A 105941-nucleotide genomic window follows, 5' to 3' on the forward strand; every position below is an offset into this window, starting at 1 on the left:
AGTTTGTACCAGGCTTGCAGCGCCTCGTAGACCCCCAGGGTGTAGCTGTCCCGGTATAGGTAGCACTGGGATTGAAACAGCTCGATGGCCTCGGCGGGCATGAAGTGGGTCACCCCGTCGAACTCATGCACCTGACAGAGGGCGCCCAGCTCTTTGCGCATGTCGATGACGCGCCGGCAGGGGGTGCACTTGCGTTTGAGTTCCATCTTCAGCAGGAACCGGCTGTTCGTATTTTCGTTCTGGGTCAGACGGTTGAAGATTTCGTCGAAGTCCTTTTCCCGGAGCAGGGGGACAAGTTGTTCTATCAGATGTAGTGGTTGTTCTGAATCCATGTATTCCTGCCGCGGAAAGTCACTTTTCCGATTCTGGGTTTGATCTGCCGGTCGCAAACAAGTATATCAAGCAGGAATTCATCCTGTCCCCGAGTTATCCATGGCCAAAAACAAAACCGCCTATGTTTGTTCCGAATGTGGAGCCGACTTCACCCGCTGGCAAGGTCAGTGCAGCGAGTGCAAGGAATGGAACACCATCACCGAGGTGCGACTGGGGGTGACGACACCCGGCAAGAGCGCTCGCTATACCGGTTATGCGGGCGCCGTCGGCAGCCAGGTGCAGACCCTGGCAGAGATCGCCACCACGGAGATCCCCCGTTTCAGCTCGGGCTTCAAGGAGCTGGACCGCGTACTCGGTGGCGGCGTGGTCCCTGGTTCGGCCATTCTCATCGGCGGCAACCCCGGGGCCGGCAAGTCGACCCTGTTGCTGCAGACCATGTGCGGCCTGGCGCAGCGCATGAAGACCCTCTATGTGACCGGTGAGGAATCACTGCAACAGGTGGCGATGCGGGCCGGTCGGCTGGGTCTGCCCACGGACAAGCTGCGCATGTTGTCCGAGACCAGTGTCGAGCAGATCTGCCTCATCGCCCAGCAGGAGCAACCTCAGATCATGGTCATCGACTCCATCCAGGTGATGCACGTGGCGGATGTGCAGTCCGCGCCGGGGTCCGTCTCCCAGGTGCGGGAGTCGGCGGCGCTGCTGACACGCTATGCCAAGCAGAATCATGTGGCCATCTTCATGGTGGGCCACGTCACCAAGGACGGCACTTTGGCGGGTCCCAAGGTGCTGGAGCACTGCATCGACTGCTCCGTGCTGCTGGATGGCGGGCACGACTCGCGTTTTCGCACCCTGCGCTCCCACAAGAACCGCTTCGGTGCGGTCAACGAACTGGGGGTCTTCGCCATGACCGGGCAGGGAATGAAGGAAGTGAGCAACCCTTCCGCGATTTTCCTCAGCCGCGGGGAGGAGCAGGCTCCGGGCTCCATCGTTATGGTGATCTGGGAAGGCACGCGCCCCCTGCTGGTGGAGTTGCAGGCGCTGGTGGATTACTCCCAGCTCTCCAATCCGCGCCGGGTGGCGGTGGGGATGGACCACAACCGTCTCGCCATGCTGCTGGCGGTGCTGCATCGTCACGGCGGGTTGCAGATGGCGGATCAGGATGTGTTCATCAACGTGGTGGGTGGCGTCAAAGTCGAGGAGACCAGCGCGGATCTGGCGCTGCTGCTGGCCATGGTGTCGAGCTTCCGGGATCAGGCCCTGCCCAAGGATCTGGTGGTCTTTGGTGAGGTGGGGCTCTCCGGCGAGATACGGCCCGTGCCCTCGGGTCAGGAGCGACTGCAGGAGGCGGCCAAGCACGGTTTCCGCCGAGCCATCGTCCCGCATGCCAATGCGCCCAAACATCCCATCGAGGGGATGGAGGTGGTGCCGGTGAAGAAACTCTCCGATGCCCTCGAGGCCCTGTAATCGACCATGAAAAAGGAGCGTATGGACGCTCCTTTGTTTTTCTGCCCGCCCGCTCAGGATTCGGGGGGGACGTGGTCTCGGTGCTCTTGCAGCAACTGCTCCAGCTCGCGATGGAGCAGTTGTTCCTCTCCGATGTTCAGCTCGATCATCCGCTTGAGGTGAGTGGCGCTGTCGATGTCGATGTGGTGGCAGTAAAACCCCAGCTTCTTGCTGGCTTCGTGGGTCAGCTCGACCTGCATCTTGATCTCGATGTCGCTGCCCCCGAGCACGAAGCAGATTTCGTACTCCTTGTCCTCGCTGGCGACCCAATCCTCGGGTCTGAGCAGCAGGGCTCCCTGCAGGGAGACATCGACCAGCTGGGTGCGCCACTGGTGTTCACCCTGGGTGAGCTTGGCGGCGGTCAAATAGAAAATCCGAGTAAAGTGGCGGCGCTCGGCCATGGTCGTCTCCGGTCTGCGTGCGAGCAAGATGCTCATCCTTCATGTTGCAGAGTGTAATCCAGCTGGCACGCCAGGATATTGAACTGGCTCCGATATTGAATATCAGACCTGCTGATGGCTGAGGGATTCCACCACCTGCAGCGCCTTGACCAGCCGATCCTCCTGTTTGAACCTGTCCTCCAGCACGGGGCCGAGTTGGTTCAGATCCTCGTCCAGTTGCAGCAACTGGGCTTCGTCGGCGTTGCTGTACTTGTCGTTGAACTCCAGCGCGAATTCGGTACAGGCACGGATATGGGGGTAGATGCGCTTGGCCAGCTCCAGTTTGTCGCCGCTGGCTTGCTCAAAGGCGGTGACGACGTGGTTGTAGATCTCGAAATGGCCTGCGCTGACGTAGTCGACCAGTTGTTCGCAAAAACGTTGCAGTTCTACATGGCTTGGGAGGGTGCGTTGCTTGCACTTGGCGGGCATGAGGCCTGCCAGTCGCATGTACTCGACCAGCAACGCCTGTCTGGCATCCAGCCAGTCATCTATTGCTCTGTGCTTGCCTGCCAGCGCGCGCTTGGTTTTTTCCAGTTCAGTTAACATAGTCCCTCCATGGGCATGGCATGCGGCACTCGGGTCGCACGCCTCCGGTCATTCTCATCGACTGACGACACTCCTATAACTAGGGAAAATCCAGTTGACCGTCAATAGGAGTGTAGGGATATTGTTACATCAGGCGGGGATTTGCATGCCTCTCCCCACCGGTGCTTCGCATCCTGTCGCCCATCCAGGGGACAAGGGGGCGATATATGTGACTATTTCCGCAGATCTTGATGAAAACCCCAGCATTCAAGCCAATCCGGCTGATAAAGCCTTTGCCTGAGTGTTTTTTTTTGAATAGAGTGGCCTGGTGCTAAATGCCCGATCATAAAGGAAATGTTATGAACAAAGCTCAACTTGTCGATGCAATTGCCGCCAAAGCAGACCTGAGCAAAGCTCAGGCCAAAGTCGCTCTGGAAGAGATCATCAATGGTATTACCCAGAGCCTGAAAGAGGGCGATGCCGTTCAGTTGGTGGGTTTTGGTACCTTCAAGGTCAACCATCGCGCGGGCCGTACCGGTCGCAACCCGCAAACCGGTAAAGAGATCCAGATTGCAGCCGCCAATGTGCCGTCCTTCGTGGCTGGCAAGGCGCTGAAAGACGCCGTCAAATAAGATCGTCTTGTAATCAAATGAAACCCGGCTTGTGCCGGGTTTTTTCTTGCCATCTTCGTCAAAATTTGTTTCAGATACACTCAGGATATGGCATGCGCTGTAGCGAGGTGGATATGGAACAGAAAAATGCCATTCGGCAGGTAGCCGTCCCCTGGGCTCCCTCTCGTCAACTCCCTCCCGGCCTGGTCGTGGCCGAACTGCATCAGGATATCTGGAGCGACACCCTGACCGTCATGCTGGGGCGTGCTCGCAGCATCGATCTGCCTCCGTTGCCCCTGTGCCGGGTGAGTTTTCGCCACATCTTCGCGGTGCGGGTGATGGAGGATTGCGATCTGGCGGAGGGGCGTGACAGCCACGTCATCGAGGAGCAGATCCAGCTCATCACCCCGTCCCGTTTCGCCAGCTGGTTCCATCAGGAGTCCGATGGACTGCACCTGGATGAAGATTTGCAGCACTACCGCATCTCGACCTGGGATTACTGCGCCGATGTGCTGACCTCTTCTCCCCCTGAACTCCAGTTCATGGTTCAGGAGGAGTAAGCCAGACTGTCGGGTCGCCTCCGTGGTGACAAAAAAGCCGGCGCAGGGGCGCCGGCTTTTTCTTGTTCGGGAGCGTGGGGCGCTTAGCCCAGGATCTGGTCCCGGTGCAGCCCCAGCACGACCAGCAGCCCGATGAAATAGAAGGCGCTGAGCTTGATGCCGAGAATGGTGAGCAGGCCGGCGCACAGACGCACCAGGGCCTTGTGCAGCCAGGATCCGGTGAAGCGGTACATGATCACTCCACCGCGTCGGCCGGCGCGAACTCCGGCACCTTGGCCATGGCGTCCAGCACCACTTGAATGTCGGCCCCCGGCTTGCAGGCATTCTCGCTCAGATGGCGACGCCAGGCGCGCGCCCCCTGCATGTTCTGGAACAACCCCAGCATGTGGCGGGTCATGTGGGAGAGGTAGTTGCCCTTGGCCAGCTCCTGTTCGATGTAGGGCAGCATCATCCGCACCACCTCGTGGCGGCTTGGCACGGCACGGTTCTCGTCGAACACCAGATTGTCCACCTGGGCCAGAATGTAGGGATTCTGGTAGGCTTCGCGGCCCATCATGACCCCGTCGAGGTGCTGCAGATGTTCAAGAGTCTGTTCCAGACTGGTCACCCCGCCGTTGATGGCAATGGTCAGATCCGGGTAATCCTGCTTGACCTGGTAGACGCGAGGATAATCGAGGGGCGGGATCTCGCGGTTCTCTTTCGGACTCAAGCCGCTCAGCCAGGCCTTGCGGGCATGGACGATGAAGGTATCGCAACCGGCGTCCCTAACCTGCTCGATGAAGGCCTGCAAGAACTCGTAGGAGTCTTGCTCGTCGATGCCGATACGGGTCTTCACGGTGACCGGAATGTCGACCACGTCGCGCATCGCCTTGACGCAATCGGCCACCAGCGCGGGTTCGCCCATGAGGCAGGCGCCGAAGCGGCCGTTTTGCACCCGATCGGAAGGGCAGCCGACGTTGAGGTTGACCTCGTCATAGCCGCGCTCCTCGGCGAGCCTGGCGCAGCGGGCCAGGTCTGCCGGGTTGCTGCCACCCAGTTGCAGGGAGAGAGGGTGTTCCTGCTCGCTGTAGCCCAGATAGTCGCCCTTGCCGTGGATGATGGCGCCCGTGGTCACCATCTCGGTATAGAGCAGGGTCTGGCGGGTCATCAGACGGTGGAAATAACGGCAATGCCGATCGGTCCAGTCCAGCATGGGGGCGATGGAAAAGCGCTGCGCCTGCATAAAAATCATCCGGGTTGGCCAAACAAGGGGCGGGATTCTATCACAACGTGAGACAGCCCCAGAAAATGAATTTTGTCGCCGCGCACTGGGGGCCCTGTGATAGTATCCGGCTAATTGACAGGGTATCTGCGTGAACATGAATCAAGACCAACTTCTACAACGAGCGGAACGCCTCTGCGAGCAGCGAGGGATCCGTTTCACCCCGACACGGCGCCAGGTGTTCCGGCTGCTTGCCGCCCACGGCAATGCCATCAGTGCCTATGATTTGCTGGCCCAGTTGCAGCAGACCGAGGCTCATGCCAAACCGCCTACCGTCTATCGGGCGCTCGACTTCCTGCTCGAACAGGGCTTTGCCCACAAGGTGGAGTCGCTCAACGCCTTCATCTTCTGCTGCCACTTCGACCATGCCCACCCGATGCAACTGCTGATCTGCGATCGTTGCGGTGAGGTAGTGGAGCTGCACGATCCCGCCATCGACGGCGCCTTTTCCGAGCAGGCTCATCAGCATGGTTTTACTATTACCAACAAGACCATAGAAGCCCATGGTCAATGTGCCCGCTGTTCCGTTACCGTAGGAAGTCAAGATGAAGGCTGATTTTGTAAACCCGTTCCTGCTCTCCCTGCTCAACGTGCTCTCCACCATGGCACAGCTGGAACTCAAACCGGGCGCGCCCAAGCGTAAGACGGACGAGCTGGCTCGGGGAGATGTCTCCGGCCTGATTGGCATGGTGGGTCCGCAGACCCGGGGTTCCCTCTCCATCAGCTTCGAGAAGGGGCTGGCATTGGAGATCATGCGTCGCATGCTGGGGGAGGCGCCGGCCACCATCAACGAGGAAGTGACCGACATGGTGGGCGAGATCACCAACATGGTGACGGGCGGCGCCAAACGCATGCTGGGGGAGAAGGGCTATGAGTTCGACATGGCGACCCCGGTCATCGTCTCCGGTCCCAATCACACCATCACTCACCGGGCCGACGGCGCCAAGATCATGATGCCGTTCGAATCGGAGTATGGCCGTGCCACCATCGAGATCTGCTTCGAGTAATCGCCATGTGGAAGATGCTGAAATGGAGTGTCATCGGTGGGGTGGTGCTGCTTATCCTGTCGGATATCGAGATCAGCACCTCTCTCTACAAGTACGAAGACAACCGCGTGGAGATCAACTTCCCGCGTTGGCAGGCTGACCAGCCCTGGGGCACCCTGCGCTGGCATGCGGGCCGGTTTGAGCATCACTGGTACGGTCTTGCAGGCAAACCCAAGCCAGCAACCGTACTCTGAGGAGCGCTCTCCACAACGGATGAACCAGATTGCACCAACAAAAAAGAGGCCAGCGAATGCTGGCCTCTTTATTTGGTCAAGATCTGTTATCAGGCTGCTTCTGCTGCCAGCTTGCCATTGCCACGCACCATGACACCGAGGCCACAGGCCAGCAGGGTCGGCAGCAACCAGGCCAGACCCTTGTCAAACAGCGGCAGGAAGGCGAACGCATCCATCTTCATGCCGGCGGCGCCCAGGCCGTCCAGGCAGCCGAACAGGAAGGCGACCAGCAGCACGGAGCGGAACACCAGGCGGGGGCGACCGAAGTAACCCTTCAGGAAGGTGACCAGTACCAGCGCCACGGCAACCGGGTAGATGGCGACCAGCACCGGAATGGAGAGGCTGATGAGCTGGCTCAGGCCCACGTTGGCCACGACGCCGCAGATGACACCCAGCAGCACGACCAGCTTCTTGTAGCTCATGCCGGTCAGGTTGTGGAAGAAGTCGGAGCAGGCGGAGATGAGGCCGACGGCCGTGGTGAAGCAGGCCAGGGTGATGATGGCAGCCAGGATGAACTGACCCGGTTGGCCGAACAGGCTCAGCACGTAGGCGTTGACGATGGCACCGCCGTTGCTCACGTCGGTGGCGACGCCAGCAGCGGTGTTACCCAGCTGGAACAGGGAGACATAGACCACGGAGAGACCGATGGCGGAGATGATGCCCGCGATGGCCAGGTACTTGAACTGGCTCTGGTAGTCATGGATGCCTTTCTGGCGCAGCAGGTCGACGATCAGGGCGCCGAACATCAGGGACGCCAGGGTGTCCATGGTGTTGTAGCCTTCCAGAATGCCCTTCACGAAGGGGGTGCTCTGGTAGTCACCGGATGCGGCAGGCATGCTTCCTTGCGGTGCGACGAAGACACCGATGGCCAGGGTCAGCAGCAGCAGCATCAGCAGCGGGGTCAGGTACTTGCCGATGGCATCCATCAGCTTGCCCTGGTTCAGGGAGACCAGGATGGCCACGCCGAAGAACAGTACTGTGTAGGCAGCCAGACCGGATGGTCCCATGTCGCCAAGGAAGGGCTTGAGGCCCATCTCGTAGGCCACCAGGCCGGTACGGGGGGCGGCGAAGGCCGGGCCGATGATGATGTAGATGGCGACGGCCAGTGCGGTGGCCACGCCGGCCGGCAGCAGCTTGGTCATACCGGCCCAGCCGTTGCCAGCCTTGGCGACGGCGATGATGGTGATGAGGGGCAGGCCCACGGCGGTGACCAGGAAGCCCAGCATGGCCAGGGAGAGGTGCTCACCCGCCATGAAGCCGGCCAGGGGCGGGAAGATGATGTTGCCTGCGCCCAGATAGAACGCAAAGGTCATGAAGCCCAATCCGAGTACATCGGACAATGTGAGTGATTTCGTCAAGTTCAACCTCGTCTGTCTTGTAAACTATTGCTTGTTATAGTTTTTTATTTGTCAGTGACCGGCACTTTCCGGGGGTAAAAAAAAGAGCCCCGCTGGTTTTTTCATCGCGACCAGTGGTTTGAACTGGTCTTGAGCGGGCGCTCATTTAGCAGTCAGCATAATGATGTGAAAAAATAGTTCAAGGCAAAATTTACATCTTCAAATAGAAGGGGCTGGTTAGTTGGATATATCTGTCGGAATAGCCTCCTGTGGCAGAATGGATCACAATTTCACCCCTCTCACACTTGTTTAATCCTCTGCCAAGCAGCAATAAAACACGATTTGCCTCTTTCCCCTCTCTGGTGGTAACAGCCAGATAACAACGCTCATACAGATCATAACTCGACGAAATGCATAAAATTTCATCCGCCATCGCCGTGGGCAGCACCAGGGCCAGTTGCCCGGTACGGCTCAGCAGGCGATCGCTGGCGGCCAGCAATCCCCTGGGGTCGAGCCCCCCGGTATGACGGGCCAGAGCCCTGGCCGGATCGCGGAGTGTCTGGCCTGCCGGGAAATAGGGCGGGTTGGAGACGATGAGATCGTAAGGGGGGGCGAGGTGATCCTGAATGGCGCTCTCTATGATGGTGACCCGCTCACGCCAGGGGGAGGCCGCCACATTCTCCTTGGCCTGCATGGCTGCATCCATATCCAGTTCCACCCCGTCTATGTGGCAGTCGTTCGTGCTGCGCTGGGCCAGCATCAGGGCGATGAGGCCGCTGCCGGTGCCGATGTCCAGCACCCGGCGGGCGCTGTCGACCGGCGCCCAGGCTCCCAGCAGAATGCCGTCCGTACCGACCTTCATGGCGCAGCGGTCGTGATCGATGTGAAATTGCTTGAACGTGAAACCGTTGTTGCGCCCCATTCGGCCCTCCTCCTGTGCCTGCCCGTGGAAAATGGCCGGCGATTATAGCGGCTAAGCCACAGTCACCATAGGAGCCGGCGGCATAATCGCCTATAATCTGCCGCTTCCTTAATGACCGAGTATTGCCATGAGCCAGTCCTTTGATGATTTCGACCTGAATCCAGCCCTCAGTCGGGCCTTGGCCGAGATGGGTTTCACCCGCCCCACCACCATCCAGCAGATGGTGCTGGAGCCAGCCCTGGACGGCCGCGATATTCTGGCCTCTGCGCCGACCGGAACCGGCAAGACCGCCGCCTTCCTGCTGCCCGCGATGCAGCAGCTGCTGGACTTCCCGCGCCGCAAGCCGGGGCCGTGCCGCATGCTGATCCTGACTCCGACCCGCGAGCTCGCGCTGCAGGTGAGTGCTCACGCCAAGGCCCTGGCGGTGCACACCCATCTCAGCATCGAGACCATCATCGGTGGCGTCAGCCATGAAGAGCAGCTGCCTGCCCTGACCAAGACCACCGACATCGTGGTGGCCACCCCGGGCCGTCTGCTCGAGTACATCGAGAAAGAGGAGTTCGAGAGCCACGACATCGAGGTGCTGGTGCTGGATGAAGCGGACCGGATGCTGGACATGGGCTTCATCAAGGACGTGAACCGCATCGTGGAAGAGGCGCGTTACCGCAAGCACACCATGCTCTTCTCTGCCACCCTGGAAGGGGCCGGCCTCGAGAAGTTTGCGAGCGAGATCCTCAAAGACCCGGTTGAGCTGCACGCCGAGCCGCCCCGCAGCGAGCGCCGCCCCATCACCCAGTGGATCCACCTGGCTGATGATGCCGCCCACAAGCTGGCTCTGCTGGTGCACATCCTGAAAAACCCGGAAACCCAGAAGGCCATCATCTTCGTCAAGACCCGTGAGCGACTGGCGGAGCTTTCCGGCCAGTTGCAGGCGGCAGGCGTGCCCTGCGCCTGGATCCGTGGCGAGATGGAGCAGGCCAAGCGCATCGAGTCTATCCGCAAGTTCCACGAAGGGGAGGTGCCCTTCCTCATCGCCACCGACGTGGCCGCCCGCGGCATCGACCTGCCGAACGTCAGCCATGTCATCAACTACGACATGCCCTACGGCGCGGATGTTTATGTGCACCGCATCGGTCGTACCGGCCGTGCCGGCAACCGTGGCTGCGCCATCAGCCTGGTGGAAGCCCACGACATGGCCATGGTCGCCAAGATCGAGCGCTACACCGAGGAGCGCCTCAAGCGCCGGGTGATCGATGAGCTGCGCCCCAGACACAAGGAAGCGCGGGTGCCGGTGAAGAAGAAAAAGCCGAAGGATGCCAAGAAGTCGGCAAAGAAGAAAAAGAAGTAATGCCCCCGAGCACAGTTGAAACGGCCATCCCAGGATGGCCGTTTTGCTGTCTGCTGCCTGGGGAGTGGCCTGAGAGAGGCGCAGAAAAAAGCCGACGCAAGGACGTCGGCCAACAAAAAGTGCTTACAACAGAGGATTCACAGAGTCAGACCCGAGGATCTCCGACTTGGTTCCCTTGAATGTGTAATTAATTTTCAGCGCGCTTGAACATCAGGGTATTGGCGTCGGACTCTTCCGGTACAAAGTAGTAGCCGTCGGCATTGAAACCGGTCAGCTGTTCCACCCGGGTGAGCCGATGCTTGATGATGTGGCGTGCCATCATGCCGCGGGCCTTCTTGGCGTAGAAGCTGATGATCTTGAACTGGCCGTTCTTCTCGTCCTTGAAGACCGGGGTGATGATGCGCCCCTGCAGGGCTTTCGGGCGCACCGACTTGAAATACTCGTCGGAGGCGAGGTTGATCAGCACGTCGTCCCCCTGGGCCGCCAGCGCCTTGTTCAGGTGCGCTGTGATGATGTCGCCCCAGAACTGGTAGAGGTCCTTGCCGCGCGGGTTCTCAAGCCTAATCCCCATCTCCAGGCGGTAGGGCATCATGAGGTCAAGCGGCCGCAGTACGCCATAAAGGCCGGAGAGCATGCGCAGGTGGGCCTGGGCGAAGTCGAGGTCGGCCTCGCTGAAATCTTCTACGGCCAGACCGGTGTAGACGTCCCCCTTGAAGGCCAGCAGCGCCTGGCGGGCGTTGGCCGGCGTGAAGTCAGGCTGCCACTCGGCAAAGCGGGCGGCGTTGAGGCCGGCGAGCTTGTCGCTGATCTTCATCAGGCTGGCGATCTGGTCCGGGCTCAGTTGACGAGCCCGGGTGATCAGTGCTGCGGAGTGGTCCAGCAGTTCGGGTTGGGTGAAACGGGAGGTCACCAGGGGTGACTCGTAATCCAGCGTCTTGGCCGGGGAAACCACAATCAGCATAACTGTCCTTTATTAGCGGTGACGCACGCCCCTCAATCATCCAGGGTCACGTTGTCGAGAGTGCCTGCGCCCAGCTGCTCGTGACCCGACAGCTTGATGAGCAGTCGCAGGTCGTTGGCGGAGTCGGCATGGGCAAGGGCCTCACTGTAGCCAATTTGGCCGGCGCAGAACAGGGTGAACAGCGCCTGATCGAAGGTCTGCATGCCGAGCTCGCCGGATTTGGTCATCACCTCCTTGAGTCTGTGCATCTCTCCCTTGCGGATGATGTCGGTGACGAGCGGGGTGTTGAGCAGGATCTCGAAGGCGGCGACCCGGCGCTGCCCATGAGCGGAGGGGAGCAGCTGCTGGGCGACGATGGCGCGCAGGTTGAAGGAGAGATCGAACAGGAACTGGCGGTGCTTCTCCTGGGGGACCAGATGCAGGATGCGATCCAGCGCCTGGTTGGCATTGTTGGCGTGCAAGGTGGCGAGGCAGAGGTGCCCCGTCTCGGCGAACTGGATGGCGAACTCCATGGTCTCCTGGGAGCGGATTTCACCGATGAGGATGACATCCGGGGCCTGGCGCAGGGAGTTTTTGAGGGCGACATCGAAGGATGCGGTGTCGATCCCCACCTCCCGCTGGGTCACCAGGCAGCGATCGTGCTGATGGACGAACTCCACCGGATCCTCCACCGTCAGGATGTGGCCGTCACCGTGCTGGTTGCGAAAGCCGATCATGGCCGCCTGGGTGGTGGACTTGCCGGCGCCAGTGGCGCCGACGAAGAGCACCAGCCCGCGTTTGGCCATGGCGACCTCCTGCAGGATGGGAGGCAGCACCAGCTCGTCAAAGGTGGGGATGCGGGTCTCGATGCGGCGCAGCACCATGCCCGGCATATCCTGTTGCCAGAAGGCGCTGACCCGAAAGCGCCCCAGCGAGCCTCGCTGGATGGCGTAGTTGGCCTCGCGGGTGTGCAGGAAGCGCTCGAAGTGGGTCTCGTCCAGGCTCTCCCTGATCAGCGCCAGCGCCGTCGTCTTGTCGAGGGGAGCCGGCCCGAGCGACACCAGACGCCCGTTGACCTTGAGGGTCGGGGGGGCATCGACCGTGATGAAGAGATCCGAGCCCTTTTGTTCAACCAGTGCGGCGAGCAGAACATCCATGTTCATGGCGACTCCTTGGGTGTGCAAGCTTAAATGGTATTGGGATCGACCGCCTTGGCCTTGGCATCGAGGGAGGCGACGACCCCCCGGTTGACCAGCTGCTTGAGGCTCTGGTCCATGGTCTGCATGCCGTGGGTCATCCCGGTCTGGATGACGGAATAGAGCTGGGCCACCTTGTCTTCCCGGATGAGGTTTCGCACCGCCGGGATCCCCAGCATGATCTCGTGGGCCGCCACCCGGCCGCCACCGATACGCTTGAGCAGGGTCTGGGAGATGACCGCCCGCAGGGATTCGGAGAGCATGGATCGCACCATGTCCTTCTCCGAGCCGGGGAAGACGTCGATGATACGGTCGATGGTCTTGGCGGCCGAGGAGGTGTGCAGGGTGCCAAACACCAGGTGACCGGTTTCGGCGGCGGTCATGGCGAGGCGGATGGTTTCGAGGTCCCGCATTTCACCTACCAGGATGATATCCGGGTCTTCCCGCAGGGCCGACCGCAGGGCGTTGCTGAAGCTCTTGGTGTCGCGGTGTACTTCCCGCTGGTTCACCAGGCAGCGCTTGTTCTCGTGCACGAATTCGATGGGGTCCTCGATGGTGAGGATGTGGTGGTGGAAGTTGTCATTGATGTAATCGACCATGGCGGCCAGGGTGGTGGATTTGCCCGAGCCGGTGGGCCCAGTCACCAGCACCAGGCCGCGAGGGTACTCCGCTATCTTGCGAAATATCTCCGGCGCCCCCAGATCGTCCAGGGTCAGAACGGTGCTCGGGATGGTACGAAACACGGCGCCCGAGCCGCGCGCCTGCTGGAAGGCGTTGACCCGAAAGCGTGCCATGCCGGGCACTTCGAAGGAGAAGTCCACCTCGAAGTTCTCCTCCAGCTCCTTGCGCTGGTGGTCATTCATGATGTCGTAAATGAGAGCATGGACTTCCCGGTGATCCAGGGCGGGCAAATTGATCTTGCGAACCTCCCCATCAACCCTGATCATCGGGGGGACCCCGGCCGAGAGGTGTAGATCCGAGGCCTTATGCTTTACACTGAATGCCAATAACTCTGTGATATCCATAGATTTGTTATTCTCCCATCACAAGATTACGAACGAAATATGAGCCAGATTGCCCAGCACCTGCTTCAGGTAAAGGAACGTATTGTAGAGGCTGCCCGGCGTGTTGGCCGCAGCCCAGATCACATCCAGTTGCTTGCTGTCAGCAAAACCAAGCCGCTGGGGGACATTCAGGCTGCCTACGCCGCCGGTCAGCGGCGCTTTGGCGAATCCTACGCCCAGGAGGCCGCGCTCAAGATTGATGCCTTGCGCGAGCAGAACGCCTGTACAGACATAGAGTGGCACTTTATCGGCCCGCTGCAATCGAACAAGTCCAAGCTGGTGGCGGAGCGGTTCGACTGGGTTCAAAGTGTCGATCGCGACAAGCTCATCGAACGCCTCAACAACCAGAGACCGGGAGGGCTCGCGCCGCTAAATATCTGTCTGCAAATCAATATTAGCGGAGAGAGCAGCAAATCCGGTACGTCGGAGCAAGAGATTTTCCGCCTGGCCTCCCTGGTGGCCCAAAGCGAGCGACTGCGGTTGCGCGGCCTGATGGCCATCCCCGAGCATACCCGCGACGAGGGGGTGCTGGCGGCCCAGATGGCGCGCATGCAGGCTCTGTTCACCGAGCTTGCGCAACAATACCCGAGCGTCGACACCCTTTCGATGGGGATGACCGAGGATCTTGAGCCTGCCATTGCCCATGGCAGCACCATGGTGCGGGTCGGGACCGCCATCTTCGGGGCCCGTGACTATTCATGAGCAAGAGCCGGGGCGAGAAACACCCCCGGTCGTGCTTTTTTTTTTTCAGGTAAACAGGCGCGTGTGATGCTGTCAGCCCGCACAGGTTGGGTCGGCATCCGCTGCGATGTCAGTAACAGGAGTGTTTGATGCAGCAGAGAACCCTCGCCTTCATCGGGGCAGGCAACATGAGCCGCAGTATCATTGCCGGCCTCATCCAGGCGGGTTACCCGGCAGAGCGTATCATCGCCGCCAATCCCAGCCGCCCCAAGCTGGACGAACTGGCCAGCCAGTTCGGCATCCGTATCACCCAGGACAACGCCGAGGCGGCCCGTGAGGCCGAGGTGATCGTGCTGGCGGTCAAGCCCCAGCTGATGGCGGGCATGCTGACGGCGCTGGTGGCCGAGCTTGGCTCGCTGGATGGCAAGTTGCTCATCTCCATCGCCGCCGGCATTCGCGTCGCACGCTTGCAGGAGATGGCGGGCGGTCACGATCGCATCATTCGCACCATGCCCAACACCCCCTCCTTGCTGGGGCTGGGGATGACGGGGCTCTATGCACCGCCCGCCATCGGGCAGGCCGATAGGGCGGTGGCCGAACAGATGATGCAATCCGTGGGCAAGACCCTCTGGGTGGATCAGGAGGCCGGCATCAACGGCGTCATTGCGGCGGCGGGCAGTGCCCCGGCCTACTTCTTCCTGTTCATGCAGGCGATTGCCGAGGAGGCCGAGGCCATGGGCTTTACGCCGGAGCAGGCTCGCCTGCTGGTGCAGCAAACCGCCTTGGGGGCGGCCGCCATGGTGGAACAAAATCCCGAGCTGTCGCTGCAGACCCTGCGCGAGCAGGTGACCAGCAAGGGCGGGACCACGGCCGAGGCCGTCAAGACATTCCAGGAGCAGGGGCTGATGCCGCTGACCGCAAGAGCCATGCAGGCGGCCGTTACCCGGGCCGGCGAAATGGAAACCCTTTTCTGAATCCCTTTTAGCAAGGAGCCCGGATGAACACGGCTTACTTTTTGATTAACACTGTCTTTGATCTCTACCTCATGGTGGTGCTGCTGCGGGTCTGGCTGCAGTGGGCGCGGGCCGACTTCTACAACCCCATGAGCCAGATGGTGGTCAAGCTGACCAACCCGCTGGTGGTGCCCCTGCGCCGCGTCATCCCGGGTTTTGGCGGGCTGGACATGGCCTCTGTGCTGCTGGCGCTGCTGATCGCCTTTGGCAAATTGGTCCTGCTCAAGAGCATGAATGTGCTGCAGACGGACTGGCTCACTCTCTGTCTGTTTGCGACGCTCACCGTGCTGAAGAAGGCGGGTTCCATGATCTTCTGGATCCTTCTGATCCGCGCCATCCTGAGCTGGGTCAGCCAGGGTCGCAACCCCATTGAATACGTGATGCACCAGCTCACTGAACCCTTCCTGGCCCCCATTCGCCGCATCCTGCCTGCACTGGGCGGGCTGGATCTCTCCGTGCTGGTCGCCTTCATCGCGCTGCAGGCCATCAACTACCTGATGGGGGATCTGTTCGGCCAGTTGTGGTGGATGATCTGATGCCCGCCGTCCTGCTGGAAGGGGACGAGTTGGTGTTGCATCTGATGATCCAGCCCAAGGCGAGCCGGGATCAGATCATCGGATTGCACGGTGACGAGTTGAAAGTGGCCATCACGGCACCGCCGGTGGATGGTCAGGCCAACAGTCACCTGATCAAGTACCTGGCCAAGCAGTGCAAGGTGGCCAAGGGGCAGGTTCGCATCCTGCGGGGGGAGCTGGGTCGGCACAAGACGGTCGCCATCGACGCGCCAAAGCAGATCCCCGCCGAGATTGCCGCTCTGCTCGATAATCAGGGTTGATACGAGAGGGATGACATCATGAAAACAGCCTGGATGAGTTGCCTGCTGGCACTCCTTATGACGCTGCCGCTGCGGGCTGAGCAGATGCAGGAGCTGGGCCCCTGGAAAGTGCACTACAGCGCGTTCAACTCCAGCTTCCTCACCCCCGAGGTAGCCAGGACCTATGGCCTGGAGCGCAGCCGCTATAACGGCATCGTCAATATCGCGGTGCAGAACAAGCAGGGGGTGGCACAGGCGGTGGGGATCAGCGGCGAAGCCCGCAATCTGACCGGCACCCTTCGCACCCTGAATTTTCAGGAGGTGAAAGAGGGGAATGCCATCTATTACCTGGCAGTGCTGCCCTATCGCAATGAGGACACCTACCAGTTCACCCTGAAGATCATGGGGGAGGGGCAGCAGCAGACGCTGACCTTCCAGCAGACCTTCTACGTCGACTAGATTGCAGGGTGAATGCAGATGCCCTGCCCCTACGGGGGCGGGGCATTTTTTTGCCCGGTGAACCGGTACTCTACGTCAGTGGCTGGCCAGGGGATAGGTAAACAGGGCCAGGTGGGCGAAGTTGAACAGGAAGTGGAGCAGGATGGCGATACTGAGGCGCCCGCTCAGCTGGAACGCCAGGCCATAGCAGGCCCCCGCCAGCGCGGCGAACAACACCAGCAACGGGCCACCGGCAAGATGGGCTGCGCCGAACAGCAGGCTGGCGACCAGGAGACCTGCCCAGGGCGTGCTTCGGCTTGCCACCCCTTGCTGGATGCATCCCCGGAACAGCGCTTCTTCCGCCACACAGGTGAACAGCAGGTTGTTGAACGCGAACAGCCACCACCAGTGGGGCAGTCCCGCTTCGGGTTTGAGGGCGCCCAGTTGCCAGGCGGTGATGAGCAGGGCCGCGAGCGGCAGGATGAGCAGGGCCAGCGGCCGCCAGCGCATCGTTCCACCCGGGCCGAGCAGGCCGGGGATGGCCAGCAGCAGGGCGAAGAAAATGAGCGGCTTGTCCAGATTGAGGTAGAGGGTGAAGGGCATGCTGGCCGGGCCCGCCTGTACCTTGTCGAGCACCCTGAGATTGTCAAAGCCGGGCACCAGATGCAGCGTCAGGGCGAGGGACCACAGCAGGACCAGCGTCAGTGCGACGCCGCGCCAGGGTGGGGGCAGGGTGGGGGTACGCCAGGCCAGCAGCAGACCGGCGAGGCTGACAAGAGCGGCGAGGGGCGCGAGTCGCTCAAGCCAGAGGGCGGTGAGCAGGGCTAGTCCCAGCAGGAGCATGCCGGGCCTGGTCCGGCGGGCGAGGCAGCAGAGTACGGCGAGCCCCAGGACGAGCCAGATGAGGATATCGGGGAGTGGTAACATCGAGTCTCCTTGTATGAATGAAGGGCGCACCTTAACGATCCCCGTGGTCTGGTTCAAGGAAAAGGGGGTGGCCGGGACTGGCCGGCAGAAGACGCGCAATGAAAAGCCGGAGCTGGGCTCCGGCTTGGGCGGCGGCAAGATGCCATCGAGAGAGGCGATGGCCTTCCCGTATCAGCGACCGGACTCGGCGATGACCCGGGCGATGATGTCGGCGCGTTTGCTGGCTTCCAGCTCGCCCAGGGCGATGAGACCGGCCTTGAAGATGACGTTCTTCGGCAGACTGACGTCATCCAGGGTGGTGATGGCCTCGACGTGCATGCCGTTCAGGCGGCTGGCATCGCGCGGGCTCAGGTTGACCTGGGTGTTCAGCACCTGCTTGCCCTTCTTCTTGGGCTGGGCGGGTTTCTTCGGTTGATCCAGCTCGTCTTCCGGCAGTTCGTCATCAAAATCGTAAATGGACATAGTCAATCCTGTTGGGTTGCAAGGGGCATGCTCGCCCGAATGGGGGTAATCAGCCCATATCCTCGTTGCGGATAAAGGCGCGCCAGGAGCCGAGTACCTGGGCAAAATCTTCCAGCCCGCACATGGCCAGCTGTTCATCATCGTAGTAGGCGAGATCGTCGAGATCCTCATCCTGCTCGATATTGAGGACATTGGCCTTCACCTCGGCTTCCTCGTGGGTCAGCAGCAGGGAGTAGTCACCCCCCAGCAGCCGGTATTCGGTGCGGGCCCGGCTGGAGAGCTGGTCGATGATGGCGAACAGCTCGTCGAGCTTCTCCTCGTCCTTGCCCACCTCGTCGATCAACCACTGGCCGATGGCTTCATGGCCCATGGAGAACCGGGCGCGATAGCCACCGAACGGGTCGCGGCGAAATTCATAATCCATAGCGGAGTCCATATCGGAGGGTGAAACCACCACGGCGCAAAGCGGCATGATGCCGGATCCTTGATCCATGGTGGGGCACTGATAGCGTAAAGTGGCCTATTCTAGCGATCCCCCCCGCGCTTGTCTTGATGATGTGGGATCTTTAACGGGTGATCCCGGTGATGGCGCACGCCGGGGACCCTGTCAACGAATGGTATGGAGAGGCAATGCAGCTCAACGACGCGCTCGCGCATCAGATAGTCAGCCGGGCGATGAAGATCCTCTCGTTCTCGGTCAACGTCATGGATGAGCGGGGACTCATCATTGCGTCCGGCAATCCGGAGCGGCTGCACCAGCGCCACGAGGGGGCTGTGCTGGCCCTGACCGAGAACCGGGTGGTGGAGATAAGCGAGGCCACCGCCCGGGAGCTCAAGGGAGTGAGGCCCGGCATCAACCTGCCCATCGCCTATCAGGGGGAGCTGCTCGGCGTCATCGGCATCTCTGGGGATCCGGACATCGTGCGTGCTTACGCCGAGCTGGTGCGCATGACCGCCGAGCTCATCCTGGAACAGGCGGCACTCACCGAGCAGTTGCAGTGGGACAAGCGCCACAAGGAGGAGCTGGTGTTGCAGCTCATTCGCGGCGAAGGGCGGGCCGATCAACTGCAACAGGTGGCCCGCTTCCTCGAGCTGGATCTCGCCCAGCCCCGGGTGGTGGCCGTGCTGGCGCTGGAGGAGGCCGAGCCCGCCCAGGTGAGGGAGCTGGTTCACCTGCTGGAAAACCCGGAGCGGGACAACCTGGTGGCCATCAACGGCCTGGACGAGATAGTGGTGCTCAAACCCGCCCAGCTCAGCGACGGCGTCTGGCAGTCGGCGCAGGAGCGCAGCCGGATCCGGCAGCTGCTCTCTCGTATTCCCCATTTCAAGGTTCGCATCGGTGTGGGTGATTACTTCGCCGGCATCCCCGGGCTGGCGCTCTCCTACCAGACGGCGCGCGACACCTTGCGCCGTGGCATGCGCCAGTCGCCCCGCAAGCAGGTCTATTTCTTCGAGGATTACCGGCTTTCAGTGCTGCTCGGCACCCTGGCGGACTCCTGGCAGGCGGATCAGCTACGGGCTCCGCTGCAAAAGCTGGCGCAGGAGGACACAAAGGGAACGCTGCAAAAGACGCTGCGGCAATATTTCTTGCAGGATTGTGATCTGCATCCCTGTGCCGAAGCCCTGTTCATTCACCCTAACACCCTGCGTTATCGACTGACCCGGATAGAGCAGATAACCGGCTTGAATTTCAACAAGTTAGATGACAAGTTCCTGCTCTATCTCGGGCTCAGTCTCGATAGCTGATTTGTCTTTTCCAACAAAAATACAAGGCCGGTAAATGCTTTTTTTGGTTTTATGGCCAAAGCATTCCAGGTGGGGATCCCCATAATGACGCCACTCATTACAACAACAAGGTGCCCGTCATGATCCCAGTCTCCGCGCTCGGCGCGCTCGCCGCGCTTTCCATCGCCATCTTCCTCATCCTGAAGAAGGTGCCGCCCGCTTACGGCATGATTGTCGGTGCCCTGGCCGGTGGCCTGATCGGTGGCGCCGATCTGACCCAGACCGTCGCCCTGATGATCGGCGGCGCCCAGGGGATCACCACGGCAGTGATGCGGATCCTGGCGGCGGGCGTGCTGGCCGGGGTGCTCATCGAATCGGGCGCCGCCACCACCATCGCCGAGACCATCGTCAAGAAACTCGGCGAAACCCGCGCCCTGCTGGCCCTGGCGCTGGCCACCCTGATCCTGACCGCGGTCGGCGTCTTCGTGGACGTGGCCGTCATCACGGTCGCCCCCATTGCGCTGGCCATCGCCCGCCGTGCCGATCTCTCCAAGGCGGCCATCCTGCTGGCGATGATAGGCGGTGGCAAGGCGGGCAACGTCATGTCTCCCAACCCCAACGCCATCGCGGCAGCCGATGCCTTCCACCTGCCTCTCACCTCGGTGATGGCGGCGGGCATCATTCCCGGCCTGTTCGGTCTGGTGATGGCCTACTGGCTCGCCAAGCGCCTCAATAACCGGGGCAGCAAGGTGGCCGCCGACGAGGTGGTGAGCTTTGACGGTGCCAAGTTGCCCGGCTTTGCCGCCGCCATCAGTGCGCCCCTGGTCGCCATCCTGCTGCTGGCTCTGCGTCCCATCGCCGGCATCGTGGTGGACCCGCTCATTGCGCTGCCCCTCGGCGGCCTGGTGGGGGCCCTGATGATGGGCAAGTTCACCAAGGTGAACCAGTTTGCCGTCTCGGGCCTGGCCCGCATGGCGCCGGTGGCCATCATGCTGCTGGGGACGGGTACCCTGGCGGGCATCATCGCCAACTCCGGCCTGAAAGATGTGCTCATCAGCGGCCTGACCGCTTCCGGTCTGCCCTCCTATCTGCTGGCCCCCATCTCCGGTGCCCTGATGTCGCTGGCGACCGCCTCGACCACGGCCGGGACTGTGGTGGCCTCCAACGTGTTCAGCGCCACTCTGATTGAACTGGGGATCAGCAGCCTGGCTGGGGCCGCCATGATCCACGCCGGCGCCACCGTGTTTGACCACATGCCCCACGGCTCCTTCTTCCATGCCACCGGCGGCAGCGTCCACATGGGCGTCGGCGAGCGACTCAAGCTCATCCCCTACGAAACCGCGGTCGGTCTGACCATCGCCGTTGTCTCCACCCTGATGTTTGGCGTGTTTGGCCTCGCCTAAGGAACTGATATGAAAATTGTGATCGCCCCCGATTCATTCAAGGAGAGCCTGAGCGCCATGGCGGTGGCCGATGCCATCGAGGCCGGTTTCAAGCAGGTGCTGCCGGATGCCACCTACGTCAAGCTGCCCATGGCCGATGGCGGCGAGGGGACGGTGCAGTCTCTGGTGGATGCCACCGGTGGTCGCATCCTGCCGGTCGAGGTGACCGCCCCCCTCGGCAACAGGGTGCAGGGCTTCGTGGGCCTGCTGGGGGATGGCAAGCGCGCCGTCATCGAGATGGCGGCGGCCTCCGGCCTCCATCTGGTGGCGCCCGAGCTGCGCAATCCACGGCTCACCTCCAGTGTCGGCACCGGGGAGCTGATCCTGGCCGCGTTGGAGATGGGGGTGAACCACCTCATCCTCGGCATCGGCGGCAGCGCCACCAATGACGGCGGTGCCGGCATGATCCAGGCACTCGGCGGCAAGCTCCTGAAAGCAGATGGTACCCCCATTGCGCCGGGCGGTGCCGGTCTGGCCGAGCTGGCCACCATCGACCTGAGCGGGCTGGATCCCCGTCTGAGCGGGCTCACCATCGAGGTGGCCTGCGACGTGGACAATCCGCTGTGCGGCCCGAAAGGGGCGTCCGCCGTGTTCGGTCCGCAGAAGGGGGCAACTCCCGAGATGGTGGCCGAACTGGATGCCAATCTGGCCCGTTACGCGGACTGCATCGAGCAGGCGCTTGGCAAGCAGGTGAAGGAGATCCCGGGAACGGGGGCCGCAGGCGGCATGGGGGCAGCCCTGGTGGGGCTGCTTGGCGCCGAGCTCAAACCCGGCATCCGGATCGTCATCGAGGCGCTGAACCTGGCCGAGGCGGTGACTGATGCGGATCTGGTCATCACCGGCGAGGGCCGCATCGACAGCCAGACCATCCATGGCAAGACGCCCATCGGGGTAGCTCGTTGTGCCAAGCAGTTCGGCAAGCCGGTGATCGGCATCGCCGGATGCCTCACCGATGACTGCGGCGTGGTGCACGAGCACGGACTGGATGCGGTGTTCGCCGTGGTCAATCGGGCCATGTCCCTGCCGGAGGCGCTGGCCACCGCCACCACCAACCTGCAGCTCACGGCCCGCAACGTGGCGGCTCTCTACCTGCTGCGCAAATGACCCTCTCTCCTGGCCGATGCGGTGCATCGGCCTGACCTTGCCCCGTGCAGCAGAGTGAGCGGCCCGGCGTGGCACCTCTGACGCACTTGCCGATCCTTGGGTCGGCTTTTTTTATTATCCTGCTGTCTTTCATATGGTTTTTGTATTCTGACAAGGGGCTTTGCGGCATAGTGATCTCCCGACAGTGAGGGAGCCACGAGAAACAAGGCCCGCCTGAGGGAGGGCTTCCCATTCCGGGGGGCAATATGCGAGGTGCGAGTCATGATCCTGCTGACCCTGGGGGTGGTGTTGTTCACCCTGACTCATCTTTACCCCTGTTTCGCGGCACAGCACCGCGCCCGTCTGCGGGATCGGCTGGGGGAGAACCGCTACAAGGGGCTCTTCTCGCTGCTGGTGTTCGTTGCCATCGGCTGCATCCTCGCAGGTTGGCGCAGTGCCAGCCCCATGCCCCTCTATTTTCTGCCTGTCTGGGGGCCCACCCTGGTGATGGGGATCATGCCGACCGCCCTTGTCCTGCTGTGTGCGGGGCAGGGGGCGAACCATTTCCGTCGTTGGCTGGTGCATCCCCAGCTGCTCGGGGTGCTGCTCTGGTCGGGGGCCCATCTGGCGGTGAACAGCGAGGCGAGTTCTCTGGTGCTGTTTGGCGGGCTCGGTCTCTGGGCACTCATCAGCATCGTCTGGATTTCGATGCGGGAGTGGGGTCGTCACCCCCGTGCCGCCGCCACCTGGCAGGGGACGGGGATCAGTCTGGGGGCGGGGCTGGCGCTCACGGCTCTGCTTATCTTCTGGGGACACGGCTGGCTGACCGGGATCCCCCTGCACTGATCCCTGAACCAGATTCCGGGGTCTTGCGTATGATGGACAAAACAATGGGAGTCACGTCGATGAAATGGTTCACCCTGCTGCTGATGCTCGGTTCGGGCGCGGTCTCCGCCGCCTGCCCCGATTACTTCAACGTGGAGATGCGGGAGCTCAACAGCACCCAGCGCCACAACCTCTGCCAGTTGACCGAGGGCAAGGTGGTGCTGGTGGTCAACACCGCCTCCTACTGCGGTTACAGCGGTCAGTTCCGGGATCTGGAAGCCCTCTATCAGGGCTACAAGGAGAATGGACTGATGGTGTTGGGCTTCCCCTCCAACGATTTCTGGCAGGAGGCGGGCAACGAGAACAAAACCGCCGAGGTGTGCCGCCGGGACTACGGGGTGACCTTCCCCATGTTCAACCGGGTGGCGGTGCGGGGTTCGGATGCGGTGCCGCTGTTCAAGGGGCTGGCCGCGGCTGCCGACGGTGATGCGCCCAACTGGAACTTCCACAAGTACCTGGTCGGGCGGGACGGCAAGCTGATTGCGAGCTATGGCGCCAACCAGAATCCGTCGGATGATCCTCTCAAACAGCAGATCATCGATGCCCTGGGGCACTGACCCTACCCCATGGCGGGCCGCTCTGGAATAATGCGGCCCCGCCATCCACTCCGGTGACTCCGTGCTGCAACGTCTTCCCCAAATGGTGATCTTCGATGCCCTGGTTCGTGAACAGGGCATCTCGGCGGCTGCGCGCCGCCTCGGGGTCTCCAAATCCCACATCAGCAAGCAACTCGCCCTGCTGGAAACCGCGCTCGGCGCCCAGCTGGTACAGCGCACAACCCGCCGTTTCGGGCTCACCGAACTGGGTCAGGAGTATGCCCGCCACTGCCGCGCTCTGGTGGCGGTGGCACTGGAGGCGGAATCCATGGTGGCGGAGCGCCGTGGCAAGGTGAGCGGCGTGCTCCATCTGGGGGTTGGTCAATCCTTCGGGCGGTTGCACGTGATCCCGCGCCTCAAGGCGTTTCAAGCACGTTATCCGGATCTGGAGCTGGAGGTGTCCCTGTTCGATCACCGCACCAATCTGGTGGATGAGGGGCTGGATCTTTGGATCACCACCTACGAGGACAAACCCGAGTCCCTGGTCGGGCAGCGACTGGCAGACATCGGTTTCGTGCTGGTGGCCTCGCCGGATTATCTGCTGAGTCACGGCACGCCACTGCACCCCAGGGATCTGGCCCATCACAATTGCATCACCTACCAGAGCCGGGAGCGGCGCTACCACGAGTGGTCATTTCGCCAGGGCAAGGAGCGCCAGACGGTGCAGGTGGCGGGCAACTATCGGGTGGATCTGGCGGAAGCGGTGCGGGACGCCGCCCTGGCCGGGCTCGGCATCGCCTATGTGGCCAACTACCTGCTGGACAAGGAGCTGCAATCTGGTCAGCTCATCCCTCTGCTGCCCCAGTGGCAACCGAACCAGAAGATGGCGGTGCACGCCGTCTATGCCAGGCGAGAGCATCTGGATCCCAAGATCCGCCTCTTCATCGACTTCCTCAAGGAGAGCTTCGGACCCGGGCCCTACTGGGCGCAGCGACTCGCACCCTGGCTCGGGGGGAAATTGTCCGGCACCGAGGAATAATCGTTTCCATACAAGAACACTGGCGTGAGTGCGGTTTCAAAGTTGTGTCAAATCAGTCAGTTGGCGCAACCGATATCGTGCAAACGTTTTTGCTAACAGGGTTGTAACCCGGCAGGGTTGCGGCGGTGAGGGAAGGGGAGCAGAATCCGCGCCCATCTTCAGCCTCACTGGATGGAATCCCCATGATTGCCCTGCTTGGTATCCTGAGCATCCTGGCCCTGGCCGCACTCTGCTCTGATAATCGTCGTCGTATCCCGTTGCGAACAGTGGGCTTTGCCCTCTGCCTGCAAGTGCTCTTCGCCGCCCTGGTACTCTGGCTGCCCGCCGGTCAGCAGGTCTTGAACGGTGTCAGCGAGAGCGTCAGCAGCGTCATCGGCTACGGCCAGGAGGGCATTGCCTTCCTGTTCGGGGATCTGGCCAAGTTCAAGCTGGGCTTCATCTTCGCCTTCAACGTGCTGCCGGTGATCATCTTTTTCTCCGCGCTGATCGCCATCCTCTATCACATCGGCCTGATGCCCAAAGTGATCGCCCTGCTCGGCGGCGGCCTGCAGAAATTGCTGGGCACCGGCCGCGCCGAGAGCCTCTCTGCCACCGCCAACATCTTCGTCGGCATGGTGGAAGCGCCGCTGGTGGTCAAACCCTATCTCTCCAGGATGTCCGATTCCCAGTTCTTTGCGGTGATGAGCTGCGGGCTGGCCTCGGTAGCCGGCGGCACCCTGGTGGGCTACGCCAGCATCGGGGTCGAGCTGAAATACCTGATTGCGGCGGCCTTCATGTCCGCCCCTGCCGGGCTTGCCATGGCCAAGATCCTGGTGCCGCCCGCCGCGCAAGAGGAAGATCACCACGAAGACGTGGAGATCCCCCGCGCCACCAACGTCATTGAAGCGGCCGCCGATGGCGCCATGGCGGGTCTCAACATCGCCGTCGCCGTGGGGGCGACCCTGCTGGCCTTCGTCGGCGTGATCGCCCTGCTCAACGGCCTGCTGGGCTGGGCTGGCGACCTGGTGGGGCTGGAGCTGAGCTTCCAGATCATCCTGGGCTGGCTGTTCGCCCCCGTCTCCTGGCTCATCGGCGTCCCCTGGGATCAGGCCCAGGCGGCTGGGGCGCTTATCGGCACCAAGATCGTCATCAACGAGTTCGTCGCCTTCATTGCCCTGGTGCAGGATCAGACCTTGAACGAGTCGAGCAAGGCCATCGTCACCTTCGCCCTGTGCGGTTTCGCCAACATCTCTTCCATGGCGATCCTCATCGGCGGCCTGGGGGCCATGGTGCCGGAGCGCAAGTCCTTCATCGCCCGCTACGGCATGCGCGCCATCCTGGCGGGGGTGCTGGCAAACCTGATGAGCGCCTCCCTGGCAGGCTTGTTTCTCGCCCTCTGATAGACCCTGGAAGTCAGCACCTTCCGGTCATTGCCCGCTTCGGCGGGCTTTTTTGCACCCGCTTGCAGGCAAAAAAAAAGCGCCTCTGGGGAGGCGCGGGGAAAAGACAGATTGGAAGCGTCACATGGGTGCCACCTGAATGAGGGATGAGCCGTCCCATCCAAGTGTGAAGCCATGATGCCTGATGCTCTCTGAAGCGCTTCTGAGGCGATTCTTCATACTGTGTTCATTTTCAAAATGCTGCTGTAATGTGATTTTTAAATGTTTGATGCTGAAATAAAATAAATAATCAGCGATTTATTTTGTTGTGCGGCGCAAAAGAAAGATGAATCGGGGCGGTGGGCATGCTCCTGCCATGGGGCGGATCCGTCGAAATATTATCCCAATGTCTGCTCAACGCATCACGCAACCATGCTGCTAGATGGAAAGCAACCAGCATGTGATTGGGGTGTTGCCCGTCATGGGCAGTGCAACGCCGCCTGCGATCTGTTGTTGGGACCAGCAACTCGCATGTGATGGAGATGCCGCTCGTCAGAGGATCCGCGCGAGTGGCCTGCGGTCTGTGGTGCCAGCACCCGCAACCCGCATTTGACAGGGAGGCGCGCCCTTTCATGGGGTCAGCGCGAAGTGGTCTGCGGTCTCCTGCTCCAGTGCCAGCAACCAGCGCTTGATGGGGATGCCTCCTCCGTAGCCGGTCAGTTCACCGCTGCGCCCTATGACCCTGTGGCAGGGCACTATGATGCTGAGGGGATTGCGGCCGTTGGCGGCGCCCACCGCCCGCACCGCCCTGGGGTTGCCGATGGCCTCTGCAATCTGGAGGTAGCTGACGGTCTCGCCGTAGGGGATGTCGCACAGCGCCTGCCACACGGCCTGCTGGAATGGTGTGCCCGTGGCGGCCAGGGGGAGATCGAAGCGCCGCAGGCGGCCGGCAAAGTAGGCGGCAAACTGCTCGACGAAGGGGGCCAGGGCGGCATCATCCCGCTGCCACTCCGGTTGCGGCAGGACGGGGCGCTCCCCTTGCATGAATTCCACGTGGCGCAGCCCGGCCCCATCGATGGCGATGAGCAGGGGCCCCTTGGCACATTCACAAAAGCTGTACTGCATTCTCTTGTCCTCGGGCATGTGGCAGGTCACTCCAGCACGGGCTTGCCGCGGGTGGATTTGATCTCTCCCTTGCGTTTCTTGGCATCGACCCGCTTGCGTTGGGAGCTGCGGGTCGGCTTGGTGGCGTGGCGGGCCTTGGGGCGCCACGCGGCTTTTTTCAGCAGCTCGGTCAGGCGGCTCATGGCCTCCTTGCGATTCATGTCCTGGCTGCGATGGGTCTCGACCCTGATCTGGATGAAGCCGTCGTGAACCCGGCTGTCGCTGAGCCGCTCCAGTCCCTCCTTGTAGAGCGGCGGCAGGCTGGGGGAGTCGCGATAATCGAAGCGCAGCCAGACGGCGGAGTCGGTCTTGTTGACGTGCTGGCCGCCATTGCCCTGGGCCCGCATGGTCTGGAATTGCAGTTCATGCCAGGGGATGATCACGCTGTTGGAGATGACTAACATGGGGTGATGCTCTCATTTGGTGCATCAAGGGAGTCTGGTGCAGCTTGGTGCCTCATTATGGGGCGAGATGCGCTTCCTTGGTGATCCTGAGCCTTTCTGGCTCAGAGTGTCATATCTATCTATATGAAAATAAACGATAAAAATACTTGGCACAAGAATTGATGACCCATTCGTGACATACCATGGATTGGGAGCAACCAGATGAAGCTGATTACTGCGATTATCAAACCTTTCAAGTTGGACGACGTGCGCGAGGCCATCGCCAACCTGGGGGTGGAAGGCCTGACCGTCTCCGAAGTGAAGGGTTTTGGTCGCCAGAAGGGGCACACCGAATTATACCGGGGGGCCGAGTACCAGGTCGACTTTCTGCCGAAGGTGAAGCTGGAGATCGCCACCGCAGACGAGAACGTCGAAGGGGTGATCGAGGCCATCTGCAAGGCGGCCTATACCGGCAAGATCGGTGACGGCAAGATTTTCGTCTATGACCTGCTGCAAGCGGTGCGTATTCGTACTGGTGAGAGCGACGACGAGGCGCTCTGAGTACGCCCCTTTGCCCGGCCGGGTCGGGCAAAGGTCCGGGCAGGTTCTGCCGACAGTGTGAATGGGTGGTCGTCGAAAGACCGGATGGGATTCCATCCGGTCTTTTTGTTTGGCCGCTGATTAAATAGATCGTTCCAACCCAGCAAACCGCCTTGATCCTCTCCTCCCGATTCATGCAGAATGCAAACGAAAATGGTTATCACTCTTTACGCAGACAAGGAACGGATGATGAAAATGAAGATGTTGGCACTGGCTTTCTCCACGCTTGTCGCCCAGTCGGCGTTCGCCGCCCAGGAGGTAAACGTCTATTCGAACCGTCAGGATGAGCTGATCAAGCCCATCATCCAGCAGTTCGAGAAGGAGACCGGGATCAAGGTCAATGTGGTGTTTGCCAAAGAGGGGCTCAACGAGCGTCTGGAACGGGAAGGCAAGCTCTCTCCGGCCGATCTGATGCTGACCGTGGACATCAGCCGTCTGACCGAGCTGGTGGACAAGGACCTGGTGCAGCCGGTGGACAGCAAGACGCTGCAGGAGAACATCCCCTCCATCTATCGCGATCCGGACAACCGCTGGTTCGCCCTGACCACCCGGGTGCGTGCCATCTACTCCAGCAAGGAGCGTCTTGGCAAGCTCGACACCATCCGCTACGAAGATCTGGTCAAGCCTGAATTCAAAGGAAAAATTTGTACCCGTAGCGGCAAGCACGAGTACAATGTGGCGCTGGTTTCGTCCATGATTGCCCATCACGGCATGGTGGATACCAAGACCTGGCTGGAAGGGGTCAAGGCCAACCTGGCGCGCAAGCCCCAGGGCAACGACCGTGATCAGGTCAAGGCGATCAAGGACGGCATCTGTGATGTCTCCCTGGGCAACAGCTACTACCTGGGTGCCATGTTGAAGGACCCGGCGCAGAAGTCCTGGGCCGACGCGGTGGAAATCAACTTCCCGAACCAGGGTGATCGCGGTGCCCACGTCAACGTGAGCGGCGTGGCCATGACCAAGTATGCCAAGAACAAGGACGCAGCACAGAAGCTGATGGAGTTCCTCTCCGGGGATACCGCCCAGCACATGTATGCGGATGTGAATGCCGAGTACCCGGTCAAGGCGGGGGTCGAGCCTTCTGCCATGGTCAAATCCTGGGGCACGTTCAAGTCTGACCCCATGCCGGTCAGCGATTATGCCAAGCACCGCAAGGACGCCTTGCAACTGCTGGATGAAGTGAAATTCGACTTGTAATCAGATGGGGCCAACGGCCCCATCAACTTCTGTGGACTCATGAAACATTTTGGATGGATTGCCGGCAGCTGGGTCACCGCCCTGCTGCTGGGTTTGCCGGTACTCGCCCTGGTCTTCTCCGCCTTCTCGGCTGATGGGGAACTGTTTGCCCACCTCGCCGATACCGTACTGCCCGACTATCTGCGAAACACGTCCGGCCTGGTGCTGGGGGTGGTCTGCCTCAGCCTGCTGTTCGGAGTGCCCACCGCCTGGCTGGTGGCCATGTGCGAGGTGCCGGGGCGCCGCGCCCTGCAATGGGCGCTGATGCTGCCCATGGCGATGCCCTCCTATATCGTTGCCTACGTCTATACCGACCTGCTCGACTACTCGGGCCCGCTGCAGGCGGGGCTGCGTGCCCTGTTTGGCTGGCAGGGGCCGGCCGACTACTGGTTCCCGGCCATTCGCTCCCTCGGGGGCGCGGCCTGGGTGCTGGCGCTGGTGCTCTTCCCCTATGTCTATCTGCTGGCACGGGCCTCCTTCCTGGAGCAGTCGGTCAGCCTCATTCACTCCAGCCGTCTGCTCGGCTGCACCCCCTGGCAGAGCTTTCGCCGCTTGAGCCTCCCCCTGGCCCGTCCGGCCATCATGGTGGGGGCATCTCTGGTCGCGATGGAAACTCTGGCGGACTTTGCCACCGTCCACTTCTTTGCCATCAACACCCTGACCACCGCCATCTACGACACCTGGCTCGGCTACGGCAGCCTGGCGACCGCCGCCAAGCTCTCCTGTCTGATGCTGCTGGCGGTGGTGCTGCTCATCGCGCTGGAGCGCCGCTCCCGCCAGCGCCAGCAGGTGTTCCAGAAGTCCATGGGCTTCGAGCAGCCCCTGCGTTACCCCCTCGGGGGCCTGAGGGGCGTGCTGGCCGGGCTCTGGTGCTGGGGCCTGGTGCTGGCGGGGTTCGCCCTGCCGTTCGTCATCCTGCTCGATTACGGGGTGCGTTACTTCGCGCTGTCGTGGACGCCCGAATTCGTGCGCTTTGCGGGCAACAGCCTCGCCATCTCGGCCCTGACCGCCCTGCTGGCCATGGCCATTGCCCTGCTGCTCGGCTTCTTCCGTCGCCTCGATGGGGGGACTCGCAGCCTGCTGCCCCTGCGCCTCGCCGCCATGGGCTATGCCATGCCGGGGACCGTGCTGGCCATCGGCGTGCTGGTGCCGCTCACGGCCCTTGATTTTGGCATCAACGATCTGGCCGAGTGGCTCGGGATGCCGGGCCCCGGTCTGCTCCTGACCGGCACCCTCACCGCCATCGTGTTCGGCTATCTGGTGCGCTTCGTGGCCATCGCCATCGGGTCGGTGGAGAGCAGCATGAGCAAGATCTCCCCCAGCCTCGACATGGCGGCCCGCTCTCTGGGGCAGGGGGCGGGCGGCATGCTGCGTCGCATTCACCTGCCGCTGGTACGGCGCGGTCTCTTTGCCGGCGCCATGCTGGTGTTCATCGAATCCATGAAGGAGCTGCCCGCCGCCCTGCTGCTGCGGCCGTTCAACTTCGAAACCCTGGCGACCCACGTCTATCAGTTCGTCTCGGACGAGATGCTGGAGCGGGGGGCGCTCGGTGCCATCGTCATCGTGCTGGTGGGGCTGATTCCCCTGCTGTGGATCAACCGTACCCTGGATGGTCCAGGCCATTGAGCGGCCCCGTCCGGCATCACTACGCGAGAGGAAAAGAACCTTGTCCTGCCTGAATATCGAGAAGGTCAGCTGTCACTACAATGGCCGCCCCGTGCTGGAGCAGCTCTCCCTGCAGGTGGCCGACAACGAGATTGTCTGTCTGCTGGGGGCCAGCGGCTGTGGCAAGACCACGCTGCTCAAGGCGGTGGCCGGTCTGCTGCCCCTGGCCCAGGGGGAGATCCGGCTGGGAGAGACCCTGCTCGATGCCCCCGGCGTGAGTGTGCCGCCGGAGGCCCGCCATATCGGCATGATCTTCCAGGATTACGCTCTCTTTCCTCACCTGACGGTGGCCGAGAACGTCGGCTTCGGCCTGACCGGGCAGGATCGCGGCAGCCGCCAGCAGCAGGTGGAAGAGGCGCTGGCGCTGGTCAACCTGCAGGGGTTGGGGGAGCGCTATCCCCACCAGCTCTCCGGCGGCCAGCAGCAGCGGGTGGCCATCGCCCGCGCCCTGGTGTGCAAGCCGCGCCTGATGCTGCTGGACGAGCCCTTCTCCAACATCGACACCCAGGTGCGGATGAAGCTGATCCTCGAGATCCGCGCCCTGCTCAAACAGCAGGGCATTGGTGCCATCTTCGTCAGCCACAGCAAGGAAGAGGCCTTCGCCTTCGCCGACCGGCTGGCCCTGTTTCGTGCCGGTCGCATCGAGCAGGTGGGGGAGCCGGAGCAGCTCTATCGCCGCCCCGGGAACCGCTTCGTGGCGGAGTTTCTCGGCGGGGTCAATTATCTGGCGGCCGAGGTGGTGGACAGCCACTGCGTGCAGACCCTCCTTGGAACCATCTGCGGTCAGGAGCCCCATGGCCGCGCGGTGGGGGAGCGGTTGCAGCTCATGCTCAGACCCCAGCAGTTGGCGCTGACGGCGGCGGATGACGGTGAGCTCCGGGTGCGTGAGCAACAGTTCCTGGGCCATCACTGCCGGGTACTGGTGGAGTGTGGCGGCCAGCAACTGGAAGCCAGCATCGGTGAGCCCCTGGAAGGGGAGCGCGCGCGGGTGACCGTGGCTCCTCATGCCCTGGTGTTGTTTGACCCCTTGCCCTGAGTGCGTGGTATTGTCGTGAAATCAATGAACTGGAAGCGCGCTGGTTTATAATCGCGCCACGCCCATAGCCAACGCACTTGGAGAGAGACATGAAAGCCCAAGCCGGGATCTGCGCAGAGCCGAATCTGCACGCCCTCTATCTGATGTTCAATCGCACCGGTGACGCCGCTGCCCTGACCTCCCGCCTGGCGAGCCTGCCAGCACTCTGGGAGGCGGTGAGTGCCGACTTCCCCGATGCGGCCTTCAGCGGTCTGGTCGCCGTCGGGGCCGACGCCTGGGATGATCTCTATCCTGCTGCCCGGCCGCCCCAGTTCCGCGGTTTCATGGCGCAATCCGCCAACGGTCAGGAGGCCCCCAATACCCCGTTTGATCTCTTCGTACAATTGCGTGCTGATCGGGTGGACGTGCTGCATCATGCCGGTCATCGCGTCATGGCCCTGCTGGCCGGGCTTGTTGAATTGGCCGAGGAAGTCCGCGGTTTTCGCAACCAGGATTGCCGGGATCTGACCGGTTTCGTCGACGGCACCGAGAACCCGCAGGATGAGCACCGCGCCGAGGTGGCGTTGCTGGACGGCGGCGAGTTCGCCGGTGGCTCCTATATCCACGTGCAGCGCTGGGTCCACGCCATGAGCGACTGGGAGAAGCTGGCCCTGAAGGAGCAGGAAGACATCATAGGTCGCACCAAGGTCGACAACATCGAATACGAGTCCGCCGACAAGCCGCTCACTTCCCACATCAAGCGGGTCAACCTCAAGACCCCGAAGGGAGAGTCCATGGAGATCCTGCGCCAGAGCATGCCCTGGGGCACCATGAGCGAGCAGGGGCTCTACTTCATCTCCTGCTGCCGCACGCCGCTGCACTTCAACGCCATGCTGGCCAGCATGTACAAAGGGGAAGGTAGTCACTTCGACCACCTGCTGCGCTTCACCCGGGCGGTGACCGGCGCGGCCTTCTTCGCCCCTTCCGTCGATTTTCTGGTAGCCGAGGGCAAATAAGCCCGGCCTGCCGACCGCTCAAAACAAAAAATCCCGGCCAAGGCCGGGATTTTTGTGCGGATCGCCCAAGGCGACCGGATCAGGGCGTCTGCTCGAACAGCTCGAGGGCGGAGAGGTAGAGCTCCTCGATGTCGGTATCGCTGGTCGGGGTGATGAAGATGGTGTCATCACCGGCGATGGTGCCGAGGATCCCTTCGGCCTTGCCGAGGGAGTCAAGCAGGCGGGCGATCAGCTGAGCTGCGCCGGGGCTGGTGTGGATCACCACCAGAGCGCCGTTGTGGTCGACATCCAGCACCAGGTTCTTGAGGGGGCTGGAGGTGGTGGGCACGCCCAGTTCCACCGGCAGACAGTAGACCATCTCCATCTTGGCATTGCGGGTGCGAACGGCGCCGAAGCGGCTCAGCATGCGCGAGACCTTGGACTGGTTGATGTTCTCGAAGCCCATCTCTTGCAGGGCAGTCACTATCTCTGCCTGGGAGCCGAAACGCTCCTCTTTCAGCAAGGCTTTAAAGGCCTTGGCCAGTTTTTCTTGCTTGTCGTTATGTTTCATCTTGGACTCACGAATGAGGGGAGTGACCGCCTGTCACGCTCAGGCGGCAGATACGAACAGCGCTGCTATTTTGCATTCATATGCCTGTTTTGGCAAGGAAGCGGCGCTTGTTCTGCATATTGATTCAAATATAGCTTGCATCAACTTATGCTGGCGCTAGAATCAGGACGAAATTTTGAAAACTTATTCAATTGGGCTGTATGGGTATCGAATTAATCGGCATCGAAAAATCCTGGCACAAGGTGCCGGTACTGCAGCAGGTGAGCTTTCGGACTGCTCCCGGCGAGACCTTGGTATTGCTGGGCCCGAGCGGGGCAGGCAAGAGCTCTCTGCTGCGCATGATGAACTTGCTGGACACGCCGGATGCCGGTGTGTTGCGCATCGCAGACAGTGAATTTTCTTTCCCGTCCAGCCTCTCTACTGCCGAATTCAACCGTCAGGCACAGGCGCTGCGCCGCAAGGTGGGCATGGTGTTCCAGCAGTACAATCTGTGGCCGCACCTCACCGTGATGGAGAATCTGATTGAAGCGCCCGTCAAGGTGCTCGGCATGAGCCGCGAGGCGGCCATCGAGAAAGGGGCCTATCTGCTGGCCCAGCTGCAACTGGCCGACAAACGGGACGCCTGGCCCGCACGGCTTTCCGGTGGCCAGCAGCAGCGGGTCGCCATTGCCCGGACCTTGATGATGGATCCTCAGGTGCTGCTGTTTGACGAACCGACGGCTGCCCTGGATCCCGAAATTACCAAAGAGGTGGCGGAGATCATCCGCACCCTGAGCCAGACCGGCATCACCCAGGTGGTGGTGACCCACGAGGTGGAGTTCGCCCGCAAGGTGGCCAGTCAGGTGATCTATCTGGAGAAGGGGCGGATCATCGAATCCGGCACCGCCGCCATCTTCCAGTCCCCGCAAACCAGCCGGTTTGCCGAATTCTTGATGCATTGATATTGAGTCGATAAGGAAGCTGTCATGAAAAAGAGTCTGTTGCTGATCGCCGCCATGGGTCTGCTGAGCACTTCTGTGCTGGCCAAAGAAATCAAGTTCGCCACCGAGGCAACCTATGCGCCGTTCGAATACCTGGATGACAAGAACGAGTTCCAGGGCTTTGACATCGATCTGGCCCGCGCGGTCTGCGAGCAGGCCAAGCTGGAGTGCAGCTTCCACAACCAGGCCTTCGACAGCCTGATCCCCAGCCTCAAGTTCCGTCGCTATGATGCCGTCATCGCCGCCATGGACGTGACGCCGGAGCGGGCCGCCCAGGTCGACTTCTCCGATATCTATTACGAGAACTCCGCGGTGTTCGTCGCCAAGAAAGAGACCTTCAAGGGGCCGGACGATCTGGTGGACAAGACAGTCGGCGTGCAGAACGGCACCTCCCACCAGTCCTATCTGGTGGACAACTGGGTGAGCAAGGGTCTGCTGACCGTGCCCTACGCCAGCTACCAGAGCGCCTTCCTGGACATGATGAATGGCCGCACTGACGGCGTGTTTGCCGATACGGCGGTGGCCGCCGACTGGCTCAAGCAGCACAAGGAATACGCCGTGGTCGGTACCCCGGTGACCGACGCCAAGTACTTCGGTACCGGTTTTGGCATCGCGGTGGCCAAGGGCAACCAGGAACTGCTGACCCAGCTGAACAAGGGGCTGGCCGAGATCAAGGCCAACGGCACCTATCAGAAGATCTATGACAAGTACTTCGCGCAGTAAGCCATGTTGAGCCTGTTGTTGGATGCAGCCTGGATGACCCTCGGGCTGGCCTTGGCATCCCTGGTCGGTGGCATGGTGCTGGCTCTGGCATTCAGTGCGGCTGAGTTGAGCAAGCAGCGTTGGCTGGTGTGGCCCGTGGCCACCCTGACCACCTTGATCCGTGGTCTGCCCGAGTTGCTGGTGGTGCTCTTCATCTACTTCGGCTCGACCCAGGTGCTGTTCCTCATCACCGGGGAGTATGTGGAGTTCAGCCCGTTCGCCTGCGGTGTGCTGGCGCTCTCCCTGCTGTTTGCGAGCTACGCCACCCAGACCCTGCGTGCCGCCCTCAATGCGGTGCCCGCGGGGCAGCGGCTGGCGGCGCAGGCGCTCGGCCTGGGCAAGGGGCACACCTTCTTTCGCATCGTGCTGCCCCAGGCCTGGCGTCACGCCCTGCCCGGGCTCGGCAACCAGTGGCTGGTGCTGCTGAAAGACACCGCTCTGGTCTCCCTCATCGGGGTGAACGAGATGATGCGTCAGGCACAGATGGCTTCGGCCAGCACCTATCAACCCTTCACCTGGTACGCCGCTGCCGCCCTCATCTATCTGGCCATCAGTCTGGTGAGTGAATTCGGCTTGAAGCAGGCGTCCCGCTATACCCGCCGTTACGGAGGCTGACCATGCAGGATTACCTGATGACCCTGCTGGGAGGGCTGGCGATCACCTTGCAGCTTACCGCATTCAGCTTGCTGCTGGGCGTGCTGATGGCGGCCGGCATGACCTGGGTGCTGGAGCGTCGCATTCCGGTGGCGACCCAGCTGGTGCAGCTCTGGGTGCTGGTCTTTACCGGTACGCCGCTGCTCATCCAGATCTTCCTCATCTACTACGGGCCTGGCCAGTTTGAATGGCTCAAGGCGGGGCCGCTCTGGCCGCTGCTCAAGCAACCCTGGTTCTGCGCCGTGCTGGCGCTCGGTTTCAATACCGCAGCCTACTCCACCCGGCTGTTCAAGGGAGCGCTCGACGCCATCCCCGCCGGTGAAGTGGAGGCCTGCCGTGCGCTCGGCTTCTCGGCCGGACAGACCCTGTGGATGAAGACCCGCCATGCCGCCCGTCGGCTGGTCCCCGCCTATTCCAACGAGGTGATCCTGGTGCTCAAGGGGAGTTCGCTCGCCAGTACCATCACCATCATGGACATCATGGGGCTGGCCCAGCGTCTCAATGCCCAGACCTATGACACTCTGGCGGTGTTCACCGTGGCCGGAGCGCTCTATCTGACCATGAATGGATTGTTAACAATTGGTTTCCGCTGGTGTGAGCGTCGGGCACTGGCTTTCCAGTCCTGAAGCAGTCACATTTACCTCTTAATGGTGAGGAGGACACAGGAAATCTGTGTCTTTCCTCCCATTTATCGCATATTCCTCTCCGCTTTCATCGCCGCTTGTTCCCTGGCTCACAGAACCCGTGATTACAACTGTTATCAGATTGTTTTTTAGGAGGGGATCCTTTAAGGTGAGGCGCACAATAAGAATCAGCATTAACCCAACTAGAAACAACCTTAAACCTACGCTTAGACATGGAGTTGATCATGAAAGTTGCCGTTCTGGGTGCCGCCGGTGGTATCGGCCAAGCCCTCGCTCTGCTGTTGAAAAACCGCCTGCCTGCCGGTTCCGAACTGAGCCTGTATGACATTGCCCCGGTCACTCCGGGCGTGGCGGCGGACCTGAGCCACATCCCGACTGACGTGAAAGTAAAAGGTTTCTGCGGTGAAGATCCGAGCCCGGCTCTGGTCGGTGCCGATGTCGTGCTGATCTCTGCCGGCGTGGCGCGCAAGCCCGGCATGGACCGTTCCGACCTGTTCAACATCAACGCCGGTATCGTCAAGAACCTGGTGGAAAAGTGTGCTGCTTCCTGCCCGAAAGCACTGATCGGCATCATCACCAACCCGGTCAACACCACGGTCGCCATCGCCGCCGAAGTGCTGAAGAAAGCCGGTGTCTATGACAAGCGTCGCCTGTTCGGCGTGACCACCCTGGATGTGATCCGTGGCGAGACCTTCGTGGCCGAAGCCAAGGGCCTGAACGTTGACAAGGTACGTGTCAACGTCATCGGCGGCCACAGTGGCGTGACCATTCTGCCGCTGCTCTCCCAGGTTGAAGGCGCCAGCTTCACCGCTGAGGAAGTGGCTGCCATGACCAAGCGCATCCAGAATGCCGGTACCGAAGTGGTGGAAGCCAAGGCCGGTGGTGGTTCCGCCACTCTCTCCATGGGTCAGGCAGCCTGCCGTTTCGGTCTGTCGCTCATCAAGGGTCTGCAAGGGGAAGCCAATGTCATCGAGTGTGCCTATGTGGAAGGCAACGGTGAGCACGCCACCTTCTTCGCGCAGCCGGTGCTGCTCGGCAAGAACGGTGTCGAAACCGTGCTGGACTACGGCAAGCTGAGCGCCTTCGAGCAGGAAGCGATGGACAGCATGCTGGCCACCCTGAAGGCTGACATCCAGCTGGGCGTCGACTTCGTCAAGTAAGTCTCTACGTCGACCGCAAGGGGAGCCCAGGCTCCCCTTTGTCATTTTCGGGGCTGGGTGTAGCGGGCTAAGGAGATGGCCCTGGCTGCCGATAACAGAAGGCAGCAGGAGATCCCTATGATAAAACCAAGAACCCTCATCGCCATTATCGGTGTGTGCAGCTTCCCCTTGCAGGGGGCGGAGTCCACCTCGGCCGCCGTGCCCACCCAGGCGGTGGCGGTTGCAGCCGCGCCGCCATCCCCGGCGTCTGCCCCCTTGTCACCGGCCTCATCATCGGCCCAGCCAGCCCTGACGCCAGCCTCTTCTGTCGCCACGCCATCCCTCCCTGTGTCAGCAGCGCCAGCCCAGGCGCCATCCGCATCCGCACCTGTACCGTCCGCACCGGCAGCTGCGCCGCTGCCCAGGGCGACGACACAGGCATCCGCTGCTGCGGGAGAGTTGCAGGCCGTGCCGCTCTATCGCCAGGACGAACTGCTCAACTGGATAGAGCAGGGGCGACATCTGGCCCGGGTGAAGCAGGACAGGTGCCAGCTCACCCAGGATATCGAGGCGCGGGCCTCGGTGATGAAGATCCCTGCCTATCAGTTCCTCTGGGGGGACATGCTGGCGTGGGGGGTTTGCACCAAGCCGGACGCCCAGATCGGAGTGCAGTACATGTGGGAGGCCGCCAACCAGGGGCTGGCGCCGGCGCTGGAACAGCTTGGCCGCTATTACTGGAAGGGGATCCTGGTTCAGAAGGATCTGGTGCGGGCCGAGACCCTGATGCGGGAAGCCGCGAGCCTCGGCTTCTTACGGGCACAGATGGAGTGGGTGGAGATGTTGCTGCAGGGCATGGGAAGTCCGCTGGATTACGAGGAGGCGTATCACTGGCTGCACGGCGCCGTCATCGGTGACAAGGCCATGCACCAGAAGGCGGCGAGCCTGCTCAGCCGGCTCGGCAACCGGATGCCCGCCAATGCCATCGCCCGTGCCAAGGCGATGCACTGAGTCCTGATAGTCCGCTTTGATATTACAAGGCCCACGAAGCTGTGCTTGTGGGCCTTGTGCATTTTCCCGGTCAGGGGAGGGATCAGAGGTCCTGATGGGGGCCGAAGACCTCGTAGTGCATCCGCTCGGCAGGCACGCCCACATTCTCCAACTGAGCTTTGACTGCCTTCATGAACGGGACAGGGCCGCAGAAATAGTAGTGGGCGTCGGCCGGAATGAGGTCGGTGACCTGCTCCAGTGCCAGAGTGCCGCTGAAGTCGTAATCCTCTCCTTTGACATCCTGCTCCCCCGGCTCCCGATACCAGACCCGGCTCTCCAGTTTCCCGTGGTGCCTGCTCTTTGCCCGGATCTCGTCCCTGAACGCGTGGTGGGCGCCGTGTTCGCAGGCATGAAGCCAGCGAATATCCATATCCGGGCCCTCGGCCAGCAAGTGGTTGAGCATGCTCAGCATGGGGGTGAGGCCGACCCCGGCGGAGATCAGCACCACGGGCGTGTCTGTCACCTCTTGCAGGAAGAAGTCGCCGGCCGGCGGCATGATGTCGACCGTGTCACCGATGTGAAGATGATCATGCAACAGGTTGGAGGCCTGACCCCTGAGTTCGCGCTTGACGCTGATGCGGTAGTCGCGGCCATTGGGGGCGTCCGAGAGGGAGTACTGGCGGATCTCCTGATGCTCGAGGGCGGGATGAACCAGCTTGATACTGAGATATTGCCCCGGTTTGAAACGCAACACGGGGTTGCCATCGAGGGGGGCCAGGACGAAAGAGGTGATGAGTTCACTCTCCTGACGCTTCTCCTTGATGATGAAAGGGCGGGTTCCCTGCCAACCACCGTCCTGGCTTGCCTTTTCCCGATAGAGCTCGCTCTCCCGGCCGATAAAGATGTCGGCCAGCACACCGTACGCCTTGCCCCAGGCGGTAAGGACCTCCTCCGTGACAGCGTTGCCACCCATTTCTTTGAGCGTGGCCAAGAGATGACTACCCACAATGTGATATTGTTCCGGCTGGATCAGGAAACCCGTGTGTTTGTGGGCGATGCGTTCAACGGCTCCGGCCAGGGCCCCCAGATTGTCAATGTTCCTGGCATAGGCCGCCACCGCACTGAACAGTGCCAAGGGCTGTCCCCCGCTACGCTGGTGAGCCAGGTTGAAGACATCCTTCAACTCGGGATTGTGGCTGAACATGCGCTGATAAAAGTGCCGTGTGAGGTCAGGGCCCGCCGATTCGAGCAAAGGAATGGTGCTCTTGATGACGGCGATGGTGGCTTGGTCTAACATAGGAGGTCCTTTCTAATTGAACATCTGGAATGTCACTTATTAAGTTGCATCCTAAATGTTTAATTGATCTGGATCAATCATCAATTCTTCGCGCTAGGCGCTACAGGCACTATGAGACTAACGAGCTATACCGATTTTGGATTGAGAGCCCTGCTCTATCTGGCCACCCTGCCGGAGGGGGAACTGTCGAGCGTGGCCAAGGTATCCGCCTTGTACGACGTATCCCGCAACCACATGGTGAAGGTGGTGAACCAGTTGGTGAAACTGGGCTATCTGCAGTCACAACGCGGCAAGAATGGTGGCATCCGCATGGCGCGCTCCCCCGACGAGATCAATATCGGGCAAGTGATCCGGGCATTGGAAGGCAATCTGGACGGGATCGACTGCAGCTCCCCGGTCTGCCATATCGTCTCCGTCTGTCTGCTCAAGAGTGCCTTGAAGGAGGCGATGAACGCCTTCCTCGCGGTGATGGATGGCTATACGCTGCAGGATTTGCTGGCAAACCGTGACGAGTTGCAGCAGGTGTTCGGTGAGCTCATCCCCACTCTGGTGCTGGAGCCGGATGACGAGAGCGAGTGAAACAAAAAGGCTGCCATCGGCAGCCTTTTTTCAATCCTCGTACCCTGAATCGTCCCGGTACAGGTGCGGCATGATCCTCGCCATCTTCACCATGTTGTTCTCCACTTCGAGAATCTCGATAGGGTAGCCCGCCAGCCTGACACTGATGTTGGGTTGGGGGATCTCCTCAAGGTACTCCAGGATGGCGCCATTGAGGGTCCGTGGGCCGTCCATGGGCAGGTGCCAGTCCATCTCCTTGTTCAGCTCGCGGATGCTGGCGGAGCCTTCGACCAGGAAGGAGCCGTCCGGCTGGGGATGGATCTCGTCACTCGGGGTCGGTGTCATGGAGGTGGTGAAGTCACCGACAATCTCTTCCAGGATGTCGTCCAGGGTGATCAGCCCCTGAATATCGCCATATTCGTCGACGATAAGGCCAATTCGCTCCTTGTTGCGCTGGAACTTGGCCAACTGCACGTTGAGGGGGGTCCCCTGGGGGATGAAATAGATGGGGTCGACTTCCCGCAGCAGGCTGGACTTGCTGAACTGATCCCGGGCGACCAGTCTCAGGGCGTCCCGTGAGTGCAGGAAGCCGACGACGTCATCGATGTTGTCGCGATAGAGCAGGATCTTGGTGTGGGCGCAGTGGGCCAGCTGGCGCAGTATGATCTTCCAGTCGTCATTGATGTCGATGGCGGAGATCTCGCTGCGCGGGACCATGATGTTCTCCACCGTCATCTTGTCGAGATCCAGGATGCTTATCAGCATCTCCTGGTGGTGCTTGGGAATGAGATTGCCCGCCTCGTTGACGATGGTGCGCAGCTCTTCGGAATTGAGGGAGTCATCCTTGTTGTGCTCTAGACGCAAGAGTTTCAGCAGCAGGTTCGTGATGCTGTTGATGAGCCAGACAAGGGGAGCGAACGGCACCATCAGCCCCTTGAGGATCCAGGAGGCAGGGTAGGCTATCCGCTCGGGGAACATGGCCGCCAGTGTCTTGGGGGTGACTTCCCCGAATACCAGTACCACCAGGGTCAGCCCGAAGGTGGCAATGGCGACGCCGAGATCCCCGAACAGCCGGATGCAGACGATGGTCGCGATGGCGGAGGCCAGGATGTTGACCAGATTGTTGCCGATGAGAATGAGGCCAAGCAGGCGGTCCGGCCTGGCCAGCAGCTTCTCGACCCGGCGGGCAGCTTTGTGCTTGGTCTGGGCCAGATGCCGCAGCTTGTAGCGGTTGAGCGACATCAGACCGGTTTCGGAACTGGAGAAGAAGGCTGACAAAAGGATCAAGATAACGAGAACAATCAGCAATGTACTCGTTGAGATACTGTCCAAGAAGGGCTCCTGTAAGGATGGTTGGGGAATGTTCGTGCGTCAGCTAAGCAGCACTTCCTTGACGAAGCGGCTGCCAAAATAGGCCAGTGTCAGGATGAAGCTGCCGATGAGGCTCAGCATGATGACCTTGCGGCCGCGCCAGCCACGGGTATGGTGACCCCAGAGCAGCAGAGCGTAGACGCACCAGGCCAGGATAGAGAGGATGGCCTTGTGGGACTTGCCCTGGGCAAACATGTCTTCCAGGAAGAACAGGCCGGATGCGATGGAGAGGGTCAGCAGCAGCAGACCTGCGGAAATGAGCTGAAACAGGCGTTTCTCCACCGTCATCAGGGGTGGCATGGCTGGCAGGTGGCTGATCTTTCTGGATTTCAGTTGCCTGTCCAGGCAGGCAAGCTGGAGGGCAAACAAGCAGGCGATCATCAGTACCGAATAGGCCATCAGCGCGAGGCCTATGTGCAGCAGTAACTGGGGGTGTGCTTCCAGATGGGTGATGTAGCGCCCGGGAATGAGCGCGCTGGCTGCCAGCAGCAGGGCTGAAAAACTGTAGACGACGGGGAGCAGGATCCAGCCGTTGAAGCGTCGGGTGACGCAGGTCATGAAGCAACTGATGATAAGGCTGACCAGGGACGCCACGTTCAACATGCTGAGATTCTGGCCGGAATGGGTGGCCAGCACTTCGCTGCCCACCGCCATGCCATGGGCGGTCAGGGCCAGGCCGACACAGGCGAACAGCGATACTTGCCCGACGGGCTTGGCGCTGAGCAGCAGGTGCAGTGAGGCGATGATGGCCAGCAGGTAAAACGCCAGGGCCAGAACAGAGATCACGATCATAACCAGGTCGTTGTCAAACAAGCTTTATGGATAAGAGGGGCAGTATACCTTGCACAAGATATGCTCGCCAGTTGTGCCAGAGGCTAACTGCCCACATATAAGTAGGCGTTGATGGTCACCGTGCGGCGAATAATCGTCCTCCGGCGTTGACTGGGGTATACTGCCCTCCATTTGTTGACCTGCCCGTTCGATGGCAGGCCGCCGCGGCAAGCGGCGAGTAATCGTCCCTAGAGTGCTGACCGGGGTATAATGCCCCCAGTGTCACGCCAAGAACCGGAAAGCGTCATGTTTGAGAATTTGACTGAACGACTCTCGCGCACCCTGCGCAACGTCAGCGGCCGCGGCCGTCTGACCGAAGAGAATATCAAGGATACCCTGCGCGAAGTCCGCATGGCGTTGCTCGAGGCGGACGTCGCCCTGCCGGTGGTGCGCGATTTCGTGGCGCGCGTTAAGGAACGTGCCGTGGGCCAGGAAGTGGCCAAATCCCTGAGCCCGGGCCAGGCCTTCATCAAGATCGTCCATGGCGAACTGGTCACCGTAATGGGGGAGGCCAACGAACAGCTCAACCTGGCTGCCCAGCCGCCGGCCATTATCCTGATGGCAGGTCTTCAGGGGGCCGGTAAGACCACTACGGTCGGCAAACTGGCCAAACTGCTCAAGGAGCGCAGCAAGAAAAAGGTGCTGGTGGTCAGTGCGGACGTCTACCGTCCGGCGGCGATCAAGCAGCTTGAGACCCTTGCGGGCGACATCGGTGTCGACTTCTTCCCGAGTGATGCCAGCCAGAAACCGATCGCCATTGCCACTGCCGCCATCGATCAGGCGCGCAAGAAGTTCTATGACGTGGTGATCGTCGATACTGCCGGTCGTCTGCACGTCGATGGCGAAATGATGGCGGAGATCCAGGATCTGCACGCCACCATCAAGCCTGTCGAAACCCTGTTCGTGGTGGATGCCATGACAGGCCAGGATGCTGCCAATACCGCCAAGGCCTTCAACGAAGCGCTGCCGCTCACCGGTGTGATCCTTACCAAGGCAGACGGTGATGCCCGCGGTGGTGCCGCACTGTCGGTTCGCCATATCACCGGCAAGCCGGTCAAGTTCATCGGTATGGGTGAGAAGACTGACGCGCTGGAGCCGTTCCATCCGGATCGTCTCGCCTCCCGCATCCTCGGCATGGGGGATGTGCTCTCTCTCATCGAAGAGGTGGAGCGCAACGTCGATAAAGAGAAGGCGGCCAAGCTGGCCAGCAAGGTGAAGAGCGGCAAGGGCTTCGACCTGGAAGACTTCCGTGAGCAGCTGGCCCAGATGCGCAACATGGGTGGCATGATGGGGATGCTCGACAAGCTGCCCGGCATGTCCGGCCTGCCGGACAACATCAAGGATCAGATGGATGACAAGCTCACCGTGCGGATGGAGGCCATCATCAGCTCCATGACGCCGAAAGAGCGTGCCCATCCCGATCTCATCAAGGGCTCCCGCAAGCGCCGCATCGCTGCGGGCTCCGGCATGCAGGTCCAGGATGTGAACAAGCTGCTCAAGCAGTTCACCGAGATGCAGCGCATGATGAAGAAAATGTCCGGCAAGGGCGGTATGCGCAAGATGATGGGCCAGATGAAGAACATGCTGCCCCCCGGATTCGGTGGTGGCGGTCGCGGTCCGTTCTGATTTTCCTGCTGGTCAGGTAGAAAGGCTCACCCTGGTGAGCCTTTTTCATGCCAATCCCTGCGCAAAAAATAGCTGGCTTGGTTGCAATTATTACGAATCCAAGTAGAATTACGCGGCTTATTTTAAGCTAGGGTCTGCGTATTTGCAGGCCTTGTTCATTAGATGTTTATGAGGACGATATGGTAACCATTCGTTTACAACGTGGTGGCGCGAAAAAGCGTCCGTTCTACCAGGTAGTAGTTGCTGACAGCCGTAACGCCCGTGACGGTCGTTTCATCGAGCGCGTCGGTTTCTTCAACCCGGTTGCTGCTGGTAACGCTGAAAAGCTGAACCTGGACCTGGCTCGTATCGAGCATTGGGTTGCTACTGGTGCCGCTGTTTCTGACCGCGTTGCCAAGCTGATCAAAGACGCTGCCAAAGCTGCTTAATCAGCCAAACGGTAGGGAGTTAAGGTGGAAAAACCTGTAGTTCTGGGCACCCTGGGGACCGTTTACGGAATCAAGGGCTGGCTTAAAGTGAACTCCTTCACCGATGTTGCCGAAGCGATTTTCGATTACAACCCCTGGCTGATCAATCAGAACGGGGCGTGGCGTGAAATCCGGGTGTCATCCTGGAAACGTCACAACAAGGGTCTGATCTGCAAACTCGATGGTATCGATGTGCGTGAGGATGCCCTGGCATTGACCAACGTCGAGATTGGCGTTCCCGCCGATCTGTTGCCTGCGTTGCCCGAAGGGGAGTTCTACTGGCGTGACCTCATTGGTTGCACCGTGGTAACCACCAAGGGATACGACCTGGGCAAGGTGACCGAATTGATGGAAACCGGCTCCAACGATGTGTTGGTGGTTGAGGCCAATGTAAAAGATGCCTTTGGTGCAAAGGAGCGGTTGATACCGTTCCTGGAAGAGCAGGTGATCAAGAATATTGATCTGACTGCTCGAACAATCGAAGTTGATTGGGATCCTGGTTTCTAGTTTCCCGCGCTAACACGGGTGCCGGAGGTTTCTTATGTGGATTGGGGTCATTAGCCTCTTCCCGGAAATGTTCCGAGCCATTACCGAGCACGGGGTAACGGGTCGGGCCGTCAAGAGTGGCCTGCTGCAGATTGAGTGCTGGAACCCTCGGGACTTCACCCACGACAAACACCGTACGGTCGATGATCGTCCTTATGGTGGTGGGCCCGGCATGTTGATGATGGTTCAGCCGCTGCGTGATGCCATTCATGCAGCCAAGCAAGCGGCGGGAGACGGGGCGAAAGTCATCTATCTCTCTCCTCAGGGACGCAAGCTGACTCAAGCGGGCGTAACCGAGTTGGCGACGAATCAGAAACTGATTCTGGTCGCCGGTCGATACGAAGGTATCGATGAGCGCGTGATACAAACCGAAGTCGACGAAGAGTGGTCTATCGGGGATTACGTGTTAAGTGGTGGCGAGTTGCCTGCCATGACCCTGATCGATGCGGTTTCGCGTCTGGTCCCGGGGGTCTTGGGTGATCAGGCCAGTGCCGAGCAGGACTCCTTCACGGATGGGCTGCTGGATCATCCCCACTATACTCGGCCGGAGGTGTTGGATGGATTGGCGGTGCCCGAGGCGCTGACAAGCGGCAATCACGAAGTGATTCGGCGCTGGCGACTCAAGCAATCGCTCGGACGAACCTGGCAGAGAAGGCCGGAACTTATTAACAACCTAGCTCTGACTGACGAGCAAGAATCACTTCTTGCCGAGTATGTCCGCGAAGTGCGTGACAGCGTTAAGTAGAGTTTTCAGTTTATCCTAGGTAAGGAAAGACAATGAGCAAGATTATTCAGCAGCTTGAACAAGAGCAACTGCGTACCGACATCCCGGCTTTTGCCCAGGGCGACACCGTACGTGTTCAAGTTCGTGTTAAAGAAGGTGGTAAAGAGCGTCTGCAGGCTTTCGAAGGCATCGTGATTGCCAAGCGTAACCGCGGTCTGCACTCTGCTTTCACCGTTCGCAAGATCTCCAACGGCGAAGGTGTTGAGCGTGTATTCCAGACTCACTCTCCGCTGATCCACAGTGTAGAACTGAAGCGTCGTGGTGATGTTCGCCGCGCCAAACTGTACTACCTGCGCAACCTGTCCGGCAAAGCTGCTCGTATCAAAGAGAAGCTCAACTAATTCGATTCGAATTGGTGTCGGTATGTCGGCGAAAAGCTCGACAGGTAGTGAAAAGGCTCGCCAATGGCGAGCCTTTTTTGTATCCGTGTGCGGGGTATTGGCTCAACCGGGCTGGCTGACCCGCACCACCGAGTTGTCACGCCCGAAGGGGCCAGGCACATAGTCGTCCGCCTCCCAGTCGTTGTCATAAAGGGTTTCACCATCGGGTTGCACTAGCTGATAGCAATACTCGAAATGGCTGGGGCCATCGGTCGGCAGGTTGAGTGTCGCCTTGAACTCCCCGTTTTTCATCCTCTTCAGTTCAATGGGCTGCCACTGGCTGAATTCACCCAGCAGCAAGACCTGCTCGGCATCACCGGCGGCCTCCTTTTCGACGGCAAAGGTCACCTTGACCTCGGGACGGGATTTGAGGAATTGCTTGTTGATCGGCATATGGACTCCTTGTCACTGGCTGCGAAGAAAGTAGCGCTGGTTATTTTTATATCACTCTATGACAAGGATGTTGATAAGCAGGATCAAAGGGGGAGGGCAAAATGGCGCTGCAGGAGTTGATGGGTGAACTCGATCTTGAGGTAGAAGCCCCGTGGTAGCGTCATGATGGGTTGGCCATTGCGGCCGATGGCGCGGGTCAGCGCCTTGCTGTTGGCCGCCTTGGGGCGTAGCTGCAATACCTGGCCGTGGCGGGCGCTGATCTGCTCCACTTCCCCCAGCACTATCATGTCCATCAGCTCTTCCCAGTCCTGGCGCAGCAGTCCTTCTTCCTCTTCATTCGGGCTCCACAGCAGCGGCATGCCGACGCGACGGTCGCCGACAGGGATGTCGCGGCTGCCTTCCACCGGGATCCAGAGCACCCGCGACAGCTTGTTGCGCACGTTCGACTCCTCCCAGCGCTGGCCGCTGACCCCGATGAGGGGGGCCACGCAGACAAAGGTGGTTTCCAGCGGGCGCCCTTGAGGATCGATGGGGATCGTCTTGAGCTCGATACCGAGATCCGGAAAATCCTGCTCGGGACGGCTACCTGCACTGGCCCCCAGCTGCCACTCGATCAACTGCCCTGTCCAGCCCTTGTCACGCCTGAGATCCCGCGGTACGGGGATGCCCGCCGTTGCGGCAAGCTGGGCCAGAGTGAAGCCAGCCATGGCGTAGGCTCGACTGAGCAGCTCTTGTTCTGACTGGGGATTGGCGGGCATGAGGGCTCCTCTGGAGATAATAGACATCGCAATACGGATCCTTGCATGGTATCGCTGATTTTATAACCGATCCTCGCCCGACTATACACAGGGAGACATGGGTGACAGAATTCAACATATCTAAATGATTTTAAAGGATTTTACTTTATTTATCCAGTATGTTGACCCGCCGGATCCCCGCATAAACGAGTTGTCCAAGGGTTTGTGCGAGCTGTTGCACACAGTTATCCACAGAAATCTTGGATAACTGGCGTAAAGTGGTGAAAGGAAGCGTGGCACCAGAAATAAATGTGAGAGTACGCCGATTTTCAGCGCCATTTCGGTGCAGATAATGCGCCATATCTGTGGATAAATCCGTCTTGGTGGATCTTTGAGCAGTCGAACTTGTTCACAATTAACAGGCTGGATCCTCTTAGGCAAAAGACATGGATCTTGATCCAGCAATTAAACTATAACCTTATGTATTTAAATGTATATTTTGTTTTTAAGTGAATCGGGTATGATATGCTTCCGTGCAATGCCACAGTATAAAACTACTGTATATACCTGCTTGATCACAGGTTTATGCACAGTCTGGGTGGGCAACTTGCCTAGCATGAACCTTCAATTTGTTTATAACTTTGCTTGAAATGCCAAGTTATTCATGAATGGAAGATGACAGTCCCTGTTTGCCGCCACGGGGTGAATGTGGAACAATCTCGTTATAGATTCAGCCTTTATAAGGTGATCACGTGATAGATGGTGACGGATTTCGTCCCAATGTCGGCATCGTGATCTGTAACCGTGACGGACAAGTATTGTGGGCTAAGCGCTATGGGCAGCACTCCTGGCAGTTTCCGCAGGGGGGGGTTGATGATGGTGAATCGCCGGAACAGGCCATGTATCGTGAGCTGTATGAGGAGATAGGCCTCAAGCAGGACGATGTGACCATACTGGCGACCAGTCGCAACTGGCTGAAGTATCGCTTACCCAAACGACTCGTCCGCTGGGACAGTTCACCGGTCTGTATTGGCCAGAAGCAGAAATGGTTTTTGTTGCAGCTCGATCCTGGCAAAGAGTCCAGGATCCAGTTTGGCTGTCATGGTCACCCGGAATTTGATGATTGGCGTTGGGTCAGCTTCTGGTACCCGGTTCGTCAGGTCGTCTCCTTCAAGCGGGAGGTTTACCGCCGGGTGATGAAGGAGTTTGCCCCGCTGGCCATGCCAGTCCCCGTGGTGCAGGCTAACCGAAAAGATGGGCGGCGCAACCGCTCGCGTTAAGGAGCACAACTAGTTGCTGACGGAACTCAGACGCATCGTGGAAAGCATGGCCGAGGCCAACACCCTCGAACAGGCCTTGCAAGCATTGGTGAGCCAGACCCGGCTCGCCATGACGGTGGACTGCTGCTCCGTCTACGTGGCCGAGCCGGACATGCGCCGCTATCGACTGGCTGCGACCGATGGTCTGGCCGAATCGGCCGTGGGCAAGGCCACCCTGCCGTTCGAGCAGGGTATCGTCGGCTTGGTGGGTCAGCGTGAAGAGCTGATCAACCTGGCCGATGCCCCCTCTCACCCCAGTTTCAAGTTCCTGCCCGATGTGGCGGAAGAGGCGTTTCGCTCCTTCCTCGGCGCTCCCATCATGCATCAGCGTCAGGTAGTGGGGATTCTGGTCGTGCAGCAAAAGGAGAGCCGCCTCTTCGATGAGGGGGAGGAGTCCTTCATGGTCACCCTGGCGGCTCAGCTGGCTGCCCGCATCGCCCAGGCCCAGGCCAAGGGGTGGCTGCAGAAGACCGACTGGAGCAAGCCGCTGCGCGGTATTGCCGGGGCGAGTGGCATCGCCATCGCCAAGGCCTGGGTGTGGCGTCCGCGCAAGGCACTCAATACCATCACGCCGCGCAAGGACGAGGATCATGCCAAGCAGCTTGCCCGTCTCGAGCTGGCGGTGGAGGAAGTGCGCCACGATCTGGAGAGCCTGGCACTGCGTTTTCGCGAGAGCTACAGCCAGGACTCGGTCGCCATCTTCGACATCTATCTGCACCTGCTAAACGATCCCGGCTACATCAAGCCCATCCGCAACAAGGTCAGCAAGGAACACTGGACGGCGATCTCGGCGGTCAAACTCATCAGCGATCGGCTGATAGAGCAGTTCAAGGGGATGAAGGATCCCTATCTGCGGGAGCGCTCCACCGATGTGAAAGACATCGCCCAGCGGCTCATCAGCCGGCTGGTGCAGGACGAACCCGAGCAGCTCACCATCGGCGAACCCGTGGTGCTGGTCGCCGATGAAGTGACGGCCACCATCCTTGCGGAGATCCCGAGGGAATTTCTGAACGGTGTGGTGTCGCTCAAGGGCGGGACCAACTCCCATGCCGCCATCCTGGCCCGTGCCATGGGGGTGGCGGCCATCATGGGGGTGGATCTGCCCCTCGGTGACATCGGCGGGCGCACTCTGGTCATCGATGGCTACAGCGGCGATCTCTTCATCGAACCCAACCAAGTGATCCTGACCGAGTACCGGCAACTGCTGAGTGAGGAGCGGGCACTCGACACCCTGGTGCGTAGCGTCGACAACCAGCCCTCCGAGACCGCCGACGGCACCAAGGTCTCTCTGCTGCTCAACGCAGGGCTGAGTGCGGATACCGAGATCTCCCTCAATCATCTGGCGGACGGGGTCGGGCTCTATCGCACCGAGATCCCCTTCATGCTGCAGGACAGCTTCCCTTCGGAGTGGGAGCAGACTGCCCGCTATCGCGGGATCCTGGAAACCTATCGGGATCGCCCGGTTTGCATGCGGACTCTGGACGTGGGGGGGGACAAGCAACTGCCCTATTTCCCCATCGTGGAGGAAAATCCCTTCCTTGGTTGGCGGGGGATCCGGCTCACCCTGGATCACCCCGAACTCTTCCTGGTGCAGCTCAAGGCCATGTTGCGGGCCAGCGAAGGGCTGGACAATCTGGCCATCATGCTGCCGATGATCAGCAGCGTCAGTGAAATCAAGGCCTCCCGTCGTCTGCTGGATCAGGCGTGGCGCGAGGTGTCGGAAGAAGCGGCCAGCCGCGATGCGGTGATCCGCTACCCCAGTCTCGGGGTGATGATCGAAGTCCCCTCCGCGCTGTACATCCTGCCGGAGATGGCGCCGCTCATCGACTTCTGGTCGGTGGGCAGCAACGACCTGACCCAGTACCTGCTGGCGGTGGATCGCAACAATGCCCGTGTCGCCAGCATCTACGATGCCTTCCATCCCGCGGTGATCCGCGCTTTGCAACTGTTGGTCGATGCCTCTCAGCGCTATCACAAGCCGGTCTCTGTTTGTGGCGAGCTGGCTGGCGATCCGGTCGGAGTGCTGCTGCTGCTGGCCATGGGCTATCGTCGTTTCAGCATGAATACCCACAACATCTCCCGCATCAAATACGTGCTGCGGCAATCCGACCTTGGCGAGTTGAAGGCGCTGATGGCGGATGGTCTCAAGCATGACAATCCTCACGTGCTGCGGGGCCTGTTTGCCCGATATCTGGAAGAGCACGGTCTGGGCGGATTGCTGCGGGCTGGGCACAAGGTCAGGCTGCCCGATTGATATTCCACCTTGTTACTGCGTAAGAATGATCGGAGAATGCGGCTTTTCTTATGATTGGGGCCGCCTATGCAGCACGACGGATATTGGGTTTTCTCGCAGATTGATCCCGTAGCATTCAGTTTGGGACCATTATCGGTACGCTGGTATGGTCTCATGTACCTGTTCGGTTTTGCCTTCGCCATGTGGCTGGCAGGTCGCCGCGCCGATGCACCCAATAGCGGCTGGACCCGCAACGAGGTATCCGACCTGCTGTTCTACGGCTTTCTCGGGGTGATCCTGGGAGGGCGCATCGGTTACGTGCTGTTCTATAACTTCGATCTCTTCCTCGCCGACCCGACCTATCTGTTCAAGATATGGACCGGTGGCATGTCGTTCCACGGTGGCCTCATCGGGGTGATCACCGCCATGATCTGGTTTGCCCACAAAACCCAGCGCCACTTCTTCACCGTGGCGGATTTCGTGGCGCCGCTGATTCCGTTCGGCCTCGGTGTTGGCCGCATCGGCAACTTCATGAACGGCGAGCTGTGGGGTCGGGTGACCGATGTCCCCTGGGCAATCATCTTCCCCGAGGCTGGCCCCGAGCCGCGTCACCCGTCCCAGCTCTATCAGTTCGCGCTGGAAGGGGTGGTGCTCTTCATCATCCTGAACCTGTTCTGGCGCAAGCACCCACCACGTGGCGCCATTTCCGGGATGTTCCTGCTCTTCTACGGTCTGTTCCGCTTCCTGGTGGAGTTTGTTCGTCAGCCTGACAGCCAGCTGGGTCTCTACTTCAATGAGATCAGCATGGGCCAGATCCTCTCTACCCCGATGATAGTGGCGGGTGCGCTCATGGTCTGGGCCGCCTACAAGCAGCCCCGTCTGTTCGGCAATGCACCCAAGGAGGCGAAGTAATGCGTGCCTATCTCGACCTGATGCAGAAAATTCTGGATGAAGGGACCGTCAAATCCGATCGCACCGGGACCGGGACCGTCTCCCTGTTCGGTCATCAGATGCGCTTCAACCTGGCCGAGGGATTCCCGCTGGTGACCACCAAGAAGTGCCACCTGCGCTCCATCATTCACGAGCTGCTCTGGTTCCTCAACGGCGATACCAACACCGCCTATCTGAAAGAGCACGGTGTCAGCATCTGGGACGAGTGGGCCGACGAGCACGGTGATCTGGGGCCTGTCTATGGTGCCCAGTGGCGCTCCTGGCCGGCGGCCGATGGGTCTGTCATCGACCAGATCCAGAAGGCGGTGGATGACATCCAGCACAACCCGGATTCCCGCCGCATCATCGTCTCCGCCTGGAACGTGGGCGAGCTGGACAAAATGGCGTTGGCACCCTGCCACGCCTTCTTCCAGTTCTATGTGGCGGATGGCAAGCTCTCCTGCCAGCTCTACCAGCGCAGTTGTGATGTCTTCCTTGGCCTGCCGTTCAACATTGCCAGCTATGCGCTGCTGACCCACATGATGGCGCAGCAGTGCGATCTGGAAGTGGGGGACTTTGTCTGGACCGGCGGCGACGTGCACCTCTACTCCAACCACATGGAGCAGACGGCACTGCAACTCACCCGCGAGCCGCGCCCTTTGCCGCAACTGGTGATCAAGCGCAAACCTGACTCCATCTTCGATTACAGATTCGAGGATTTCGAGATCCAGGGCTATGATCCCCATCCTGGGATCAAGGCGCCTGTCGCCATTTGAGTATGTTATGAGTACGGGGCGAGCCCCGTCTCTCAGGTGACGATGAATCGACACTCAGCTATTAGAGGCGCCTGCGGGCGCCTTTTTGCATTTTTGTGAATTAATATGCAATTTTCGGGCTGGGAGGCGGCTCCTGAAAAGGGGAGATAACCTGCTTATAGCAGGCATTATCTGTTTTGCTTTCGGTTTTTTCGTTGTTATCAGCCGTAAGAAACGATTTTTCATTGAGCTACTCGAGCCCTAGACTGAAAAGATGCAATTTTATGGGTAGTTAGATATGAGCGATGTATTCAAGCGTTTTCTCAAACTGGAGTCCGCTTCCGGGATCATTCTGATCCTGGCCGCCCTGCTTGCCATCGGCCTGGCCAATTCGGCGCTGGCGCAACACTATCAGAGCTTCCTCAATACCGAGGTGCAGGTTCGCATCGCGGCCCTCGACATCAACAAGCCGCTGCTGCTCTGGATCAATGATGGCTTCATGGCGATCTTCTTCCTGCTGGTGGGTCTCGAGGTGAAGCGAGAGATGCTGGAGGGAGCGCTTTCCTCCCGGGTGCAGGCAACCTTCCCGGCCATTGCTGCCGTGGGGGGTATGTTGGCACCGGCCCTCATCTATAGCTTCTTCAACTACGGAGACGAGGCTACCCGTGCTGGCTGGGCGATTCCGGCCGCCACCGACATCGCCTTCGCTCTCGGGGTCATGGCGCTGCTGGGCAAGCGGGTACCGACCAGCCTCAAGGTCTTCTTGCTGGCGCTGGCTATCATGGACGATCTGGGGGTCATCATCATCATTGCCCTCTTCTACACCCAGCAACTGTCGCTGACTGCGCTGGCGATAGGTGTGGTGGCCACCCTGGCCTTGCTCTGGATGAATCGCCGTGGTGAGGACAGGATTGGACTCTATATGCTGGTCGGCCTGGTGCTCTGGGTTGCCGTGCTCAAGTCCGGTGTCCATGCGACCCTGGCGGGGGTCATCGTGGGCTTCATGATCCCCCTCAACGGCAAGCGTTACGCATCGCCACTCAAGCATCTGGAGCATGTGCTGCACCCCTGGAGCGCCTTCCTGATCCTGCCACTTTTCGCTTTCGCCAACGCCGGGGTATCGCTGGAGGGGATCTACTTCTCGGCTCTGCTCAATCCGCTCCCCATGGGGATCATCCTGGGGCTCTTCGTCGGCAAGCCGCTCGGGATTTTCACCATCAGCTGGCTGGCAGTGAAATCAGGCATTGCCCAACTGCCGCAAGGAGTGAACTTCAGACAGATCTTTGCCGTCAGCATTCTGTGTGGCATCGGCTTTACCATGTCGATGTTTATCGCATCGCTGGCATTCGAGCATGGCGGACTGGACTACGGCAGCTACTCGCGCCTCGGGATCCTGGCAGGTTCCACGCTCGCGGCTGTGATCGGTTACATCGCACTGCGGATATCGCTGCCCAATCGGGAGGCGAATCAAAGTACGGAGGGGTTATGAGAAAACTAGGATGGTTAGTCATGCTGGCGAGCCCTGCAATCTGGGCAAATGGCCTGGTCGATTGTCAGCGGGATGCCACCTCGGCAAGTTGCTCTGCCTATCTCAACGGGGTGGTCGACAGCGCACTCATGCTGGGGGACTCACAGGTAAAAGCCCGGTTCGGAGAGACCTTCGCCGAACGGGCACTGAGCAGTCGTGCCGGCGAGCGAGTCAAGCTGTCCAACAAGCGCTATTGCACCGAGCGAATGCCGGATGCCGGTCGTCTCAAGGCCCATCTGCAGGCACAGTTCGACGCGAACAAGGTTGACTCGATCAGCGACATGTATGACATTCTGGCGGTTGAACTCAGCTGCTACCGGAGCCCGCCTGGCGCGGGAACCCCATCGGATGTCACACCTTAACTACAACCATCTCTACTATTTTTGGATGACTCAGAAGAAGGGCTCCGTCACGCAGGCGGCGGAAGCCCTCTTTTTGACTCCGCAGACCGTGACCGGTCAGATCAAGCTGCTCGAACAGCGTCTTGGCGGCAAGTTGCTGATCAGAAAGGGGCGCTCCCTTGAGGCCACCGAGCTTGGCCAACTGGTGTTTCGCTATGCGGACAAGATGTTCAGCCTCTCCTACGAGATGCTGGATATCGTCAACTACCGCAAGGAGAGCCAGATCCTGTTCGACGTGGGCATCGCCGATGCACTCTCCAAGCGTCTTGCCAGCCGGGTACTGCTCTCCGTGATCCCCAATGATGGTTCCATTCACCTGCGCTGCTTCGAGTCGACCCATGAACTGCTCCTGGAGCAGTTGAGCGAGCACAAGCTCGACATGATCCTCTCTGATTGCCCGGTGGACTCCAGCCAGCATGCCGGGTTGCTGTCCAAGCGTCTGGGGGGATGCGGCGTCAGTTTCTTCTGCAAGGCGCCTCTGCCCTCCCAGCCTTTCCCTGCTTGCCTGGAAGAGCGCAAGCTGCTCATCCCGGGCCGCCGTACCGCCATGGGTCGTCAACTGACCCAGTGGTTCGAGCAGCAGGGGATTTCCCCCAGTATTCTGGGAGAATTCGATGATGCGGCGCTGATGAAGGCGTTCGGCTTCTTCAATCAGGGCATCTTCATGGCTCCGACCATCTATCGGGAAGAGATCCTGGAGGGGGAGGAGGTGATGCTGCTAGGTGAAACCCAGGATCTGATGGAGGAGTATTACGTCATCTTTGCCGAGCGGATGATCCAACATCCTGCGGTCAAGCGAGTATGCGAGAGTGATTTCTCCTTCCTCTTTGCCGGGCAGGAGGATTTCACGGCCATTCAGCCGGCAAGCCTCTCGTTTTAAATCGACGGTGACGGCGCTATGATGCCTGTCTTGGAAGAGGAGGGTGAGATGCAATTGGAAGAAATGGAAGCGAATGCCGGGCGTGCCGTCACCCTGCTCAAGGCATTGGCCAATGAACGGCGGCTGTTTATCTTGTGCCAGTTGCTGGATAGGGAGCTGTCGGTCGGCGAGCTGAACGAGGTATTGGGATTGAGCCAGTCAGCCATGTCGCAGCATCTGGCGGTGTTGCGCCGGGATGAGCTAGTGGCGACGAGGAAGGAAGCCCAGACGGTCTATTATTCCCTGCGCAGCCATGAAGTGCGTGAGATGATCGGACTGTTGCACAGACTGTACTGTAGCGACCCCAAATAAAAAACCGGCACTAGGCCGGTTTTTTCAGCTTTCATCAGCGGATGCTGATTAAGCCATGGCTTTGATCTGGGCAGACAGGCGGCTCTTGTGACGAGCAGCTTTGTTCTTGTGGATCAGGCCTTTGGTCGCCATACGATCCATGATCGGCTGAGCAACAGCGAAAGCGGCAGTGGCAGCAGCCTTGTCACCAGAGGCGATGGCAGCGATCACTTTCTTCAGGTAGGTACGGGTCATGGAACGACGGCTGGCGTTGTGCTGACGACGTTTCTCTGACTGAAGAGCACGCTTCTTAGCAGATTTGATGTTAGCCAAGGTAAAACTCCTAAAACTGTCTTAGCGAGTGTATTGAAAAGGCCCGGAAATATGCCTTCCCAACCACATATTGTCAAATGATTTGTGCAAATAAACACCGCCCCCCGGTGGTGTGTCAGATGGGAGACGGTTAAACTGTCGGCCGATTCTAACAGCATTCTTTTCTTTCCGACAGTTCCAGAGGCCTCGTCTTGAGTAAGAAATTGATCAAATCCGGCATGATAGTGTCCGGAATGACGCTAGCATCCCGTGTGATGGGCTTGGTGCGCGATGTGGTCATCGCCAATTTGCTCGGTGCCGGGGTGGCCGCAGACGTCTTCTTCTTCGCCAATCGCATTCCCAACTTCTTGCGCCGTCTCTTTGCCGAAGGGGCATTCAACCAGGCCTTCGTGCCCGTGATGACGGAGTACAAGAAAAACGGTGACGAGCAGGCGGTTCGCGAGTTGCTGGCGGCGGTGGCGGGCACCCTGGGTGGTATCGTCACCGTGGTCACCTTGCTCGGGGTGCTGGGTTCCGGTGTCCTGACGGCCCTCTTTGGCTGGGGCTGGTTCTGGGACTGGCTGCATGGCGGACCGGCGGCGGAGAAGTTCGAGCTGGCCAGTCTGATGCTCAAGATCACCTTCCCCTACCTCTGGTTCATCACCTTCACCGCCATGGCGGGGGCCATTCTCAATACCTTTGGCCGTTTTGCCGTGTCCTCCTTCACGCCGGTATTCCTCAACATCACCATGATTGCGGCGGCCTGGTGGATCGCGCCCTTGATGGAGCGCCCCGAAATCTCCCTGGCGATCGGTGTCTTCCTCGGCGGTCTGGTCCAGTTTTTGTTCCAGTATCCTTTTCTGCGCCAGCTCAACATGCTGGTCTGGCCCAAGTGGGGTTGGCACCATCCCGGGGTGGTGAAGATCCGTACCCTGATGATCCCGGCCCTGTTCGGCGTCTCGGTCAGCCAGATCAACCTGCTGATCAACACCATGCTGGCGTCGTTCCTGGCTACCGGTGCCATCAGCTATCTCTACTACTCTGACAGGTTGCTGGAGTTTCCCCTCGGCCTCTTTGCGGTGGCCATCAGCACGGTGATCCTGCCTGCCCTGGCCAGGAAACACGTGGATGCGGATCCGGCTGATTTCTCTCGCACCATGGATTGGGGGGTGCGCATGGTGATGCTGCTCGGCTTGCCAGCCATGGTCGGAATCGCCGTACTGCGCGAGCCCATACTGCGGGTACTTTTCATGCGCGGTGAGTTCGGTCTGCACGAGGTGAGCATGTCCAGTGCCAGCCTGCTGGCCTCCACTACGGGGCTGCTCTCCTTGATGCTCATCAAGGTGCTGGCCCCCGGTTATTACGCCCGTCAGGACACCAGGACGCCGGTGCGTATCGGCATCATGGCCATGGTTGCCAACATGGTGTGCAACCTCATCTTCATCTATCCGCTCGGCTACGTGGGGCTGGCTCTCGCCACCGCCTGTTCCGGCACCCTGAACGCCGCACTGCTGTTCAAGGGGCTCTATCAGCAGGATGTCTATCGCCCTTCCCGCAACACCGGGCTGTTCTGCCTCAAGCTCTTGGCGGCAACGGTCTTGATGGGGGGGCTTCTGGCCTATTTGTCACCGGATCTCGCCCAGTGGGGCGCCTGGAGCATGGGCAAGGCCAGCCTGGAGTTGACCCTGCTGCTCTGCCTGGGCGGAGCACTGTATGGCATTGTCCTCTTGGCATTGGGGATCCGGCCACGGCACCTGAGAGCCGATCAGCAATAAGGAGCCAGCTGCAAGGGAGGGGGACAGTACAGGGGAGATGGGGGAGCGGTCTCAGGGGCTGTCGAGTTGGCCCGCCAACGAGGTGCGATGCTCCTGGCCGAGTCCTAGAAGTGGGCGGGATGGCTAAATCGGCTCAACGGCAGGGCTGACCCTGCCTGCTGCCTGATATATAATCCGCCGATTTCCATGGCAGCAACGCACAAGGCACTGATGGAGCTTATTCGCGGCATTCACAATATCAAGCCCCGTCACCGGGGCTGTGTACTGACCATAGGCAACTTCGATGGGGTTCATCAGGGGCACCACGCGGTGTTGGCCCGTTTGCAGGAGAAGGCCGCCCAACTTGGCCTGCCCGCCTGCGTCATGTTGTTCGAACCCCAGCCGCTGGAGCTGTTTGCGGGCAGTGCCGCGCCCGCCCGCCTCAGCCGTTGGCGGGAGAAGTACGAAGCCCTCAAGGGAATGCAGATCGATCGCATGCTCTGCGTGCGTTTCACCCATCGTTTTGCCGAGCAGGCGGCCAGCACCTTCATCGAGCAACTGCTGGTGGAGAAACTCGGTGTGCACTATCTGGTGGTCGGCGACGATTTTCGCTTCGGCAAGGGGCGGGAAGGGGACTTCCACCTGCTGGAGGAGGCCGGTCGGCGCTTCGGGTTCGAGGTGATCAGCACCCAGAGTTTCCAGCTTTCCCGCCAGCGGGTCAGCAGTACGCTGGTGCGCGAGGCCCTGAAAGCGGGCCGCATGGCGGAGGTGGAGTTGATGCTCGGTCGCCCCTATGCCATCAGCGGCCGGGTGGCCCATGGCGACAAGCTGGGGCGCACCATAGGTTTTCCCACCGCGAATCTGGCCCTCAAACGCCAGGTTGTCCCGGTCGGTGGCGTGTTTGCGGTGGAAGTGATATGTTCCGGCAAGACTTTCCCCGGTGTCGCCAATGTGGGTGTACGTCCGACCTTGAGCGGTACACAAGCCAGATTGGAAGTACATCTATTTGATTTTTCTGGTGATCTATATGGTCAGCAGGTCAAGGTGCTGCTTCGCCACAAGCTGCGCGAAGAGCAGAAATTTGACTCTTTCACCGCCTTGAAAGAGCAGATCGAACGAGATGCCCTGGCGGCCCGAGCCTGGTTCGGGCTGCCACAATTTCATTTACCCAGCACTCTTTTAGAAAAGAAGGGAACCCAGGACTGATGAGCGACTATAAACACACCCTGAATCTGCCGGAAACCGAGTTTCCGATGCGTGGCGATCTGGCCAAACGCGAACCCAACATGTTGAAACGTTGGTACGATCAGGATCTTTACGGCGCCATTCGCCGCGCCAAAGCGGGCAAGCCTTCTTTCATTCTGCACGATGGCCCCCCCTATGCGAACGGCAGCATTCACATCGGTCACTCGGTCAACAAGATCCTCAAAGACATCATCATCAAGTCCAAAGGCCTCTCTGGCTTCGATTCCCCCTATGTACCGGGCTGGGATTGCCACGGTCTGCCCATCGAGCTGAAAGTGGAAGGCATGGTCGGCAAGCCGGGCGAGAAGGTTTCCGCCGCCGAGTTCCGCGCCGAGTGCCGCAAATACGCCAAAACCCAGATCGAAGCGCAGAAGACCGACTTCATCCGTCTGGGCGTGCTGGGTGACTGGGAACACCCCTACCTGACCATGGATTTTGGCACCGAAGCCAACATCATCCGCTCCATGGCCAAGATCGTTGAAAACGGCCACCTGCACAAAGGCTCCAAGCCGGTGCACTGGTGTACCGATTGCGGCTCCGCGCTGGCTGAAGCAGAAGTGGAGTACTACGACAAGAACTCCCCCTCCATCGACGTGCGCTTCAAGGCCGTCGACGAGGCTGCCGTTGCCGCCAAGTTTGATTGCGCCGAAGACCACACCGGCAAGGGCGCGCTCTCTGCCGTGATCTGGACGACCACCCCGTGGACCCTGCCGGCCAACCGCGCCATCGCCATGCATGCCGATCTCGACTACGCACTGGTGCAGGTTGAGGGCGACAATCCCGAGCGTCTGATCCTGGCCGCCGAGCTGGTGAAGGATGTGATGGATCGCGCCGGCATCGAGCACTTCCACAACCTGGGCTACGCCAAGGGTGCCGCACTCGAGCTGCTGCGCTTCAACCACCCCTTCTACAGCTTCGACGTGCCTGTGGTGCTGGGTGACCACGTCACTCTGGACGCCGGTACCGGCGCGGTGCACACCGCCCCTGGCCACGGTCAGGAAGACTTCGTGGTCGGTCAGAAGTACGGTCTGGAAGTGGCCAACCCGGTTGGCAGCAACGGCGTATATCTGCCGGATACCGAACTGTTTGCCGGCCAGCACGTGTTCAAGGCCAATGCGGCCGTGGTCGAGGTGCTGACCGAGCGCGGCGCCCTGCTGCATCACAAGGTATTCAACCACTCCTACCCGCATTGCTGGCGTCACAAGACCCCGATCATCTTCCGTGCCACCCCCCAGTGGTTCATCAGCATGGAGCAGAAGGGTCTGCGCAAGCGGGCTCTGGAAGAGATCGAGCGTATCGAGACTCAGGGCATTGCCGAACACGGCCAGAGCGGCTGGGTCCCGGCCTGGGGCAAGAATCGCATTCAGGCGATGGTCGAGAACCGTCCCGACTGGTGTATCTCCCGTCAGCGTACCTGGGGCGTGCCCATCTCCCTGTTCGTTCACAAGGATACCCAGGCGCTGCACCCGGATTCCGTGCGCCTGATGGAAGAGGTGGCCAAGCGGGTCGAGCAGTCCGGCATCCAGGCTTGGTGGGATCTGGACAAGGCCGAGCTGCTGGGCGCCGATGCCGACAACTATGAGAAGGTGCCCGACACCCTGGACGTCTGGTTTGACTCCGGTTCTACCCACGCCTCCGTGGTCGACGCCCGTCCCGAGTTCAACGGCAAGCCGGCCGACATGTATCTGGAAGGCTCTGACCAGCACCGTGGCTGGTTCATGTCATCGCTCATGATCGGCGTGGCGATGAAAGACAAGGCTCCATACAACCAGGTGCTGACTCATGGCTTCACCGTGGATGGTCAGGGCCGCAAGATGTCCAAGTCCATCGGCAACGTGGTTAGCCCGCAAGATGTAATGAACAAGCTGGGTGCCGACATCCTGCGTCTGTGGGTAGCGAGCACTGACTACACCGGTGAGATGACCGTCTCTGACGAGATCCTCAAGCGCTCCGCCGACGCCTATCGTCGTATCCGCAACACTGCCCGTTTCCTGCTGGCCAACCTGAACGGTTTCAATCCGGCGACCGACATGGTGTCGCCTGCCGACATGGTGGTGGTGGATCGCTGGGCAGTGGGCCGTGCCAAAGCGGTACAGGCCGAGATCGTGGCCGCGTTCGATGAGTACAACTTCCACGGCGTGACCCAGAAGCTGATGCAGTTCTGCTCCATCGAGATGGGTTCCTTCTATCTGGACGTCATCAAGGATCGTCAGTACACAGCCAAGGCCGACAGCCTGGCCCGTCGCTCCTGCCAGACCGCCCTCTATCACATCGCCGAAGCCATGGTGCGTTGGATGGCGCCCATCATGAGCTTCACTGCCGACGAGATCTGGGCCCTGCTGCCGGGCGAGCGCGGCGAGTTCGTGTTCACCGAGGAGTGGTACGACGGCCTGTTCGGGCTGGAAGAGGGCGAAGTGCTGAACGACGAGTTCTGGGCCGAGATCCTCACCGTGCGCGGTGAAGTGAACAAGGCGCTGGAAGTGGCCCGTGGCGAGAAGCGCATCGGCGGTTCTCTGCAGGCCGAAGTGACCCTGTTCGCCAAGCCTGAGCTGGCCGCGCGTCTGAACGCATTGGCCGATGAGCTGCGCTTTGTGCTGCTCACCTCCAAGGCCAGGGTGGTCAGCGTCGATGCTGCACCGGCAGAGGCAGTGGCGACCGAGCGCGATGACCTGTGGCTCTGCGTTGCCCAGTCTGCCGCCGCCAAGTGCGACCGCTGCTGGCACCATGTAGAGGACGTGGGTACCATCGCGGGTCACGAAGAGATCTGTGGCCGCTGCGTCACCAACGTCGAGGGTGACGGCGAAACGCGTCAATTTGCCTGATGAACATGACTCAACATAAAAGCGGCCTGCGTTGGCTGTGGCTGGCGGTGCTGGCCTTCGTACTGGACCAGACGAGCAAGCTCGCCGTGGTCAAACTGCTGCCATTTGGCTACCCGGGGGTGGAGATCACCCCCTTCTTCAACCTGGTCCACGTCTACAACAAGGGCGCTGCTTTCAGCTTCCTGGCAGATCAGGGGGGCTGGCAGCGCTGGTTCTTCGCCGTGCTGGCGTTCGCCATCTGCGGCCTGCTGATCCACTGGCTGCGCAAGCAGTCGGTCACCCAGCGCTGGAGCGGTATCGCCTACAGCCTGATCATCGGCGGGGCGCTCGGCAACGTGTTTGACCGGCTGGTGCTGGGCCATGTGGTCGACTTCCTCGACTTTTACTGGCAGCGCGCCCACTGGCCGGCGTTCAATCTGGCCGACAGCTTCATCTTCATCGGTGCCGCCATGATCGTGCTGGACGGCTTCCGTGGCGAGAAAAAACAGGACGCGATCTCATGAGCCAGCTGATTGCTGCGGACAGCAGTGTGCTGTTCCATTTCTCTATCAAACTGGAAGATGGCTCGGTGGCCGACAGCACGGCGCTGCACGGCAAGCCTGCCCGCCTGCGGATGGGAGACGGCAGCCTGACGCCGAGCTTCGAGCAATGCCTGCTGGGGCTGCGCGAAGGGGAGAGCAAGAGCTTTACCCTGGCGCCGGAAGAGGCGTTCGGCCTCTCCAATCCCGACAACATCTACCATCTCGATCGCGCCAAGTTCGGTAACGAAGTTGAGCCCAAGGTGGGTACCATCATTCTGTTCGACCAGCCCAACGGCAGCGAACTGCCCGGAATCATCCGGGCGGTGGAAGGGATGTCGGTCACGGTCGATTTCAACCACCCCCTGGCCGGTCACACTGTCACCTTCGAGGTGGAGATCCTGGGGGTTGATGACGAGGAGAAGGTGAACTGATGGATATTCTGCTGGCTAACCCCCGTGGCTTCTGTGCCGGTGTCGACCGGGCCATCAGCATTGTCGAGAGCGCGCTGGAGAAGTTCGGTGCCCCGATCTATGTCCGTCATGAGGTGGTGCACAACCGCTACGTGGTGAACAAGCTCAAGGAGGCGGGCGCCGTTTTCGTCGAAGAGCTGGACGAGGTGCCGGATGACAGCATCGTCATCTTCTCCGCTCACGGTGTCGCCAAGGTTGTGCGCGAGATGGCCAAATCCCGCGCCCTCAAGGTGTTCGATGCCACCTGTCCGCTGGTGACCAAGGTGCACATGGAGGTCCATCGCGCCAGTCGCAAGGGCTCCGAAGCCGTGCTCATCGGCCATGCCGGCCACCCCGAGGTGATCGGCACCATGGGACAGTACGAGAACAGTGAGGGGGGCATGTATCTGGTGGAGACGCCGGAAGATGTGGCCAAACTCAAAGTGAAGAACCCGGACGATCTCTGTTTCGTCACCCAGACCACCCTGAGCGTGGACGAGACCTCGGATGTCATCGATGCGTTGCGTGCGCACTTCCCCAAGATCCAGGGGCCGCGCAAGGATGACATCTGCTATGCCACCCAGAACCGCCAGGATGCGGTGCGGGAGATGGCCGGGCTGGTGGACGCCATGCTGGTGGTGGGGTCGCGCAACTCTTCCAACTCCAACCGTCTGCGGGAGCTGGCCGAGAAGGTGGGTGCCAAGGCCTACCTCATCGACGATGCCTCCATGATTGAGCCGCAATGGCTGGACGGGGTTGCCCGTATCGGTGTCACGGCGGGTGCGTCAGCCCCCGATGTGCTTGTTCAGAATGTCATTGCCCGTCTGCGCGAGCTGGGAGGCAAGATAGTGACCGAGCATCCTGGCCGGGAAGAGAATGTGGTGTTTGAAGTGCCGCCCGAGCTTAGAATTATTTGAATGTGGCCAGGATGGCCTGAGAATAAAGAGTTATGTTCCTGATGCCGGATTTGTCGTTGCGACCTATCCGGCATTAGACTATATGAACCGCCAGTCACCAAGGATGGGTTATGATTGGGTTCTATCGAGGCTTTTCTCTCATTGAATTGATGATTGTCGTCGCAATCGTGGCGATTCTTGGCACTATTGCCTATCCCTCCTATCAGCGTTACCTGCTGTCCAGCCACCGAATTGATGCCAAAAAAATGCTGTTGGACGCCGCCAACAGACAAGAAACCTATTTTATGGACTTCAATCGGTATACCTCATCCGCAGCCGATTTGAATATCCCGGAGAACTCTGAATCCGGCTTCTATCACCTGGTCATCTCAGCCGGGGTCAATACATACATCCTGTTTGCCACGGCCTCTGGTGCGCAGGGGTCAGACAGCGACTGCATCATTTTCTCCATCGACCAGGATGGCACCCGGAGTGCCACCCGGCTCGGGGATACCGTCAACAATGCTTGCTGGGACTAGGCGATGAAACCACTGCACCATCGACACACGAGGGGATTCAGCCTGCTGGAGGTGATGATTGCGGCCGTGGTGCTCTCCTTCGGCTTGCTGGGATTGGTTGCCATGCAGGTCACCGCCAAGTTTTCCAGCTACGAAGCGCGTCAGCGCACCATCGCCAACTGGCTGGCCAATGATCTGGTGGAACGCGCCAGGATCAACAAAGACAGCTGGGCTGGTCAGGGAACGACAGTGGTATCCGGCAACGCGATCCTGGATATGCCGAGCTGTGCCAACAACAATGGCACCATGTCGGATTGCAGCAGGACAGAGCGGCAGGCACTGGACCTCTTCTACTGGCAGCAGTCCCTGCTGGGAACCGCGGTATCCGGTGCCGCGTCACCTCTGCAATCTCCGGTCGGCTGCGTGATTCGTGGCGCCAACAACAGTTTGACCATAGGGATCTTCTGGCAGGGGCGGGAGTCTTTGTCCGATGGTGCCGGTGCAGTGGCCGCGGTGCGCAACAGTTGTGGGCTGGGCAATGCGGCAGACAGACAGAGGCGTCAGTTCGTACTGACGACCACACTATGAATGCCCGTGGCTTCACCCTGATTGAATGGCTGATTGCCATGTTGATCGGCGTATTTCTGGTCGGTGGCGGCTTGAGCATCTTCGTGGCTTCCCGTGCCACAACGGAGGATGCTTTCGATCAGAGCGAGTTGCAGGAGAACGGGCGTATCGCGATGCGCCTGGTGACCCAGGACCTGAAATGGGCGGGCTTTTGGGGGGACTACACCGGTTCCCCCATGGCAACGGGGCAAGGCGTGACTCTCAGCAGCGGGTCTGAGGTGCTTTCGGTGAACGATTGTCTGGACAATTTGGGGCGTGGCAGCTTGCCGCCCAGCGTGGGAACAAATCGGGGTGTCTGGGTCGCTCGGGTGGACAACAACAGGGCGATTAACGGGGGGGCTTTTGCCTGTATTCCCGTGACGTCACGTGTTGCCAATACGGATGTCATCAGCATCAAGCGATTGATTGGGCAGCCCCTGGCCGATGCAGCAGCTACTGGCAATCGCTTCTATCTTGCTACTACGACGCAAGCGGCATTGATGTTCAAAGGGGGAGAAACAGTGCCCACGTTGACAAATATGCCGGCTCGTCAGCTCTGGGAATACCAGCACTTTATCTATTATCTCGCTCCCAATGCCGCAGGCAACCCGGAGCTGAGAAAGCGTTACCTGACTGCCAATGGGGGCTCGGTTCTGATCGGAGGCCCCATGGCGGAAGGGATTGAGCGCATGACGGTGCTGTTTGGTGTTGACGACACTCCTGTTGCCGATGGGGTCATTGATCGCTATGTCGCATCTACAAACGTGACCGAGCAGGAATGGAGCGAAGGGCGTGTCGTTGCTGCCCGTGTCTTTATTCTGGTGCGGTCGTCGCAAGCATCCAGCAGCTATGTGAACAACAACATCTATCAGGTAGGCAGTACCAGCGTATCAGGCAATGGGGATGGATTTCGTCGTTTGCTGCTGGAGAGCAGCGTGTCGCTGCGCAACCCGGTGGTCATGACTGGAGGTGGTTCATGAGGTCTCAGCACGGCGTTGCCCTGATCGTCGCTCTGATCATCCTGGTACCTCTGACGCTGATCGCCGTGGTGGTGATGCAGTCCTCCGGGCAGGATCTCAAGATGGCAGGCTCTGCGGCCAATTTCAGGCAGGCAGAACACAGACTGGAAGGCATCATCGAAGCAGCGGTACAGAGCAATAACATATCGACGGTGATTGCAGGCATGGGGTCTGCGCTGGGGGCGAGTGCTGCCATCAGTGTCAATAGCAGCAATAATTCAGCCAGTGTGGCCCTCACGAATCGCACGGAAACTGTCTGCAAACGCAAGGTGGATGCCAGCAGCAGCAATGTGATTCCTGTATGCAAATATGTCGAGCTACAGGCCGGTGTCAATTATGGAAAATATTCTCGCCCGCTGACCTGGACTGCGGGTGTGGAACAGCCACTGCTCACAAAATAGGAGCGAAGGATATGTGGTTACAACGATTCGGTTCAATTTTATGCTGGTGCAGTCTTGTTTTTGGCATGACGTCAACACGAGCCGATGACACCGAGCTTTTTATATACGACTTTAATAAGGCCGGTGATTTCAGACCTAAAGTGCTGCTGATATTTGATAACTCCGGCAGTATGAGAGATACCATGGAGCAGATCAAAGAGGCCTATAATCCTGCCACGGTATATCCCGCTCTGAGTAATGATCCGGATTCCAGTAATAGCAAAAATTATATCTATTTTTCAACAGATGGAAGCGTTCCTGCGATCAACACCAGCAGGCGATTTTCTGATAGGCTAAATGCCTGTGCGACTTCAAAAGCATCATTGTCGAACATTGGCTATTTTCAGTCGCAAATGTGGAGCTATGAAGTTACGAATGGTAGCCCACCAAATCGTGGTCGTGGGGAATGGAATTCGCTCAGTGGTGATCAAGAGAACGATATCAATCTGGTAGATTGCAAGCAGGATATTACATCAAGTAACCCGGCTAATCCCTACAGTGGCAGCTGGACGGTCGGGGCTGGTTATCCAGTAGATAAAGACAGTACTAGAAACGGCGAGTGGTTTTATACGGCAAACAAAAATAATGCCGTCAATGCCAGTAATACGGCTGTGACCATTTATTCTGCCAACTATATACGTTGGTATTATGGTCCAACAGGATACTCAGTGGAGTCTAGACTTCGTATTGCCAAGGATGCGGTGAAAGGCCTGATTTCATCCACGCCTGGGGTGGACTTTGGCCTAGCAGTATTTAATAGAAATGATGACACTGATAATAATGGCGGACGTATTGTCAGAGACATATTAGGCAGTGAGGTCACACTGGCAAATGGCAAGACGGGAGAGCAGGATCTGTTGGATCGGGTCGAAGCCCTGACAGCCAGTACCAACACTCCATTATGCGAGACGTTGAGTGAGGCGTATCGCTTCTTCGGGGGACGAAGCGTTGTTTATGGCTTGCAAGGAGGCACGAGAGACACGACCGCCGAAAGCCCGACAGGTACCTATCAAGCCCCCTATGACAACTGCTCAAACAACGGTTACGTCATATACATCACCGATGGGGAGCCGACTCAGGACGGGGATGCCAATACCTTTGTCCAGGGATTGATAAATACATTGTCCAGCGATGAAAAAGCAGCTTATGGCACTACCGTTTCTTATGGTTCGGGGAACAGGTCCAGCAGTTATCTGGCCGCATTGGCGGGCTATATGAAACACAAGGATGTGAATGCCGTTTCTCCTGGTACCCAGACAGTCACGACCTTTACCGTCGGGTTTGGTGACGAGGCGATCAGCGGGGCCGGTAATTTGCTTGCTGAAACCGCCCGTCGTGGTGGCGGCGTTTATTATCCGGCAACCAACGCCTCTGCCCTGAGTGATGCGTTGAAGGCGTCGCTGCTGGCGATCCTGCGGATCAATACCTCGCTGGTGTCCCCCGCTATTGCCAGCAACAACTTTGACCGGACTCGCAGTCTCAACAACATCTATTACGCCATGTTTGAGCCGGATGATGGTCCCAGATGGCGGGGCAATCTGAAAAAACTGATCTTTTCTCCTGACGGTTATGTGGCTGACAGCCGGGGACTGCCTGCTATCAAGTTTGATGGCACCATCATCGACAGTGCCCAGACGTTCTGGTCATCCGGCCGTGATGGCAACAAGGTGGCCGAAGGTGGGGCGCAAGAGATGTTGGCGGGGAAAAGCAATCGCAGTCTCTATGTCATCAACAATGCCCAGAACCGCCTCGATCAGCTGACCAAGGCCAATCTGGTAACGCAGGCTGGCAGTGAAGCCGCGCTCATGACCTTCATGCAGGCAGTTACGACGACTGAACTCGATTCCCTGATCAACTGGACCAAGGGGTTGGATGTCGACGATGAGGACTTTGATACATCAACCCTGATCCGCGCCCATATCATGGGTGACCCCCTGCACTCACGTCCCCTGGTGCTGAACTATGGCCCGCAATCCGGTAACCCGACAGATGCACCGGACTTGCGTATTCTGTTTGGGACCAATGCCGGTTTCCTGCATATGTTCAAGGACATGGGGAGCACCATAGACGAAAGCTGGGCGGCGATACCTTATGAGTTCATGGCCAATCAGAAGGCGCTGCGTCTCAATGCGGAATCAGCCGAACATATCTACGGTGTTGACTCTTCTCCGGTGGCCCTTATCAAAGATGCCAATCGCAACGGGGTGCTGAAATCCTCGGAGAGCGATTTTGTCTGGGTATTTACCGGCTTGAGGAGCGGCGGCAAAGCCTATTATGCATTCAACGTTTCCAGCCCGGATACGCCGACACTGAAGTGGCGTCTGAACAGTCTGACGACTGGTTTTGGTGAGCTGGGGCTGACCTGGTCGGTGCCGGAAGTCGCGTTTGTGCCGGGAGTCAGTGATCCCGTGCTCATCTTTGCTGGCGGTTATGACGTGAACAAGAGCGTGCTGGGACTGGGAACCAGTGACAGCATGGGCAGAGGTATCTACATCGTCAATGCCGATACAGGGGCGCTGATATTCAGTGCGACCCCTGCTGCGACTTCAACCAGCAACCTCAGGGTCACGGGGATGACCGACAGTATGCCCGGGTCGGTAGCTACGCTTGACAGCGATGGTGATGGCAAAGTCGATCGCATCTATGTGGGTGATACGGGGGGCAATATCTGGCGCATGGATCTCCCAAGCATCAACAAATCTGACTGGAGCGTCTTCAAATTTGCCAGCCTGGGGTCGGATGTCACTCAAGCCGATGATCGCCGTTTCTTCACCCAGCCTATTGTGGTGCGTACCATCAACAAGCAGGTCACCCGCACCGTTGTGGGAGGGAATGTGGTCTATTCCTATCAGGATCGTCCCTTTGATGCAGTGCTGATTGGGAGTGGAGATCGCAATCGCCCCTCATCGGAAGCGACCGTCCGCAATGGTTATTTCATGTTGCGTGATTATGATGTCGTGCCGCGTGCCGCCAATGCGCAGGCGAGAAGCCCCATTTTGATTACTGACCTTTATGATGTGACCTCTGATCCTTTGTCTGCCCAGACAAACACGGATGGAATATTGGCGACCAAGGCGGGAATTACCACAGCCAAAGGGTGGGTCAATTGGTTGAACGAACCGGGTGAGAAATCCATGGGGGCCGGGGTCGTACTTCAGGGCAAGCTTTACTTCACCTCGTTCCTGCCGCAAGTGCAGTCGTTCCAGCAATGCACCATTCAATCCATCGGGGCTGCACGCCAATACATGGTAGACATGCATTATGGCAGTTCCTTCCGTTATGTGGTTGATCTTGAAGGCAACCAGACACCTGAGCGTTATGTCGAAGTACAGAACAAGGTTGCCGACGATTTGGTGGTGCATGCAGGAGATGATGCCAAGATCCGCATTATTGGAGGCGGTGTCGGGGAAGAGGTCATCCTGAAAGATGAAGGGGATGGTGAGCCTGAGCGTTGTACCGGAGCGGGAGAGTGCAACCAGGGGGCAGAGGAGGCTGAGATGGATATGTCGCCCAAGAAAATTTACCTCTACGAAGGAGAGGCACAATGAAAACACGCAGCGGGGTGTTGGGTTTGTGCCTCTTGTTATCCGGGTCCGTCTTGGCAGATGACATAAAATGTTATGTCGAGCTGGTTAACGGCCAGAAGGTTGTCCTGCACGGCACTGTGGCAGACAACACGCCAAAGGCGGTGCAGGATAAATTCACACAAAGAGGATACGAGGTGGATGGTGCGGTACAGCCTGTGAAGAAAATCCTGGAATGCCGCACTGCGGAGGAAAATTTCCAGTCAAAAGAGGGTCAGCAACAGGATACCCGTCAACTGCGATAGCGAAGGACTTCATTCAGAGGCAGATATTTGCCTGGGTAGATTGGGTGGTGCGGCCGGAAGGAGAGATGACCAGATTTATCTGGGCATTTCCTGAGCGACACAGCGTGATGGTGGCATTGGTACCCAGGCTGGTGCCATCAGGGCTGAAGGTAGTGGACGTCCGATTGTTTGCAGCGGTCAGTGAGTCAGATAGCTGAGGACTTCTTGCCAGGATCTGCTCACCGTTATTGAAAACGTCATTGCCATTATCGTCGACGAACACAAGGAATTGGGTCGGATTGGCGGTGACACAATTGTCACTGGCATTGGCAAGGCACACAGTGACAGATTGCTGGTTGTCGATGGCTTGGCTACGAGCAAAACGCAGATATTTCAAGAGTGTGCGAGATTCAAATTTCAAGGCATTCTCATTGAGCAGGCTCGACATGGCCGGTGCACCAATACCAAGCAAGATGACCCCCAGACTGACGGCGATCATCAGTTCCAGCAGGGTGAATCCTTTCTCGTCCTTGATCATGGCAATATCTCCCTCGATTAGTTACATCTTATCTCCAGACAGCCAGAACACCAGCGCAAAGCCCAAGTGTTGAGCTGGCACAGCCAGCGCCTTTTCTTTATCATTCCCCATCATTTTCGAATTCAAGATGCATCGCCATGGCAAAAGCCCTCTCTCTGATGCTTGCCCAGTTAAATCTGACGGTAGGCGCCATCGAAGATAACTGTGACAAGGTACTGGCGGCAGCAGCCCAGGCCGATCAGCAAGGGGCCGATCTGCTGGTTTGCTCCGAGCTGGCCCTGACAGGATACCCGCCTGAGGATCTGCTGTTGCGCGCCGACCTGATGATCCGGGTCGAGGCCGCGCTGTCCCGCATCGCGGCATGGCAGGGACAATGTGCCATTCTGGTGGGTCATCCCTGGCGCGAAGAGGGGGCGCTTTACAATACGGCGTCTCTTTATGAGCGCGGTCAACTGCGGGCACGTTATTTCAAACAGGACTTGCCCAACTACGGGGTGTTCGACGAGAAGCGCTACTTCACTGCGGCGACCGATACCTGTGTGGTGCCGTTCCGTGGCCATCAGCTGGGTTTGCTCATCTGCGAAGATCTCTGGCAGCCGGGTCCGGCGCTGGCCGCCAAGGCGGCGGGGGCCGAGCTGCTGCTCACCATCAATGCCTCTCCTTATGATCAGGAAAAACCCTGGATCCGCCGCGAGCTGATGGCGGAACGCTGCGATCAGACCGGCCTGCCGCTCATCTACCTCAACCAGGTATGCGGCCAGGACGAGCTGATCTTCGACGGCTGCTCTAAAGTGTTCAACAGCCAGGGCGAGCTGACCCACAAGCTGGCTCCGTTTGCCGAAGAGCTGGCGCTGGTGCGCTTTGCCGATGGTCAGCCGGTGAAGGAGCGGGAACCCGCTGCGCCGCTGGCGCCGTTGGCCGAGACCTATCAGGCCCTGGTGCTGGCGGTGCGCGACTATGTCACCAAGAACGGTTTTCAGGGCGCCGTGCTGGGCCTCTCCGGCGGCATCGACTCGGCGCTGACCCTGGCGATTGCGGCCGACGCCATCGGGGCGGACAAGGTGCAGGCGGTGATGATGCCGTTCCGCTACACCGCCCAGATGAGCGTGGAGGATGCCAAGGAGCAGGCCGAGCGAATGGGGGTGGAGTTCAACATCATCTCCATCGAACCCATGTTCGAAGGCTTCATGACCCAGCTGGCGCCTCTGTTTGAAGGGACTGCCCGCGACACCACCGAAGAGAACCTGCAGGCCCGCTGCCGCGGCGTGCTCTTGATGGCGCTGTCCAACAAGCGCCGCCGTATCGTGCTGACCACTGGCAACAAGAGCGAGATGGCCGTCGGATATGCCACGCTGTATGGCGACATGGCGGGTGGCTTTGATGTGCTCAAGGATGTCCCCAAGACCCTGGTCTTCAAGCTGTGCGAATATCGCAACAGCGTGGAGTACGTGATCCCGCAGCGGGTCATCGATCGTCCCCCGTCGGCCGAGCTGGCACCGGATCAGGTGGACCAGGACAGCCTGCCCCCCTATGACATTCTGGATGCCATCCTCAAGCGCTACGTGGAAGAGGATGCGTCTGTCGCCGACATGGTGGCGGAAGGTTTCGAAGAGGCGGTGGTACGCAAGGTGATCCGCCTGGTGGATCTCAACGAATACAAGCGCCGTCAGGCCGCCGTCGGCCCCCGCATCACGGCTCGCAACTTTGGTAAGGACCGCCGCTATCCCATCACATCCGGGTTCGGCAAACAGAACTGGTAAGGAGTCACCATGAAGAAGATTGAAGCCATCATCAAACCGTTCAAGCTGGACGATGTGCGCGAGGCCCTGGCCGAGATCGGCATCAACGGCATGACAGTGTCCGAGGTCAAGGGGTTCGGCCGCCAGAAGGGGCATACCGAGCTCTATCGCGGTGCCGAGTACATGGTCGACTTCCTGCCCAAGGTCAAGGTGGAGCTGGTGGTGCAGGACGAGGATCTCGATGCCTGCCTGGAAGCCATCCAGAACACAGCGCGTACCGGCAAGATCGGTGATGGCAAGATCTTCGTCTGCGAGGTGGAGCGCGTCATTCGTATTCGTACTGGTGAAGAGAACGAAGACGCGATCTGATGTGGTGGATGTGCCCTGTGATGAACAGCAAGAGTCTGTCGCTCTGATGTCGTTTTACCGTATCGGGGTCGTGGCGGCGTGCCTGATGGCGCTCACCGCGTGCAGTACCCGGCCGCCGGCCCAGCCGGAAAACCTGTGCCAGATCTTTCGGGAGAAACCCGAGTGGCACGAGGCGGCGCTCAAGATGAACGAGAAGTGGGGGACACCTGTCCAGGTAGTGATGGCCATGATGTACCAGGAGTCCTCCTTCGTGCATGATGCCCAGCCGCCGATGCAGTATTTCCTCTTCATCCCCACCGGGCGGGCCAGTTCAGCCTACGGCTATGCCCAGGTGAAAGACGAAACCTGGGCCGACTACCAGCGGGAAACCGGCAACAGCTGGAGCGATCGCGACGACTTTGCCGACGCCATCGATTTCATGGGCTGGTACACTCACAAGGCACAGCGGCTCAACGGCACGTCCAAGTGGGATGCCTATGGCCAGTATCTCAATTATCACGAAGGCTGGGGGGGCTACCGACGTGGCAGTTACCGCAGCAAGGGATGGCTGATGAAGGTCTCCCGCAAGGTGGAGGCCCGTGCCCAGCGCTACGGTGCCCAGTATCGACAATGCAAGGATCAGCTCTCCAGCGGGGGCTGGTTCTGGTAACCAAATCAGGAGTCAGAAATGCCGTTATTGGACAGTTTTACCGTCGACCATACCCGCATGGCCGCCCCGGCAGTGCGGGTGGCGAAGACCATGCAGACCCCGAACAAGGACACCATCACCGTGTTCGACCTGCGTTTCTGCGTGCCGAACGAGGAGATCCTCTCCGAGCGCGGCATCCATACTCTGGAGCATCTGTTTGCTGGCTTCATGCGTGACCATCTCAATGGGAATGGGGTGGAGATCATCGACATCTCTCCCATGGGTTGCCGCACCGGCTTCTACATGAGCCTGATCGGTGCGCCGGATGAAGCCCGTGTTGGCGCTGCCTGGCAGGCCGCCATGAGCGACGTGCTGACCGTGCAGGAGCAGAGCAAGATCCCCGAGCTGAACGAATACCAGTGCGGTACTTACAGCATGCACTCGCTGGAAGAGGCCCATGCCATCGCCCGCCATGTGCTGGAGCGCGGTATTGGTGTCAACCACAATGACGAGTTGGCCCTGCCAGAAGAGAAGCTGAAAAGCCTCTGATCCCGAGAAGGGAAGCATGAAAAAGGCCGGTCAATGACCGGCCTTTTTGCATCTGGTGGGATCAGGAGGGCAGTGGCATCACCCGATTGCGTCCCAGCTCCTTGGCCTTGTAGAGCAGCTTGTCGGTACGCTCGATCAGGGTGTCTGCCGTCTCCTGAGGGGTGTATTCCCCCACGCCGAACGAGGCGGTGATGTGATCGATGCGTCGCCCGGATTTGCGATCCAGAATCGACATCCGCTCGATGACGCGACGCAGGCTCTCGGCCATCTGGCGGGTCAGCGCCAGGGCGCGGTTTGGCACCAATAGGGCAAACTCCTCACCCCCCAGGCGATAGGCGGTTATGCCCTCCTTGCTGGCCTCTCGCAGCCGCTTGCCGACGATGCGCAGCACCTGGTCCCCCAGCAGATGTCCGTATTCGTCGTTGAAGTTCTTGAAGCGATCGATATCGGTCAGGATCAGGGAGAAGGGCTGCTTGCTGCGAATGAGGCTGTCCATCTCGAGATCGAAGGCGCGTCGATTGAGCAGAGACGTGAGCGGGTCCTCGGTGGCCAGCTTCCTCGTCTCGTTCAGGGCCTGTTTCAGCTCCTTTATCTCTTTCTCGGCGCTGCTGAGCTGGTTGCGAAAGTGGAGGGTGGACATGCGTACGTCACGCGACTCGCGCACGAGATCCCGCAGGATCCCCATGGTGTCTTCCAGGCTGAGTCCCTCGTCGTCTATCTTGCTCAGCTTGTCGAAACTCTTGTCGAGCATCTCCTGAAACAGCCCGGTATCGGAGATGGCATCCTGCATCGAGTGACTCAGCTCGCTGGCCATGGCCGCCAGGTTGAGTTTCATCGCCTCCATCTGCTGCTCGTCCTGGGCTGCAAGGTGCTGGTGGTAGAGACGCTCACAGGTGGTCAGGGAGAAGGTTCCCTGCTGTTTTATCGCCTGATCGACGGCATGGTTGAGTTCGGGCATGTCGCCGGAGACATAGCTGTACCAAAGGTGATAGTTGTTCGGCGTGGTGGGAATTTGATACTTGATCATCAGGGGAACCGCCTGTTTCAAATAGGCGGCAGATTGGGCGAACGAGTCCTTGCTCATGAGTTCCGAGTCTCACATACCTGCAAACTGTGTCCAGTATGACAGAGAGAATGGCCAAAAGGCAGTCGATGGATGCCATTAGCTCCCCCCTCCGATATAATGTCTGCGTTATTACCTACCCTAAGGCCTGCTTATGTCTCAAAAAGATCCTTTCCTCCAACGCGAGGCCGAAAAATACGAAAACCCCATCGCCAGTCGCGAGATGCTGCTGGAGCTCATCAAGGGCCATGAGAAACCCATGTCCCGGGAAGAGCTGGCCAAGGTCCTCAAGCTGACCGATGAAGAGCCGTTGGAAGCCTTGCGACGTCGTCTGCGCGCCATGGAGCGCGACGGGCAGCTCGTGTTCACCCGCAACCAATGTTACGCCCTGCCGGATCGCCTGAATCTGGTCAAAGGCTATGTGCTTGGCCACAAAGATGGATTCGGTTTTCTGCGCCCCGAGGGTGGTGGAGCGGATCTCTTCCTGAACAACCGCGAGATGCAGCGTCTGATGCATGGCGACTATGCCCTGGTGCAGCCGACCGAGATCGATCGCAAGGGTCGTCAGGAAGCGCGTCTGGTGCGCCTGCTCAAATCCCGCGAGGCGGACATCGTCGGTCGTTACTTCGTCGAGAACGGCGTCGGTTTCGTGGTACCCGATGACAGCCGCATCGGCCAGGACATCATCATCCCGGAAGGGGAGAACAAGGGGGCTCGCCAGAGCCAGGTCGTAGTCGTGCGCATCAACCAGCGCGCCACTGCCCGCTTCAATGCGGTCGGTACCGTCTTGGAAGTCCTGGGTGAGAACATGGCTCCCGGCATGGAGATCGAGATCGCCCTGCGTACCCACGGCATTCCGCACACTTGGCCGGAAGAGGTGACCAAGGAGGTCGCCGGTCTCGGTGAGCAGGTGCCTGAGAAGGCTAAAGAGGGTCGCATCGACCTGCGCGCCCTGCCGCTGGTGACCATCGACGGGGAAGACGCCCGCGACTTTGATGACGCCGTCTTCTGTGAAGCCAAGCGCGGTGGTGGCTGGCGCCTGTGGGTCGCCATCGCGGACGTTTCGGCTTATGTGAAACCGGGCACGGCCCTCGACACCGAAGCCTATCAGCGCGGCAACTCGGTCTATTTCCCCGAGTTCGTGGTGCCCATGCTGCCGGAGGTGCTCTCCAACGGTCTGTGTTCCCTGAACCCGCAGGTCGACCGGCTCTGCATGGTGTGCGAGATGACCATCTCCGCCGCCGGCCGCATGTCCGGCTACAAGTTCTACGAAGCGGTAATGAACTCCCACGCTCGCCTGACCTACACCAAGGTAGCGGCGATCCTGGACGGGGATCCCAAGCTGCGTCAGCAGTATGATCCGCTGGTGGGCCACATCGAGGAGCTGAGCAACCTCTACAAGGCGCTCAAGCATGCTCGCCATCAACGCGGTGCGGTGGAGTTCGAAAGCGAGGAGACCCGCTTCATCTTCAACGCCCAGCGCAAGATCGACCGTATCGTACCGCTGGTGCGCAATGACGCCCACAAGATCATCGAAGAGTGCATGATCCAGGCGAACGTGGCGGCCGCCCGCTACATCGAGAAGAACGAGGCCGCCGCCCTGTTCCGGGTGCACGACCGCCCGGGCGAGGAGCGTCTCACCGGTTTCCGTGACTTCCTGGCCGAACTGGGTCTGGAGCTCAAGGGGGGCCTGGAGCCCGAGCCGAAGGACTTTGCCGAGCTGGCTGCCAAATTTGAAGGGCGCCCCGATGCGGAGCTGCTCTCCACCATGCTGCTGCGCTCCATGCGTCAGGCCATCTATCAGGCTGACAACATCGGTCACTTCGGTCTGGCCCTGAAGTCCTATGCCCACTTCACCTCGCCGATCCGTCGCTACCCGGATCTCATCCTGCACCGGGCGATCAAGTATCAGACCGCCAAGGAGCAGCAGGGCAACCTGCGCCACAAGTGGACCCCGAGCGGTGGCTACCACTACCAGCTGGAAGAAGTGGACCCGATGGGCGAACACTGCTCCATGACGGAGCGCCGTGCCGATGACGCCACCCGCGACGTGGCAGACTGGCTCAAGTGCGAGTACATGCTGGATCACGTGGGTGACGAGTTTGACGGCGTCATCGCCAGCGTCACCGGTTTTGGCTTCTTCGTGCGTCTGGCGGAGATCCACATCGACGGTCTGGTGCACGTCAGCACCCTCACCAACGACTACTACCAGTTCGACCCCCTGCACCAGCAGCTGATCGGCGAGAACTTCCGCCGCCGCTATCGTCTGGGTGACAAGGTGCGGGTCAAGGTGATGGGCGTGAACCTGGACGATCGCAAGATCGACTTCGTGATGGTGGAAGAGCCCCTCAAGGCCACCGGCAAGAACGCCAAGGAGATGGCGCGCAAGCAGGCCGAGATCAAGAAAGAGAAGGCCAAGAGCGCCCAGCGCCACGAGAAACGCAAAGAGGGCAAGGAGAGCGGCAAATCCGACAAGGGTGGCCGTGCCAAGCCCAGCAACAGACGACCGAGCAAAAAGGCTCGCGACAAGGCCAAGAGCACTAAATGAGTACTGAACTGATCTACGGCATTCACGCCGTCTCCGCGCTGCTGGAGCGCACCCCCGAGCGCTTCATCGAGGTGTGGGCTCTCAAGGGCCGCGATGACGAGCGGCTGCATCCCCTGCTGGCCGAGCTGGAGTCACTCGGCATCAGGGTGCAGAGCGTGAACCGCAAGACGCTGGATGACAAGGCGGAAGGCAACAATCATCAGGGCATCATGGCCAAGGTGATTGAAGCGCCCAAGCTGGCCGAGCACGACCTGGCCAGCCTGCTGGACGGTCTGGCGGCGCAAGAGACAGCGCCCTTCCTGCTGGTACTGGACGGGGTGACCGATCCGCACAATCTCGGCGCCTGTCTGCGCAGTGCCGATGCGGCCGGGGTGCATGCGGTGATCGTGCCGCGGGACAAGGCCACAGGCCTCACGTCCGTGGTGCGCAAGGTCGCCTGTGGCGCCGCCGAAGTGGTGCCGCTCATCCAGGTCACCAACCTGGCCCGCAGCCTGCGCGAGCTGCAGGAGCGCGGCGTCTGGATCGTCGGCACCGCCGGCGAGGCGGATCACGATCTCTATCAGGCCAAACTCACCGGCCCCATGGCGCTGGTGATGGGGGCCGAAGGCAAGGGGATGCGCCGCCTGACCCGCGAGCACTGCGACGAGCTGGTGAGCATCCCGATGGCGGGGGCGGTATCCAGCCTCAACGTCTCGGTGGCGAGCGGTGTCTGCCTGTTCGAAGCCGTGCGCCAGCGCCGCGTCTGACAAGACGATGACCGACAGACCCCCCTTTGTCTGGGAACGGGTTGCAGATGAGCAGGAGGCCGAGCGCCTCCTCTCTTTTGTCCGCTCCCTGACCTTGCCCCCTCGCACCTGCCTCTGGCATGCCGGTGACAGTCCGGCGCTGCTGGTCAGGGTGGAGGAGGGGTTGCTGCGGGCCAGGGTGGTGCTGGCGGATGGCCGCGAGTACATCAAGGAGTTCTATTGGGAGGGGGACGAGTTTATCGACTTCCACCACCTGCTCAGTGGTGAGCCCGCCCGCTACAGCGTGGAGGCGCTGGAGCCTTGCCGACTGCAGCTTCTTCCGCTGGCGGATCTGCGCCGACTCCCTTGCTGGCCCGCCTGGTATCACCATCTCCTTGAAGTGCAACTGCGCATCAAGGAGGAGAAAGAGCTGTTGCTGCTGACCGGGGGCCCAGAGGCGCGCTATCAGCATTTTCTGCGAAGCTTCCCCGCGCTGGATGCCAGGGTCCCGGATCACCAGATTGCCGCCTATCTGGGGATCACCCCCATCAGCCTGAGCCGCATCCGCAGGCGGCTGAAAACGCGCGATCAGGGTTGAGCCAGAAGGGGTTGCCGATGAACCTGGGCAGAGATCGGCTCTTTGCCGGCCATGTCCGCATTGGATGAGAAGGGGGCCAACTTAACCAAGGTTAATGCCCCTCGTCGGGAGCAAGATTATGCTGTCAGACCCCATTAAACAGGAGTCATTCATGAACTGGAGTATGAAATCCTGGTCCGAGCTGACCACGGATGAATTGTATGAGCTGCTTGCCCTGCGCGCCGAGGTGTTCGTGGTGGAGCAGACCTGTCCCTTCCAGGATCTGGACGGGCTGGATCGCCGTGACGGCGTGTTGCATCTGCTCGGTCGTGAGGGGGATCACCTGGCGGCCTATGCCCGCATCATGGCACCCGGCATTGGTGATGACAGCGGCGCCGCCATCGGCCGCGTGGTCACCTCTCCCACGTTGCGGGGGGGCGGACTGGGTCACCGCCTGCTGGCGCAAGCGGTCAGAGAGTGCGAGGCACGCTGGCCTGCACACAGCATCTGGCTCGGCGCACAGGCCCACCTGCAAGGTTTTTACGGCCAGCATGGTTTCGTGGCCGAAGGGGAAGGGTATCTGGAAGATGACATCCCTCACATGGGGATGCGAAGGGAGCCTGCCTGACATCGTCAGGCGCCAGGAAAGGGGCAAGTGGCCCCTCATCCGTGGTGCATCGCATGGTTTTTTTGCTACCCCGTGGCCATGTGGTCGTCAGCCCGGGGTGAGATACCGCCGCGCTGACCTGTCTGCGGGTCTCTCTGTCGGGACACCGCCCCGGTCAGGGCGGTGCGGCATCAGGAGGGCTGGGGTGGTTCAGGGGGTGACCCGGGTGGTGAGGGTAAACCCCTCTTCACTGGAGGCCAGCGTCACCTGAACCTGGCCCAACTCGGTCAGAGTGCCCACATGGGTGCCGCCACAGGGAATGGTGATCTCCCGACCGTCCACCATGCCATGCCAGTAGCGGGAATCGATGATGGCATCACCGGCCCGGCTGCGGCGGATCTCGCCTCCCTCTTTGAGCCAGCGCATCAGTTGCTCGTTGACCTGGAGCGCTATCCTGTCGAGGTCGGCCAGCAGTGCCTCGCTGTTGATTCCCTTTTTCCTAAGGCTCTTGCCGATCCGGTACTGCTCCTTTGATCCTCTGGGCTCGACCCGGGAGTGCTGGATGGCGAGGCGGTCGAAATCCGGCTGCCCGAGAGCGTCCAGCTCGCTTGTCTCCTTTCGCCAATAGGGCGTGAGCGCCCGATTGAGGGCCAGTGCCACCAGGTGGCAGGCGCTGTGGCCCAGGCTCAGGGCATGGCGAGCCTCGGCATCCACAGTCAGTTCCACAGGCGAGCCAATGGCAAGGTGATGGGAACCGGCGAGGGGATGCACCACCACGAAAGCCCACCCATCCGCCCCCCGCTTGACCGGAATCTCCGTATCCACGAACAGCTCGCCCTCGGGACTGATGGCGCCCATGCGGCAGGGGCCCACGGCCGCTTCCCCCCCTTCCCAGCGCACAGTGCCCACGTCACCGGGTTGATCGGGCCAGAGGTGGCTCTGGGGATGGAAGGGGGTGAGGTCGGTGACCAGCAGGGTCGGATCCCCCTGTTTGCAACAGACGACGCTGGCCTGTTCCTGATGGTGGCCCAGTACGAAGCTGGCTCGGGTATGTTCCATGGCAGGGCTCCCGCAACGAGATGATGAGAAGGGAAAGGGGCAGCATACGCGAAAGTGCGAAGAGGCTCATCAACTCGGGTCAATGAGCCTCAAGATGGCGTTAGAGGGTGGTAACCAGCAGATAGGCATTGAGGCCGATCACCAGGGCGACGATGAGGCGCCCCACGGCCTGGGTGACGGGGTGATTGCGATGTGCCCCCATCAGGGCGCGATCACCGGTCAGGATCAGCAGTGGAATAAGGGCGAGGGCGATGCCGAAGCTCAGCACTACCTGGCTCAGCACCAGAATTTCCGTGGTGTTGAGACCCATGGCGATCACCACGAAGGCGGGAGCCATGGTGATGGCTCGGCGCAGCCAGAGCGGAATGGTGAAGCGCACGAAGCCCTGCATCACCACTTGCCCCGCCAGCGTTCCCACCACGGTGGAGGAGATGCCGGAGGCGACCAGGGAGAGGCCGAACAGGGTGGCGGCTGTCGGGCCCAGCAGGGGCGTGAGGGTCTGGTAGGCCGATTCCAGCTCGGCCACCTGCTGGTTGCCGGAGCTGTGGAAGGCGGCCGCCGCCATGGCCATCATGGCCAGGTTGACGAAGCCGGCGATGGTCATGGCGATGGCCACGTCGACCCGGGTGCTGTGCAGTCGCTGGGTCACCGTGCCCTGCTCCTGGGTGTGCTGGGTCAGGGCCGAGTGGAGATAGATGACATGGGGCATCACGGTGGCACCAAGCACGCCGGCGGCAAGATAGACAGCATCACCATTGGGGAGGCCGGGGAAGAGTGCCCCTTCCAGCAGACTCGGCAGGTGGGGGCGCGAGAAGATCAGCTCGACGATGTAGGCGGCGGCCACGAACAGCAGCAGGCCGCCCACCACGAACTCCAGCGGCTTCTGGCCGCGGGATTGAAGCATCAGGATCCCCCAGGTGACCACGGCGGTGATGCAGGCCCCTTCCAGCAGGGTGATGCCGAGCAGCAGTTTGAAGCCGACCGCAGCGCCGATGAACTCGGCGAGATCGGTGGCCATGGCGATGATCTCGGCCTGCACCCAATAGGCCCAGACTGCGGGCCTGGGCAGACGATCACGAATGTGTTCCGCCAGGTTCTTGCCAGTGACGATACCGAGCTTGGCCGAGAGGGTCTGCACCAGCATGGCCATCAGGTTGGCCCACACCACTACCCACAGCAGTTGATAGCCGAAGGTAGAGCCGGCCTGGATATTGGTCGCAAAATTGCCCGGGTCGATATAACCGATGGCGGCGATGAAGGCGGGGCCGAGCAGGGTCAGCTTGAATTTGCGGGCCGAGATGGCCGTGGTGAGCGCAGGTTGCATACTGTCATCCTCCGTGGGGATATGAGGAGAGTATGGATCTAAATGATAATTGTTATCAATTAAAGTTTTGTATCGGGCTCATCGAGAAAAACATCTTGCTTCGCCAGTTGCAGTGGGAGAGGTGATTTCGTACAATACGCCGCCCTAGAAAGCAGCGTCTAAACATCACTATGTTCCTTGCCTCCGAGGTCTGGCTGCACCTGGGCGGAGGCTGAATTAATCCGTAAGGAGCTAAAATGCGTCATTACGAAATCGTCTTCATGGTTCATCCGGACCAGAGCGAGCAAGTACCTGGCATGATCGAGCGTTACACCGGCGCTATCACCACCGCTGGTGGTACCATTCATCGCCTGGAAGATTGGGGCCGTCGTCAACTGGCTTACCCGATCGACAAGCTGCACAAGGCTCACTACGTTCTGATGAACGTAGAAGCTGAACAGGCCGTTATCGATGAGCTGGAAACCAACTTCCGCTTCAACGATGCCGTTATCCGCAACATGATCATGCGCACCAAGCACGCCGTGACTGAAGTTTCTCCGATGGCCAAGGCCAAGGAAGAGCGCTTCACCCGTCGTGACGACGAGCGTCGCGAAGATGCTGTTGAAGCGTCTTCCGAAGAGTAATTCTTAGATCACCGCATTAGAGGATAAAGGCCATGGCACGTTATTTCCGTCGTCGTAAGTTCTGCCGCTTCACCGCCGAGAACGTTACCGAGATCGACTACAAAGATATCGTTACTCTGAAAAACTACGTCACTGAATCTGGCAAGATCGTACCGAGCCGTATCACCGGTACCCGCGCCAAGTATCAGCGTCAGCTGGCACGCGCCATCAAGCGTGCTCGTTACCTGGCTCTGCTGCCGTACACCGATCTGCACAACAAGTAAGAATCGGCCCGGCGCTTACGCCTAACTCAACGAAATTTATAGAGGAAAGGTAATGCAAGTTATCCTGCTCGATAAGATCGCCAAACTGGGCGGTCTGGGTGACCAAGTTTCCGTAAAAGCTGGTTATGCCCGTAACTACCTGATCCCGCAAGGCAAAGCTGTTATGGCCACCAAGGCCAACATCGAAGCCTTCGGTGCTCGTCGCGCTGAGCTGGAAGCCAAACTGGCTGCCAACAAGGCTGCTGCCGAAGAGCGCGCTGCCAAGCTGGGTGAGCTGGCTGCCGTTGTCATCGCCTCCAAGTCTGGCGACGAAGGCAAGCTGTTCGGTTCCATCGGTACCCGTGACGTGGCTGAAGCCATCACTGCTGCCGGCGTAGCCGTTGCCAAGAGCGAAGTCCGCATGGGCAACGTTCTGCGTAACACCGGTGAGTACGAAGTTGTTGTTCAGCTGCACGCTGACGTCAAAGCAACCGTACAAATCCAGGTTGTTGCTCTGTAATAGCGTTCCGCTCTTGCAGAAAAACCCGCGCACATGCGCGGGTTTTTTATTTTCAGATCAAGGGGTAAAGTGAAGGTCTGTTCCTCTGGAGGAGAACCTTTATGGCTGCCTGGGTTGAAGGTCGGGTCATCGAGCGCATCGAGTGGACACCCACCCTGCTCTCCCTGCGTGTGGAGGCGGAACTTGCCCCCTACAAGGCGGGTCAATTCACCAAGCTGGCCCTGGAGCAGGGCGAGCGTCGAGTCCAGCGTGCCTACTCCTTCGTCAATCCTCCCGGCACGCCCTATCACGAATTCTATCTGGTGGAGATCCCCGGCGGTGAACTGAGCCCCTCTCTCGGTTCCCTGCAGGTGGGCGACGGTCTGCTGGTGCAGTCCCAGGCCACCGGTTTTCTGACCCTGGATGAGATTCCCCCGGGACGGGACCTCTGGCTGCTCTCAACCGGCACCGCCATCGGCCCCTTCCTCGCCATGCTGGCCGAGGGACAGGTCTTCGACCGCTTCGAGCATCTGGTGCTGGTACACGGGGTGAGAAAAGGGGAAGAGCTCAGCTATCAGCCGCTTATCGCCAGTTTTGCCGAGCAGCATGGCGAGCGTTTTCGCTATGTTCCCTTCGTGAGTCGTGAGACCTGGCCGGGGGCGATGGCAGGGCGTATCCCGGCAGCCATCGTCGATGGCAGCTTGCAGGCGAGGGTGGGGCTGAACTTCTCCCCCGAGTTGAGCCAAGTGATGATCTGCGGCAACCCCGCCATGGTGAAAGAGACTCAGCAGACCCTGCTCGGGCTGGGGCTTGCCAAAAACCTGCGTCGCGCCCCCGGCAATATCAGCATGGAAAACTACTGGTAGGGGACATGACTCCAGGGGCCACAGGCCCCTCAACCATGTCCATGGGCATACTGGTCAGTGTTTTTGGTGGCCGTTGCCGCCGTGCTTGTTCCTGGGCTTGTCATGGCCCTGACCCGGGTTGTTGCCACTGTGAATGCTGCGGTTGTAATGGTCGCGGTATTTTCCATCCATGTTGTCGCAGTTGAGCTGGATGCGGCTGGTCCGGGTGCTGACATCCAGGCAGTTGTGCTGCCACCACTCGTACTCCTTGTCGTCCCAATCCAGGCTTACCCGGCCCTGGTCGGTGGAGATCCGGATGTCGTCATCGTGTTTGGAAGGGGGGGCAGCAAAGGCCATTCCCTGAACCAGAAGCAGGGAGAGCAGCAGTGCGCCGCGGGAAGTCATGGTCATGTGGGTCATCGTATCAAGGCTCCTGTCAGGGGGATCATTGATCCGGTTGCGTGCTGATCTGGTTGGTGCTGGGGGGCTGGTTGCGCTGCGTCTCGTCCTCCAGATTGAGGTTGGTCCTCTTGCAGTCGGCGGCGGCCGCGTCACCGCTCCCGAGATCGAAGCAGTTGCTCTGGGACCAGTCAAACTGCGTGTCATTCCAGTCCAGATTGAAGGTCAGCGCATCCACGGAGAAGGTCTGGCTCCCTTCGTCCTGTGCCAGGGCGCTACCGGTGATCAGAAAAAGAGAGAGCAACAAAGCCGTCGTTCTGTTCATGATGTCCTCGAGTCGTGTTCGGTGGAAATGAGTGTAATGCGGCGGGCTTAACCCGAGCATAACCGCAGATGTCCTTCAGGTACGGGGTCGATTGTAGTGTTTTTCTGCTGCCGATTTGCACGTTTTGGTCGCACTCTGGGCAGCTGATCGTCCATGGGCGGGAATTCGGGGATTTGCCCTTCTCTCCGGGGGAGTGGTGACTATAATCGGCAGCCAACTTTTCCTGCAGATGTTTCCCGCTTCATCATGACTACACAGGCTTGCGCCGCATTGCGTTACCCCAAGGGATGGTTCGCCCTCACGACTGTCTACAGTTTTACCGGGCTGGCCATTCTGGCTTCCATCGTCTTCTCCCTGCTGCTGTTTCTCTCCATCGACGAAAACCCCCTGATGAAGTGGCTGTTCGGCGGGCTGGCCATCATCTTCGAGCTGGGCAAGTTCTACGTCTGGTACGAGTACGGCGAGTGCAAGGCGAGGCGGGATCTGGGCGGCGCCTTCTGGTCGCTGCTGTTCTACAGCGTGCTGGCCGCCATCTCCATCGGGGGCAGTATCGGCGGCATCAACAGCGCCACCAACACCATCCTGAGCCAGCAGGCGCGTCACGAGCGGGAGATAGCCCGTTTCGACGAGCAGATAGCCAGCATAGAGCGGCAGATCCAGCTCAACGAAGAGGCGGCCCGCAAATACATCGAGATGGCGCGTATCTCGAGCGGCGTCAGCGGTCTGCAGCAGGCCAACACCAAGCTCAGGCTGCGTCAGGACGAGCTGCGCCAGGAGCGGGACGCCAAGCCGCTGGGGGAGCAGTCCTCCATGCTGGGGCTGATGAGCAGTCTGGCGGACGGGGTGGGCATGAGCATCGGCCAGGTGCAGTTCCTGCTGGTCTGCTTCCTGTCTATCCTGCTCGATGCGTTTGGTGCCTTTTTCGTCAGCCTGATCGGTGAGGAGAACCGCTTCCGCCGTCAATGGATGTGGCAACGGGAGAAGGCGCAAGCCGAGGCCCGGGTCGCAGTGCCGACCCCGGAGCCGTCAGCATTCAGCAGACCGGTGCCCGAGCCAGCCGTGGTCGCCCAGGTGCGCGGTGCGCTGGAGAGCGGCGAGCTCAAATGCAGCAAACGCAAGGTGGCTGAGGCATTGTCACTGTCTCTGGAGGAGGTGGACCGGGTGTTCCAGCATCTGCTGGCGCAGGGCGTGCTGGGGCAGGGCAGCAATCGTCACTACCATCTTCGTGCCGAGCAGGGGTAAATCCGGCTCAGTCGAACCAGATAAGACCCTCATAGGGTTGCTGTCTGAGGGAGGCGAGCCGGCTATCCAGGTTGCCTGCATGGATTTCCAGCCGGTGCCCGTCGGGATCCAGCAGATAGAGTGAATCCCCTTCGCTGCTGTTCTTCTTCCACTCCACGACGCCCGCCGCGCGCAGACGGGCGCAGAAGGCAGGAAACTGTTCAGGCGAGATGCCAAACGCGACATGGCTGTAATCTCTGGCCGGTTGGGGGGGATCGCAGGAGAGACAGAGCCAGAGATCGCCGAGGGTGAGATAGGCTCCCCGTGCCCATCTCACCCTGGGGCGACATCCCAGCAAGTCGACATAAAAGGCAACGCTGCTGTCGAGATCGCCGGTTGCCAGCGTGAGATGGTTCAGTCCATGCAGCATCTTCTCTTCTTCCCCCTTGTCCCCGAACCCTAGTGAGTGAGCACCATCATCAGGCAGAGGAAGGCGGCAAGCCCGCCGCCGATGCCGATGATCCAGTAAAAGCCCTTTGCCCCCTGTTTGAGCGGAATGCGGAAGTAGAGCAGAAACGCCCACCACCCCAGGGCCAGCAACAGAGGAATAAGAAACATTCGAGCCATGGTGTCCTCGCTGTTATTCTGTTGACCCTTGATCAATCAACAGGATGGATTGTGCAATGACGCAGCTACAGATTACCGCATTCGGCGACCCCTCGGTACTCAGGCTCAACCCTTCCCTGGACAAGGTGCCAGCCGACGGCGAAGTGCGGGTGCGCATCTGCTTTGCGGGGATCAACCCCATCGATGCCAAGACTCGGGCCGGTCTCGGCTGGGCGGCCGCCCAGAACAAGGACAACCTGCCCTGGACGCCGGGCTATGACGTCTCCGGTGTGGTGGAAAAGGTGGGGCCCGGCGTGACCTCCCTGGCCGAGGGGGATCTGGTGTGCGGCATGGTGGGTTTCCCCCTCGCCGCCGGTGCATATGCCGAATCCGTGGTGGCCCGCGAGGAGGAGCTGGTCAAGCTCGATGGGGTGAGCCTCAGGCAGGGAGCGGCCCTGCCGCTGGCGGGACTCACCGCCTGGCAGGGGCTGCTGGAGCACGGTGGCTTGCAGTCGGGGCAACGGGTACTGATCCTGGCCGGTGCCGGTGGCGTCGGCCATCTGGCGGTGCAGTTTGCCGCCGCCTATGGTGCCCACGTGGTTGCCACGGCAAGCGGCGACAATCACAGCTTCCTTCATAGTCTCGGGGCGAGCCGGATGGTGGATTACCACCAGGCCGGGTGGTGCACCGAGGCGATCACCGATGGTCCGTTCGATCTGGCGCTGGATCTGGTGGGGGGCGAGAGCGGCAAGGCGGCGCTGGCCTGCGTCAAGCCGGGCGGCCGTCTGGTGACGGTACCCACCATCACGGCCCAGCAGATCAAGGACGCGGGGGCCGAGCTCGGTGTCGAGGTTGTCGGCATGCTGGTCCATCCCGATCGAACGCAGCTGACCCAGATGCTGACGCTGCTTCGCCAGGGGGAGGTGAAGATCACCGTCTCCGGTGAATACACGCTGGCAGAAGGGGCGCTGGCCCATCAGGCCATCGAGCAGGGCCATGTGCGCGGCAAGCTGTTGCTGCGCATGTCCGCCGCAGACGGCCAGCCCGGATGATAGACTTCACCGGGATGGGGCTGGGAGGGCTGTTTCTGAGCGCCTTCACCTCCGCCACCCTGTTGCCCGGCAGCTCGGAAGTGCTGCTGGGCGCCATGGCGGTCAAAGGGGAGTGGAGCATGACCAGCCTGCTTTTCTGGGCGACGCTGGGCAATACCCTGGGTTCCATGACCACCTGGTGGCTCGGCTGGCTCGCCACCCACAAGAAAAAACCGGAAGATTTTCAAGGCCGTGGGGAACAAAAAGCCCTTGGTTGGCTCAAACGTCATGGCCACTGGTGTCTACTGCTTGCCTGGACGCCTGTGGTCGGCGATGGTCTCTGTCTGCTGGCTGGTTGGCTGCGCCTCTCCTTCTGGCGCTCCCTCATCTTGATCGGGCTCGGCAAATTGCTTCGTTATGCCCTGGTGTTTCTGCTGGCCAGTCAGATCTTCTAGCCCTTTTGTCACTCACGAGGTACCCGTGAACAAACTCATTCCATTAAGCATGCTGCTGGGCTTCTCCCTTCCCGTGCTGGCGGCCCCGACCCTGGTGTCCGAGCAGGTCAAACAAGAGGGCAAGCTCGGCATTCCCTATCAGATGTACAAGCTGGACAACGGTTTGACCGTGATCCTTGCCCCCGACCACTCCGATCCCCTGGTGCATCTGGACGTCACCTATCACGTCGGCTCCTCCCGGGAAACCGTGGGCAAGTCGGGCTTTGCTCACTTCTTCGAGCACATGATGTTCCAGGGCTCCAAGCACGTTGGTGATCAGGAACACATGCGGATCATCAACGAGGCGGGCGGTGACATGAACGGCACCACCAACAAGGACCGCACCAACTACTACGAAACCGTGCCTGCCAACCAGCTGGAGAAGGTGCTCTGGCTGGAGGCGGACCGCATGGGTTTCCTGCTCGATGCGGTGAGCCAGAAGAAGTTCGAGATCCAGCGCGCCACCGTCAAGAACGAACGGGCCCAGCGCATCGACAACCAGCCTTATGGCCTGGTGGGCGAGCGGGTGGGGGAGGCACTCTATCCGCGTACCCACCCCTACTCCTGGCAACCCATCGGTTATGTGGAGGATCTCGACCGGGTCGACGTCAACGACCTCAAGCAGTTCTTCCTGCGCTGGTATGGTCCCAACAACGCGACCCTGACCCTGGGCGGCGACTTTGATACCAAGCAGGCGCTGGCCTGGATTGAGCAGTACTTCGGTTCCATCCCGCGCGGTCCGGACGTGGCCGAACCGACGCCTCAGCCTGCCACCCTGCCGGCAACCCGCTACGTGACGCTGGAAGACAAGGTGCATCTGCCGCTCCTGTATATCAGCTACCCGACCGTCTCCCTGGGTGACCCGCAGGAGCCGGCGCTGGACATCTTTGCCGATGTGCTGGGGGGCTCTGCCAGCTCCATGCTCTACCAGTCCCTGGTGAAAACCGGCAAGGCCATCGAGGCGGGCGCCTCCCACTCCTGCGAAGAGCTGGCCTGCACCCTGACGGTCTATGCCTACCCCAATCCGGCGGCGGATGGCAGCCTCAAGACCCTCAAGAGCGAGGTGGACAAGGTGATCGGCGAGTTTGCCCAGCGCGGCATCAAGCCCGCGGATCTGGAGAAGGCCATCAGCAGCTATCGCGCGTCCGCCATCTGGGGACTCGACAGCATCGAGGGCAAGGTCAGCCAGCTTGCCATGGGGCAGGTGTTGGCCCGGGATCCCGACTATGTGTTCAAGAATCTGGATGCCATCGCCCGGGTCAAGGGGTCTGATGTCAAGGCTGCCTACGACAAGTTCATCCAGAACAAGCCTGCCGTGGTGCTGAGCGTGGTGCCCAAGGGCAAGAGCGACTGGCAGGCCGCGACCCCGAACTTCACTCCCGCCAAGCGTGAGCTGCCGGATTACAGCAAGCATGACAAGGTGCTGGCCGAGCGACCGGTGAAAGATGACTTCGATCGCAGCGTGCAGCCCAAGGCGGCCGATGCGGTGAGCGTCAAGGTGCCCGCCATCTGGCGTGGCAAGCTCGACAAGGGGATCGAGATCATCGGCACCCACAGCGACGAGATCCCGGCCGTCTCCATCATGATCGCCCTGCCGGGTGGCATCCGGGCCGAAGGCAAGGGAGAGCTGGGGCTGGCCAGCCTCACCGCCGCCATGCTGGAGCAGGGGACGACACGCCTCTCCGAGGCCGAGCTGAGCGACGAGCTGCAAAAACTCGGCGCCAGCATCAGCGTCTCCAGCGCCCAGTACAACAACCTCATCACCATCAGCAGTCTGGCGGACAAGCTGCCCGAAACCCTGGCGCTGGTGCGGGAAGTGCTGCTGCAACCCGGCCTGCGGGAAGCGGACTTCGAGCGGCTCAAGACCCAGATGCTGCAAGGCATGAAACAGAGCGAGCAGCAACCCGAGTGGCTGGCGGGTCAGGCGTTCCGCGAACTGGTCTATGGCAAGCAGAACCGCCTCGGCCAACCCTCTGACGGGGTGCTGGCGGACGTGGAGAAGCTGACCCTGGCGGATGTGAAGCGCTTCTATGAGGCCTATTACAATCCGACCAATGCCAAGGTGGTGGTGACAGGTGATGTGACTGCCCAGCAGGTGGAATCCGGTCTCGCCTTCCTGACCCAGTGGCAGGGAGCCGCCCCGACCCTGGGGGATCTCAAGCCAGGGGGAGAGCAGGCCAAGCCAGGCATCTATCTGGTGGACAAGCCGGGGGCCCCCCAGTCGGTGATCCGTATCGGCCGCCGCGCCATGCCGTTTGACACCACGGGAGACTATTTCATCGCCAACCTGATGAACTTCAACCTGGGTGGCAACTTCAACAGCCGCATCAACCTCAACCTGCGGGAAGACAAGGGCTACACCTATGGTGCCAGCTCGGGCTTCAAGGCCAACCGCGAGGCGGGTATCTTCGCGACCGGCGCCAATGTGCGCACCGATGCGACCGTGGATGCCATCCGCCAGTTCCTCAAGGAGATGGACGGCTACCGCAAGAGCGGGCCGACCCCGGTGGAGCTGGCCTACATGCGCAGCGCCGTCTCCCAGCAGGATGCGCTCTCCTACGAGACCCTGGGGCAGAAGGCTGGCTTCCTGCTGCAGATGATCATGTACGACCTGAAGCCGGACTATGTGCAGGCCCAGAACAACCTGATCAAAACGGTGTCACCCGAGACGCTGAAGGCCAGTGCAGCCCGCTGGCTGGATCCGGCCGAGATGGTGATTGTGGTGGTGGGAGACAAGCAAAAGCTTGAAAAACCCCTGAGCGAGCTTCATCTTCCCATCTATCCACTGCAACTGCCCTGAGGGGCGTCGCAACAATAAGTGCCGCCCCGGGTGGGGCGGCCACACATGAGCCGTGAATATGACTACTACTAGCTTGTCGCTCACCGAGTTGCTGGCTGCGCTGGGCACCCCGGAACGGGTGACCGCCCTCAAGGGGATCCGGCGCGGGATCGAGCGCGAATGTCTGCGCATCACCCCCGAAGGGACCCTGGCCCAGACCGATCACCCCAGAAGCCTGGGGTCGGCCCTGACCCATGCCAACATCACCACCGATTACTCCGAGAGCCTGCTGGAGTTCATCACGCCGGCCACCGACTCCATCGAGAGCCTGATCGAGCAGCTCGGCGACATTCACCGCCACACCATTCATCATCTGGGAGAGGAGCGGATCTGGCCCCTCTCCATGCCCTGCTTCGTCGGTGACGAGGAGAGCATCCGCCTGGCCCAGTACGGCAGTTCCAACATCGGGCGGATGAAGACCCTCTATCGCCAGGGGCTGAAGAACCGCTACGGCAGCCTGATGCAGGTGATCGCCGGGGTGCACTTCAACTTCTCCATGCCGGACAGCTTCTGGTGCGAGTGGCAGGATCTGGTGGGAGAAGGCTGCTGCAGCCAGCGCTTCATCTCCGACAAGTACATGGGGCTTATTCGCAACGTCTACCGCTTCGGCTGGCTGGTGCCCTATCTGTTCGGCGCGTCTCCGGCCATCTGCGACTCCTTCCTCAAGGGGCGCAAGAGCAGCCTGCCGTTCCAGAAGACCGGCAAGGGCACCCTTTACCTGCCCTATGCCACGGCTCTGCGCCTGTCCGATCTCGGTTACACCAACAGCGCCCAGGCGGGGCTCAAGATCAGTCATGACAGCCTGCCCGCCTATGTGAGCAGTCTGCGCCGGGCCATCAACACCCATGATCCCGACTTCGCCAGGATAGGGGTCAAGGTGAACGGCGAGTACCGCCAGCTCAACGACAACGTGCTGCAGCTGGAAAACGAGCTCTACGCGCCGATCCGCCCCAAGCGTACCCCCCGCAGCGGCGAGAAGCCCTCGGATGCGCTGGAGCAGCGCGGCATCGAATACATCGAGTTGCGCACGGTGGACGTCAATCCTTTCACCCCGTTCGGTATCGAGGTGGATCAGATCCGCTTCTTCGATCTCTTCCTGGTCTGGTGCCTGTTGCGCCCTTCCCCCGTGCTCTCGGATGACGAGGTTGCCCGCAACCGCCGCAACCAGAACAAGGTGGTGCTGGAGGGGCGTCGCCCCGGCCTGACGCTTGAAGATGAGCAGGGCAATGCCATCGGCCTCAAGGAGTACGGCCTCAAGCTGTTCGACGAGCTGGCCGAGGTCGCTGCGCTGCTGGATCGCTGCTGCGGTCGCAACCGCTATCGCGAGACGCTGGCGATGCACCGTGAGAAGCTGCTCGACCCCGAGCAGACCTACTCCGCCCGCCTGCTCAAGCAGTTGCTTTCAAGCGGCCAGGACAACGGCTGCTTCGGCGATGCGCTGGCGAGCCGCTACCGGGAAGAGATGCTGGCCGGCGAGCTACAGTACTGGGACGAGGCCTACTTTGCCGGCGAGGCACGGGACTCCCTGGCCAAGCAGCGGGAGCGGGAACGCAGTGACAGCCTGTCGTTCGACGACTTCCTGGCTGACTATTTCGGTACCCGCCAGACCACGGCCTGAGGATGCCGCCAAGATGACGAAAGCCGCTCCCGGGAGCGGCTTTTTCATGGGAGCCCGGTGGTGGCCGGGCATAAAAAAACGGCCCGTTCGGGCCGTTTTGCATGGGGTGGTTCATCGGTCAGAGGATGAGACCACCGAAGAAGAAGCCGAGCGCCACAGCCATGGCGATGGTGGCCACACCCGGGATGAAGAAGGGGTGGTTGAACACGGCCTTGCCGATGCGGGTGGAGCCGGTGTCGTCCATCTCGACCGCGGCCAGCAGGGTCGGGTAGGTCGGCAGCACGAACAGGGCGCTCACGGCGGCGAAGGAGGCGATGGCCGCCAGCGGGCTGACACCCAGTGCCAGGGCGGCAGGCATCAGGGCCTTGGTGGTGGCACCTTGCGAGTAGAGCAGCATGGAGGAGAAGAACAGCACCACGGCCAGCAGCCAGCTGTATTGGCTCAGCAGATCGCCGGCGAACGCCTGGATCTCGACCATGTTGCCCTTCACGAAGACGTTGCCCAGCCAGGCTACGCCCAGCACGCAGATACAGGCGGACATACCGGACTTGAAGGTCGGCATGTTGGTGATCTGGGCCGCGTCCAGTTTGCAGAACAGTACCATCAGGGTGGCGGCGGAGAGCATGATGCCCATGATGGCGCCATCGCGGGGGATCGGCGGATTGCTGATGAGGCCCACGTTGCCGGAGATGGCGGTGGCATAGGCCATCACGGCCACGATGGAGGCGACGAAGATGCCGACGGAGAGCTTGGCATAAGGCTTGATTTCAACCTGGCTGGTACCGCGCAGCTTGATGAGTCCCTTGGCTTTGCGCTCCAGATAGACTTCGTCCTGATCCAGCGGCTTGCCCAGCAGGTTGGCGATGAAGGCCCCCAGCAGACAGGCGATGAAGCTGGACGGGATGCAGATGGCCAGCAGGGTCAGGTAGTCGACGCCAAGCGGCTCCAGCATGCCGGAGAAGGCGACCACGGCCGCCGAGATGGGGGAGGCGGTGATGGCGATCTGGGAGGCGACGACCGCGATGGAGAGCGGACGGGACGGGCGAATGCCCTGCTCCTTGGCCACTTCGGCGATCACCGGCAGGGTGGAGAAGGCGGTGTGACCGGTACCGGCCAGCATGGTCATCAGGTAGGTGACGACCGGCGCGGCGAAGGTGATGTGCTTGGGATTCTTGCGCAGGGCTTTCTCGGCCAGGTGCACCAGATAATCCATCCCGCCAGCCAGCTGCATACAGGCAATGGCGCAGATGACGGACGCGATGATCATGATCACGTCCCACGGGAGATAGGTCACCAGCTGATCGCTCGGGATGGGCATGCCCAGCCCCCAGGTCAGTACCAGTACCCCAAGACCACCGGCAAAGCCGATACCTATGCTGCCTATCCGGGCCCCCAGATAGATAGCGGCGAGCACGACAAGTAACTCGATTCCAATCATAGCGAACACTCCATTTTCCAGTTTTTTTAGGTTTTATTAGGCTGAAAAGCCAATTCCCGATGGGGCTGTGGAGAGACCGCTCGGGAATTGACTTTAAATGGGCCGGGATAACCCCGGCCCATCTGCTCGCTTATACGGTGGCTTCGCGGGTGTAACGCTTGGCTTTGTATTGCGGGTTCATCAGGTTCTCGATGGAGAGGATCTCGTCCAGCTGTTCGGCGGTCAGCAGGCCGCGTTCCAGCACGACTTCGCGGACGTTCTTGCCGGTTTGGGCACAGATCTTGCCGACGATGTCGCCTTCATGGTGACCGATGAAGGGGTTCAGGTAGGTCACGATGCCGATGGAGTTCAGCACGTGGTTCATGCAGATGTCCGGGTTGGCGGTGATGCCTTCCACGCACTTCTCGCGCAGGGAGATGCAGGCTTTTTCCATCAGGCTCAGGGATTCGAACATGGCCTGACCGATCACCGGCTCCATGACGTTCAGCTGCAGCTGACCGGCCTCGGCAGCGAAGGTGATGGTGACGTCGTTGCCGAATACCTTGAAGCAGGACTGGTTGACCACTTCCGGAATGACCGGGTTGACCTTGGCCGGCATGATTGAGGAGCCAGCCTGCATTTCCGGCAGGTTGATCTCTTTGAGCGCGGTGCGCGGGCCGGAGGAGAGCAGACGCAGGTCATTACAGATCTTGGAGAGCTTCATGGCCAGACGCTTGACCGCACCGTGCAGCATCACATAGGCGCCGCAGTCGGAGGTCGCTTCGATGAGGTCCTCTGCCGGCACGTAGGCACGACCGGTGATCTCGGCCAGACGCTTGATGGCAAGACCTGAGTACTCGGGCGGAGTGTTCAGACCGGTACCGATGGCGGTGGCGCCCAGGTTCACTTCCAGCAGCAGCTCCTGGCAACGCTTGATGGATTTGATCTCTTCACGCAGGGTGACGGCGAAGGCGTGGAACTCCTGACCCAGAGTCATGGGCACGGCGTCCTGCAACTGGGTACGGCCCATTTTCAGGATATGTTTGAATTCCTTGGCTTTGACATCGAAGGCGGCGATGAGGGCTTCAAGAGCGTGCAGGGTGGTGTCGGTGCTGTTGACCACGGCCACGCGGAAACCGGTGGGGTAGGCATCGTTGGTGGACTGGCACTTGTTGACGTGATCGTTGGGGTTGATGACGTCGTAGCGACCCTTTTCAAGTCCCATCAGCTCGAGGGCGATGTTGGCCAGCACTTCGTTGGTGTTCATGTTGACGGAGGTACCGGCGCCGCCCTGATAGACATCGACCGGGAACTGATCGAAGCACTTGCCGGTGTTCAGCATCAGGTCGCAGGCTTCGACAATCTTGTCTGCGATCTCGGGACGGATGGTGCCCAGTTCACCGTTGGCCAGTGCAGCCGCCTTCTTGGTCAGGACCATGCCACGAACAAACTCGGGAACGTCAGAAATCTTCTGAGTGCTGATCTTGAAGTTTTCAACAGCGCGCAGGGTGTGCACGCCGTAGTAGAGGTCGTTGGAAACTTCTTTGGTGCCCAGCAGGTCTTCTTCAATGCGGACGTTCTTGATGTCGCTCATTGTTATGCCTCAGAAATCAAATAAATGGAAACGATCCTCACCGAGTGGTCGCGATTTCCCTACGCACATTTCATCCTGAAGCACCACACATCGGGTGGGGCAGTTGGGAGCCAGTTGCTCCCTGTGCAATGACTGGTGTTGATGTTACCCCAATTGAGGTATCCGGTATTAGACCTGGATCACTAAATTTGAGGCAACCTCAAATTTCTTGTGGTCATTAAACAGATATTGCAATCGGGCGATTAACTTTGACAGAACAACCACCTCAATCCCAGTTGGGCGGACAAATATTTATCCGTATTCCGGGGCCTGCGGCAGGAGAGGCTTGAAAAATGATCAACCAGCCCCATGTTAATGTCAGAAGACCTGAACCCGGCGCGTCAGCATCAGCGATGTGCGGCTGCCGACCGGACACCCCGGGTCCATTCATTCATCGCTCCGAGGTTGCTATGGGCAAGTTGTTACTGTTGTTGGTCGGGCTGGTATTGCTGGAGCTCACCGTCATGATCAAGGTGGGCTCCGTGATCGGGGCCTTGCCGACCGTTGGCTTGCTGGTGCTGACCGCCGTGCTGGGATCGTCGCTGGTGCGCAGCGAGGGGATCAAGACTCTGCTCACTGCCCAGCAGAAGATGCAGCTGGGGGAGATGCCCGGCCGCGAGGTGATGGGGGGCATGATGCTGGCGCTGGCGGGCTTGCTGCTGATTATCCCGGGATTTGTGAGCGATATTGTCGGCATCCTGCTGCTGCAGCCCTGGCTGCGCAACATGCTGGCCGACAAGCTGATTGGCAGCAATCAGTTCAGGATGCAGATGGGGGGCTTCCAGGCTCGCCAGCAGCCGTTCGAGCCGGGTCCCGGCGATGACAGGCCCGGACAATCCCCGCGAGGGGGTGGCAACACCATCGAAGGGGAGTTCGAACGCAAAGAGTAATCGCGAGCCTCGGGCTGTGCCGTCAGGATCTCCCCTGATGGCACAGCCGCTCGAATCTGTGGCGGGCATACCCCCATGCCAGCAATCCGGCGGCCAGGTTCGCCAGCAGCATCCCCAGATAGATCCCCTGTTCTCCCCCCAGTTTTGCCCCCAGCCAGGCCCCTGGCAGCAAGAAGACAAACAGTCTGATGCCGTTTATCAGCAGTGACACCGCCGATGCCCTGACGCCGTTGAGGGCAGAGGCCAGCAGCATCACCATGCCCTGAAAGCCGTAGCCAATGGGGACCAGATGCAGATAGAGCACGATGAGTCGCACGACTTGCGGATGATCGCTGAACAGATCGGCGATGAAGGGGGCGAGAAGCCAGGTCAGCGCGTAGACCCCAAGCTGGAACAGCAGGGCGAAGCGCATGCAGAGCAGCAGGGCGGCCTTGGCTCGGGCCGGATTCCCGGCGCCGCAGTTCTGCGAGATGAAGGGGGCCAGCACGGAAGAGAGCGCCATCATCACGATGAGCAGCAAGGCCTCGACCCGGGATGCCGCGCCGTAGGCGGCGACCACCTCGGTTCCGAGCCCGGCGAAAATGATCATCAACACGGCGTTGGCCAGTGGGTTGAGCATGTTGGTAAACGATGCGGGCACCGCCACATGGAGCAGGGCGCGCCAATGGGTCAGCAACTGCGGGCGCGGGGAGAGGCGCCAGCGCAGCAGGCCCTCGCGGTGGCGCAATATATAGAGGCTGACCAGCATGGCCATCAGCCAGGAGAGGGAAGTGGCGATGGCGGCTCCCCGAATGCCCCACTCGGGGAAGGGGCCCGGCCCGAAGATGAGCAGAGGATCCAGCACGCCGTTGACCAGACCGGCGACCCCCATCACCAGACTGGGGGTCTTGGTATCCCCCGTCGTCCGGATAGCCGCATTGCCGACCATGGGCACGACCAGCATGGGGACGGTCAGATGCCAGATGAGCATGTAGTCGTGGATGAGGGAGATGAGCTCGGCGCTGGCCCCCAGCAGGGTGAACAGAGGGGTAATGGTCAATGCCCCCAGCCCGGCGAGCAGACTCACCAGGATGACGGCAAGGAACAGGCAGTCTGTGGTGATGCGGGCTGCCTCGTCATGGCGACCCTGCCCCAGGGCATGACCGAGCAGAGCGCACAGGCCCGCCCCCAACCCCATGGTCAGGGAGGTGACGACAAAGGTGACCGGGAAGGTGAAACTGATGGCGGCCAGCGCCTGGGTACCCAGCATGCCGATGAAGAAGGTATCGACCAAGTTGAAGGCCAGGATGGCGATGATGCCCAGGATCATGGGGCCCGTCATGCGCAGCAGCATGGGGGTCATGGGAGCGGTCAGCATGGGATTGGGTCGGCTCAAGGCAGAGTCTCTAGGTGCTTTGGGCCTGAATGCTGGCCGTCTCCATCCGCCTTCCTGATTGGGGATGGGTGATCCATCGAAGGTGTTCATAGTACGTGAAAATATTTTTTTTGTATTTGCCCTTGAAGGGCTAGCCCTGTTGCCCCAGATCAGGGGCATGACAAATTTGGCCGATTGCGGCCATTCCTCAAGCAACACAGAGACTCATTTTGGGAGAGTTATCGATGAAAATTCGTCCACTGCACGACCGCGTCATCATCAAGCGCATCGAAGCTGAAGCCAAATCCGCTGGCGGCATCGTCTTGACTGGCACTGCGGCCCAGAAGTCCACCCGTGGTGAAGTTCTTGCCGTGGGGACTGGTCGAATTCTGGACAATGGGGATGTCAAAGCACTGGCCGTCAAGGTGGGTGACAAGGTGATCTTCAACGAAGGCTACGGCGTGAAGACCGAAAAGCTGGATGGTCAGGACGTACTGATCCTGTCCGAGACCGACATCCTGGCGATTGTCGAAGAGTAATCACCCTCCCTCTTTTCCTGAATTGATTTAAGGATTGAAGAACATGGCAGCTAAAGAAGTTAAGTTTGGCAACGAAGCTCGCATCAAAATGCTGGAAGGCGTCAACATCCTGGCCGATGCCGTCAAGGTGACCCTGGGCCCGAAAGGCCGCAACGTGGTGCTGGACAAGTCCTTCGGCGCCCCGACCATCACCAAGGATGGCGTCTCCGTTGCCCGTGAAATCGAACTGGAAGACAAGTTCCAGAACATGGGTGCCCAGATGGTCAAGGAAGTCGCTTCCAAGGCCAATGACGCCGCCGGTGACGGTACCACCACGGCCACCGTACTGGCTCAAGCCATCGTCAATGAAGGCCTGAAGGCCGTTGCCGCCGGCATGAATCCCATGGATCTGAAGCGTGGTATCGACAAGGCCGTTGTGGCTGCCGTTGCCGAGCTGCAAGCACTGTCCACTCCCTGTGCCGACAACAATGCCATCGCCCAGGTAGGCACCATCTCCGCCAACTCCGACGAGAAGGTCGGCAAGCTGATTGCCGAAGCCATGGACAAGGTCGGCCGTGACGGCGTCATCACCGTGGAAGACGGTCAGGGCTTGGAAGACGAGCTGGCGGTGGTAGAAGGCATGCAGTTCGACCGCGGCTACCTCTCCCCTTACTTCGTGAACAAGCCGGAAACCGGCTCCGTCGAACTGGATGACCCCTTCATCCTGCTGGTGGACAAGAAAGTCTCCAACATCCGCGAAATGCTGCCGGTGCTGGAAGGTGTGGCCAAGGCGGGCAAACCGCTGATCATCGTGGCCGAAGACGTGGAAGGCGAAGCGCTGGCGACCCTGGTGGTCAACACCATGCGTGGCATCGTGAAAGTGGCCGCCGTCAAGGCGCCGGGCTTCGGTGATCGCCGCAAGGCCATGCTGCAGGATATCGCCATCCTGACCGGTGGTACCGTGATCTCCGAAGAAGTGGGCATGGAGCTGGAAAAAGCGACCCTGGAAGATCTGGGCCGTGCCAAGCGCATCGTCATCACCAAAGAGAACACCACCATCATCGATGGCGTGGGTGATGCTGCCCTGATCGAAAGCCGCGTGGCCCAGATCCGTCAGCAGATCGAAGAGACCTCTTCCGATTACGACCGTGAGAAGCTGCAAGAGCGCGTGGCCAAGCTGGCCGGCGGTGTTGCCGTGATCAAGGTGGGTGCTGCCACTGAAGTTGAAATGAAAGAGAAGAAAGCCCGTGTTGACGATGCCCTGCACGCCACTCGCGCAGCTGTGGAAGAAGGCGTGGTTGCCGGTGGTGGTGTAGCGCTGGTGCGCGTTGCTGCCAAGCTGGCCTCCCTGCGTGGTGACAACGAAGACCAGAACGTCGGTATCAAGGTTGCCCTGCGCGCCATGGAAGCCCCGCTGCGTCAAATCGTCATCAACGCCGGCGAAGAAGCCTCCGTCATCGCCAATGCCGTGAAGAACGGTGAAGGCAACTACGGTTACAACGCCTACACCGAACAGTACGGCGACATGCTGGCCATGGGTATCCTGGATCCGACCAAGGTAACCCGTTCTGCCCTGCAGTTCGCCTCGTCCGTCGCTGGCCTGATGATCACCACAGAGTGCATGATCTCCGAGCTGCCGAAGAAAGATGCACCTGCCATGCCTGATATGGGTGGCATGGGCGGTATGGGTATGATGTAATCCCGTCAAGTCATCAAACGGCTCGCTTTTGCGGGCCGTTTTTTTTAGTGCTACTAAGCTGAAGTTGTTGATAGTGAAATGATCTGAGGTGAACATGCGATACTTAGGGCTTCTCCCGTTACTCCTTTCCCTGACCTTGCCGGGCATGGCGCAGGCGACACCACAAGGGCCGGTCATTCTCAAGGTGACGGGGAATCTGGACCCTGCCGATCCGGCAGATGGAGAGGTGCTGTTCGATATGGCCATGATCCAGGCACTGCCGCAGCATGAGGTGGTGACGAGCAATCCCTGGGTGGACAAACCGCACAAATACGTGGGGCCGAAACTGGCGGACGTGCTGACTGAGGTGAAGGCCAACGGCAAGAGCATCACGCTCACCGCCCTGAACAGTTTCCAGATCCGGATCAACTGGGATAAGGTCAAGCAATACGATCCTATTCTGGCCTGGCAGGATGACGGGATGACCATGCGGGTACGTGACAAGGGGCCGCTCTGGTTTATCCTGCCACTGGATCAGCATCCCGAACTCAGGCGTTCCGAGTTCACCGACATGATGATCTGGCAACTGAGTGCGATCGACATTCAGCAGTAAAAACGGTGGTTTACGGGAGTACTGGGTGAAAGCGAAGACCAGGGCCTGGCCCTTACTCGGCGTTCTTTATCTATCCATTCTGTTGTTCACGGGTAGCACCCTCTATTGCCTGGTGCAGATACAAAATGCTACCCGGGTGATGGAGAAGTATACCTATGACGTCTCCTGGGCATTGATGCAGTTGCAGCTCGAGCTGGGCCGCTTTCTCAATGCCGTCGAGATTTACCACTATGGCGGCATAGACCAGGAAGCCCTGCTGCTTCGCTATGACATTCTCTGGAGTCGTACCCCCATTCTCCTGAGCGGCCAATTGAGAAAAAGCCTCGCGGACAATCCGAAGACGCTGCGGCTGGTGAAACTGACTGAAAGCAGTATCCGCAAGCTGGAGCCTGATTTGGTCAAACTCAAACCGGGGACGCCGGATTACCAACAAGTCATGATGACACTGGCGCCCTTGCAGGAACCCCTCTCTTACTCTCTTGCTTCCGTCATGCAGAACAACATCAACGTCTATACGGGCAACGACGCGCGTTTTGGCCAGTTGCGCAATGCCCTGCTGTTCATGGTGTCGGGGCTGGTGGTGTCCGTCATTCTGCTCAGTGGCCTGCTGGTGCGAGAAGCCAGGCGCCATTTCAGGACCGCTAGGATCGATCCCCTCACCGGGCTCGCCAACCGGCTGGCGCTGCTGGAAAAGATGGATGCCTATGTCACCCGTGACACCTCCTTCGGACTGGTGCTGGTCGACATCAACGACTTTCGTGATATCAACAGCAAGTTTGGCTACAACACAGGGGACCTCCTGCTGCAAGAGGTGGCAAAGCGGCTGCGCGCCCTGTGCGAAAACGGGGAGTGGGTGGCACGTTTGGGGGGAGATCAGCTTGCCATGCTGCAACGGGAGGGGAGCGATCTTCGCCAGGTCAGGGAGCTCGTGGCCAGAGTGCTCCACTCCATCAAGCAAGACATCATCATCGACAACTACCCTTTCCGGCTTGAGGTCGGTATCGGTATCGCCTTCTTCCCGACCGACAGCAACCAGACCCAGGAGTTGCTCAGCCGGGCGGAGCAGGCCCTCTCTCACAGCCGCAAGACCCATGTTCCCTATGTCATCTATGACAGTTCCCTGCTCAACGAGACGGCCAGGCGCAAGCATCTTGCTTCCGACATGGTGATGGCGCTGGAGCACAATGCGCTCGAGCTCTATTACCAGCCCATCGTCAATCTTGAGAGCGGGCGCTGTGAAGCCGTGGAGGCACTGCTGCGCTGGCGCCATCCCGAGCTTGGCTTTATTCCCCCCAACGAGGTGATCCAGGTGGCGGAAGAGTTCCAGCTGGCTGAGAAACTGGGTGGTTGGGTATTGAATACCGCATGTGAGCAACTGCATCAGTGGCAGCACCTGGGTTTGGTGGACTTGCAGATGTGCGTGAATATCTCCCCGGGCATGTACCAGCGCAACCTCTTGAAGCTGGTGGCCAGAGCGCTGATGGAGCACCATATTCCCGCGTCCAGCCTGGTGCTGGAGGTGACGGAAGACACCACCATGCGCGAGGTCAAGAACTCGCTGCAGTTGATGCAGGATCTCAGCCAGCAGGGGGTACATCTGGCCCTTGACGACTTCGGCACCGGCTACTCCTCCCTCAGCTATCTGCAGAAGCTTCCGGTGAGCAAGGTAAAGATAGACAGGTCCTTCATTCAGGGTATCGACACCTCGATCGAGGCGGCCGAACTGGTCGCCAACATCTGCCGTATGGGCTCCATGCTTGGCAAAAAACTGGTATGTGAAGGGATCGAGACCCAGGGGCAGCTCGATGTGCTGCGCTCATTGACCGACATACATCTGTATGGGCAGGGATATCTGTTCAGTCGCCCGGAGCATGCTGAAAAGGCCTATCAGACATTGCTGGAGATGGAAGAGCGCTGGTTGGCCCGGCGCTCGCCGGACAAGGCATATCTGCGTTGAACGATATGGCTCATGTCTCACCGGGCCCGGCCGATAGTCTCTTGGCAGGAGGTACACAATGGATATTTCTAGTTCTGCAAATGCGTCGTTCGGTTCTGCACTGATGGTGGCCAGCCTGGCCAAAAAGCAGCAGACCCAAGAAGGCGAATCCGCACTGAAACTGCTGGAAACAGCAGCGCAATCCGCTCCGGCAGCGCCGACATCGGCCAGCGCTTCCCTCGGAAGCAAGATCGATATCCGCGTCTGAGCGATAAAAAAGCCCCCATCTCTTGATGGGGGCTTTCTTTTTATTGGGCTGTTATCTGCCAGGCTCAGACCGGGAAAGGGGCCGGGGCCTCGAAGGTCATCCGCTCGCCGCTTCTGGGGTGGCTGATGGTCAGGCTGGCCGCATGCAGATAAAGGTGCGGTGCAGCCGCCAGCGCATCCGGGTTGGCGTAGAGGTTGTCACCGAGGATGGGGTGACCCAGCTCCAGCATGTGTACCCGCAACTGATGGGAGCGACCGGTAATCGGGGTCAGCTTGATCAGGCTGTTGCCGTTCTCCACCTTAAGTTTTTGCCACAGTGTCAGGGCATGACGCCCCTCCTCAAAATCCACCTTCTGCTTCGGCCGGTTGGGCCAGTCGACGCAGAGCGGCAGATCCACTTCGCCCGCATCCAGCGCCGGTTCACCCCACACCCAGGCGAGGTAGTGCTTCTCGGTCTCACGCTCTCGGAATTGCCGGCTCAGCTCCCGGTGGGAGTTGGGGTTGAGCGGGATCACCAGCACACCGGTGGTCGCCATGTCGAGGCGATGGGCTGCTGCCGCCTTGGGGTGCTGCTGCTTGACCCGATGCAGCACGCTGTCTTCATTCTCGGGGCCGCGCCCGGGGACGCTCAGCAGGCCAGTGGGCTTGTTGACCACCATGATGTCCTTGTCCTTGAACAGGATATCGAGCCAGGGTTCCAGGGGCGGGGAGTATACAAACATAGCGTCTCGCATCTTGGGTCAAAGCGGGGGCAAGCCCCCATCAGTTATGGGTTACCACGATAAAAGTGCATGGCATCCAGCTTGAACTGGGTCGGGTCGTTATCAACCAGATGATGCCTGCACCGTTTTATCAGTTATGGGTCACCACAATAAAGCGGATGGCATCCAGCTTGAGCTGGGTCTGGTCGATCAGGTGGTGCAATTCTGCCTGCAGATTGCGCAGATATTCCAGCTCGCTGTCGCGCACATTCGGGTTGACCGCCTTGAGTGCCTCCAGCCTGTCCAGATCCTGTTGCAGGGTCTGCGCCATCTGGGCACGGGCCTTGTCTACAATCCCGGCTTTCAGTTCGTTGGCAATGACCTCGCCCTTGCCAATCAGGCCGTGGATCACCGGCTGGGATGCGGTAACCAGCTTGCTGCCAAGGTGGCGGTTGACCGGTGTCAGCTGGCGGTTGAAGGCATCGAATGCCACCTTCTCTCCCAGATTCTGGCCGTTCTTGTCCATCAGAAGACGGATCGGCGTCGGCGGCATGAAACGGTAGAGCTGGGGATGAGCCGCGGACTCGGCAACGAAGATCAGCTCAAGCAGGATGGAGCCGACCGGCAGCGCCTTGTTCTTGAGCAGTGCGACCGAGGTGGCACCGATCTCGGAACCCAGGATCAGGTCGATACCGCCGCGCATCATGGGGTGATCCCAGGAGAGCAGCGCCATGTCATCCCGTGACAGGGCGGTGTTGCGATCGAAGGTGATGGTCATGCCGTCTTGCGGCAGGCCCGGGAAGCTCGGCACCAGCATGTGATCCCCGGGAGTCAGCACCAGAGCATTTTCACCACGATCATCCTGGTTGACGCCGATCTCGTCGAACATCTTGAGGGCGAAGGAGATCATGCCGGTGTCGTCATCTTCGGCGGCTAGCTTCTCGACCAGCTGCTGGGCGGTCTCGCCACCGCTGGAGTGGATTTCCAGCAGGCGATCGCGACCCTGTTCCAGTCTGGCCTTGAGCGGCTCGTGCAGTTCGCGGGTCTTGGCCAGCAGGGCGTCGAGGGGGCCCTGCTCGCTGGTGTTGGCGGCCAGCAGCTCGAACAGCTCGTCACGTACCGCTTCGAACACCGGGCGGGCCGTCGGGCAGGTCTGCTCGAATGCATCCAGACCATCGTGATACCAGAGCTGCAGGGCGCGCTGTGCAGTCCCTTCCAGATAGGGGACGTGGATCTCGACGGTATTCTGCTGACCGATACGGTCCAGTCGGCCGATACGCTGTTCCAGCAGATCCGGGTTGAGGGGCAGATCGAACAGCACCAGATGGCTGGCAAACTGGAAGTTGCGGCCTTCTGAGCCGATCTCGGAGCAGAGCAGCACCTGAGCGCCCCCCTCAGCTTGAGCGAAATAGGCGGAGGCCTTGTCCCGCTCGAGGATCGACATTCCTTCGTGGAACACGGCGCCACGGATCCCTTCACGGGTGCGCAGCGCCTCCTCCAGCGCGATGGCGGTGGCTGCTTCGGAGCAGATCACCAGCACCTTCTGCTGACGGGCGGAGAGCAGCAGCTCCAGCAACCATTCGACGCGCGGGTCGAACTGGGTCCAGGTAGCGTTGTCGCCTTCGAACTGCTGGAAGATCTTCTCGGGATAGAGGTAGCGCAGGGCACGGGTCTGCAGATCGCCGCCATTGCCACCCATCATGCCCATCACCTTGATGGCGGTCTTGTACTGCTCCGGCAGCGGCATGGGGTAGACGTTGAGGTGGCGCTCCGGGAAGCCCTGAATATTGGCGCGGCTGTTACGGAACAGCACCCGGCCGGTGCCATGCTGATCCAGCAGCTTGGCGACCGCCTGCTGACGGGCGGCCGCATCAGTGAGATCCAGCCCATCCAGCTGGCTGGCGAGGATCTGCCTGGCTTCATCGCTCAGGGTCTCGCCATCCAGCAGCTCTTGCGCGGCGCTGGCAACCTGACCATAGGCCTGCTCCTCGGCGAGGAAGGCGTCGTAGTCGTAGAAACGCTCGGGGTCGAGCAGGCGTAGACGGGCGAAGTGGCTCTGGTGGCCCAGCTGATCCGGGGTTGCGGTCAGCAGCAGCACGCCCGGCACCTGTTCGGCCAGCGCTTCCACCATTTCATAGGCACGGCTCGGCGCCTCTTCGCTCCACTCCAGATGGTGCGCTTCATCGACAACCA

114 protein-coding genes (2 of these 114 cut by a window edge) are annotated in these 105941 nt (G+C 60.2%); 79 read left to right on the forward strand and 35 right to left on the reverse strand.

The window, feature by feature from the left end:
* A protein-coding gene (locus I6L48_RS06535; RefSeq protein ID WP_216987881.1) for a PilZ domain-containing protein crosses the window boundary here: on the reverse strand, positions 1-332 show its 5' portion. It extends 2044 nt beyond the left edge of the window; only the first 332 of its 2376 coding nucleotides appear in the window; it begins with the start codon at positions 330-332; its stop codon lies off the left edge, out of view.
* Between the two features lie 100 nt (positions 333-432).
* Here I6L48_RS06535 and radA point away from each other — a divergent pair, with 100 nt between their 5' ends.
* On the forward strand, positions 433-1797 hold the full coding sequence (gene radA / locus I6L48_RS06540) for a DNA repair protein RadA (RefSeq protein ID WP_010673036.1): 1365 nt from the start codon (positions 433-435) through the stop codon (positions 1795-1797).
* Positions 1798-1850: 53 nt separating this feature from the next.
* Here the strand turns inward: radA and I6L48_RS06545 are convergent, their stop codons facing one another.
* Together I6L48_RS06545 and rsd are read right to left on the reverse strand one after the other, a co-directional pair.
* Positions 1851-2237 (reverse strand): PilZ domain-containing protein, encoded by a 387-nt coding sequence (locus I6L48_RS06545; RefSeq protein ID WP_029313755.1) that lies wholly within the window; start codon positions 2235-2237, stop codon positions 1851-1853.
* Positions 2238-2339: 102 nt separating this feature from the next.
* On the reverse strand, positions 2340-2822 hold the full coding sequence (gene rsd / locus I6L48_RS06550; RefSeq protein WP_216987882.1) for a sigma D regulator: 483 nt from the start codon (positions 2820-2822) through the stop codon (positions 2340-2342).
* A gap of 338 nt (positions 2823-3160) precedes the next feature.
* On the opposite strand from rsd, the gene hupA reads away from it, so the two are divergent.
* Complete coding sequence (gene hupA / locus I6L48_RS06555; protein ID WP_005305063.1) at positions 3161-3433, forward strand: nucleoid-associated protein HU-alpha; 273 nt, start codon at positions 3161-3163, stop codon at positions 3431-3433.
* A 113-nt stretch (positions 3434-3546) separates the two neighbouring features.
* Positions 3547-3972: a hypothetical protein gene (locus I6L48_RS06560; RefSeq protein ID WP_029313758.1), complete on the forward strand. Its 426-nt coding sequence runs from the start codon at positions 3547-3549 to the stop codon at positions 3970-3972.
* A gap of 83 nt (positions 3973-4055) precedes the next feature.
* On the opposite strand, the gene I6L48_RS06565 is transcribed toward I6L48_RS06560, so the two are convergent.
* Together I6L48_RS06565 and dusA are read right to left on the reverse strand one after the other, a co-directional pair.
* On the reverse strand, positions 4056-4205 hold the full coding sequence (locus I6L48_RS06565; RefSeq protein WP_113069590.1) for a hypothetical protein: 150 nt from the start codon (positions 4203-4205) through the stop codon (positions 4056-4058).
* A 2-nt stretch (positions 4206-4207) separates the two neighbouring features.
* A complete protein-coding gene (gene dusA / locus I6L48_RS06570) occupies positions 4208-5194 on the reverse strand; it encodes a tRNA dihydrouridine(20/20a) synthase DusA (RefSeq protein ID WP_113069591.1) in 987 nt (328 codons plus the stop codon).
* 136 nt (positions 5195-5330) lie between these two features.
* Here dusA and zur point away from each other — a divergent pair, with 136 nt between their 5' ends.
* From zur to I6L48_RS06585, 3 genes are read left to right on the forward strand one after another with little or no spacing between them, the layout of a single operon-like run.
* On the forward strand, positions 5331-5789 hold the full coding sequence (zur, locus tag I6L48_RS06575) for a zinc uptake transcriptional repressor Zur (RefSeq protein WP_049636537.1): 459 nt from the start codon (positions 5331-5333) through the stop codon (positions 5787-5789).
* Positions 5779-6240: a chemotaxis protein CheX gene (locus I6L48_RS06580; protein ID WP_010673043.1), complete on the forward strand. Its 462-nt coding sequence runs from the start codon at positions 5779-5781 to the stop codon at positions 6238-6240. The genes zur and I6L48_RS06580 overlap by 11 nt, the downstream gene beginning before the upstream one ends.
* A 5-nt stretch (positions 6241-6245) precedes the next feature.
* Positions 6246-6473, forward strand: coding sequence for a hypothetical protein (locus tag I6L48_RS06585; RefSeq protein WP_039039956.1), 228 nt, complete (start codon positions 6246-6248; stop codon positions 6471-6473).
* An 89-nt stretch (positions 6474-6562) separates the two neighbouring features.
* Here I6L48_RS06585 and brnQ read toward each other — a convergent pair whose 3' ends face one another.
* Positions 6563-7825, reverse strand: a complete 1263-nt coding sequence (gene brnQ / locus I6L48_RS06590) for a branched-chain amino acid transport system II carrier protein (protein WP_050485178.1) — start codon at positions 7823-7825, stop codon at positions 6563-6565.
* Positions 7826-8060: 235 nt separating this feature from the next.
* Positions 8061-8771, reverse strand: a complete 711-nt coding sequence (locus I6L48_RS06595; RefSeq protein WP_113069592.1) for a tRNA1(Val) (adenine(37)-N6)-methyltransferase — start codon at positions 8769-8771, stop codon at positions 8061-8063.
* A gap of 127 nt (positions 8772-8898) precedes the next feature.
* Here I6L48_RS06595 and srmB point away from each other — a divergent pair, with 127 nt between their 5' ends.
* The gene (gene srmB / locus I6L48_RS06600; RefSeq protein ID WP_113069593.1) at positions 8899-10119 is read left to right on the forward strand and encodes an ATP-dependent RNA helicase SrmB; all 1221 of its coding nucleotides are present in this window, start codon (positions 8899-8901) and stop codon (positions 10117-10119) included.
* 187 nt (positions 10120-10306) lie between these two features.
* Here the strand turns inward: srmB and yaaA are convergent, their stop codons facing one another.
* Genes yaaA through tapT form a run of 3 tightly spaced genes read right to left on the reverse strand, consistent with a single transcriptional unit; the run spans position 10307 to position 13280 of the window.
* Positions 10307-11080 carry a peroxide stress protein YaaA gene (gene yaaA, locus I6L48_RS06605; protein WP_039039959.1) on the reverse strand — a complete coding sequence of 258 codons (774 nt, stop codon included), beginning with the start codon at positions 11078-11080 and terminating at the stop codon, positions 10307-10309.
* 32 nt (positions 11081-11112) lie between these two features.
* Positions 11113-12222 (reverse strand): PilT/PilU family type 4a pilus ATPase, encoded by a 1110-nt coding sequence (locus I6L48_RS06610; protein ID WP_113069594.1) that lies wholly within the window; start codon positions 12220-12222, stop codon positions 11113-11115.
* 23 nt (positions 12223-12245) lie between these two features.
* Complete coding sequence (tapT, locus tag I6L48_RS06615) at positions 12246-13280, reverse strand: type IVa pilus ATPase TapT (RefSeq protein ID WP_010673050.1); 1035 nt, start codon at positions 13278-13280, stop codon at positions 12246-12248.
* A gap of 39 nt (positions 13281-13319) precedes the next feature.
* On the opposite strand from tapT, the gene I6L48_RS06620 reads away from it, so the two are divergent.
* The 5 genes from I6L48_RS06620 (at position 13320) to I6L48_RS06640 (ending at position 16286) form a co-directional block, all read left to right on the forward strand.
* On the forward strand, positions 13320-14021 hold the full coding sequence (locus I6L48_RS06620) for a YggS family pyridoxal phosphate-dependent enzyme (RefSeq protein WP_049636471.1): 702 nt from the start codon (positions 13320-13322) through the stop codon (positions 14019-14021).
* Positions 14022-14149: 128 nt separating this feature from the next.
* Positions 14150-14974 carry a pyrroline-5-carboxylate reductase gene (gene proC / locus I6L48_RS06625; RefSeq protein ID WP_069784313.1) on the forward strand — a complete coding sequence of 275 codons (825 nt, stop codon included), beginning with the start codon at positions 14150-14152 and terminating at the stop codon, positions 14972-14974.
* A 23-nt stretch (positions 14975-14997) separates the two neighbouring features.
* Positions 14998-15549: a YggT family protein gene (locus tag I6L48_RS06630; RefSeq protein WP_113069595.1), complete on the forward strand. Its 552-nt coding sequence runs from the start codon at positions 14998-15000 to the stop codon at positions 15547-15549.
* Complete coding sequence (yggU, locus tag I6L48_RS06635; RefSeq protein WP_010673054.1) at positions 15549-15848, forward strand: DUF167 family protein YggU; 300 nt, start codon at positions 15549-15551, stop codon at positions 15846-15848. Before I6L48_RS06630 ends, yggU begins: the two co-directional genes overlap by 1 nt.
* An 18-nt stretch (positions 15849-15866) precedes the next feature.
* Positions 15867-16286, forward strand: a complete 420-nt coding sequence (locus I6L48_RS06640; RefSeq protein WP_029313762.1) for a DUF4426 domain-containing protein — start codon at positions 15867-15869, stop codon at positions 16284-16286.
* A 75-nt stretch (positions 16287-16361) separates the two neighbouring features.
* Here I6L48_RS06640 and I6L48_RS06645 read toward each other — a convergent pair whose 3' ends face one another.
* The 3 genes from I6L48_RS06645 to I6L48_RS06655 form a co-directional block, all read right to left on the reverse strand.
* A complete protein-coding gene (locus tag I6L48_RS06645; RefSeq protein WP_113069596.1) occupies positions 16362-17192 on the reverse strand; it encodes a CPBP family intramembrane glutamic endopeptidase in 831 nt (276 codons plus the stop codon).
* 171 nt (positions 17193-17363) lie between these two features.
* Positions 17364-17654 (reverse strand): hypothetical protein, encoded by a 291-nt coding sequence (locus tag I6L48_RS06650; RefSeq protein ID WP_039039963.1) that lies wholly within the window; start codon positions 17652-17654, stop codon positions 17364-17366.
* A 49-nt stretch (positions 17655-17703) separates the two neighbouring features.
* Positions 17704-18078: a YacL family protein gene (locus I6L48_RS06655; RefSeq protein ID WP_039039964.1), complete on the reverse strand. Its 375-nt coding sequence runs from the start codon at positions 18076-18078 to the stop codon at positions 17704-17706.
* Positions 18079-18284: 206 nt separating this feature from the next.
* On the opposite strand from I6L48_RS06655, the gene I6L48_RS06660 reads away from it, so the two are divergent.
* From I6L48_RS06660 to I6L48_RS06690, 7 genes are all read left to right on the forward strand, one after another.
* Complete coding sequence (locus I6L48_RS06660) at positions 18285-19400, forward strand: sugar diacid recognition domain-containing protein (RefSeq protein WP_039039965.1); 1116 nt, start codon at positions 18285-18287, stop codon at positions 19398-19400.
* A gap of 119 nt (positions 19401-19519) precedes the next feature.
* On the forward strand, positions 19520-20782 hold the full coding sequence (locus tag I6L48_RS06665) for a GntP family permease (RefSeq protein WP_039039966.1): 1263 nt from the start codon (positions 19520-19522) through the stop codon (positions 20780-20782).
* Between the two features lie 9 nt (positions 20783-20791).
* Positions 20792-21925 carry a glycerate kinase gene (locus I6L48_RS06670; protein ID WP_113069597.1) on the forward strand — a complete coding sequence of 378 codons (1134 nt, stop codon included), beginning with the start codon at positions 20792-20794 and terminating at the stop codon, positions 21923-21925.
* 261 nt (positions 21926-22186) lie between these two features.
* Positions 22187-22750 carry an NnrU family protein gene (locus tag I6L48_RS06675; protein ID WP_113069598.1) on the forward strand — a complete coding sequence of 188 codons (564 nt, stop codon included), beginning with the start codon at positions 22187-22189 and terminating at the stop codon, positions 22748-22750.
* A 59-nt stretch (positions 22751-22809) separates the two neighbouring features.
* Entirely contained in the window at positions 22810-23346 is a 537-nt protein-coding gene (locus I6L48_RS06680) for a glutathione peroxidase (RefSeq protein ID WP_113069599.1), read from the forward strand.
* Between the two features lie 82 nt (positions 23347-23428).
* Complete coding sequence (locus tag I6L48_RS06685) at positions 23429-24364, forward strand: LysR family transcriptional regulator (protein ID WP_010673064.1); 936 nt, start codon at positions 23429-23431, stop codon at positions 24362-24364.
* Between the two features lie 182 nt (positions 24365-24546).
* Positions 24547-25743: a NupC/NupG family nucleoside CNT transporter gene (locus I6L48_RS06690; RefSeq protein ID WP_041214468.1), complete on the forward strand. Its 1197-nt coding sequence runs from the start codon at positions 24547-24549 to the stop codon at positions 25741-25743.
* 609 nt (positions 25744-26352) lie between these two features.
* On the opposite strand, the gene I6L48_RS06695 is transcribed toward I6L48_RS06690, so the two are convergent.
* Together I6L48_RS06695 and arfB are read right to left on the reverse strand one after the other, a co-directional pair.
* Complete coding sequence (locus I6L48_RS06695) at positions 26353-26847, reverse strand: methylated-DNA--[protein]-cysteine S-methyltransferase (protein WP_041215824.1); 495 nt, start codon at positions 26845-26847, stop codon at positions 26353-26355.
* 26 nt (positions 26848-26873) lie between these two features.
* Positions 26874-27290: an alternative ribosome rescue aminoacyl-tRNA hydrolase ArfB gene (arfB, locus tag I6L48_RS06700; RefSeq protein ID WP_010673067.1), complete on the reverse strand. Its 417-nt coding sequence runs from the start codon at positions 27288-27290 to the stop codon at positions 26874-26876.
* Between the two features lie 201 nt (positions 27291-27491).
* On the opposite strand from arfB, the gene glnK reads away from it, so the two are divergent.
* The 5 genes from glnK to I6L48_RS06725 all read left to right on the forward strand — a co-directional run bounded on the left by glnK (position 27492) and on the right by I6L48_RS06725 (position 32801).
* On the forward strand, positions 27492-27830 hold the full coding sequence (gene glnK, locus I6L48_RS06705; protein ID WP_005332325.1) for a P-II family nitrogen regulator: 339 nt from the start codon (positions 27492-27494) through the stop codon (positions 27828-27830).
* 228 nt (positions 27831-28058) lie between these two features.
* Positions 28059-29066 (forward strand): Fe(3+) ABC transporter substrate-binding protein, encoded by a 1008-nt coding sequence (locus I6L48_RS06710; protein WP_202043105.1) that lies wholly within the window; start codon positions 28059-28061, stop codon positions 29064-29066.
* A gap of 39 nt (positions 29067-29105) precedes the next feature.
* Positions 29106-30731, forward strand: coding sequence for an iron ABC transporter permease (locus tag I6L48_RS06715; RefSeq protein WP_039039972.1), 1626 nt, complete (start codon positions 29106-29108; stop codon positions 30729-30731).
* Between the two features lie 40 nt (positions 30732-30771).
* Complete coding sequence (locus I6L48_RS06720; protein ID WP_041214470.1) at positions 30772-31806, forward strand: ABC transporter ATP-binding protein; 1035 nt, start codon at positions 30772-30774, stop codon at positions 31804-31806.
* A gap of 89 nt (positions 31807-31895) precedes the next feature.
* Positions 31896-32801: a Dyp-type peroxidase gene (locus I6L48_RS06725; protein ID WP_042864452.1), complete on the forward strand. Its 906-nt coding sequence runs from the start codon at positions 31896-31898 to the stop codon at positions 32799-32801.
* Between the two features lie 79 nt (positions 32802-32880).
* Here the strand turns inward: I6L48_RS06725 and argR are convergent, their stop codons facing one another.
* Positions 32881-33351, reverse strand: a complete 471-nt coding sequence (gene argR / locus I6L48_RS06730) for a transcriptional regulator ArgR (RefSeq protein WP_005308670.1) — start codon at positions 33349-33351, stop codon at positions 32881-32883.
* A 200-nt stretch (positions 33352-33551) separates the two neighbouring features.
* Here argR and I6L48_RS06735 point away from each other — a divergent pair, with 200 nt between their 5' ends.
* The 6 genes from I6L48_RS06735 to I6L48_RS06760 all read left to right on the forward strand — a co-directional run bounded on the left by I6L48_RS06735 (position 33552) and on the right by I6L48_RS06760 (position 38538).
* Positions 33552-34292 carry an ATP-binding cassette domain-containing protein gene (locus I6L48_RS06735; RefSeq protein ID WP_041214472.1) on the forward strand — a complete coding sequence of 247 codons (741 nt, stop codon included), beginning with the start codon at positions 33552-33554 and terminating at the stop codon, positions 34290-34292.
* Between the two features lie 24 nt (positions 34293-34316).
* The gene (locus tag I6L48_RS06740; protein WP_010673073.1) at positions 34317-35054 is read left to right on the forward strand and encodes an arginine ABC transporter substrate-binding protein; all 738 of its coding nucleotides are present in this window, start codon (positions 34317-34319) and stop codon (positions 35052-35054) included.
* 3 nt (positions 35055-35057) lie between these two features.
* A complete protein-coding gene (gene artQ / locus I6L48_RS06745; protein WP_042864450.1) occupies positions 35058-35708 on the forward strand; it encodes an arginine ABC transporter permease ArtQ in 651 nt (216 codons plus the stop codon).
* Positions 35709-35710: 2 nt separating this feature from the next.
* The gene (gene artM / locus I6L48_RS06750) at positions 35711-36373 is read left to right on the forward strand and encodes an arginine ABC transporter permease ArtM (RefSeq protein ID WP_010673075.1); all 663 of its coding nucleotides are present in this window, start codon (positions 35711-35713) and stop codon (positions 36371-36373) included.
* A 242-nt stretch (positions 36374-36615) separates the two neighbouring features.
* Positions 36616-37551 (forward strand): malate dehydrogenase, encoded by a 936-nt coding sequence (gene mdh / locus I6L48_RS06755; RefSeq protein ID WP_010673076.1) that lies wholly within the window; start codon positions 36616-36618, stop codon positions 37549-37551.
* A gap of 396 nt (positions 37552-37947) precedes the next feature.
* Positions 37948-38538, forward strand: a complete 591-nt coding sequence (locus I6L48_RS06760; RefSeq protein ID WP_029313773.1) for a tetratricopeptide repeat protein — start codon at positions 37948-37950, stop codon at positions 38536-38538.
* Between the two features lie 82 nt (positions 38539-38620).
* On the opposite strand, the gene hmpA is transcribed toward I6L48_RS06760, so the two are convergent.
* Positions 38621-39814 (reverse strand): NO-inducible flavohemoprotein, encoded by a 1194-nt coding sequence (gene hmpA / locus I6L48_RS06765; protein ID WP_210600299.1) that lies wholly within the window; start codon positions 39812-39814, stop codon positions 38621-38623.
* A 111-nt stretch (positions 39815-39925) separates the two neighbouring features.
* On the opposite strand from hmpA, the gene I6L48_RS06770 reads away from it, so the two are divergent.
* Complete coding sequence (locus I6L48_RS06770) at positions 39926-40393, forward strand: Rrf2 family transcriptional regulator (RefSeq protein WP_039039978.1); 468 nt, start codon at positions 39926-39928, stop codon at positions 40391-40393.
* A gap of 30 nt (positions 40394-40423) precedes the next feature.
* On the opposite strand, the gene I6L48_RS06775 is transcribed toward I6L48_RS06770, so the two are convergent.
* Positions 40424-41704, reverse strand: coding sequence for an HlyC/CorC family transporter (locus tag I6L48_RS06775; protein WP_010673081.1), 1281 nt, complete (start codon positions 41702-41704; stop codon positions 40424-40426).
* Between the two features lie 39 nt (positions 41705-41743).
* A complete protein-coding gene (ccsA, locus tag I6L48_RS06780; RefSeq protein ID WP_039040017.1) occupies positions 41744-42535 on the reverse strand; it encodes an inner membrane protein YpjD in 792 nt (263 codons plus the stop codon).
* Positions 42536-42820: 285 nt separating this feature from the next.
* On the opposite strand from ccsA, the gene ffh reads away from it, so the two are divergent.
* From ffh to rplS, 5 genes are all read left to right on the forward strand, one after another.
* On the forward strand, positions 42821-44200 hold the full coding sequence (gene ffh / locus I6L48_RS06785) for a signal recognition particle protein (RefSeq protein WP_010673083.1): 1380 nt from the start codon (positions 42821-42823) through the stop codon (positions 44198-44200).
* Between the two features lie 179 nt (positions 44201-44379).
* Complete coding sequence (gene rpsP, locus I6L48_RS06790) at positions 44380-44628, forward strand: 30S ribosomal protein S16 (protein WP_010673084.1); 249 nt, start codon at positions 44380-44382, stop codon at positions 44626-44628.
* A 24-nt stretch (positions 44629-44652) separates the two neighbouring features.
* Positions 44653-45174 carry a ribosome maturation factor RimM gene (gene rimM, locus I6L48_RS06795; protein ID WP_039039979.1) on the forward strand — a complete coding sequence of 174 codons (522 nt, stop codon included), beginning with the start codon at positions 44653-44655 and terminating at the stop codon, positions 45172-45174.
* Positions 45175-45208: 34 nt separating this feature from the next.
* Entirely contained in the window at positions 45209-45958 is a 750-nt protein-coding gene (gene trmD, locus I6L48_RS06800; RefSeq protein WP_005308699.1) for a tRNA (guanosine(37)-N1)-methyltransferase TrmD, read from the forward strand.
* Positions 45959-45990: 32 nt separating this feature from the next.
* Positions 45991-46338 (forward strand): 50S ribosomal protein L19, encoded by a 348-nt coding sequence (gene rplS, locus I6L48_RS06805; RefSeq protein ID WP_005313505.1) that lies wholly within the window; start codon positions 45991-45993, stop codon positions 46336-46338.
* 102 nt (positions 46339-46440) lie between these two features.
* Here rplS and I6L48_RS06810 read toward each other — a convergent pair whose 3' ends face one another.
* Positions 46441-46770, reverse strand: a complete 330-nt coding sequence (locus tag I6L48_RS06810; RefSeq protein ID WP_010673087.1) for an isoamylase early set domain-containing protein — start codon at positions 46768-46770, stop codon at positions 46441-46443.
* An 83-nt stretch (positions 46771-46853) separates the two neighbouring features.
* Entirely contained in the window at positions 46854-47528 is a 675-nt protein-coding gene (mutH, locus tag I6L48_RS06815) for a DNA mismatch repair endonuclease MutH (RefSeq protein WP_113069602.1), read from the reverse strand.
* A 731-nt stretch (positions 47529-48259) separates the two neighbouring features.
* On the opposite strand from mutH, the gene rppH reads away from it, so the two are divergent.
* From rppH to I6L48_RS06855, 8 genes are all read left to right on the forward strand, one after another.
* Complete coding sequence (gene rppH, locus I6L48_RS06820; RefSeq protein WP_010673089.1) at positions 48260-48787, forward strand: RNA pyrophosphohydrolase; 528 nt, start codon at positions 48260-48262, stop codon at positions 48785-48787.
* Between the two features lie 13 nt (positions 48788-48800).
* Positions 48801-51080: a phosphoenolpyruvate--protein phosphotransferase gene (gene ptsP, locus I6L48_RS06825; RefSeq protein WP_216987883.1), complete on the forward strand. Its 2280-nt coding sequence runs from the start codon at positions 48801-48803 to the stop codon at positions 51078-51080.
* A 66-nt stretch (positions 51081-51146) separates the two neighbouring features.
* Complete coding sequence (gene lgt, locus I6L48_RS06830) at positions 51147-51971, forward strand: prolipoprotein diacylglyceryl transferase (RefSeq protein ID WP_039039982.1); 825 nt, start codon at positions 51147-51149, stop codon at positions 51969-51971.
* Positions 51971-52765 (forward strand): thymidylate synthase, encoded by a 795-nt coding sequence (gene thyA / locus I6L48_RS06835; protein ID WP_042014892.1) that lies wholly within the window; start codon positions 51971-51973, stop codon positions 52763-52765. The genes lgt and thyA overlap by 1 nt, the downstream gene beginning before the upstream one ends.
* Before the next feature lie 277 nt (positions 52766-53042).
* Positions 53043-54233 carry a Na+/H+ antiporter NhaA gene (nhaA, locus tag I6L48_RS06840; protein WP_010673093.1) on the forward strand — a complete coding sequence of 397 codons (1191 nt, stop codon included), beginning with the start codon at positions 53043-53045 and terminating at the stop codon, positions 54231-54233.
* Positions 54230-54634, forward strand: coding sequence for a hypothetical protein (locus I6L48_RS06845; protein WP_041201435.1), 405 nt, complete (start codon positions 54230-54232; stop codon positions 54632-54634). Before nhaA ends, I6L48_RS06845 begins: the two co-directional genes overlap by 4 nt.
* Positions 54621-55553, forward strand: a complete 933-nt coding sequence (gene nhaR / locus I6L48_RS06850) for a transcriptional activator NhaR (RefSeq protein WP_010673095.1) — start codon at positions 54621-54623, stop codon at positions 55551-55553. The genes I6L48_RS06845 and nhaR overlap by 14 nt, the downstream gene beginning before the upstream one ends.
* Positions 55554-55601: 48 nt before the next feature.
* Positions 55602-55904: a metalloregulator ArsR/SmtB family transcription factor gene (locus I6L48_RS06855; RefSeq protein ID WP_029313781.1), complete on the forward strand. Its 303-nt coding sequence runs from the start codon at positions 55602-55604 to the stop codon at positions 55902-55904.
* Positions 55905-55952: 48 nt separating this feature from the next.
* Here the strand turns inward: I6L48_RS06855 and rpsT are convergent, their stop codons facing one another.
* Positions 55953-56216: a 30S ribosomal protein S20 gene (gene rpsT, locus I6L48_RS06860; RefSeq protein ID WP_005308808.1), complete on the reverse strand. Its 264-nt coding sequence runs from the start codon at positions 56214-56216 to the stop codon at positions 55953-55955.
* 191 nt (positions 56217-56407) lie between these two features.
* On the opposite strand from rpsT, the gene murJ reads away from it, so the two are divergent.
* The 12 genes from murJ (at position 56408) to I6L48_RS06920 (ending at position 70294) form a co-directional block, all read left to right on the forward strand.
* Positions 56408-57970, forward strand: a complete 1563-nt coding sequence (gene murJ, locus I6L48_RS06865) for a murein biosynthesis integral membrane protein MurJ (RefSeq protein ID WP_104451887.1) — start codon at positions 56408-56410, stop codon at positions 57968-57970.
* A gap of 210 nt (positions 57971-58180) precedes the next feature.
* Positions 58181-59155: a bifunctional riboflavin kinase/FAD synthetase gene (gene ribF / locus I6L48_RS06870; RefSeq protein WP_010673098.1), complete on the forward strand. Its 975-nt coding sequence runs from the start codon at positions 58181-58183 to the stop codon at positions 59153-59155.
* A complete protein-coding gene (ileS, locus tag I6L48_RS06875) occupies positions 59155-62016 on the forward strand; it encodes an isoleucine--tRNA ligase (RefSeq protein WP_216987884.1) in 2862 nt (953 codons plus the stop codon). The genes ribF and ileS overlap by 1 nt, the downstream gene beginning before the upstream one ends.
* The gene (lspA, locus tag I6L48_RS06880) at positions 62016-62519 is read left to right on the forward strand and encodes a signal peptidase II (protein ID WP_216987885.1); all 504 of its coding nucleotides are present in this window, start codon (positions 62016-62018) and stop codon (positions 62517-62519) included. Before ileS ends, lspA begins: the two co-directional genes overlap by 1 nt.
* Complete coding sequence (fkpB, locus tag I6L48_RS06885; RefSeq protein ID WP_102949169.1) at positions 62516-62968, forward strand: FKBP-type peptidyl-prolyl cis-trans isomerase; 453 nt, start codon at positions 62516-62518, stop codon at positions 62966-62968. Before lspA ends, fkpB begins: the two co-directional genes overlap by 4 nt.
* A complete protein-coding gene (gene ispH, locus I6L48_RS06890; RefSeq protein WP_039039990.1) occupies positions 62968-63903 on the forward strand; it encodes a 4-hydroxy-3-methylbut-2-enyl diphosphate reductase in 936 nt (311 codons plus the stop codon). The genes fkpB and ispH overlap by 1 nt, the downstream gene beginning before the upstream one ends.
* A 110-nt stretch (positions 63904-64013) precedes the next feature.
* A complete protein-coding gene (gene tppA / locus I6L48_RS06895; RefSeq protein WP_041210959.1) occupies positions 64014-64421 on the forward strand; it encodes a type IVa pilus pseudopilin TppA in 408 nt (135 codons plus the stop codon).
* Positions 64422-64424: 3 nt separating this feature from the next.
* Positions 64425-64988, forward strand: coding sequence for a type IV pilus modification protein PilV (gene pilV / locus I6L48_RS06900; protein ID WP_029313786.1), 564 nt, complete (start codon positions 64425-64427; stop codon positions 64986-64988).
* Complete coding sequence (locus tag I6L48_RS06905; protein WP_113069608.1) at positions 64985-65986, forward strand: PilW family protein; 1002 nt, start codon at positions 64985-64987, stop codon at positions 65984-65986. The genes pilV and I6L48_RS06905 overlap by 4 nt, the downstream gene beginning before the upstream one ends.
* Positions 65983-66426 (forward strand): type IVa pilus pseudopilin TppD, encoded by a 444-nt coding sequence (gene tppD / locus I6L48_RS06910; RefSeq protein WP_049636457.1) that lies wholly within the window; start codon positions 65983-65985, stop codon positions 66424-66426. The genes I6L48_RS06905 and tppD overlap by 4 nt, the downstream gene beginning before the upstream one ends.
* A 65-nt stretch (positions 66427-66491) precedes the next feature.
* Positions 66492-70013 (forward strand): pilus assembly protein, encoded by a 3522-nt coding sequence (locus I6L48_RS06915; protein WP_254203244.1) that lies wholly within the window; start codon positions 66492-66494, stop codon positions 70011-70013.
* Positions 70010-70294 carry a TapY2 family type IVa secretion system protein gene (locus tag I6L48_RS06920; RefSeq protein ID WP_113069609.1) on the forward strand — a complete coding sequence of 95 codons (285 nt, stop codon included), beginning with the start codon at positions 70010-70012 and terminating at the stop codon, positions 70292-70294. Before I6L48_RS06915 ends, I6L48_RS06920 begins: the two co-directional genes overlap by 4 nt.
* Positions 70295-70307: 13 nt before the next feature.
* Here I6L48_RS06920 and I6L48_RS06925 read toward each other — a convergent pair whose 3' ends face one another.
* Entirely contained in the window at positions 70308-70811 is a 504-nt protein-coding gene (locus I6L48_RS06925) for a GspH/FimT family pseudopilin (RefSeq protein WP_041214484.1), read from the reverse strand.
* Positions 70812-70948: 137 nt separating this feature from the next.
* Between I6L48_RS06925 and I6L48_RS06930 the strand changes: the two genes are divergently transcribed.
* From I6L48_RS06930 to luxS, 4 genes are read left to right on the forward strand one after another with little or no spacing between them, the layout of a single operon-like run.
* Positions 70949-72571, forward strand: coding sequence for an NAD+ synthase (locus I6L48_RS06930; RefSeq protein WP_041214485.1), 1623 nt, complete (start codon positions 70949-70951; stop codon positions 72569-72571).
* A gap of 9 nt (positions 72572-72580) precedes the next feature.
* Positions 72581-72919 (forward strand): nitrogen regulatory protein P-II, encoded by a 339-nt coding sequence (gene glnB / locus I6L48_RS06935; RefSeq protein WP_005308848.1) that lies wholly within the window; start codon positions 72581-72583, stop codon positions 72917-72919.
* Between the two features lie 46 nt (positions 72920-72965).
* Positions 72966-73568 (forward strand): transglycosylase SLT domain-containing protein, encoded by a 603-nt coding sequence (locus I6L48_RS06940; protein WP_041210965.1) that lies wholly within the window; start codon positions 72966-72968, stop codon positions 73566-73568.
* A gap of 18 nt (positions 73569-73586) precedes the next feature.
* The gene (gene luxS, locus I6L48_RS06945; RefSeq protein WP_043153085.1) at positions 73587-74096 is read left to right on the forward strand and encodes an S-ribosylhomocysteine lyase; all 510 of its coding nucleotides are present in this window, start codon (positions 73587-73589) and stop codon (positions 74094-74096) included.
* 61 nt (positions 74097-74157) lie between these two features.
* On the opposite strand, the gene I6L48_RS06950 is transcribed toward luxS, so the two are convergent.
* A complete protein-coding gene (locus I6L48_RS06950; protein ID WP_216987886.1) occupies positions 74158-75180 on the reverse strand; it encodes a GGDEF domain-containing protein in 1023 nt (340 codons plus the stop codon).
* A gap of 133 nt (positions 75181-75313) precedes the next feature.
* On the opposite strand from I6L48_RS06950, the gene rnr reads away from it, so the two are divergent.
* The 4 genes from rnr to I6L48_RS06970 all read left to right on the forward strand — a co-directional run bounded on the left by rnr (position 75314) and on the right by I6L48_RS06970 (position 79637).
* On the forward strand, positions 75314-77707 hold the full coding sequence (rnr, locus tag I6L48_RS06955) for a ribonuclease R (protein ID WP_113069611.1): 2394 nt from the start codon (positions 75314-75316) through the stop codon (positions 77705-77707).
* Positions 77704-78453, forward strand: coding sequence for a 23S rRNA (guanosine(2251)-2'-O)-methyltransferase RlmB (gene rlmB / locus I6L48_RS06960; RefSeq protein ID WP_041214488.1), 750 nt, complete (start codon positions 77704-77706; stop codon positions 78451-78453). The genes rnr and rlmB overlap by 4 nt, the downstream gene beginning before the upstream one ends.
* A gap of 7 nt (positions 78454-78460) precedes the next feature.
* Positions 78461-79030, forward strand: a complete 570-nt coding sequence (locus I6L48_RS06965; RefSeq protein WP_042014880.1) for a Crp/Fnr family transcriptional regulator — start codon at positions 78461-78463, stop codon at positions 79028-79030.
* A 151-nt stretch (positions 79031-79181) separates the two neighbouring features.
* Positions 79182-79637: a GNAT family N-acetyltransferase gene (locus I6L48_RS06970; protein WP_134997701.1), complete on the forward strand. Its 456-nt coding sequence runs from the start codon at positions 79182-79184 to the stop codon at positions 79635-79637.
* Positions 79638-79826: 189 nt separating this feature from the next.
* Here the strand turns inward: I6L48_RS06970 and I6L48_RS06975 are convergent, their stop codons facing one another.
* Positions 79827-80675, reverse strand: a complete 849-nt coding sequence (locus I6L48_RS06975; RefSeq protein WP_102949179.1) for a hypothetical protein — start codon at positions 80673-80675, stop codon at positions 79827-79829.
* Between the two features lie 100 nt (positions 80676-80775).
* On the reverse strand, positions 80776-81999 hold the full coding sequence (locus tag I6L48_RS06980) for an Nramp family divalent metal transporter (protein WP_216987887.1): 1224 nt from the start codon (positions 81997-81999) through the stop codon (positions 80776-80778).
* A gap of 236 nt (positions 82000-82235) precedes the next feature.
* Here I6L48_RS06980 and rpsF point away from each other — a divergent pair, with 236 nt between their 5' ends.
* The 4 genes from rpsF to I6L48_RS07000 all read left to right on the forward strand — a co-directional run bounded on the left by rpsF (position 82236) and on the right by I6L48_RS07000 (position 84229).
* Positions 82236-82622 (forward strand): 30S ribosomal protein S6, encoded by a 387-nt coding sequence (rpsF, locus tag I6L48_RS06985; protein WP_005331771.1) that lies wholly within the window; start codon positions 82236-82238, stop codon positions 82620-82622.
* 32 nt (positions 82623-82654) lie between these two features.
* Positions 82655-82885 carry a 30S ribosomal protein S18 gene (gene rpsR, locus I6L48_RS06990; RefSeq protein WP_005313392.1) on the forward strand — a complete coding sequence of 77 codons (231 nt, stop codon included), beginning with the start codon at positions 82655-82657 and terminating at the stop codon, positions 82883-82885.
* Positions 82886-82937: 52 nt separating this feature from the next.
* Complete coding sequence (gene rplI, locus I6L48_RS06995; RefSeq protein ID WP_010673120.1) at positions 82938-83384, forward strand: 50S ribosomal protein L9; 447 nt, start codon at positions 82938-82940, stop codon at positions 83382-83384.
* Positions 83385-83485: 101 nt separating this feature from the next.
* The gene (locus I6L48_RS07000; protein WP_041210971.1) at positions 83486-84229 is read left to right on the forward strand and encodes a ferredoxin--NADP reductase; all 744 of its coding nucleotides are present in this window, start codon (positions 83486-83488) and stop codon (positions 84227-84229) included.
* A 54-nt stretch (positions 84230-84283) separates the two neighbouring features.
* Here the strand turns inward: I6L48_RS07000 and I6L48_RS07005 are convergent, their stop codons facing one another.
* Together I6L48_RS07005 and I6L48_RS07010 are read right to left on the reverse strand one after the other, a co-directional pair.
* On the reverse strand, positions 84284-84628 hold the full coding sequence (locus I6L48_RS07005) for a hypothetical protein (RefSeq protein WP_010673122.1): 345 nt from the start codon (positions 84626-84628) through the stop codon (positions 84284-84286).
* A gap of 25 nt (positions 84629-84653) precedes the next feature.
* Positions 84654-84932 carry a hypothetical protein gene (locus I6L48_RS07010; RefSeq protein WP_053059839.1) on the reverse strand — a complete coding sequence of 93 codons (279 nt, stop codon included), beginning with the start codon at positions 84930-84932 and terminating at the stop codon, positions 84654-84656.
* A 246-nt stretch (positions 84933-85178) separates the two neighbouring features.
* Here I6L48_RS07010 and I6L48_RS07015 point away from each other — a divergent pair, with 246 nt between their 5' ends.
* Positions 85179-86174 carry a Preprotein translocase subunit SecY gene (locus I6L48_RS07015; protein ID WP_216987888.1) on the forward strand — a complete coding sequence of 332 codons (996 nt, stop codon included), beginning with the start codon at positions 85179-85181 and terminating at the stop codon, positions 86172-86174.
* Positions 86175-86181: 7 nt separating this feature from the next.
* Here the strand turns inward: I6L48_RS07015 and fos are convergent, their stop codons facing one another.
* Both fos and I6L48_RS07025 read right to left on the reverse strand, forming a co-directional pair.
* Positions 86182-86583, reverse strand: coding sequence for a fosfomycin resistance glutathione transferase (gene fos, locus I6L48_RS07020; protein ID WP_039040005.1), 402 nt, complete (start codon positions 86581-86583; stop codon positions 86182-86184).
* A 29-nt stretch (positions 86584-86612) separates the two neighbouring features.
* The gene (locus I6L48_RS07025; protein ID WP_162540495.1) at positions 86613-86780 is read right to left on the reverse strand and encodes a hypothetical protein; all 168 of its coding nucleotides are present in this window, start codon (positions 86778-86780) and stop codon (positions 86613-86615) included.
* Between the two features lie 56 nt (positions 86781-86836).
* Between I6L48_RS07025 and I6L48_RS07030 the strand changes: the two genes are divergently transcribed.
* The 4 genes from I6L48_RS07030 to gshA are packed head-to-tail and all read left to right on the forward strand — an operon-like array spanning position 86837 to position 92741.
* Positions 86837-87811 (forward strand): NADP-dependent oxidoreductase, encoded by a 975-nt coding sequence (locus I6L48_RS07030; RefSeq protein ID WP_216987889.1) that lies wholly within the window; start codon positions 86837-86839, stop codon positions 87809-87811.
* Positions 87808-88245 (forward strand): YqaA family protein, encoded by a 438-nt coding sequence (locus I6L48_RS07035; protein WP_029313803.1) that lies wholly within the window; start codon positions 87808-87810, stop codon positions 88243-88245. The genes I6L48_RS07030 and I6L48_RS07035 overlap by 4 nt, the downstream gene beginning before the upstream one ends.
* A 25-nt stretch (positions 88246-88270) precedes the next feature.
* Positions 88271-91084 carry a pitrilysin family protein gene (locus I6L48_RS07040; RefSeq protein WP_216987890.1) on the forward strand — a complete coding sequence of 938 codons (2814 nt, stop codon included), beginning with the start codon at positions 88271-88273 and terminating at the stop codon, positions 91082-91084.
* Between the two features lie 58 nt (positions 91085-91142).
* Positions 91143-92741, forward strand: a complete 1599-nt coding sequence (gene gshA, locus I6L48_RS07045) for a glutamate--cysteine ligase (RefSeq protein WP_113978522.1) — start codon at positions 91143-91145, stop codon at positions 92739-92741.
* Between the two features lie 118 nt (positions 92742-92859).
* Here gshA and I6L48_RS07050 read toward each other — a convergent pair whose 3' ends face one another.
* Together I6L48_RS07050 and aspA are read right to left on the reverse strand one after the other, a co-directional pair.
* Positions 92860-94179 (reverse strand): anaerobic C4-dicarboxylate transporter, encoded by a 1320-nt coding sequence (locus I6L48_RS07050; RefSeq protein ID WP_010673132.1) that lies wholly within the window; start codon positions 94177-94179, stop codon positions 92860-92862.
* Between the two features lie 130 nt (positions 94180-94309).
* On the reverse strand, positions 94310-95752 hold the full coding sequence (gene aspA / locus I6L48_RS07055; RefSeq protein WP_010673133.1) for an aspartate ammonia-lyase: 1443 nt from the start codon (positions 95750-95752) through the stop codon (positions 94310-94312).
* 449 nt (positions 95753-96201) lie between these two features.
* On the opposite strand from aspA, the gene I6L48_RS07060 reads away from it, so the two are divergent.
* Positions 96202-96681 (forward strand): FxsA family protein, encoded by a 480-nt coding sequence (locus I6L48_RS07060; RefSeq protein ID WP_039040009.1) that lies wholly within the window; start codon positions 96202-96204, stop codon positions 96679-96681.
* A 22-nt stretch (positions 96682-96703) separates the two neighbouring features.
* On the opposite strand, the gene I6L48_RS07065 is transcribed toward I6L48_RS07060, so the two are convergent.
* Positions 96704-98038 (reverse strand): MATE family efflux transporter, encoded by a 1335-nt coding sequence (locus I6L48_RS07065; protein ID WP_254203245.1) that lies wholly within the window; start codon positions 98036-98038, stop codon positions 96704-96706.
* 242 nt (positions 98039-98280) lie between these two features.
* Between I6L48_RS07065 and I6L48_RS07070 the strand changes: the two genes are divergently transcribed.
* The 5 genes from I6L48_RS07070 to I6L48_RS07090 all read left to right on the forward strand — a co-directional run bounded on the left by I6L48_RS07070 (position 98281) and on the right by I6L48_RS07090 (position 103048).
* Positions 98281-98574: a co-chaperone GroES gene (locus I6L48_RS07070; protein WP_005309514.1), complete on the forward strand. Its 294-nt coding sequence runs from the start codon at positions 98281-98283 to the stop codon at positions 98572-98574.
* Positions 98575-98617: 43 nt separating this feature from the next.
* Complete coding sequence (gene groL / locus I6L48_RS07075; RefSeq protein ID WP_042864436.1) at positions 98618-100252, forward strand: chaperonin GroEL; 1635 nt, start codon at positions 98618-98620, stop codon at positions 100250-100252.
* Between the two features lie 94 nt (positions 100253-100346).
* Positions 100347-100844 carry a molybdopterin-binding oxidoreductase gene (locus I6L48_RS07080; RefSeq protein ID WP_162726145.1) on the forward strand — a complete coding sequence of 166 codons (498 nt, stop codon included), beginning with the start codon at positions 100347-100349 and terminating at the stop codon, positions 100842-100844.
* Between the two features lie 25 nt (positions 100845-100869).
* A complete protein-coding gene (locus I6L48_RS07085) occupies positions 100870-102801 on the forward strand; it encodes a bifunctional diguanylate cyclase/phosphodiesterase (RefSeq protein ID WP_039040011.1) in 1932 nt (643 codons plus the stop codon).
* A 58-nt stretch (positions 102802-102859) separates the two neighbouring features.
* Positions 102860-103048: a hypothetical protein gene (locus I6L48_RS07090; protein ID WP_010673139.1), complete on the forward strand. Its 189-nt coding sequence runs from the start codon at positions 102860-102862 to the stop codon at positions 103046-103048.
* Between the two features lie 64 nt (positions 103049-103112).
* Here the strand turns inward: I6L48_RS07090 and rluA are convergent, their stop codons facing one another.
* Both rluA and rapA read right to left on the reverse strand, forming a co-directional pair.
* The gene (gene rluA, locus I6L48_RS07095; protein WP_069784683.1) at positions 103113-103769 is read right to left on the reverse strand and encodes a bifunctional tRNA pseudouridine(32) synthase/23S rRNA pseudouridine(746) synthase RluA; all 657 of its coding nucleotides are present in this window, start codon (positions 103767-103769) and stop codon (positions 103113-103115) included.
* 130 nt (positions 103770-103899) lie between these two features.
* Positions 103900-105941, reverse strand: partial view of an RNA polymerase-associated protein RapA gene (gene rapA, locus I6L48_RS07100; RefSeq protein ID WP_113069619.1) — the 3' portion only. The gene runs 826 nt beyond the window's last position; only the last 2042 of its 2868 coding nucleotides appear in the window; the start codon falls outside the window, past its right edge; it ends in the stop codon at positions 103900-103902.

It is taken from the genome of Aeromonas sp. FDAARGOS 1418, assembly GCF_019048585.1.
Classification (GTDB): domain Bacteria; phylum Pseudomonadota; class Gammaproteobacteria; order Enterobacterales; family Aeromonadaceae; genus Aeromonas; species Aeromonas caviae.

What these genes read in the sequence shown, in the direction of transcription:
- radA (WP_010673036.1), top strand. Translation starts at nt 433, where the DNA reads ATGGCCAAAAACAAAACCGCCTATGTTTGTTCCGAATGTGGAGCCGAC.
- I6L48_RS06545 (WP_029313755.1), bottom strand. Translation starts at nt 2,237, where the DNA reads ATGGCCGAGCGCCGCCACTTTACTCGGATTTTCTATTTGACCGCCGCC.
- rsd (WP_216987882.1), bottom strand. Translation starts at nt 2,822, where the DNA reads ATGTTAACTGAACTGGAAAAAACCAAGCGCGCGCTGGCAGGCAAGCAC.
- hupA (WP_005305063.1), top strand. Translation starts at nt 3,161, where the DNA reads ATGAACAAAGCTCAACTTGTCGATGCAATTGCCGCCAAAGCAGACCTG.
- I6L48_RS06560 (WP_029313758.1), top strand. Translation starts at nt 3,547, where the DNA reads ATGGAACAGAAAAATGCCATTCGGCAGGTAGCCGTCCCCTGGGCTCCC.
- I6L48_RS06565 (WP_113069590.1), bottom strand. Translation starts at nt 4,205, where the DNA reads ATGTACCGCTTCACCGGATCCTGGCTGCACAAGGCCCTGGTGCGTCTG.
- dusA (WP_113069591.1), bottom strand. Translation starts at nt 5,194, where the DNA reads ATGCAGGCGCAGCGCTTTTCCATCGCCCCCATGCTGGACTGGACCGAT.
- zur (WP_049636537.1), top strand. Translation starts at nt 5,331, where the DNA reads ATGAATCAAGACCAACTTCTACAACGAGCGGAACGCCTCTGCGAGCAG.
- I6L48_RS06580 (WP_010673043.1), top strand. Translation starts at nt 5,779, where the DNA reads ATGAAGGCTGATTTTGTAAACCCGTTCCTGCTCTCCCTGCTCAACGTG.
- I6L48_RS06585 (WP_039039956.1), top strand. Translation starts at nt 6,246, where the DNA reads ATGTGGAAGATGCTGAAATGGAGTGTCATCGGTGGGGTGGTGCTGCTT.
- brnQ (WP_050485178.1), bottom strand. Translation starts at nt 7,825, where the DNA reads ATGACCTTTGCGTTCTATCTGGGCGCAGGCAACATCATCTTCCCGCCC.
- I6L48_RS06595 (WP_113069592.1), bottom strand. Translation starts at nt 8,771, where the DNA reads ATGGGGCGCAACAACGGTTTCACGTTCAAGCAATTTCACATCGATCAC.
- srmB (WP_113069593.1), top strand. Translation starts at nt 8,899, where the DNA reads ATGAGCCAGTCCTTTGATGATTTCGACCTGAATCCAGCCCTCAGTCGG.
- yaaA (WP_039039959.1), bottom strand. Translation starts at nt 11,080, where the DNA reads ATGCTGATTGTGGTTTCCCCGGCCAAGACGCTGGATTACGAGTCACCC.
- I6L48_RS06610 (WP_113069594.1), bottom strand. Translation starts at nt 12,222, where the DNA reads ATGAACATGGATGTTCTGCTCGCCGCACTGGTTGAACAAAAGGGCTCG.
- tapT (WP_010673050.1), bottom strand. Translation starts at nt 13,280, where the DNA reads ATGGATATCACAGAGTTATTGGCATTCAGTGTAAAGCATAAGGCCTCG.
- I6L48_RS06620 (WP_049636471.1), top strand. Translation starts at nt 13,320, where the DNA reads ATGAGCCAGATTGCCCAGCACCTGCTTCAGGTAAAGGAACGTATTGTA.
- proC (WP_069784313.1), top strand. Translation starts at nt 14,150, where the DNA reads ATGCAGCAGAGAACCCTCGCCTTCATCGGGGCAGGCAACATGAGCCGC.
- I6L48_RS06630 (WP_113069595.1), top strand. Translation starts at nt 14,998, where the DNA reads ATGAACACGGCTTACTTTTTGATTAACACTGTCTTTGATCTCTACCTC.
- yggU (WP_010673054.1), top strand. Translation starts at nt 15,549, where the DNA reads ATGCCCGCCGTCCTGCTGGAAGGGGACGAGTTGGTGTTGCATCTGATG.
- I6L48_RS06640 (WP_029313762.1), top strand. Translation starts at nt 15,867, where the DNA reads ATGAAAACAGCCTGGATGAGTTGCCTGCTGGCACTCCTTATGACGCTG.
- I6L48_RS06645 (WP_113069596.1), bottom strand. Translation starts at nt 17,192, where the DNA reads ATGTTACCACTCCCCGATATCCTCATCTGGCTCGTCCTGGGGCTCGCC.
- I6L48_RS06650 (WP_039039963.1), bottom strand. Translation starts at nt 17,654, where the DNA reads ATGTCCATTTACGATTTTGATGACGAACTGCCGGAAGACGAGCTGGAT.
- I6L48_RS06655 (WP_039039964.1), bottom strand. Translation starts at nt 18,078, where the DNA reads ATGGATTATGAATTTCGCCGCGACCCGTTCGGTGGCTATCGCGCCCGG.
- I6L48_RS06660 (WP_039039965.1), top strand. Translation starts at nt 18,285, where the DNA reads ATGCAGCTCAACGACGCGCTCGCGCATCAGATAGTCAGCCGGGCGATG.
- I6L48_RS06665 (WP_039039966.1), top strand. Translation starts at nt 19,520, where the DNA reads ATGATCCCAGTCTCCGCGCTCGGCGCGCTCGCCGCGCTTTCCATCGCC.
- I6L48_RS06670 (WP_113069597.1), top strand. Translation starts at nt 20,792, where the DNA reads ATGAAAATTGTGATCGCCCCCGATTCATTCAAGGAGAGCCTGAGCGCC.
- I6L48_RS06675 (WP_113069598.1), top strand. Translation starts at nt 22,187, where the DNA reads ATGATCCTGCTGACCCTGGGGGTGGTGTTGTTCACCCTGACTCATCTT.
- I6L48_RS06680 (WP_113069599.1), top strand. Translation starts at nt 22,810, where the DNA reads ATGAAATGGTTCACCCTGCTGCTGATGCTCGGTTCGGGCGCGGTCTCC.
- I6L48_RS06685 (WP_010673064.1), top strand. Translation starts at nt 23,429, where the DNA reads ATGGTGATCTTCGATGCCCTGGTTCGTGAACAGGGCATCTCGGCGGCT.
- I6L48_RS06690 (WP_041214468.1), top strand. Translation starts at nt 24,547, where the DNA reads ATGATTGCCCTGCTTGGTATCCTGAGCATCCTGGCCCTGGCCGCACTC.
- I6L48_RS06695 (WP_041215824.1), bottom strand. Translation starts at nt 26,847, where the DNA reads ATGCAGTACAGCTTTTGTGAATGTGCCAAGGGGCCCCTGCTCATCGCC.
- arfB (WP_010673067.1), bottom strand. Translation starts at nt 27,290, where the DNA reads ATGTTAGTCATCTCCAACAGCGTGATCATCCCCTGGCATGAACTGCAA.
- glnK (WP_005332325.1), top strand. Translation starts at nt 27,492, where the DNA reads ATGAAGCTGATTACTGCGATTATCAAACCTTTCAAGTTGGACGACGTG.
- I6L48_RS06710 (WP_202043105.1), top strand. Translation starts at nt 28,059, where the DNA reads ATGAAAATGAAGATGTTGGCACTGGCTTTCTCCACGCTTGTCGCCCAG.
- I6L48_RS06715 (WP_039039972.1), top strand. Translation starts at nt 29,106, where the DNA reads ATGAAACATTTTGGATGGATTGCCGGCAGCTGGGTCACCGCCCTGCTG.
- I6L48_RS06725 (WP_042864452.1), top strand. Translation starts at nt 31,896, where the DNA reads ATGAAAGCCCAAGCCGGGATCTGCGCAGAGCCGAATCTGCACGCCCTC.
- argR (WP_005308670.1), bottom strand. Translation starts at nt 33,351, where the DNA reads ATGAAACATAACGACAAGCAAGAAAAACTGGCCAAGGCCTTTAAAGCC.
- I6L48_RS06735 (WP_041214472.1), top strand. Translation starts at nt 33,552, where the DNA reads ATGGGTATCGAATTAATCGGCATCGAAAAATCCTGGCACAAGGTGCCG.
- I6L48_RS06740 (WP_010673073.1), top strand. Translation starts at nt 34,317, where the DNA reads ATGAAAAAGAGTCTGTTGCTGATCGCCGCCATGGGTCTGCTGAGCACT.
- artQ (WP_042864450.1), top strand. Translation starts at nt 35,058, where the DNA reads ATGTTGAGCCTGTTGTTGGATGCAGCCTGGATGACCCTCGGGCTGGCC.
- artM (WP_010673075.1), top strand. Translation starts at nt 35,711, where the DNA reads ATGCAGGATTACCTGATGACCCTGCTGGGAGGGCTGGCGATCACCTTG.
- mdh (WP_010673076.1), top strand. Translation starts at nt 36,616, where the DNA reads ATGAAAGTTGCCGTTCTGGGTGCCGCCGGTGGTATCGGCCAAGCCCTC.
- hmpA (WP_210600299.1), bottom strand. Translation starts at nt 39,814, where the DNA reads ATGTTAGACCAAGCCACCATCGCCGTCATCAAGAGCACCATTCCTTTG.
- I6L48_RS06770 (WP_039039978.1), top strand. Translation starts at nt 39,926, where the DNA reads ATGAGACTAACGAGCTATACCGATTTTGGATTGAGAGCCCTGCTCTAT.
- ccsA (WP_039040017.1), bottom strand. Translation starts at nt 42,535, where the DNA reads ATGATCGTGATCTCTGTTCTGGCCCTGGCGTTTTACCTGCTGGCCATC.
- ffh (WP_010673083.1), top strand. Translation starts at nt 42,821, where the DNA reads ATGTTTGAGAATTTGACTGAACGACTCTCGCGCACCCTGCGCAACGTC.
- rpsP (WP_010673084.1), top strand. Translation starts at nt 44,380, where the DNA reads ATGGTAACCATTCGTTTACAACGTGGTGGCGCGAAAAAGCGTCCGTTC.
- trmD (WP_005308699.1), top strand. Translation starts at nt 45,209, where the DNA reads ATGTGGATTGGGGTCATTAGCCTCTTCCCGGAAATGTTCCGAGCCATT.
- rplS (WP_005313505.1), top strand. Translation starts at nt 45,991, where the DNA reads ATGAGCAAGATTATTCAGCAGCTTGAACAAGAGCAACTGCGTACCGAC.
- I6L48_RS06810 (WP_010673087.1), bottom strand. Translation starts at nt 46,770, where the DNA reads ATGCCGATCAACAAGCAATTCCTCAAATCCCGTCCCGAGGTCAAGGTG.
- mutH (WP_113069602.1), bottom strand. Translation starts at nt 47,528, where the DNA reads ATGCCCGCCAATCCCCAGTCAGAACAAGAGCTGCTCAGTCGAGCCTAC.
- lgt (WP_039039982.1), top strand. Translation starts at nt 51,147, where the DNA reads ATGCAGCACGACGGATATTGGGTTTTCTCGCAGATTGATCCCGTAGCA.
- thyA (WP_042014892.1), top strand. Translation starts at nt 51,971, where the DNA reads ATGCGTGCCTATCTCGACCTGATGCAGAAAATTCTGGATGAAGGGACC.
- nhaA (WP_010673093.1), top strand. Translation starts at nt 53,043, where the DNA reads ATGAGCGATGTATTCAAGCGTTTTCTCAAACTGGAGTCCGCTTCCGGG.
- I6L48_RS06845 (WP_041201435.1), top strand. Translation starts at nt 54,230, where the DNA reads ATGAGAAAACTAGGATGGTTAGTCATGCTGGCGAGCCCTGCAATCTGG.
- nhaR (WP_010673095.1), top strand. Translation starts at nt 54,621, where the DNA reads ATGTCACACCTTAACTACAACCATCTCTACTATTTTTGGATGACTCAG.
- I6L48_RS06855 (WP_029313781.1), top strand. Translation starts at nt 55,602, where the DNA reads ATGCAATTGGAAGAAATGGAAGCGAATGCCGGGCGTGCCGTCACCCTG.
- ribF (WP_010673098.1), top strand. Translation starts at nt 58,181, where the DNA reads ATGGAGCTTATTCGCGGCATTCACAATATCAAGCCCCGTCACCGGGGC.
- ileS (WP_216987884.1), top strand. Translation starts at nt 59,155, where the DNA reads ATGAGCGACTATAAACACACCCTGAATCTGCCGGAAACCGAGTTTCCG.
- lspA (WP_216987885.1), top strand. Translation starts at nt 62,016, where the DNA reads ATGAACATGACTCAACATAAAAGCGGCCTGCGTTGGCTGTGGCTGGCG.
- fkpB (WP_102949169.1), top strand. Translation starts at nt 62,516, where the DNA reads ATGAGCCAGCTGATTGCTGCGGACAGCAGTGTGCTGTTCCATTTCTCT.
- ispH (WP_039039990.1), top strand. Translation starts at nt 62,968, where the DNA reads ATGGATATTCTGCTGGCTAACCCCCGTGGCTTCTGTGCCGGTGTCGAC.
- tppA (WP_041210959.1), top strand. Translation starts at nt 64,014, where the DNA reads ATGATTGGGTTCTATCGAGGCTTTTCTCTCATTGAATTGATGATTGTC.
- pilV (WP_029313786.1), top strand. Translation starts at nt 64,425, where the DNA reads ATGAAACCACTGCACCATCGACACACGAGGGGATTCAGCCTGCTGGAG.
- I6L48_RS06905 (WP_113069608.1), top strand. Translation starts at nt 64,985, where the DNA reads ATGAATGCCCGTGGCTTCACCCTGATTGAATGGCTGATTGCCATGTTG.
- tppD (WP_049636457.1), top strand. Translation starts at nt 65,983, where the DNA reads ATGAGGTCTCAGCACGGCGTTGCCCTGATCGTCGCTCTGATCATCCTG.
- I6L48_RS06915 (WP_254203244.1), top strand. Translation starts at nt 66,492, where the DNA reads ATGACGTCAACACGAGCCGATGACACCGAGCTTTTTATATACGACTTT.
- I6L48_RS06920 (WP_113069609.1), top strand. Translation starts at nt 70,010, where the DNA reads ATGAAAACACGCAGCGGGGTGTTGGGTTTGTGCCTCTTGTTATCCGGG.
- I6L48_RS06925 (WP_041214484.1), bottom strand. Translation starts at nt 70,811, where the DNA reads ATGATCAAGGACGAGAAAGGATTCACCCTGCTGGAACTGATGATCGCC.
- I6L48_RS06930 (WP_041214485.1), top strand. Translation starts at nt 70,949, where the DNA reads ATGGCAAAAGCCCTCTCTCTGATGCTTGCCCAGTTAAATCTGACGGTA.
- glnB (WP_005308848.1), top strand. Translation starts at nt 72,581, where the DNA reads ATGAAGAAGATTGAAGCCATCATCAAACCGTTCAAGCTGGACGATGTG.
- I6L48_RS06940 (WP_041210965.1), top strand. Translation starts at nt 72,966, where the DNA reads ATGTCGTTTTACCGTATCGGGGTCGTGGCGGCGTGCCTGATGGCGCTC.
- luxS (WP_043153085.1), top strand. Translation starts at nt 73,587, where the DNA reads ATGCCGTTATTGGACAGTTTTACCGTCGACCATACCCGCATGGCCGCC.
- I6L48_RS06950 (WP_216987886.1), bottom strand. Translation starts at nt 75,180, where the DNA reads ATGAGCAAGGACTCGTTCGCCCAATCTGCCGCCTATTTGAAACAGGCG.
- rnr (WP_113069611.1), top strand. Translation starts at nt 75,314, where the DNA reads ATGTCTCAAAAAGATCCTTTCCTCCAACGCGAGGCCGAAAAATACGAA.
- rlmB (WP_041214488.1), top strand. Translation starts at nt 77,704, where the DNA reads ATGAGTACTGAACTGATCTACGGCATTCACGCCGTCTCCGCGCTGCTG.
- I6L48_RS06965 (WP_042014880.1), top strand. Translation starts at nt 78,461, where the DNA reads ATGACCGACAGACCCCCCTTTGTCTGGGAACGGGTTGCAGATGAGCAG.
- I6L48_RS06970 (WP_134997701.1), top strand. Translation starts at nt 79,182, where the DNA reads ATGAACTGGAGTATGAAATCCTGGTCCGAGCTGACCACGGATGAATTG.
- I6L48_RS06975 (WP_102949179.1), bottom strand. Translation starts at nt 80,675, where the DNA reads ATGGAACATACCCGAGCCAGCTTCGTACTGGGCCACCATCAGGAACAG.
- I6L48_RS06980 (WP_216987887.1), bottom strand. Translation starts at nt 81,999, where the DNA reads ATGCAACCTGCGCTCACCACGGCCATCTCGGCCCGCAAATTCAAGCTG.
- rpsF (WP_005331771.1), top strand. Translation starts at nt 82,236, where the DNA reads ATGCGTCATTACGAAATCGTCTTCATGGTTCATCCGGACCAGAGCGAG.
- rpsR (WP_005313392.1), top strand. Translation starts at nt 82,655, where the DNA reads ATGGCACGTTATTTCCGTCGTCGTAAGTTCTGCCGCTTCACCGCCGAG.
- rplI (WP_010673120.1), top strand. Translation starts at nt 82,938, where the DNA reads ATGCAAGTTATCCTGCTCGATAAGATCGCCAAACTGGGCGGTCTGGGT.
- I6L48_RS07000 (WP_041210971.1), top strand. Translation starts at nt 83,486, where the DNA reads ATGGCTGCCTGGGTTGAAGGTCGGGTCATCGAGCGCATCGAGTGGACA.
- I6L48_RS07005 (WP_010673122.1), bottom strand. Translation starts at nt 84,628, where the DNA reads ATGACCCACATGACCATGACTTCCCGCGGCGCACTGCTGCTCTCCCTG.
- I6L48_RS07010 (WP_053059839.1), bottom strand. Translation starts at nt 84,932, where the DNA reads ATGAACAGAACGACGGCTTTGTTGCTCTCTCTTTTTCTGATCACCGGT.
- I6L48_RS07015 (WP_216987888.1), top strand. Translation starts at nt 85,179, where the DNA reads ATGACTACACAGGCTTGCGCCGCATTGCGTTACCCCAAGGGATGGTTC.
- fos (WP_039040005.1), bottom strand. Translation starts at nt 86,583, where the DNA reads ATGCTGCATGGACTGAACCATCTCACGCTGGCAACCGGCGATCTCGAC.
- I6L48_RS07025 (WP_162540495.1), bottom strand. Translation starts at nt 86,780, where the DNA reads ATGGCTCGAATGTTTCTTATTCCTCTGTTGCTGGCCCTGGGGTGGTGG.
- I6L48_RS07030 (WP_216987889.1), top strand. Translation starts at nt 86,837, where the DNA reads ATGACGCAGCTACAGATTACCGCATTCGGCGACCCCTCGGTACTCAGG.
- I6L48_RS07035 (WP_029313803.1), top strand. Translation starts at nt 87,808, where the DNA reads ATGATAGACTTCACCGGGATGGGGCTGGGAGGGCTGTTTCTGAGCGCC.
- gshA (WP_113978522.1), top strand. Translation starts at nt 91,143, where the DNA reads ATGACTACTACTAGCTTGTCGCTCACCGAGTTGCTGGCTGCGCTGGGC.
- I6L48_RS07050 (WP_010673132.1), bottom strand. Translation starts at nt 94,179, where the DNA reads ATGATTGGAATCGAGTTACTTGTCGTGCTCGCCGCTATCTATCTGGGG.
- aspA (WP_010673133.1), bottom strand. Translation starts at nt 95,752, where the DNA reads ATGAGCGACATCAAGAACGTCCGCATTGAAGAAGACCTGCTGGGCACC.
- I6L48_RS07060 (WP_039040009.1), top strand. Translation starts at nt 96,202, where the DNA reads ATGGGCAAGTTGTTACTGTTGTTGGTCGGGCTGGTATTGCTGGAGCTC.
- I6L48_RS07065 (WP_254203245.1), bottom strand. Translation starts at nt 98,038, where the DNA reads ATGCTGACCGCTCCCATGACCCCCATGCTGCTGCGCATGACGGGCCCC.
- I6L48_RS07070 (WP_005309514.1), top strand. Translation starts at nt 98,281, where the DNA reads ATGAAAATTCGTCCACTGCACGACCGCGTCATCATCAAGCGCATCGAA.
- groL (WP_042864436.1), top strand. Translation starts at nt 98,618, where the DNA reads ATGGCAGCTAAAGAAGTTAAGTTTGGCAACGAAGCTCGCATCAAAATG.
- I6L48_RS07080 (WP_162726145.1), top strand. Translation starts at nt 100,347, where the DNA reads ATGCGATACTTAGGGCTTCTCCCGTTACTCCTTTCCCTGACCTTGCCG.
- I6L48_RS07090 (WP_010673139.1), top strand. Translation starts at nt 102,860, where the DNA reads ATGGATATTTCTAGTTCTGCAAATGCGTCGTTCGGTTCTGCACTGATG.
- rluA (WP_069784683.1), bottom strand. Translation starts at nt 103,769, where the DNA reads ATGTTTGTATACTCCCCGCCCCTGGAACCCTGGCTCGATATCCTGTTC.